The sequence below is a fragment of the Arthrobacter alkaliphilus genome (assembly GCF_021483235.1).
Taxonomy (GTDB): domain Bacteria; phylum Actinomycetota; class Actinomycetes; order Actinomycetales; family Micrococcaceae; genus Arthrobacter; species Arthrobacter alkaliphilus.
In genome coordinates this window covers 57,672-169,531 of sequence record NZ_JAKEEC010000004.1, presented here as the reverse complement: position 1 = coordinate 169,531, position 111,860 = coordinate 57,672, and the positions used below count along the sequence as shown (strand labels likewise).

Below are 111,860 nucleotides of genomic sequence, written 5' to 3'. Positions count from 1 at the left end.
CTTGCGAATGTTGGCAGCAACCTCGCCGACCTGCTGCTTGGAGATACCAGCGACGGAGAGCTTGGTCGGCCCCTCCACCGTGAAGGTGATGCCTTCCGGAGCGGAGACATTGACCGGGTGGCTGAAGCCGAGAGCGAACTCAAGGTCAGCACCCTTGGCCTGAACGCGGTAACCGGTACCAACGATTTCAAGCTTCTTTTCGTAACCCTTGGTGACGCCCTCGATCATGTTGGCGATCAAGGTGCGGGTCAGGCCGTGCAGGGAACGCGAAGCGCGCTCGTCGTTCGGGCGGGTGACGGTCAAGGTGTTTTCGTCCAGGGTGACCTCGATCGGGCTGGCTACAGTGTGGCTCAGCTCGCCCTTGGTGCCCTTGACGTTGATGACGGAGCCATCAACCTTGACTTCGACGCCGGCGGGAACGGTGATGGGGAGACGTCCAATACGTGACATTATTCTCTTCCTTTCCCGTTACCAGACGTACGCGAGGACTTCGCCGCCCACGCCCTTCTTGCCGGCCTGCTTGTCAGTCAGGAGGCCGGAAGAGGTGGACAGGATTGCGATACCCAGGCCACCCAGCACGTGAGGCAGGTTGGTGGACTTCGCGTAAACACGGAGACCGGGCTTGGAAATGCGGCGGACACCAGCGATCGAACGCTCGCGGTTCGGACCGAACTTGAGGTCGATGGTCAGCTTCTTGCCGACTTCGGCTTCCTCTTCCTTCCAGCCAGCGATGTAACCCTCTGCCTTCAGGATGTCGGCAACGCGTGCCTTGAGCTTGCTGTACGGCATGCTCACGGTGTCGTGGTAAGCCGAGTTGGCGTTGCGCAGACGCGTAAGCATGTCTGCGACAGGATCTGTCATAGTCATTGTGGGCTCTTGCCCTTCCTCGTAATGGTTTCCGCGTTGGCTAAAAAACAGCCGCGGCCGGACCTACTACGTAGTTATTAGTCTTCGGATTTGAACGGGAAGCCAAGTGCCTTGAGCAGCGCACGGCCTTCGTCATCGGTCTTGGCAGTGGTGACAACCGTGATGTCCATACCGCGAACGCGGTCGATGGAGTCCTGGTCGATTTCGTGGAACATAACCTGCTCGGTCAGACCGAAGGTGTAGTTGCCGTTGCCGTCGAACTGCTTGCCGTTGAGGCCGCGGAAGTCGCGGATACGGGGCAGGGCGAGGGTCACGAGGCGGTCCACGAATTCCCACATACGGTCCCCACGCAGAGTTGCGTGTGCACCGATGGGCATGCCTTCGCGCAGCTTGAACTGGGCGATCGACTTGCGGGCCTTGGTTACCTGCGGCTTCTGGCCGGTGATCAGGGTGAGATCGCGGACAGCGCCGTCGATCAGCTTGGAGTCCTTGGCGGCATCTCCAACACCCATGTTCACAACAACCTTCACCAGGCGGGGAACCTGGTTCACGTTCTCGTACTTGAATTCCTCAACCAGGGTCTGCTTGATGGAATCGGCGTACTTCGTCTTCAGACGCGGAACGATCTTGCTCACTGCGGCGGTCTCAGACAGTGTCTCGCTCATTAGATGTCCTTCCCGGATGCCTTGGACACGCGGATACGGACGGTCTTGGAGACGCCGTCCTTCTCAACGGTCTCGAGACGGAAACCAACGCGGGTCGGCTTCTTGGTCGAGGGGTCAACAAGAGCAACGTTGGAGACGTGGATCGGGGCCTCGACGACCTCGATGCCACCGGTCTTGGTGCCGCGCTGCGACTGACCGACCTTGGTGTGCTTGGTGACTCGGTTGATGCCTTCTACCAGAACGCGGTTGGCCTCCGGGTAAACGCGCAAAACCTTACCCTGCTTGCCGCGGTCGCCGCCGCGCTCCTGCTTGGCTCCGGTGATGACCTGAACGAGGTCACCCTTCTTGATCTTAGCCATGGACTAAAGCACCTCCGGGGCCAGGGAGACGATCTTCATGAACTTCTTGTCACGGAGTTCACGACCAACCGGGCCGAAGATACGGGTACCGCGGGGGTCGCCGTCGTTCTTCAGAATCACAGCTGCGTTCTCGTCAAACTTGATGTAGGAACCATCCGCACGGCGGCGTTCCTTCTTGGTACGAACGATGACAGCCTTGACGACGTCACCCTTCTTTACGTTGCCGCCCGGGATAGCGTCCTTGACGGTTGCGACGATGACGTCGCCAATGCCTGCGTAGCGACGGCCGGATCCACCGAGAACGCGAATGGTAAGGATTTCCTTAGCACCCGTGTTGTCGGCGACCTTCAGTCGCGACTCCTGCTGAATCAATTTTTACTCCTTGCGTCGCGCCGGTTCTCAGACCGAAATGGTGCATACGGAATGAGCCTTGCGGAACGGTTGATCGGGGTGTCTCTTGACCTGCCTGGATTTTGCCAGTGCAGGCCTAAACTCCCGTGCCGCCAGCATCAGCTTCCCTTGCGGAAATAACTGCTCGGGGCAGTATGCCGCGGCACGATTGTTTACGAGGTTGGTTGTCGACGCACAACTGGCGCCATACAAACTCAATATCCTAGCACGTTTTATGCTAGGGACCGAAATGCGGAAAGGCCCGCATCCCTTACGGAATACGGGCCTTCCAGCCAATCCATATCGCTGCCGGACAAAGCCCGGCGCGGGATTACTTAGCCTTCTCGAGGATCTCCACGAGCCGCCAGTTCTTGGTGGCGGACAGCGGACGGGTCTCGGCGATCAGAACGAGGTCGCCGATGCCGGCAGTGTTCTGTTCGTCGTGAGCCTTGACCTTCGAAGTGCGGCGAATAACCTTGCCGTACAGAGCGTGCTTCACGCGGTCTTCAACCTGGACAACGATGGTCTTTTCCATCTTGTCCGAGACAACGTAGCCGCGACGCGTCTTACGGTAACCGCGCTGTCCAGCGCTGGCTGCTGTTTCCGTCACAGTTTCCTTCTGTTCGCTCACTTGGCGTCCTCTCCAGCCTCGGCTTCGGCCTTCTCAGCCTTGGCTGCTGCCTTCTTGGACTTCTTTTCTTCCTTGGCTTCCACAACCGGTGCGGCAACCTCGGCACGAATGCCCAGTTCGCGCTCACGGAGAACGGTGTAGATGCGTGCGATGTCCTTCTTTACCGCGCGCAGACGACCGTGGTTCTCCAGCTGTCCGGTGGCGGACTGGAAACGCAGGTTGAACAGCTCTTCCTTGGACTTGCGGAGTTCTTCAACGAGACGCTCGTTGTCGAAACCGTCCAGCTGTGCGGGTGCGAGATCCTTCGACCCTACTGCCATTTCTATTCACCACCTTCGCGACGCACAATGCGTGCCTTCAACGGCAGCTTGTGGATTGCCAGGCGCAGTGCCTCGCGAGCTACCTCTTCATTGACACCGGCGAGTTCGAAGAGAACGCGGCCCGGCTTGACGTTTGCGACCCACCATTCCGGAGAACCCTTACCGGAACCCATACGGGTTTCGGCCGGCTTCTTCGTCAGCGGACGGTCCGGGTAAATGTTGATCCAGACCTTGCCGCCACGCTTGATGTGGCGGGTCATCGCGATACGGGCAGACTCGATCTGACGGTTCGTGACGTAGGCCGGGCTCAGAGCCTGGATGCCGTACTCACCGAAGGTGACCTTGGTGCCGCCCGTTGCAGCGCCGGAACGACCCGGGTGGTGCTGCTTACGGTGCTTGACTCGACGTGGGATAAGCATTTAAGCCTGTCCTCCTTCTGCTGCGGGAGCAGCAGCTTCAGCTGCCGGAGCCTCTGCAGCAACGGGTGCTGCGTCAGCTGCCGGACGGTCGGTACGACGACGGCGGTCACCACGGTCGGCGCCACCCGGGCGGCCCGGGCGGTCGCTGGGGCCGCGGCCGCGGGACGGAGCAGCAGCTGCCTGCTGAGCCAGTTCCTTGGCGGTGACGTCGCCCTTGTAGATCCAGACCTTCACGCCGATGCGGCCGAAGGTGGTCTTGGCCTCGTAGAAGCCGTAGTCGATGTTCGCACGCAGGGTGTGCAGGGGCACACGGCCTTCGCGGTAGAACTCCGAGCGGGACATTTCTGCGCCACCCAGTCGGCCGGAGCAGGCAATACGGATACCCTTGGCACCCGCACGCTGTGCGGACTGCATTGCCTTCTTCATCGCACGGCGGAAAGCCACGCGGGAAGTCAGCTGCTCAGCAACGCCCTGGGCAACAAGCTGTGCTTCCATCTCGGGGTTCTTGACCTCGAGAATGTTCAGCTGGACCTGCTTGCCGGTGAGCTTTTCGAGCTCGCCGCGAATGCGGTCTGCCTCTGCGCCGCGGCGGCCGATGACGATACCCGGGCGAGCCGTGTGGATGTCCACGCGGACACGGTCACGGGTGCGCTCGATTTCGACCTTGGCGATGCCGGCGCGCTCCATGCCCGTGGACATGAGCTGGCGGATGCGGATGTCTTCGCGAACGAAGTCCTTGTACCGCTGCCCGGCCTTGGTGCTGTCAGCAAACCAGTGCGATACGTGATCGGTGGTGATGCCGAGTCGGAACCCGTGCGGGTTTACTTTCTGTCCCACTTAGCGAGCCTCCTCTTTCTCCGGGGTAGCGACTACCACGGTGATGTGGCTCGTGCGCTTCTTGATCTGAAATGCGCGACCCTGTGCACGCGGCTGGAACCGCTTCATGGTCGGGCCTTCATCAACAAACGCTTCGCTGATGTAGAGGTCTCCGTCGTCAAAGGCAACGCCGTCGCGGTCCGCGAGGACCCGTGCGTTTGCCATTGCCGACTGAACTACCTTGAATACCGGCTCCGAAGCTGCCTGCTCGGCGAACTTCAGAATTGCCAGAGCCTCATTCGCTTGCTTACCACGAACAAGGTTGACGACGCGCCGGGCCTTCATAGGCGTTACGCGGATGTGACGCGCAATAGCCTTGGCTTCCATTGCTTTCCTTCTCTCGTCTTAGCCGAAGAACCAGCGCCTTAGCGGCGCTTGCCCTTGCGGTCGTCCTTGACATGGCCGCGGAATGTCCGCGTGGGAGCGAATTCGCCGAGCTTGTGCCCGACCATCGACTCAGTGACAAACACCGGGATGTGCTTGCGTCCGTCGTGTACGGCGATCGTGTGACCCAGCATGTCGGGGATGATCATCGAACGGCGGGACCAGGTCTTGATGACGTTCTTGGTGCCCTTTTCGTTTTCCCTGGCGACCTTCACAAAGAGGTGCTGGTCAACGAAAGGACCTTTTTTCAGGCTGCGTGGCATGTGTCCAGGCTCCTATCGCTTGTTCTTGCCAGTACGACGGCGACGAACAATAAGCTTGTCGCTCTCTTTGTTGGGGCGGCGGGTACGGCCCTCGGGCTTGCCGTTCGGGTTGACCGGGTGACGTCCACCGGAAGTCTTGCCTTCACCACCACCGTGCGGGTGGTCGACCGGGTTCATGGCGACACCACGCACGGTCGGGCGGACGCCCTTCCAGCGCATGCGGCCGGCCTTGCCCCAGTTGATGTTGGACTGCTCGGCGTTGCCGACCTCGCCGACGGTTGCGCGGCAGCGCACGTCAACGTTGCGGATTTCACCGGAGGGCAGACGCAGCTGGGCGAAACGGCCTTCCTTGGCGACGAGCTGTACCGAAGCACCTGCGGAACGGGCCATCTTGGCGCCGCCACCCGGACGCAGTTCGACTGCGTGGATAACGGTACCGACCGGGATGTTGCGCAGCGGCAGGTTGTTGCCCGGCTTGATGTCAGCGTCGGGACCAGCCTCGACGAAGTCACCCTGGGACAGCTTGTTCGGGGCGATGATGTAACGCTTGGTGCCATCAACGTAGTGCAGGAGGGCGATGCGAGCCGTGCGGTTCGGATCGTACTCGATTTCGGCAACGCGGGCGTTGACGCCGTCCTTGTCGTGGCGACGGAAGTCGATCAGACGGTACTGGCGCTTGTGGCCACCACCCTTGTGACGGGTAGTGATCTTACCGGTGTTGTTACGGCCGCCGGTCTTGTGCAGCGGACGCAGCAACGACTTTTCCGGAGTCGATCGCGTGATTTCGGAGAAGTCGGCTACGCTCGAGCCACGACGGCCCGGGGTAGTCGGCTTGTATTTACGGATTCCCATAATTCATTTCCTCGTTAAAGTGGTCTCCGCTACGCGAGCGGACCGCCGAAGATGTCGATTGTGCCTTCTTTGAGGGTGACAATCGCACGCTTGGTGCTCTTGCGCTGTCCCCAGCCGAATTTGGTCCGCTTGCGCTTACCGGCACGGTTGATGGTGTTGATCGATTCGACCTTGACGGAGAAAATCTTCTCCACGGCCAGCTTGATCTCGGTCTTGTTCGAGCGAGGGTCCACCAGGAAGGTGTACTTGCCCTCGTCGATCAGGCCGTAGCTCTTTTCCGAGACGACGGGTGCAATGATGACGTCGCGCGGGTCTTTGATGGTGGCTGCACTCACTTGGCATCCTCCTCGTTCTTTGCCTTATCAGCGATGAAAGCCTCGAACGCAGCCTTGGTGAAGACAACGTCGTCGGAAACCAACACGTCGTAGGTGTTCAGCTGGTCTGCGTACAGAACGTGAACCTCTGCGAGGTTGCGCACGGACAGTGCGGCAACATCGTTGGCGCGCTCGATGACAACGAGCAGGTTCCGGCGATCGGAGACTGCACGCAACGCGGCCAGTGCTTCCTTGGAGGACGGCTTGGTGCCGGCGACCAGTTCGGAAACGACGTGGATGCGGCCGTTACGGGCGCGGTCGGACAGGGCGCCACGCAGTGCGGCAGCCTTCATCTTCTTGGGGGTCCGCTGGCTGTAGTCACGCGGCGTCGGGCCGTGGACGATGCCACCACCGGTCATGTGCGGAGCACGGATGGAACCCTGACGGGCGCGGCCGGTGCCCTTCTGCTTGAACGGCTTGCGGCCTGCACCGGAAACTTCGGCGCGGGTCTTGGTCTTGTGGGTACCCTGGCGAGCAGCAGCGAGCTGTGCGACGACGACCTGGTGCAGCAGCGGCACGTTGGTCTGGACGTCGAAGATCTCTGCAGGCAGGTCTACCTTGACAGTGCTAGTCATCTAACTAGGCTCCCTTCACGGCGGTGCGTACGAGGACGACCTGGCCGCGGGCGCCGGGGACGGCACCCTTGATAAGGAGCAGCGACTTCTCGGCGTCGACGGCGTGAACGGTGAGGTTCAGCGTGGTGTGACGTACTGCGCCCATGCGACCGGCCATTTTCAGACCCTTGAAGACGCGGCTCGGGGTGGATGCGCCACCGATGGAACCGGGCTTGCGGTGGTTCTTGTGCGCACCGTGGGAGGCTCCAACACCGGAGAAGCCGTGACGCTTCATAACACCGGCGAAGCCCTTGCCCTTGCTGGTACCGACGACGTCGATCTTCTGGCCGGCTTCGAAGAGCTCAACAGAAAGCTCCTGGCCCAGTTCGTAAGATGCGGCGTCTGCAGTGCGCAGTTCGACGACGTGGCGGCGAGGAGTTACGCCAGCCTTTTCAAAGTGACCAGCCAGCGGCTTGGTGACCTTGCGGGGATCGATCTGGCCGTAGCCGATCTGAACGGCGACATAGCCATCAGTCTCTGCGTTGCGCAGCTGGGTGATGACGTTGGAGTCAGCCTGGACGACAGTTACCGGGATGAGCTTGTTGTTCTCGTCCCAGACCTGGGTCATGCCGAGCTTCGTGCCCAGCAGGCCCTTTACGTTACGGGTTGCGGTCATAGTTTTCTCAGCACCTCCCTACAGCTTGATTTCGATGTTCACGTCGGCCGGCAGGTCGAGACGCATGAGCGAGTCAACAGCCTTGGGCGTGGGGTCGATGATGTCGATCAGACGCTTGTGAGTACGCATTTCAAAGTGCTCGCGGCTGTCCTTGTACTTGTGGGGAGAGCGGATAACGCAGTACACGTTCTTCTCCGTCGGCAGCGGCACGGGGCCCACTACCGTTGCGCCTGCGCGCGTGACCGTCTCAACGATCTTCCGCGCTGAAACATCAATGACCTCGTGGTCATATGACTTCAGCCGGATGCGGATTTTTTGTCCCGCCATGTCGCCTGACTCTCTTTCAGTCCTTGCTGCCCTCGGATAAAGGCTGCCCTGTTCACTTACGTGTTGTATGTGGCTGCCGAAGCATTTGAAGCAGTACTACCACCCGCCGCACAAGCTGAATCCGGAAAGATCCGGGTTCCTCAACCTGCCGGCGTAACCGACCCCCGCGGTCGGGCGTGTCGCAACTTCTGAGCGGACGCGACCGTGTTCCTTTGGGGATCTGGGTTATGTTTGGGCTTCAGCTTGGACCCTGACACCCGGCATTATCCGGATCGGGACGCGAAGAAGCGCTTGAACAACTCATCTAGTATGCCGGAATTCCCCGGCAGAAGCCAATCGGGCCTCAACGGACCATTGCCATCGGCTCCAGCCGTCGGGATGATTGGGGCATGACCGTCCAAGATACTGCCACGGTGGAGGATCTTGCAAGCCGGATCCGCCGGCACTTCACCTTGGGAGTCGCTGCGGCGGCCTTCCAGATCGAGGGCTCACTCACGGCGGACGGACGCGGACCGTCGAGCTGGGACGCATTTGCCGAGAAGCCCGGGACGATCGTTGACGGGCACTCCCCCGCAGTCGCCTGCGACCACTACAACCGTACGGACGAGGACATCGCCCTCATGCAGGACCTGGGTGTTGATTCCTACCGGTTCTCCCTCTCCTGGCCGCGGATCCAGCCCGGAGGCAAGGGACCCATCAACCAACCGGGCCTGGACTTCTACGACCGCCTGATCGACAAACTCCTCAAGGCCGGGGTCTCCCCCATGGTGACCCTGTTCCATTGGGATACTCCCCTGCAGTTGGAGCACGACGGCGGCTGGCTGAACAGGGCGACGGCGGAACGGTTTGCCGAGTACGCCGCTGCGGCGGCGCACCGCCTCGGTGACCGCGTGGCCCAATGGGTCACCCTCAACGAACCCGTCTCGGTCGCGTTGCAGGGTTATGCGCTCGGCGTCCACGCTCCCGGCAGGCGGCTGCTATTCGACGCGCTGCCGGCTGCCCACCACCAGTTGCTGGGCCACGGCCTGGCCGTCCAAGCGCTGCGCGCCGCGGGCGTGGCCGGCGCTGTCGGCGTCGCCAATGTCCATTCCCCGGTCCGGCCCGCAAGCAAACGGTTGGCCGACGGGCTCATGGCGAAGGCCTTCGACCTCATCTTCAACAGGGTGTATGCCGATCCCATCCTGCTGGGGAGGTATCCGAAGCCGCCACTGCAGGTGAAGCCTTGGTTCCGGGCCTTGAGCAAGGTCCCCGACGAAGACCTCAAGACGATCCACCAGCCGTTGGATTTCTACGGGTTGAATTACTATTACCCCATCAAGGTGGCCTCGGGACGCGGCGACGGAACCGCGCACTGGAACACCCCGGACATGATGGCCAAGCTGCCGTTCCACCTTGCAGCCTTCCCCGAATACGAAACCACGGGATTCGGTTGGCCTGTAGCTCCGGAACACCTCGGGATCCTGCTGCGGGAGTTGAAAGACCGCTACGGCGCGGCGCTGCCTCCGCTCTTCATCACTGAGAGCGGCGCAAGCTTTCCGGAGCCGGACCACACCCAGGGCCCGGTTCACGACACCGACCGCATCAACTACCTGGCTTCGCACCTTGAACAGGCCTTGAGCGCCACCGCCCCCGGCGGGATCGCGGACGACGTCGAACTCCTGGGCTACTACGTCTGGACGCTGCTGGACAACTTCGAATGGGCCGCCGGCTATTCGCAGCGGTTCGGCCTGGTGCACGTGGATTTCGAGACCCTCGAGAGAACGCCGAAGGACTCGTACTACTGGTACCAGTCCTTGAGCAAGGCACGCCGGAATCATGCCGTCGATACTTAGACGACGGCAAAGAAGAACCCCGCCACCATAAGGTGACGGGGCTCTTTTTTGGTTTGCTACCGGACGCCCGGCGTCCGGTCCTCCACCGATCTACAAGTAGGAACTACTTGAGGATCTTGGTGACACGTCCCGAACCAACGGTGCGGCCACCTTCACGGATTGCGAAGCCGAGGCCCTCTTCCATTGCGATCGGCTGGATGAGCTCAACGGTCATCTCAGTGTTGTCGCCAGGCATAACCATTTCCGTGCCTTCCGGCAGGGTGATAACGCCGGTTACGTCCGTGGTACGGAAGTAGAACTGCGGGCGGTAGTTCGAGTAGAACGGGTTGTGGCGTCCGCCTTCGTCCTTGGAAAGGATGTAGACGTTGGCCTCGAAGTCGGTGTGCGGGGTGATGGAACCCGGCTTGACGACAACCTGGCCACGCTCGACGTCGTCGCGCTTCAGACCGCGGAGCAGGAGGCCACAGTTCTCGCCGGCCCATGCTTCGTCGAGCTGCTTGTGGAACATCTCGATACCGGTAACGGTGGTCTTCTGGACCGGACGGATACCAACGATTTCAACTTCGGAGTTGATCGCGAGGGTACCACGCTCGGCGCGGCCCGTAACGACGGTGCCACGACCGGTGATCGTGAAGACGTCTTCGATCGGCATCAGGAACGGCTTGTCGCGGTCACGAACGGGGTCCGGAACCGAGTTGTCGACAGCTTCCATGAGGTCTTCGATGGACTTGACCCACTCAGCGTCGCCTTCGAGGGCCTTCAGGCCGGAAACGCGGATGACCGGAGCGTCGTCGCCGTCGAAGCCCTGCGAGCTCAGGAGCTCACGAACTTCCATTTCGACGAGGTCGAGGAGTTCCTCGTCCTCAACCATGTCAGCCTTGTTCAACGCGACCAGCAGGTAGGGAACACCAACCTGGCGGGCGAGCAGGACGTGCTCGCGGGTCTGGGCCATCGGACCGTCGGTAGCGGCAACCACGAGGATTGCGCCGTCCATCTGGGCAGCACCGGTGATCATGTTCTTGATGTAGTCAGCGTGACCCGGAGCGTCCACGTGTGCGTAGTGGCGCTTTTCGGTCTGGTACTCAACGTGCGAGATGTTGATGGTAATACCGCGCTGACGCTCTTCCGGAGCAGAGTCGATCGACGCGAAGTCACGCTTCTCGTTGAGAGTGGGGTACTTGTCGTACAGCACCTTGGAAATGGCGGCAGTCAGCGTCGTCTTACCGTGGTCAACGTGACCGATGGTGCCGATGTTGACGTGCGGCTTAGTCCGCTCGAACTTTGCCTTTGCCACAGGTTCCTCCTAGAACGATTTCAAGTGAGTTGCTCCTCGGCCGCGCTTTTCGCGGCAGAAACTCCAGCAAGTCTACTTGGGGGCTTTGGTTTTGGTGAAATTGCAGATTCAGGAACCAATGCTAGTACCTGGAGTCTGTTCGCGCAGGAGCCGGACCGCGGCCGGGGCTACAGCCCGGCGCCTGCACTGAATGCTTTCCCGGAACGGGCCAGCATCCTGGATTTTCCGTCGGTGATTACTCGCCGCGGGTCTTCTGGATGATCTCGTCGGCAACTGCCTTCGGGACCTCGGCGTAGCTGTTGAACGTCATGGAGTACACAGCACGGCCCTGGGTCTTCGAACGCAGGTCACCGATGTAGCCGAACATTCCGGACAGCGGAACGTGCGCACGGATCACCTTGACGCCGGCAGCATCTTCCATGGACTGCATCTGGCCACGGCGGGAGTTCAGGTCACCAATAACGTCACCCATGTATTCCTCAGGGGTGCGGACCTCAACTTCCATCATCGGTTCGAGCAGGACCGGGTTCGCCTTGCGCGCAGCTTCCTTGAATGCCATGCGCCCGGCGATCTTGAAGGCCATTTCCGAAGAGTCGACGTCGTGGTACGCGCCGTCAATCAGGGTGGCCTTGATGCCGACAACCGGGTAACCGGCCAGAACGCCGTCGGTGAGTGCATCCTGGATGCCCGCGTCGACGGACGGGATGTACTCGCGGGGCACGCGGCCACCGGTGACCTTGTTCTCGAATGCGTAGAGCTCGCCGTCGGTGGTGTCCATCGGCTCGATGGCGATCTGGACCTTTGCGAACTGGCCCGAACCACCGGTCTGCTTCTTGTGCGTGTAGTCGTGACGCTCTACAGCGCGCTTGATGGTTTCGCGGTACGCAACCTGCGGCTTGCCGACGTTTGCCTCGACCTTGAATTCGCGGCGCATGCGGTCCACCAGGATGTCCAGGTGGAGCTCGCCCATGCCGGCGATGATGGTCTGGCCGGTGTCTTCGTTGAGGGAGACCTGGAAGGTCGGGTCCTCAGCGGAGAGCTTCTGGATAGCCGTGGAGAGCTTCTCCTGGTCACCCTTGGTGTTCGGCTCGATCGCGACCGAGATCACGGGCTCCGGGAAGCTCATGGATTCCAGGACGATCTGCTCGGACGCGTCGCACAGGGTGTCACCCGTGGTGGTGTCCTTGAGGCCGATAGCTGCGTAGATGTGGCCGGCGGTAGCGCCTTCAACAGGCATTTCCTTGTTGGCGTGCATCTGGAACAGCTTGCCGATGCGCTCCTTCTTGCCCTTGGTGGAGTTGACCACCTGGGCGCCTGCTTCCACGTGACCGGAGTACACGCGGATGAAGGTGAGCTGGCCGAAGAACGGGTGCGCAGCGATCTTGAACGCCAGGGCCGAGAACGGCTCTTCGGCAGAAGGCTTGCGGGTCAGTTCCTTGGACTCGTCGCGCGGGTCGTGGCCGACCATGGGCGGGACGTCGAGGGGGTTCGGCAGGAAGTCGACAACAGCATCGAGCATCGGCTGTACGCCGCGGTTCTTGAAGGCAGAACCACAGAGAACCGGGTAGAGCTCGGAGTTGATGGTCATCTTGCGGATGCCGGCCTTGAGCTCCTCGAGGGTGAGTTCTTCACCCTCAAGGTACTTCTCCATGAGCTCTTCGGAAGACTCGGCGACAGTCTCAACGAGCTGCGCGCGGTATTCCTCAGCCTTGGCCTGGAGATCGGCGGGGATCTCCTGGACCTCGTACTTGGCACCCATGGTGACGTCACCCTTGGCATCGCCCGGCCAAACCAGGGCGCGCATCTGGAGGAGGTCCACGACGCCGACGAAGTCGTTCTCGGAACCGATGGGCAGCTGGAGGACCAGCGGCTTGGCACCGAGGCGGCTGATGATCGTGTCTACGGTGAAGTAGAAGTCGGCACCGAGCTTGTCCATCTTGTTGACGAAGCAAATACGCGGCACGTTGTACTTGTCGGCCTGGCGCCACACAGTCTCGGACTGCGGCTCGACGCCTTCCTTGCCATCGAAGACAGCAACGGCGCCGTCGAGGACGCGCAGGGAGCGCTCAACCTCGACCGTGAAGTCCACGTGGCCCGGGGTGTCGATGATGTTGATCTGGTTCTTGTCCCAGAAGCAAGTCACGGCGGCAGACGTGATGGTGATGCCGCGTTCCTTTTCCTGTTCCATCCAGTCAGTCGTCGAAGCACCGTCGTGCGTTTCGCCGATCTTGTGGTTCACACCTGTGTAGAACAGGATGCGCTCGGTGGTGGTGGTCTTGCCGGCATCGATGTGGGCCATGATGCCGATGTTGCGGACCTTGTTAAGGTCGGTAAGCACGTCCTGTGCCACGGGGTCTCCCTTTCGGATGGACTACACGTTCGCCGCCAGCTCGTCGGAGCCGGCGGCGAACGGGAAGTTTTACCAGCGGTAGTGTGCGAAGGCCTTGTTCGACTCGGCCATCTTGTGGGTGTCTTCGCGACGCTTCACAGCGGCACCGAGACCGTTGGACGCATCCAGGATTTCGTTCTGGAGGCGCTCGGTCATCGTCTTCTCGCGGCGGGCCTTGGAGTAGCCGACCAGCCAGCGGAGGGCCAGGGCGGTGGAACGGCCCGGCTTGACCTCAACGGGAACCTGGTAGGTTGCGCCACCGACACGGCGGGAGCGGACCTCGAGGGAAGGCTTGACGTTGTCCATGGCCTTCTTGAGGGCGGCGACGGGGTCGCCGCCGGACTTGGCGCGTGCACCTTCAAGTGCGCCGTAAACGATGCGCTCTGCGGTGGACTTCTTGCCGTCAATCAGAACCTTGTTGATCAGCTGGGTGACCAACGGGGAACCGTAAACGGGATCGGAAACGAGCGGCCGCTTCGGGGCCGGACCCTTGCGAGGCATATTACTTCTTCTCCATCTTTGCGCCGTAGCGGCTGCGGGCCTGCTTGCGGTTCTTGACACCCTGGGTATCGAGGGCACCACGGACGATCTTGTAACGGACACCCGGAAGGTCCTTCACACGACCACCACGGACCAGCACGATGGAGTGCTCCTGGAGGTTGTGGCCAACACCGGGGATGTAGGCGGTAACTTCAACGCCACCGTTGAGGCGGACACGAGCAACCTTACGGAGAGCCGAGTTCGGCTTCTTCGGGGTGGTCGTGTAAACGCGGGTGCAAACACCGCGGCGCATCGGGCTGCCCTTAAGCGCGGGAGCCTTGGTCTTGGAGACCTTCGGCGTGCGGCCCTTGCGGACCAGCTGGTTAATCGTAGGCACTTTCGTGTTCTCCGTTGGTTGATCTCTGCTCCGCGCCCAGGCATTGGCCTGTGTTTGCGTGAGAGCTTTGGCGTTGTCCATGCGACCCTGGCCCGAAGACCGTGGGCGTGCAAAAGTGCGGCATTCGTTGCGCACGTTGCCCGCAACCCGGAAACAGGCTCCACCCAAACATCATGAGAACAAAACCAAAATGATGCTGCGGCGGCCTTCATCCACTGCCACACAGAACAATTACCAAAATTCTAGCATGGCTTGATCTGAGGCCTTAATCGGGTGTAGAGGGCAGAACCACGACGGCGGGTGCCGGCCGCCGTCGTCGGGCACCTTCACGGGCACGCGGGCAAGGGCGCCCCGCAACGGGAAGGACCCCGCACTCACCGAGTGCGGGGTCCTTCCTTTGAGTTACGGACTCGTCAGCGGAAATCGTTGCCGAGGTCGTAGTCGTCCAGCGGGATGGCGTGGAACTCGGGAGCTCCGTCGCCGCCCAGGGCGTCGTACGAGAAGTCGGTGAAAGCGCTGGGGCCCGTGAACAGGCTTGCCTTTGCTTCCTCAGTCGGCTCCACTGTGACCTCGGTGTAACGGGGCAGGCCCGTACCGGCCGGGATGAGCTTACCGATGATGACGTTCTCCTTGAGGCCGAGCAGCGGGTCGCTCTTGCCTTCCATGGCCGCCTGCGTCAGGACGCGGGTGGTCTCCTGGAAGGAAGCGGCCGACAGCCAGGACTCGGTTGCCAGGGATGCCTTGGTGATACCCATCAGTTCCGGACGGCCGGAAGCCGGGGTACGGCCCTCGGACACCACGCGGCGGTTCTCGTCCTCGAAGCGGCTGCGCTCAGCGAGCTCGCCCGGAAGCAGCTCGGAGTCGCCGGATTCGATGACGGTCACGCGGCGCAGCATCTGGCGGACGATGACTTCCACGTGCTTGTCGTGGATGCCAATGCCCTGGCTGCGGTAAACGCCCTGGACCTCGTCCACCAGGAACTTCTGGGCGGCACGCGGACCCATGATGCGCAGAACCTGCTTCGGGTCCACAGGACCGTTGATCAGCTTCTGGCCGACGCTGACGTGCTCGCCATCCTCGATGAGGAGGCGGGAACGGCGCAGCACCGGGTAGGCGATCTCCTCGGAACCATCGTCCGGGGTGATGATGAGGCGCATCTGGCGCTCGGACTCTTCGATGGTGATGCGGCCGGCTGCTTCAGCAATCGGTGCCACACCCTTCGGAGTACGGGCTTCGAAGAGCTCCTGGATACGGGGCAGACCCTGCGTGATGTCGTCGCCACCGCTGGCCGAAACGGCACCACCGGTGTGGAACGTACGCATGGTCAGCTGGGTACCGGGTTCACCGATGGACTGTGCCGCGATGATGCCGACAGCCTCTCCGATGTCCACGGTCTTGCCCGTAGCCAGCGAACGGCCGTAGCAGAGCGCACAGGTACCGACCTTGGACTCACACGTGAGCACGGAACGGACCTTGACCTCGGTGATGCCGGCTGCGAGCAGCTCGGCAATGACGACGTCGCCGCAGTCGGTGCCGGCAGCAGCCAGCACAGCACCCTTGGAGTCGACGACGTCGACGGCGAGGGTACGTGCGTAGGCGCTGTTCTCGACGTTCTCGTCCAGGGTCAGCTCACCGTTGGAGTCCGGCACGGCGATTGCGGTCATGAGACCGCGCTCGGTGCCACAGTCCTCTTCGCGGACGATGACGTCCTGCGAAACGTCCACCAGACGACGGGTCAGGTAACCCGAGTTGGCGGTACGCAGTGCGGTGTCGGCCAGACCCTTACGGGCACCGTGCGTGGCGATGAAGTATTCCAGCACCGACAGGCCCTCGCGGTAGGAGGACTTGATCGGACGCGGGATGATCTCACCCTTCGGGTTGGCCACAAGACCACGGATACCCGCGATCTGGCGGACCTGCATCCAGTTACCACGTGCACCGGAGGACACCATGCGGTTGATGGTGTTCATCGGGGACAGGCTGTCACGCATCGCCTGGGCGATTTCGTTGGTGGCCTTGTTCCAGATCTCGATCAGTTCCTGGCGACGCTCGTCGTCGTCGATCAGGCCCTTGTCGTACTGGCCCTGGATCTTGGCAGCCATGGTCTCGTAACCGGCCAGGATCTCCGGCTTGGAGGTGGGCACCTCGATGTCGGAGATTGCCACGGTGACGCCCGAGCGGGTCGCCCAGTAGAAACCGGCGTCCTTCAGGTTGTCCAGCGTTGCGGCCGTGACCACCTTCGGGTAGCGCTCCGCGAGGTCGTTGACGATCCGGGAAAGCTCGCCCTTGTCGGCAACAGCCTCAACCCACGGGTAGTCCTCCGGCAGGGTCTCGTTGAAGAGGACCTGGCCGAGGGAGGTCTCGACCAGCGCGGTCTGACCCGGTTCCCAACCTTCCGGAGCTTCCCAGCCGGCGTAAGGAACAAAGCCCTCGAGGCGGATCTTGATCTGGGAGTTCAGGTGCAGCTCGCGGGCGTCGTAGGCCATGATGGCTTCGGCTACCGAACCGAACACGCGGCCTTCGCCTGCCGAACCAACACGCTTGGTGGTCAGGTGGTACAGGCCGATGATCATGTCCTGCGAAGGCAGGGTCACCGGACGGCCATCCGACGGCTTCAAGATGTTGTTGGAGGACAGCATCAGGATGCGGGCTTCAGCCTGGGCTTCGGGGCTCAGCGGCAGGTGGACTGCCATCTGGTCGCCGTCGAAGTCGGCGTTGAAGGCGCCACAAACCAGCGGGTGAAGCTGGATGGCCTTGCCTTCCACGAGCTGCGGCTCGAATGCCTGGATGCCGAGACGGTGCAGGGTAGGTGCACGGTTGAGCAGCACCGGGTGTTCGGTGATGATCTCTTCCAGCACGTCCCAGACCTGCGGGCGGTAACGCTCGACCATGCGCTTTGCCGACTTGATGTTCTGCGCGTGGTTGAGGTCAACCAGGCGCTTCATCACGAACGGCTTGAAGAGCTCCAGGGCCATCTGCTTGGGCAGACCACACTGGTGCAGCTTCAGCTGCGGGCCGACGACGATGACCGAACGGCCCGAGTAGTCAACGCGCTTGCCGAGCAGGTTCTGGCGGAACCGGCCCTGCTTGCCCTTGAGCATGTCGCTCAGGGACTTCAGCGGACGGTTGCCCGGACCGGTGACCGGACGGCCGCGGCGGCCGTTGTCGAAGAGGCTGTCAACAGCTTCCTGAAGCATGCGCTTCTCGTTGTTGACGATGATCTCCGGCGCGCCGAGGTCAAGCAGTCGCTTGAGGCGGTTGTTGCGGTTGATCACACGGCGGTAGAGGTCGTTGAGGTCGGAGGTCGCGAAGCGGCCACCGTCCAGCTGGACCATCGGGCGCAGTTCCGGCGGGATCACCGGGACGGCGTCCAGAACCATGCCGAGCGGGCTGTTGTTGGTGGTCAGGAATGCGTTGACAACCTTCAGTCGCTTGAGGGCACGGGTCTTGCGCTGGCCCTTGCCGTTCTGGATGGTGTCGCGCAGCGCCTCGGACTCTGCCTGCATGTCGAAGTTCTCAAGACGCTTCTTGATGGCTTCGGCACCCATGGAGCCTTCGAAGTACATGCCGTAGCGGTCGCGCAGTTCGCGGTACAGGCCTTCGTCACCTTCGAGGTCTGCGACCTTCAGGTTCTTGAAACGGTCCCAGACCTGCTCGAGGCGCTCGATCTCAGCGTCCGCGCGCTTGCGGACGTTGGCCATTTGGCGGTCCGCGGAATCGCGGGCCTTCTTCTTGTCCGCAGCCTTGGCGCCTTCACCTTCGAGGCGGGCAAGCTCGTCCTCAAGGTCCCGGGCGATCGTGGCAATGTCGCTGTCGCGGTTGTCGATGAGCTGCTTCTTCTCGAGGTCGTGCTCCACCTGCAGGTTCGGCAGTTCCGCGTGACGGCTCTCGGTGTCGACGCTCGTGATCATGTAGGCGGCGAAGTAGATGACCTTCTCGAGGTCCTTCGGTGCCAGGTCAAGGAGGTAGCCCAAACGGGAGGGAACACCCTTGAAGTACCAGATGTGCGTGACGGGAGCGGCCAGCTCAATGTGGCCCATGCGCTCACGGCGCACCTTGGCGCGGGTGACTTCAACGCCGCAACGCTCGCAGATGATGCCCTTGAAGCGCACACGCTTGTACTTGCCGCAGTAGCATTCCCAGTCCCGGGACGGGCCGAAGATCTTCTCGCAGAAGAGGCCGTCCTTCTCAGGCTTGAGCGTGCGGTAGTTGATGGTTTCCGGCTTCTTGACCTCACCGTACGACCAGCCGCGGATGTCTTCCGCGGTGGCGAGGCCGATCTGCATGAGGCCGAAGGAGGATTCGCTGGACATATGGTCCCTGTTCTCTCTTGTTCTCTAAATTCTGAAGTCTTGTGTTTACGGAAAGAGGCAGCTGCCTTGGCTGGCGGATCGCGCCGCCAGCCAAGGGCGGCTGTTTAGACCTCTTCTACGGAGCTGGGCTCTGCGCGAGACAGATCGATGCCCAGTTCTTCCGCAGCCGTAAAGACTGCGTCATCAGAGTCACGCATTTCGATCGTTGTACCGTCCGTGGAAAGAACTTCCACGTTCAGGCACAGCGACTGCATTTCCTTGATCAAGACCTTGAAGGATTCCGGAACGCCAGGCTCGGGGATGTTCTCGCCCTTGACGATGGCTTCGTAGACCTTCACGCGGCCGTGGATGTCGTCCGACTTGATCGTCAGCAGTTCCTGGAGGGTGTAGGCGGCGCCGTATGCTTCGAGCGCCCACACTTCCATTTCACCGAAGCGCTGGCCACCGAACTGAGCCTTACCACCCAGCGGCTGCTGCGTGATCATGGAGTACGGGCCGGTGGAGCGTGCGTGGATCTTGTCGTCCACCAAGTGGTGGAGCTTCAGGATGTACATGTAGCCCACGGAGATCGGGTCCGGGAACGGCTCGCCGGAACGGCCGTCGAACAGACGGGTCTTTCCGGAGGAGTCGATCAGGCGGTCGCCGTCGCGGGTCACGTTGGTGGAATCCAGCAGACCTGTGATTTCCTCTTCGCGTGCACCGTCGAACACCGGGGTGGCAACGGTGGTCTGGCCGGTTTCACGAGGCAGGTTCGGGAGGTTCTTGACCCACTCCGGCTCGCCTTCGATCTTCCAACCGGTCTTCGCTACCCAGCCGAGGTGCGTTTCAAGCACCTGGCCGACGTTCATGCGGCCCGGAACACCCAAGGGGTTCAGGACGATGTCCACCGGCGTACCGTCTGCGAGGAACGGCATGTCTTCAACAGGCAGGATCTTCGAGATGACGCCCTTGTTACCGTGGCGGCCGGCGAGCTTGTCGCCGTCGGTGATCTTGCGCTTGGCAGCAACGTAGACGCGGACCAGCTGGTTGACGCCCGGGGGCAGCTCGTCGTCGTTGTCGCGGTCGAAGACGCGCACGCCGATAACCGTGCCGGACTCACCGTGCGGAACCTTCAGGGAGGTGTCACGCACTTCGCGGGACTTCTCGCCGAAGATGGCACGGAGGAGGCGCTCTTCCGGAGTCAGTTCGGTTTCACCCTTCGGGGTGACCTTTCCGACCAGGATGTCGCCGGCTTCAACCTCGGCACCGATGTGGATGATGCCGCGCTCGTCCAGGCCGGCAAGGACTTCCTCGGACACGTTGGGGATGTCACGGGTGATTTCCTCGGCACCAAGCTTGGTGTCGCGGGCATCGATCTCGTGCTCCTCGATGTGGATGGAGGAAAGAACGTCCTCAGCGACAATGCGCTGCGACAGGATGATGGCGTCCTCGAAGTTGTGGCCTTCCCAGGACATGAATGCCACGAGGAGGTTCTTGCCGAGGGCCAGTTCACCCTGGTCCGTTGCCGGGCCGTCAGCGATGATGCCGCCGACTTCGAGGCGCTGGCCTTCGTTGACCAGGACACGGTGGTTGTAGCAGTTGCCCTGGTTGGAACGGGCGAACTTGTTGATCCGGTAGCTGGTTTCCGTGCCGTCGTCGTTGAGCATGGTGACGAGATCCGCGGAAACTTCGTTGACCACGCCGGCCTTCTTCGCGATGACAACGTCACCGGCGTCGACGGCGGCAGCGCGCTCCATGCCGGTGCCCACGAACGGAGCCTCGGAACGGACCAGCGGCACGGCCTGGCGCTGCATGTTGGCACCCATGAGTGCACGGTTTGCGTCGTCATGCTCGAGGAACGGAATCAGGGCCGTAGCCACGGACACCATCTGGCGCGGGGAAACATCCATGAACTGGACGTCTTCGGCCGGAACCAGGACGGGCTCGCCTCCACCACCACGGGCACGGACCAGGACGGTCTCTTCGGCGAACCGCTTGTTCTCGTCGAGCGGAGCGTTGGCCTGTGCGATCAGGACTTCGGCTTCGTCGTCGGCGGTCAGGTACTGGACCTCGTCCGAAACGATGCCGTCCTTGACGAGGCGGTACGGAGTCTCGATGAAACCGAACGGGTTGATGCGGCCGTAGGAAGCCAACGAACCGATGAGGCCGATGTTCGGACCTTCAGGGGTTTCGATGGGGCACATACGTCCGTAGTGGGACGGGTGCACGTCACGGACTTCCATGCCTGCGCGGTCACGGGACAGACCACCCGGGCCAAGAGCCGACAAGCGGCGCTTGTGGGTCAGGCCAGACAGCGGGTTGTTCTGGTCCATGAACTGGGACAGCTGGGACGTTCCGAAGAACTCCTTGATCGCTGCCACAACAGGGCGGATGTTGATCAGGGTCTGCGGCGTGATCGCTTCGACGTCCTGCGTGGTCATGCGTTCGCGAACGACGCGCTCCATGCGGGACAGGCCGGTGCGGACCTGGTTTTCGATCAGTTCGCCGACCGCGCGGATGCGGCGGTTGCCGAAGTGGTCGATGTCATCGATCTCGACGCGGAGCTCGTGGTCCTCGCCGTCGCGCTTGCCCATGATGGTCTTCTCGCCGGCGTGCAGCGCGACGAGGAACTTGATCATGGCGACGATGTCTTCAACGTGCAGGACCGAAGCTTCCTTGTCGCCAAGGGAGCGGTCGATGCCGAGCTTGCGGTTGATCTTGTAACGGCCGACCTTGGCCAGATCGTAGCGCTTGGCGTTGAAGTACAGGTTGTCCAGCAGGGACTGGGCAGCCTCGACGGTGGGCGGCTCGCCCGGGCGCAGCTTGCGGTAGATGTCCAGGAGGGCGTCTTCCTGGGTTTCGGTGGCATCCTTCTCCAGCGTCGCACGCATGGAGTCGTACTGGCCGAACTCTTCCAGGATCTGGCCTTCGGTCCAGCCAAGGGCCTTCAGCAGAACGGTGACCGACTGCTTGCGCTTGCGGTCGAGGCGGACGCCGACCTGGTCGCGCTTGTCGATTTCGAGCTCGAACCAGGCACCGCGGGACGGGATGATCTTCGCGGTGAAGATGTCCTTGTCGCTGGTCTTGTCGGCGGTGCGCTCAAAGTAGGCGCCCGGCGAACGGACCAGCTGCGAGACGACGACACGCTCGGTGCCGTTGACGACGAACGTTCCCTTCTCGGTCATGAGGGGGAAGTCGCCCATGAACACGGTCTGCTGCTTGATTTCACCCGTGTTGTTGTTCATGAACTCGGCCTTGACATACAGCGGTGCCGAGTAGGTGGCGTCACGGTCTTTGCATTCGGCCATGGTGTACTTCGGATCAGCGAACTCCGGCTCGGAGAAGCTCAGGGACATGGTGCCCTGGAAGTCCTCGATGGGGGAGATCTCTTCGAAGATGTCGGCGAGTCCGGAGGTGGTGGCGACGCTCAGGTCGCCTTCCTCGACAGCCTTCGCTACACGCGCCTGCCAGCGTTCGTTTCCGACCAGCCAGTCAAAGCTGTCTGTCTGCAGTGCGAGCAGATTCGGAACGTCCAGCGGTTCGTGAATCTTTGCGAATGAGAGCCGGCGAGTTGCACCGTCGGTGCTGCTGGCATTGATAGCGGTTCCTGCATTGTTTTCATTTGAGGTGCTCGAGGCGACCAAGAGGGATCCTTCCACAGACCTTCAGGCGTTTTCAGATCTCCCCCGCTTGCACCCCGCAGATCGAATCCGCAAGGTACCTTTCCGGTTCCGCTATATGACCCGGGACCCCCGCTGGCAAAGGCCGTACCGTTCTAAATGGCACGTCGATGGCGCAGCTGAGAGGTAAAGCCCACCGCTATATGAAGGCTGAAGGTTAACAGGGAAGACGCAAATATCCACAATACGGCAAATCAACCCACCTGTCTACCCCACATCCCGCCTGAATGCAAGCACGGTTGCTGCGGGCACCGATGCGCCCCGGCCTTTGCCGGCGCAGGTGGAATGTTGATCCCGGGCCCATTGTTGAATGGAGAGGTGATCTACCCCACGGTAGCCTAGGCTCACCACCCTTGATCGGAAGAGAGAAAATGAGCACCCCCTCATACACGACGGACAACAACAACGACGTTGTCATCCTTTCCGCCAGCCGCACCCCACAGGGACGGTTGAACGGGCAACTGGCCGGGCTCACCGCCGTCGAACTCGGCGCCCACGCCATTTCAGGCGCGATTGCGGCGAGCGGGATCACCGCCGACAAAGTGGACGCAGTGATTATGGGACAGGTGCTGCAAGCAGGCGCCGGCCAGAACCCGGCCCGCCAAAGCGCCATCGCCGCCGGCATCGGCTGGAATATCCCGGCGGTCACCATCAACAAGGTCTGTCTCTCCGGCCTGACTGCCGTGATCGATGCCGCCCGGATGATCCGCAGCGGCGACGCCGCCGTCGTCGTCGCCGGCGGCCAGGAATCGATGAGCCGGGCTCCCCACCTGCTGCCCGGTTCACGGCAAGGGTGGAGCTACGGTGCCATCCAGGCCCTCGACGTAGCCGCCCACGACGGCCTCACCGATGCCTTCGATGGCCAGTCAATGGGCCTGTCCACCGAAATAAAGAACCTCTCGCTCGGCATCGACCGCAAGTCCCAGGACGAAGTGGCCGCCGCGTCGCACCAGCGTGCGGCCGCCGCCGCCGAGCAAGGCGTGTTCGACGGCGAGATCGCACCCATCAGCGTCAAGCAGCGCAAGGGAGAACCCCTGGTGCTGACGAGCGACGAAGGGGTCCGGCCCCAGACCACGCTCGAAACCTTGGCCCCGCTCAAGAGCGCTTTCGCCACCGACGGAACCATCACCGCAGGCAACTCCTCTCCCCTGTCCGACGGCGCTTCCGCACTCGTGCTCACAAGCCGTGCCTTCGCCGAGGCGAACGGCCTTGACTACCTTGCCGTCGTCGGCAAGCCGGGACAGGTGGCGGGGCCCGACAACAGCCTGCATTCCCAGCCTTCGAACGCGATACGGAACGCCTTGGACCGCGCGGGGTGGACCACGGCCGATCTGGACTTCATCGAGATCAACGAAGCCTTCGGTTCGGTTGCAGTGCAATCGTTGAAGGACCTGGATTATCCCTTGGAGAAGTGCAATGTCCACGGCGGAGCAATCGCGCTCGGACACCCGATCGGTGCTTCGGGGGCCCGGCTTGCCCTGCACGCTGCCCATGAGCTGAAGCGCCGCGGCAGGGGCAAAGCGGCGGTCGCGCTCTGTGGTGGCGGAGGCCAGGGTGAAGCACTGCTGCTCTACCGCGACTAGGGCCTCGGCGGTTCGGCGGTTGGGGCGGCATTCGGCGGGTTGGGCGGTATGAACGGAAAGGGAGCATGAATGCGGGGCACTGAGCGGTTCCTGGCTGACGCGGCCGCACGCGGACTCGACGTCCAGCTCGTGGAGCGGGCGGCCGCAAGCAGCCTTGAGGAAGCGGCCCGCAACATGGGGATCACGCCGGCGGACATCGTCAAGTCCCTTGTGGTCAAGCACCGGGACGGCACGTTCCTGTTCGCGTTGGTCCCGGGTGACCGGCAGATCTCCTGGCCCAAGCTGCGCGCCCTCCTCGGCGTCAACAAGCTGTCCATGCCTTCCGCCGACGTCGCCTTCGAAGCCACCGGCTATGAGCGCGGCACCATCACCCCGCTGGGAAGTTCGAAGCCGTGGCCTGTCTATGCGGATGCCAGCATCGCCGGACGCAGGATCTCCATGGGCGCAGGCGAGCACGGATTCAGCGCCTTCGTGAACGCCGACGCCCTCACTGCAGCCCTGGGTGCGATGGTGGCCGACATCAGCGACCCCCTCTAAGCAACGCGGGGTCACTTACGGCCCATCCGGAAGCACCTCATGGGCCGTAAGTGACCCGCGTTGCTTCGTTAAAACGCAAGGAAGCCCCGCCCGGACGAATCCGGACGGGGCTTCCTAGCCGAAAAAGCGAGTTACTTGACAGTAACCGTGGCGCCGGCAGCCTCGAGCTGCTCCTTGGCCTTCTCAGCGGCTTCCTTGGTGGCGCCTTCGAGAACAGCCTTCGGTGCACCGTCAACCAGGTCCTTGGCTTCCTTGAGGCCGAGGGAGGTGATGGCGCGAACTTCCTTGATCACTGCGATCTTCTTGTCACCGGCAGCTTCGAGAACGACGTCGAATTCGGTCTTCTCTTCGGCTTCTTCAGCGGCAGCGCCACCGGCAGGGCCGGCGACTGCAACAGCAGCAGCGGTAACTTCGAAGGTCTCTTCGAAGAGCTTGACGAACTCAGAGAGTTCGATGATGGTCAGTTCCTTGAAAGCTTCAATGAGCTCTTCGTTGCTGAGCTTCGCCATGATTGGCGTCCTTCCTTTAGGTGGTGCCGCCACGGACGTTATCCGTTACTGCACCGCAGTTTGAATGGGGAGAACTTAGTTCTCTTCGGTTGCTGCTTCAGCGGCTTCAGCCGGAGCGGCAGCCTCTTCTGCAGCAGCCTCGGCGGGAGCCTCTTCGGCAGCCGGTGCTTCTTCAGCGGCCGGTGCTACAGCGCCGCCCTCTTCTTCAAGCTTGAGGCGCAGAGCGTCAATGATGCGTGCAGCGGCGGCAGCAGGTGCCTTGAGGACGCCTGCAACCTTGGCGAGCTGCAGCTCACGGGACTCGAGGGCTGCCAGTGCGGCAACCTCTTCTGCGTTCAGTGCCTTGCCCTCGAAGTAACCGGTCTTGATGACCAGCTGCTTGTTGACCTTGGCAAAGTCCGTCAGGCTCTTGGCGGCAGCAACCGCGTCACCCTTGATGAATGCGATTGCAGTGGGGCCGGCAAGCTGACCGTCGAATGCTTCGACACCAGCTTCCTTGGCTGCAATGGCGGTCAGGGTGTTCTTGACGACCGCGAACTTGGTGTCCAGGCCGAGAGAAACACGCAGCTGCTTGAGCTGTGCAACAGAGAGCCCGCGGTATTCGGTCAGGACAGCGGCGTTCGATTCCTTGAAATCGTTGGTGATCTCAGCTACTGCGGAGACCTTGCTAGGCGTTGCCATAACCCTCCTTCCGGGGAATAAAGCCGGTTTTCCGGGTCCCCGCTCAAAAGAGCTGCAACTAAAAACGCCCCGCGCAGATGCACGGGGCTTGGCTCAACACGATTCAAATGATCATGGAGACTTGCTTCGTTCACCTGCGCCGGCCGCCCTTTGTCAGGGTCCTTCGTCTAGGAAACCACTTGGTTCTTCCGCACGCAGCTGCAGAGTTGAGCTGTGCCCGGAGGAGTGGATTCCCATCAACCGACGGTCTTTGGTAGTTCAAGCTTACGGGACGGGCAAGTGCATCACCAAATCGTGCCGCTACTCGGAGGACGTGACCCTCCGCCCCATGTTCGGCAGTTCCTTCTGCCAGAGCCCCGTGACACCGGCCGTCGTGAATCCCAATTGCTTGTTCACCGTCAACAAGTACCGGTTCTCCGGAGCATTCCAGGAGTAGATCACGCGGGCGTCGGGGAACTGTTCGCTGAGTCGCTGCATGTTGGCGACCTTGATGAGGAGCCCGAGCTTGTTCCCGCGGTGCTCCTGCAGCACGATCGTGTCGTCTTGGAAGACGACGTCCTGGCGTTGCGCCAGGACCCCGATCGTGGTGAGTCCGACGATCCGCCCGCTGGCGATGTGCTCGACGGCGGTGACCACCGTTCGGCGTCCCTGCGCGACGGCGGCGTCCTCCGCCTGGCGCAACACCCCGGCGTCGAACACTAATTGCGGCTGAGCGGCTTCCGCTGCCTCCTGCCCTTCGGAGACCACCTCCCCCGCTGCGTTCTCCAAGGCGGCCACAGCTTCCAGCCACTGCTGGGGGCAGTGGTCCGTCCAGTGGTGAACCTGGTAGCGGCCTGCGTTCGCAGCTTCCGCTTCGGCCTCGAGTTCGGCTACGAGCTTTGAATCCAGCGGCAGCGCGCAGGAACTGAACTGTTCGATGTGCTGCAGGGTGTAGCCGGAACGCCGGGCAAAATCGACCTCGCGGCTGGACAGCGGAACAAAGCCCAGGCCGCTGCCAGGCACGAGCTGCCCTTCGGCACCGCCGCGGAGTGACTCGGCAGGATGGTTGGTGTCAACCATGATCATCGTGCGGCCCTCGCTTCGGGCAAACTGCTCGGCAGCTTCCAGGAGTTGCCGGCCAACGCCCCGTCGCTGGAATTCAGGGAGGATGTCCAGGGTGAACTCGGCGAGGTCCATGTTGTCGGCGAGGGGCAGCGCTATGTCCACGGTACCGACAATGCGGCCGTCGACGCGGGCCACGAGAATAACCTGGCGTTCGTATGGATCGCTGAGTTCGAGCAGTTTTTCCAGCGGTGTGTAGGCGAGATCGTCGGTGCCCCAGATCTGCATCCGGACCCGCCGGCTGACTTCGACGGCGGCCAGAAAATCCTTTGCGTCGTCATCGCCGAGGGAATCAGGGATCCAAAGTTGGCCGATCTCCACCGTGCTCGTCATATGATCCTCTTTTGCCATTCGCCGTCATATCCCGCCGGTTTGAAGCCGAGCTGTACGTTGATGGACAGCATATGTTCGTTTTCCTCGGCGTTAGAAGTCATGACGAGCCCGACAGCTGGATATTCGGCCTGCAGCCTGCGCAGATTTGCCAGTTTCACGAGCATTCCCAACCCATGGCCCCGATGCGGCTTAGCCACCAAGGTGTCGTCCTGCTCGGCAATTCCAGGCTTCGCGGGATCAAGGTAGACCACGGTGTACGCGACGAGCGCCCCCGTCCGGCGGTCCTGTGCAGCAGCCACAAGGGCAGTCTGGCCTTCGGCAAGCGCGGTGTCTTCGAGCTGCCTGACGCGGGCAGCGTCCCAGTCCTCAGCCTCGATCTCAAGGCCTCCAGCCGGGGTGTCCGTGCTCATCCGGCCCATCAGCACGGCCATATTATCCACGTATTGGGGAGGGCAACGGTCCGTCCAGGCAAGGACCCGGTAATCCGCGTCGGCCTTGGTATGCGCCGCCTGCTCAAGCCTCGCCCATTCCGCGTTGTGGTCCATGTCCAGCGTGCTGAATCTGGTGGCCTGTTCGAGGGTGTAGCCGTTCTTGAGGCAGAACGCTGCTCCCGGCCCGTCTTCCGGGACTCCCGCGGGTGGGGCGCCTGTGGGGTGTTCGGTGCGCGCCTGCAGGACGCGCCTCCCCTGGGCCCTCGCGACGTCTTCGACGGTGCCGAGCAACGCGCTTCCGATCCCGCGCCCGCGGTACCGCTCCAGCACCTCTACCTGAAGCCACGCGGTATGGACATTGTCCTTGAGCGGAACCTGGCAGGAAGCGTGGCCAACAATGTTCCCGCCAACCCGGGCGAAGAAGTTCGTTGATACCACGTACGGGGTATCCCGCCACCCGGCGAGCCGGGCCTGCGCCGAGGACGCGCGCGCCAGGTTGCCCCAGGTTTCCAGCACCATGGAGTCCATAACCGATGAGAGCTCACGGAAAACCTTGCCGTCCGGACCATCCAGGGACTCCGGCAGATGGAGCTCGTGGATGCTGAAATCCGGAACCTGGCCTGTCATGCCCTCAGCCTAATCAGCGGTCGCCAGACGCGATAGGTACCGGTTCGCATACGGCAAAAGGACCGCCCGGCGAATGCCGGACGGTCCTTTTAGAGTTGATGCTCCCGGTGCTTACGCCTCGGTGAGAACCTTGGTGACGTTCGGGTCGACGGTGATGCCCGGACCGAACGTGGTGGCAACGGTGGCCTTCTGGATGTAGCGGCCCTTCGAAGCGGACGGCTTCAAACGGAGGACTTCTTCCAGGGCGGCTGCGTAGTTCTCAGCCAGCTTGACGGCGTCGAAGGAAACCTTGCCGATGATGAAGTGCAGGTTCGAGTGCTTGTCGACGCGGAAGTCGATCTTGCCACCCTTGATGTCGTTGACAGCCTTGGTGACATCGGGGGTCACGGTACCGGTCTTCGGGTTCGGCATGAGATTACGCGGACCGAGGACCTTACCGAGGCGGCCAACCTTGCCCATGAGGTCAGGGGTTGCCACTGCGGCGTCGAAGTCGGTCCAGCCGCCGGCGATCTTTTCGATCAGGTCATCGGAACCAACGAAGTCGGCGCCCGCAGCGATTGCTGCTTCGGCCTTGTCGCCCGTCGCGAAAACGAGGACGCGGGCAGTCTTACCCGTGCCGTGCGGCAGGTTGACAGTGCCACGGACCATCTGGTCGGCCTTACGCGGGTCAACGCCCAAACGGAAAGCTACCTCAACGGTGGCGTCGAACTTGGACGGGTTGGTGTCCTTGGCGAGCTTGATGGCCTCGAACGGGGCGTAGAACTTGTCCGCCTCGATCTTGGCTGCGGCTGCCTCATATGCTTTGCTGCGCTTTGCCATGCTGCTTATTCTCCTTGTGCAGTTGTGGTCTGCGGACCGCGCTTGGGCCCTGCCACAAGTTGGAAATCCGGTTGGTTATCCGTGCCGGGTTTCCAACATTTTCAATATTTCAATGGTGCCGGTTTCCCGGCGGGTGAGGGTTTTAGCCCTCGACGGTGATACCCATGGAGCGTGCGGTGCCAGCGATGATCTTGGCAGCGCCCTCAAGGCTGGTGGCGTTGAGGTCTTCCATCTTGGTGGTGGCGATCTCGTTCACCTGTGCCTGGGTCAGCTTGGCAACCTTGACGGTGTGCGGCGTGGCCGAACCCTTTGCAACGCCTGCAGCCTTCTTGATGAGCTCTGCAGCCGGCGGGGTCTTGGTGATGAAGGTGAAGGAGCGGTCTTCGTAGACCGTGATTTCAACCGGGATAACGTTTCCGCGCTGGGCTTCCGTTGCGGCGTTGTACGCCTTGCAGAATTCCATGATGTTGACACCGTGCTGGCCAAGCGCAGGACCGATCGGCGGGGCCGGGTTGGCGGCACCTGCCTGGATCTGCAGCTTGATGAGGCCGGTGACCTTCTTCTTGGGAGCCAATGTAGGTCCTTCTCTCAATAACTTCCTAGGACACAGGAGCGTGCCTCAGGTTTGTGGCCGCCATGGCAAGGCGACCGGCCGCTCCGTAGTTGCTAAGCGGGCAACTGCGGGGCGAAATTCTTGGATCAACTAGATCTTGGTGACCTGGTTGAATGCGAGCGTAACCGGGGTTTCGCGTTCGAAGATCGACACCAGCACCACAAGGGTCTGGGAATCCATCTTGATCTCGGAGATCGTGGCGGGAAGGGTCTCGAACGGGCCTTCCTTGACGATGACGGACTCTCCGACCTCGAAGTCGATGTCGACGGGCGCCTGGTGCTGCTTGTTGACCGGCTTGCCCTTTTCGGCCTGCTGCTCCTCGAAGACCGGAGCCAACATTGAGAAGACCTCGTCGAGGCGAAGCGGGACCGGGTTGTGCGCGTTGCCAACGAACCCGGTGACGCCGGGAGTGTGGCGTACGGCGCCCCAGGAGGCGTCGGTCAGGTCCATGCGGACGAGGACATAACCGGGAATGCGCACGCGGTTGATGATCTTGCGCTGGGCGTTCTTGATCTCGACGACTTCCTCCATGGGCACCTGGATCTCGAAGATGTAATCTTCCATGTCCAGGGTCTGGATGCGTGTCTCAAGGTTGGCCTTGACGCGGTTTTCGTAACCGGCGTAGGAGTGGATGACGTACCAGTCACCCTCTTGGCGGCGAAGCTTGGCCTTGAACTCCTCAGCGGGGTCGGCGGGAGCTGCAGCCGCAGCGGCGGCCAGGGCGTCGGCGTCGTCGGACCCGTCCTGGTCGGCGTCGTCGACGTCGGCAGTTTCGGGCGCAGCAGAATCGACCTCGGATCCTTCCACGGCGTCAGCCGTGGCGTGGGCCGTGCTTTCAGCGGGCCCATCCAGCTCAGTCTCAGTTACCTCGAGCTCCTGCTCAGACACTTGGTCTCCTGCTTCCTCATTGCCTAACATGCCTATTTAAATGGCTCAATTCCGCAAACCCACTGAAATCTCCCGATCTTCCGGGGATTCCACGCGGTTTGCGGAGCGATCCGCTTAGTGGTTCGTGGTGCCGGTAGCACCGAAAACCCATTTGATTCCGATACCGAAAGCCAGGTCCAGGATGGTGACAACCAACATCATGATGGCCACGAACACCAGCACCACGACTGTGTAGTTGACCAGTTCCTTGCGGGTGGGGGCAACTACCTTCTTGAGCTCACCAATTACCTGGCGGACAAAAAGCGCAATTCGAGCGAAGATGCCGGAATCGGACTTCTTGGCAGGGCGGCCCTTCGAGCTGCTCGCAGCTGTTTCGGTCACCTGATCCTCACTCATCTATGCAAACGTCGTTGACCCGACTCTGATCAGAGTCATGGTTGCTGCGCTTGCTCCGGGGAAACCCCGGAACAGCCTGCGCAGGGCAGACAGGACTCGAACCTGCAACCTGCGGTTTTGGAGACCGCTGCGCTACCAATTGCGCCACTACCCTATGGATCGAATCCATGTTTTGCCCACGCTCCAAACATGCCAAGGAACCCAAGAACACGGGATTCCGAGCCAATCTGGGGCGCGAACCATTGTGATGTTTTTCAACACCGGTGAACCAGTCTACGCAACAACGCCGCGATAGTCGAACCGGGCCATTTCCGAAGCGTCCAGGCCTTCCCGCCCGTGTGATCAGCCTCGCTTGTCCAGCCTCTGTCACTTTCGCGACGTTCCGATAGCTCCGCAGAACAGCATAAAGTAGATTCCGTCGAATCCCACCATCCAGCTCATGAGCTGCCCGCGAAGAACGGTGCTTTAATGTCTGCCGGAATACCTGCCGCCCGCATTTCACAGCGAATTTCCGCCATTGCCGAGTCCGCGACCCTTGCCGTTGACGCCAAGGCCAAGGCGCTCAAGGCGGCGGGTCGCCCCGTGATCGGCTTTGGTGCCGGGGAGCCGGACTTCCCGACGCCCGACTACATCGTCAAGGCCGCCGTTGAGGCCGCCGCTCAACCGAAGTACCACCGCTACTCCCCCGCCGCCGGCCTCCCCGAACTCAAGCAAGCCATCGCGGACAAGACCTTCCGCGACTCGGGCTACAAGGTCGAGGCCTCGCAGGTCCTGGTGACGAACGGCGGCAAGCAAGCGGTCTACAACACCTTCGCCACGCTCGTCGACCCGGGTGATGAGGTCATCATCCCCACGCCTTTCTGGACCACCTACCCGGAAGCCATCCGCCTTGCCGGCGGCGTTCCCGTGGAGGTTTTCGCGGGTCCGGAGCAGGGCTACCTCGTGAACGTTGAGCAACTTGAAGCAGCCGTCACGGAGAAGACGAAGATCCTGCTGTTCGTCTCGCCGTCGAACCCGACCGGCGCCGTCTACAGCCCGGAACAGGTTGCCGAGATCGGGAAATGGGCAGCGGCCAAGGGCCTCTGGGTTGTCACTGACGAAATCTACGAGCACCTCACCTACGACGGCGTCCCCTTCACCTCGATTGCCACTGCCGCCCCGGAACTCGGCGACAAGGTGGTCATCCTCAACGGTGTCGCCAAAACCTATGCCATGACCGGATGGCGCGTCGGATGGATGATCGGACCGGCTGACGTCATCAAGGCCGCCACCAACCTCCAGTCCCACGCGACGTCGAACGTTTCCAACATCATGCAGATCGCAGCCCTCGCTGCCGTATCCGGTCCGCTGACCGCCGTCGACGAGATGAAGGTCGCCTTCGACCGCCGCCGCAAGGCGATCGTCGCCGGACTGAACGCGATCGAGGGTGTGGAATGCCCGACGCCGACCGGCGCCTTCTACGTCTACGCCGATGTCCGCGGGCTGCTGGGCAAGGAATTCCCGACGTCGGACGGTCCGGTCCGTCCGTCGACGTCCGCTGAGCTCGCCTCGCTGATCCTCGACGAAGTTGAGGTGGCGATTGTTCCGGGCGAGGCGTTCGGCCCCTCCGGCTTCGTGCGCCTCTCCTACGCCCTGGGCGACGACGACCTCGCCGAAGGGGTCCGACGCCTCCAGGAGTTCCTCGGCCAGGCCAAGTAGCTCTGCACACGCACGAACGCCCGCTCACCTTGGGAAAGAGGTGAGCGGGCGTTCGGGTTTAAGCCGCCAGATGTGAGCTGGCGTTCGGGAAATGAGGCGAATATCTGACCGGGCGTCCGGGGAGGTTGCCGCACGGCCGACGCCCGGTCACCTAAACCGCGAACGCCCGCTTACCTTGGGATACAGGTGAGCGGGCGTTCGGGTTTAAGCCGCCAGATGTGAGCAGGCGTACGGGAAATGAGGCGAATATCTGACCGGGCGTCCGGGGAGGTTGCCGCACGGCCGACGCCCGGTCACCTAAACCGCCCTTCCCCCCAACGCCCGGTCACATAAACCGCCCCCGCCGCCAACGCCCGGTCACATAAACCGCCCCCGCCGCCGACGCCCGGTCAGATAAAGGGCCCGCGCCGCTGACGCCCGGTCACATAAACCGCCCCCGCCGCCAACGCCCGGTCACATAAACCGCGAACGCCCGCTTACCTTGGGATACAGGTGAGCAGGCGTTTGGGTTTAAGCCGCCAGAGGTGAGCAGGCGTCCGGCAATTGAGGTGAATATCTGACCGGGCGTCCGGGGAGGTTGCCGCGCGGCCAACGCCAGGTCACATCAACCGCCCCCGCCGCCACCGCCCGGTCACCTAAACCGCCCCCGCCGCCTACGCCCGGTCACCTACACCGCGAACGCCCGCTTACCTTGGGATACAGGTGAGCGGGCGTTCGGGCTTGAGCCACCAGCGGTGAGCAGGCGTTTCGGTTAAGGCCGCCAGAGGTGAGCAGGCGTTCGGGAATTGAGGTGAAGATCTGAGCGGGGGTCAGAGGAGGCGGCGCTCGGCGGCCCACTTGGTCAGTTCGTGGCGGCTGGAGAGCTGCAGCTTGCGGAGTACCGCGGAGACATGGGTTTCCACGGTCTTGATGGAAATGAACAGCTCTTTGGCCACCTCCTTGTAGCTGTACCCCCGGGCAATGAGGCGCATGACTTCAAGTTCCCTCGCGGACAGACGATCGAGCTCGTCGTCGGCGATCTCGGCCGGCGCGGTTCCAAACGCGTCCAGGACAAAACCGGCCAGCCTCGGCGAGAAGACGGCGTCGCCGTCGGCCACGCGAATTACGGCGTCGGAGATCTCGGGGCCGGAAATGGTCTTGGTGACATAGCCACGGGCACCGGCCCGAATGACCGCCACGACATCTTCCGCGGCGTCCGAGACGCTCAAGGCCAGGAAGCTCGTGCCTGGGCGGAATGCCGAGGATGCGCTGATCACCTCCCTGCCGCCACCGCCACGGCCGCCGGGCAAATGGACGTCGAGCAACACCACCTCGGGATGCACCTCGGCAATCACGGCAATGGCTTGTTCCACTGTTCCGGCTTCGCCCACGACGTCGATCCTCGAATCGAGGTCGGCCTTGAGCCCGGACCGGAAAATAGCGTGATCGTCCACGATCACCACGCGGACCTTCCGCGCCACTTGCTCTGACAGGGCGTTCATCATCTGGCCTCTCCGTTTCGGTTCTCCGCTTTATCGACGTTCTCGACAGGCAGCCTCAGTCGCACCTCCGTGCCCTCGGAACTGCTGTTGATGACCGCAGTGCCGCCGTGGCGTTTCATCCGTCCGACGATCGATTCCCTGACTCCGAGCCGGTCTTCAGGGACCGTATCGGGGTCAAAGCCGGGTCCGCGGTCCCTCACGAAAACCTCGCTGCCCGTGTCCGAGCTCTCGAGGTAGACGGACACAGCTCCGCCGCCATGCCGGGCAGCATTGTGCATGGCCTCGCGGGCGGCCAGGACGAGGGCCTCGTGCCTGTCCGTCATCTCGGTGTCTCCGACGCTGACGACGTCGACAGCGTGTCCGTGGGCGTCCTCCACTTCGGCTGCCGCAGCGGAAATCCGCTCCGCCAGGAGCCCTGAATCCTTTGCGGCGTCCCGATACAGCCAGGTGCGCAGCTCCCGCTCCTGGGCACGGGCAAGCCGGACCACATCCTGCTCGGAACCGGCCCGGCGTTGGATCAAGGCGAGCGTCTGCAGCACTGAATCGTGCAGGTGCGCGGCGATCTCGGCCCGCTCAGTCTCCCGGACCCGCGCTGCCCGCTCGCTTTCAAGGTCCTTCCAGAACTTCAGGCCCCACGGCAGCAGCACGAGGGCCACACCGCCGAGCACCGCGATCGAAGCCAACAGCGCGAGCCAGGTCTGCTCCCACGAGCCGGAACCGGACACCATGACCAACACCCCGGCAACCACCAAGGCCAGGCCCGCGGCGAGGCGGACCCACCCACCGGCCTGGTCTGCTTTGGTCTTGTCCACCAGCCCGGCCCGGCGCGTCTCGTCCAACTGCATCCACGCGATCGCCGCTCCACCGAGTATGGCCGCCGCGGGGATCAGCGTGCCGAGCGGGACATCCACCCCGATCTGCCGGGCGATGAGGATTGCAGCCACCAGGAGCAGGCCGGCTCCGAGGAGGATCTCTTTTCCGTACTGGATGGGCCGCGTCCTGAACCAGGAGGCGAAAGCGGGGGCCGGGGCGGACAGCGGCAGCGGCCGCTCGCCGCCGTCGGGCGTTGTTACCTCCGGAGGCATGCTCACCGAAGGAGCAATGGGCGACGCCGGCCGGCGGCTATTGCGGCGGGCGCTTTCGTCGGCGGTGGGCACCATGACCCACAGCCACGCGTAGAAGGCCAGGCCCGCCCCGCCGGCGAACGAGGCAAGGACCATACCGAGCCGGACGTACTTCACAGGCCAGCCAAGGTGGTCCGCCAGGCCACTGCACACACCGGCAATCATCCGGTCGCTGCTCCGGACCAGCGGCGGACGTTGCATGGCGGTTGTCATGAATCCATCCAAACACGTATCAGGGCCTGCGGCGCCGGAAGCCCGGGCATCTCAGGGGGCCACTCAGGGAACGTTCAGGGTATCCCCCAATAGAGGGCGACGCTGCCGGGACGGCAAGATCGAAGCATGAACGCGAACAGCATGAATCCGGAGGACTCCGGACAAGCAGCGGAGCCCGGACAACCCGCAGAATCCAGCCAACCGGCCGGGACCGCCTCACCCGAGGAACCCGTCGCGCCGAACACCGGCGGCAACGGCGGTACGACGCCGAACTATGCCACTCCCGCTCCCCCGCAGAACTTCTTCAACTGGGTCCGCAGCCAGGGCATCATCCGTGGCCGGGACCGGTGGATGGGCGGCGTGGCCAGCGGCGTCGCGCACCGCTTCGGCATCGATCCTTTGATCGTCCGCGGCATCTTCATCATCCTCACCCTTTTCGCGGGGATCGGCATCCTGCTCTACGGCGTCGCCTGGGCCCTCCTGCCGGAACCCGATGGGCGCATCCACACGCAGGAGGCCGGGGCGGGCCGCTGGTCCGCAGGCATGACGGGCGCAGTCATCACCACCATCATCGGGTTGCCAAGCCTCGGCCATGGCTTCTGGGGCTGGGGCTGGAATGGCGTTCCCGGGATCCTGTGGACGCTGTTCTGGGTAGGCGGCATCGTTTACCTGGTCTACTTCCTGGTCCAGCGCAGCAGGGCGCGTAACGGCCGGCAGCCCACGGGCACATACGCCTACAGCGCGGGGGCCTACAGCGCGGGCCCCTACGGAACGGGTGCCTACGGAGCCGGCGCCCCGGCCGCGCCTTCGGGGCCCGCCAATACGGCGGGTCCCGTCAGTCCCGCACCGCCGCCCCCACCTGCGGGGCCGGCCAATCCCGCAGGCCCCTACACACCGGGCGGCATTCCCGCCCGCCCCGAGCGCCCTGAGCGCCCCGAGCGTCCGAGGCGGCAAGGACCTAGCGCGGCCATCGTAGCGGTCTCGGCAGGCGCTGCACTTCTGGCCGGCGGAACCCTCAAGCTGCTCGACGCCGGCAGCGTCATTCACTTGGGGGACGCCGCCAACGCGGTGGTCTGGGCTACGGGCGCCGGAGTCCTCGGCCTCGGGATCCTTGTTGCGGGCCTTCGTGGCCGCACGTCGGGACTGCTCGGCTTCCTGGCCGTGGCGACACTGGTGATCGGGGGTATCTTCAATGTGGCGCCCAACGCGGACCGCTTCCGTCTCCAGAATGCCCAATGGAATCCCGCGAGTATCGACGATGCACGGAACGGCTTCGACATCACCGGCGCGAACGGAACAGTCGACCTTACCAACTTGAACCTGCGCGCGCCGCTGGGCTCCGACGTCGTGGTTCCCATGGACGTAACCGCCAGCAACATCAAACTCGTCATCCCGGCGACCGTGCCGGTGGAGGTCCAGGCAGACATGACTTTCGCGAACCTCAAACAGGACGCGAGCGCTGTCGCCCAAAGCAACGGCAGTACGCGGGACAGCTTCAACGCGGACAAGCCCGGCGCCAAGCTGGTGGTCAAACTCCACGGCACCTTCAGCAACGTCACAGTCCAGGAAGGAAACTGACATGAGCACGCACGAACCCCCGCGGGCATTTGAACCAGCACCGGCCCCGGCTCCTGGAACCGCTGCGAATACCGCCCGCGCCAGGGTAGGCACCGTGGTCTTCGGGCTGATTGTCCTGGCGCTCGCAACGTTGATCATCATTTCCAAGCTGGGCCTCGTGGCCCTCAACGGCAACTACGTGCTGATCGGGCTCATGATCGGGGCCGGCGCGGCGCTCGTGGTCGGCGGCCTGGTGTCGGCCCGCTCCCGCAAAGGCGGCGGGTCAGGCCCGGGTTCCGGGGCCAACGCCGCCGATTCCGCGCACCGCTAGCAAGCAGCACGTGACAAAGCAGCCACAACAGGGAAGGCTCTAGCCATGAACAAGTTCTTCAGCATCGTACGGGGCATCGGCCTGCGGCGCGGCCCGCAGCGGTTGGTCGGAGGGGTTTGCGGCGGCATTGCCGCCAAACTGAATGTGGACGTGGCCTACGTCCGCATTGGCTACCTGCTCTTCTGCTTGCTTCCCGGGCCAGCCCTGTTGATCTACGTGGTGGCATGGCTGCTGCTTCCCGACCAAACCGGCACCATTGCGCTGGAATCCTACCTCGCCAGGCGTCCGCAGGGCAGGAAATAGCACAACCAAGCTTTCTCCGGCTGTTTCCCGGTTGTTTCGAAAGCCTCAACCGGGACGGTCACGGTTTGTGTCCTACCCCACATTGCCCCATAGAATCATGGTGAGCTCAGCGTGGCGCTCTGCACGTGTACCTCCTAGCCAGGATTTGAGCCCTCATGAAAATTGGAATCCTTACCAGCGGTGGCGACTGCCCCGGACTTAACGCCGTCATCCGCGGCGCCGTCCTCAAGGGCATCGCCATCCACGGCCAGGAATTCGTCGGTTTCCGGGACGGTTGGCGAGGCGTCGTGGAGGGCGACGTCATCGACATTCCCCGCACCATGGTCCGCGGTATTGCCAAGCAGGGTGGAACCATCCTTGGCACGTCCCGCACCAACCCATTCGAGAACGGCGGCGGGCCGGACGTCATCAAGGCCCACATGGACCGCCTCGGCATCGACGCCATCATCGCGATCGGCGGCGAAGGCACCTTGGCCGCCGCGAAGCGCCTCACCGACGCCGGTTTGAAGATCGTGGGCGTCCCCAAGACCGTGGACAACGATCTCGACGCCACCGACTACACCTTCGGTTTCGACACCGCGGTCCAGATCGCCACCGAGGCCATCGACCGGCTGCGCACCACCGGAGAATCCCACCACCGCTGCATGATCGCCGAAGTCATGGGCCGCCATGTCGGCTGGATCGCCCTGCACGCGGGCATGGCTGCCGGCGCCCACGCCATCCTGATCCCGGAGCAGAAGGTCAGCATCGAGCAGATCACCGAGTGGGTCAAGGAAGCCCACGACCGCGGCCGTGCACCGCTGATTGTCGTCGCTGAGGGCTTTGTTCCCGAGCACATGGAAGCCCCGCACTCCGAACGCGGACTCGACACCTTCGGCCGGCCCCGCCTAGGTGGCATCGCGGACCAACTCGCCCCCGAGGTCGAAGCCCGCACCGGCATCGAGACCCGCGCCACGATCCTCGGCCACATCCAGCGCGGCGGCGTTCCCTCGGCCTTTGACCGGGTGCTGGCCACCCGCCTGGGAATGGCCGCCATCGATTCGGTCGTGGAAGGACGCTGGGGAACCATGGTGGCCCTCAAGGGCACGGACATCGAGCACGTGGGCTTCGAAGCCGCCCTGGGCAAGCTCAAGACCGTCCCGCAGCACCGCTACGACGAAGCCGCTGTGCTGTTCGGCTGAGCGGGCTCTTCACAGGACAGGTTCATCAAAGGAGCAGGCAGGCACCACCGGGTGCCTGCCTGCTCCTTCCTTTTCCAGGACTGCATAGACTCAATGTCATGGAATTTGATGCTGGATCGGCCGAAATTGTGCTGCTGGCTTGGGCCCGACATTTAGGGTTCGACGACGAAGCGTTCAGTTTCGTCTCCGGCTCACCTGCCGCACGCCACGGCGAGCGGCTCGTAAGGGAAGACGAAGACGCCCAGTCCATCACGTTCGTCAGGCTCTTTGGCCGCTCCGCGTTGGTGGCTCCCCCATGGGCGGTGGCCGCCGCCGTCGAACTCTCGGACGATCAACTCAGTGAGCATTCCGAACTGCTGCGGATCAGCCGTGAACACGGCGGGCACGGACTCGGAACGTCGGCGCTGCTGTTCGCCGACGACCTTCCCCTCTTCCAGCCGGGAGCCGAAGTCACGGTCTCGCATGGACATCCGGAGGCAATCGAATTGGAGGGCCTATGCCCGCCGGACGACGTCAACGAAGTCCATCTCTCGAGGATGGACCACCATTTCACTGTGATGGACGGCAATGAAGCGGACCGCAAGCCGGTGGCCTGCGGCGCCTATGCGGAATGGCAAGGAATCCTCGCCGACATGGGCGTCCTGGTGCCGCCGGAATTGCGCCGCCAAGGACTCGGAACCCTGGCTGCCTCGATTGCCGCCCACGAGGCACTCGCTTCAGGCCTGACGCTGCAATGGCGCACGGCACTGGACAACCGGGGCTCCATGGCCCTTGCCCGAAAGCTGGGCTTCGTCGACGGCGGCATCCACACCTCCGTCCTACTCCGCTGACGCCAACTCCCGGCCGCGAGTTGGCAGCAGATGCCCGCAAAACCGAGGTTTTGGGGCATCTGCTGCCAGTTCGCGCGGGCTACTGGCTCCGCTGGCTGCTGTCCACCGGTACCTCCGCGGCCGGGGAACCCCAGCCCTGGACGGCTTTGGGCTTCGCGTAGAACAAAGCCGCTGCGGCGCCCAGCAAAATCGCAAAGGCCGGGAGCAGGACTGACTGGCTCATCGCCGTCGAGAAAGCCTCATGCAGGAATTCAGGCAACTTCCCGGTGAATCCGCCTTCGCCGGCCGGCGCAGCACCTGGCGGCGCCGCGGGCAGTTCGGCAGCGAGCCGGGACTGGATGAGGGCCGCAATCGCGGCCGATCCCAGCACCGCGCCGATCTGGCGGGTCGTGTTGAAGACGCCAGAACCGGCGCCGGCCGAGCGCGGCGGGAGGTTGCGGGTGGCCGCGTTCGAGACCGGGCCCCAGATGAAACCGTTGGCCACGCCCTGGAGGGCGCTGGGAAGCAGGAACATCCAGATGGGGGTATCCGGCTTCAGGAGGGACCCGGTCCAGAACAGGGCACCGGACAAGCAGAGGAGCCCGAAGGCGGCGAACCAGCGCGGGTTGATCCGGTCGATCAGCTTGCCGACGACAGGTGCCAGCCCGCCGGAAATCACGGCCATGGGGATCATGAGCAACGCGGACTGCGTGGGGGTCAACCCACGCACTACCTGGTAGTAGAAAATGGTGGGCAGGGGGAACGCCGTTATGGTGAAGCCCACCGCCATGATCGTGGTGTTGCCCAAGGAAAAGTTGCGGTCTTTGAACAGGCCAAGGGGCAGCAAGGGCTCACCGCCGCGGCGTTCCAGGAGCCACTGCCAGAAGATGAACACGGCGAGCACAACGAGCCCCGCGATGATGAGTCCCCACACAGTGATCGGCCCGGTGACGGTGCCCCACTTGTAGCTTTGGCCTTCCTGGATGCCGAACACCAGCAGGAACATGCCGGCCGCGGACAGGAGGACGCCCACGACGTCGAACTTGTGGCTGTGCGTGGTCAGCTTCGGTACCAGCCGGGTCACCAGGACGAACGCGACGATGCCGATCGGAACGTTGACGAAGAAGATCCACTGCCAGCCGAGGCCGTCAACCAACACGCCGCCGAGGATCGGGCCGACGAGGATGGCCATGCCGGCCGTCGCTCCCCAGAGGCCCATTGCCGCGCCCCGGCGGTCCGGCGGGAAGATCCGGGTGATGACGGCCATGGTTTGGGGCGTCATCATGGCCGCGCCGACGCCCTGGACCACCCGGGCCGCGATCAGGGTGCCGATGTCGCCGGAGAGCCCGCACCAGAGCGAAGCCAGTGTAAAGACCACCAGGCCGATCAGGTAGAGGTTCTTCGGTCCGAAGCGGTCACCAAGCCTGCCGGTGATCAGCAGAGGCACGGCGTAAGCGAGGAGGTAACCGCTCGTCACCCAGATGACGGCGTTGATGTCGGTATGCAGGCCCTCCATGATCCGTGGGTTCGCCACAGAGACAATGGTGGTGTCGATCAGGATCATGAAGAACCCGACCACGAGGGACCACAGTGCGGGCCACGGTTTAGCTACGTTTTCCATGGGTTTCCTTTGGCTGCTTTCTTGCACGTTGGCGCTTGGGATGGGCGGCTACCACGGCAACTGCCCGCTGCGGAGATCGTCCTGGAAGCCGCGGATCCAATCAATTTCAGACCGCAGCATGGTTTGTTGGTACTTGACGTCGATCCAGAACTTCCGTTCGACACCTTTCGCGGAGACCGCCTCTTCACCGCGGACCAAGACGTCCAGTTGGCCTTCCAGGTTCGCCACGCGGCGGTCCAGGAGTTCCAGTACGACGCCGGACGGCAGGTTGTGCGCCTCGGCGATCGCGTGGGGGAAGACCGGGTATTCGTTCACGGGTTCGGCGAGCATGTCCTGGAGGCGCTCGGTCAGCGCTTCCCGGCCGGTTTCGGTGATGCGGTAGGTGGTCCGCTCCGGCCGGTTGCCGGCCCGGTCAATCCCGGTCGCTTCGACCCACCCCGCCTCTTCCAAGCGGCCGACGGCGTGGTACAGCGTACCGGGCCGGACTTTGACCAAGCGGTCCTCGTGGCGGGCCATCAGGAGCTGGTACATCTCATACGGATGCATCGGCGCCTCGACAAGGAGGGCCAGTGCGGCGACACCCAACGGAGTCAGTGCGGCCCGTGCCATATTGCTACCTCCGTGCGAACTATTCCACCACAACTATTCCACATGGGATATATGGTTGCAACCTTGCCCGGTTCGACGGTTCCCTGCGCACTAGATGCATGCGGGCGTCGAGTGCGCGGGGAACCGTCGAAATGGAGTGAGCCCGGAAGCCTAGCCGAGCAGTTCGAGAATCTCCGTGCGGCCAAACATCCGGGCGGCGTCGCGCGCTGTGGGCGCCCCGGCGTCGGGATCTGCTCCGGCGTCAATCAGAACCCGGGCCACGTCGCCGTAGCCCTTGAAGACGGCTCCCGCCAACGGCGTCTGGCCTCGATCGTTGGCTGCGTTCGCGTCCGCGCCGTGGTGCAGCAGGAGCTGGACGGTTTCAGCATGGCCATGGTAAGCGGCGAGCATCAGCAGGGAGTCGCCCGCGGCAGTTCGCATTCCAGCCGGCGCACCGGCCTTGAGGTAGCTTCGCAGGAGCTCCGAATTGCCTTCCCTGGCGGCGTCAAACAAGGTGTGCGCCAAGGCAATGGCCTCCTCGTCGGCGCCCGTCGCTTGGGCTTCAGCGCCCGTCGTTTCACTCATCGATGGGGTCCCTTCAGGAATCCGGTCTGACGCCCCACCACTTGTCCGGCGTCGGGCGCAACGATTACTTCCTGGGCGGCCGGATAGGGCTCCTCGCCGTCCAGCACGGTCAGCACTTCGTGCGGGTCTACGGACCGCTTGATCAGGGCCAGGCCTACCGGTCCCATCTCGAAGTGCTGGGCCACAGATGTCAGCGTACCCACCTTGCGTTCCCCGGCAAATATGACGCTCCCCGGCGCCGGAAGGGTGTGCTGCGAGCCGTCCAATTGCAGGAAAACGAGCCGCCGCGGCGGGTGTCCCAGGTTGTGGACGCGGGCGATGGTTTCCTGGCCCTTGTAGCAGCCCTTGGCCAAGTGGACCGAGGTCCGGAGGAGATCGAGCTCATGCGGAATGGTCTTCTCATCGGTCTCCGCGCCGAGCCGTGGACGCCAGGCGGCTATGCGGAGCGCCTCCGCGGCCAACGAACCGGCCAGGGCCATACCCTCGACGGCCGTTTCAAGCTCGGCGGCGGGAATGAGGTATTCGAACCAAGGACGGTCAAGGCCGGGATGGGAGCCTTCCTCGACCACACTGTACGAATAGCCGCCGACGCCGACGTGCGGCCACGGATCCTCCCAAACGAGCCGCCCGGACCAGTCGTCAACAGGTTTCGTCGAGCCGACGACGGCCCAATCGGAAGACACGTCGGCCACCTCGACGCGCAGCATGAACCGCATTTTGTTGAGCCACTCCGCCAGCGGGGCAGCCTCCGCGGCCTCGACCAGCAGCCAGGTGGTCCCGCCGTCGTCCACCACGCGGGCATCGAACTCGATGCGGCCCTGGATGGTCAGGAGCAGCAGTTCGCTCGAGACGCCCGGCTGGAGGTTGGTCAGGTGCTGCGAGGAAAGAGTATTGAGCCAGCTCAGGCGATCCGGTCCGGTGACCGTAACAACGCCCCGATAGGAAAGATCGACGACGGCGGTGCCCGCGGCGAGTGCGCGCTGCTCAGGCAAGGGCTGGCCGTAGTGCGCCGCGACGCCGGAGTCCTCGCCGCCGCCTTCTACAGCTCCTGGGCGCGACAATAGGGGGCTCTTGTAAGTCATATGTAGTAGAAGTCCTCGGGGCTCAGCGGTATTCCGGGTTTTCAAAATCGAAGCGCGTGCCGGCTTTCCATTCGTCTGGAAGGTTGCCGTACGCAGGAATGCCGCCTGCGTCCTTGAGCATCCGGGCGCAGTGGAGCAGGTTCCAGGTCATGAAGGTGGTGTTCCTGTTGGTGAAATCGCTCTCGGGTCCGCCGGATCCTTCGTCGAGGTAGCTCGGCCCCGGGCCGACCGGGCCAATCCAGCCGGCGTCGGCCTGGGGCGGAATGGTGAAGCCGACGTGCTGGAGGCTGTACAAAACATTCATGGCACAGTGCTTGATGCCGTCTTCGTTGCCCGTGATCAGGCAGCCGCCGACCTTGGGGTAGTACGCCCACTGGCCCTTGCTGTTGAGCTGGCCCGAATGGGCGTAGAGCCGCTCGATGAGCTTCTTGGTCTGGGAGGAATTGTCGCCAAGCCAGATGGGACCCGCAACCACCACGATGTCGGCCTCAAGCACTGCCGGATACAGCTCCGGCCATTCATCCGTGGCCCAGCCGTGTTCGCGCATGTCCGGGTACACCCCGGCGGCAATATCGTGGTCCACCGTCCGGATCACGCGCGTGCTGACGCCCTGCTTTTCCATGATGCGCCGGCTGATCGCGATCAGTCCGTCAGTGTTGCTCACTTGCGGCGATGGCTTGAGGGTCCCGTTGAAAAAGACGGCCTTGAGATCGTCATAGCTGGCAGGCTTTGTTGCTTCGTTCACTTGCTGCTCCCCTTTGGTTCGAACGGCGAAACGGGACGTTCAGTGAGACCTCTTCGGTGAGACCGTGAAGCTAATGGACAAGCACTCCTAGGAGAGCTTGTTCAGGAAAGCCGAAGCATGGGCCTCGAGCGACTTACCCGGAGTGGCCACATCCCAGCGCCACAGCAGATTGCCGTCCACGAGGCCGAAGATGCGTGTGGCCGCAGTGTATTCCTTGGAGTGCCCGCCGCGCATCACCATATCGGTGCTCATCTGGATCTGCGGGCCCTTGATTTGGCCGTAGTACAGCTCACTGATGCCCCCGGGATGGGCGATGGTCACAGTGATGTCGAACCCGCCGTCGGCGTTCCGGTGCGCCTCGACGTCGTCGGCGGTTTTCAAGACCGGGACCATCTCCGCGGGAATCAGCCCGGGACCGCCGTCGGCGTCGAGCATTTTCCGCTCCAGCGCCCAGAAACCTGTTTCCACGGTGAGAGGGCGCAACTTGGTGCCGTCCTCGTCGCTAAGCCAGCTTTCCGCCCGGTACTCCAGGTAGGGCAGGCCGTGGTGCGTGAAGGAGACGTGCTGGATGAAGTGCTCCGAGTCTTCGTCACCGCTTCCAAGCCGCCCCCGGCCTTCCCACTCGCCAATGAGCCAGGAAAGGGGTACCAATTCGGGTGTCAGGTCGGTAGGGATTTCGATGGGCACAGCATTTACCTCAGTGGACCGGAGGGCACAAGTGGAACAGAAGCTGCCGGAGTTCTACTTCTGGCCTTTGAAGAGACGGTAGACGACAAAACCAGCGAACCAGGCCATCGAGAGGCTGGCCAGGCCGAGGAGGACGAGGAAGAAGATTTCAAATGCAAGTACGGACATGATGCCATCCTAACCGCTAGAAGATGAGTAGTTTGTCGATGAAGTAAGACAGGGCTCCAACCGCCCAGACGGGGGCTACGCCCATTCCCAGGACAGCCGGGAAGTTCAGGCGGCCGAGCCGAAGCGTCACCATCCGGCGGAAACTGACCAGGACCGATCCGATGACGACGCCCACCACGATGGCAGCCATAATCGCGATATTGGAGAACACCAGGCCTGCCATCGGCGCAACCAGCCCGGCGGCCACGATGCCCAAGGGTGCCACGACCCGGTCTGGCCAGCGCAACAAGCCGGCGAGGAGGGCCACAGCGGCGCTGAGGGCGGCAACCAACACCATTTCCTTGATCCCGTTGAACCTCTCCCCCGCAATCCAGCCGGCGCCAACGCAACTCAGGAGGACGCCGACGCAGCTGCCAAGCGTCGATTCGAGCCGCTGGGCCTGGCCGGTTCCGCGGATCAGCTGCACGACGAACACCGCGATCACGCCGGCGGCGATAAAGGCCGGGGTTGCATCGAGAAACCCGGGGGCCGGGAGGAACCCGGCCCCCAGGGCCGAACCGGCACCGCTCAGCCCGATGACGGCGGCGAGCGTCTTTTTCGCGGGCACAGCCAGAAAATGGGGCCAGCCGACGCCAACCGCGGCCGACGCCAGAATGCCGACGGCGACCAGCCCCTCCGTGGGGCCGTAAGAGCCGGCGACAAAAACCGCGAGCGCCACGAGGCCGACCACCCCGATGCTCCAAGACTTCACTGCGCCCCTGACCTCACTGTGTCCCTCACCTCGCCGTGCCTTTGCAGGATCCCCGATGGGCCCATCCTGTTCCAAGCCCGGGCAACCTCTTGCCAATCCTGCCCTATACGGCACAAATATGTCGCAAACATGGCCTGAAGGTGACACGAATCCCTGCCGTTGCAGGGGCATTTGGGTATACTCGGTTGTCAACAGCGCTTCTTGTGGCAGCGCTTCCGTTACAACGGAACAAAGCCGCATGGAGCAGCTACCGGCCGGTGGAAGCCCGGTTCAGACGCCCGATGATGCGCGGACCGCCCATTGGAGGAACTATGTCGCACATCCTGCTCCTGACGAACAGCACCGGCTCGTCGGTTGACATCCTGCCCGCCTTGGAGCTGCTGAACCACCGGGTCCACATCCTGCCGGCAGAGCCAACGGCATTGCTCGAAACCGACCCCACCGACGTCGTGTTCCTTGATGCCCGCAAGGACCTCGTGGGGGCCCGGTCCCTGACCCAGTTGCTCAAAGCCACAGGCTTGAGCGCTCCCCTCATCCTGATCCTCACGGAAGGCGGCATGGCTGCCGTATCTTCCGCATGGTCCGTCGATGACATTGTCCTGGACTCGGCCGGGCCGGCCGAAGTCGAAGCCCGGATCCGCCTGGCCGTGGCCCGCGCAATCCCCGGCGAAGAGGAAACCAACACCGAAATCCGGGCGGCCGGCGTCGTGATCGACGAGGCAAGCTACACGGCCCGCGTGAACGGGCAGCCGCTCAACCTGACCTTCAAGGAGTTCGAACTCCTGAAGTATCTGGCCCAGCACCCCGGTCGGGTATTCACTCGTCAACAGCTTCTCACCGAAGTATGGGGCTACGACTACTACGGCGGCACCCGCACCGTGGACGTTCACGTCCGGCGCCTGCGTGCCAAGTTGGGCGCGGACCACGAGAACCTCATCAGCACGGTCCGCAACGTTGGTTACCGGCTCACGCTGGTCCGCTTGCCGGAAGACGAGTTCACGGAGGCCTAGGCTTACGGACCGCAGGCTTCGGAACGCACGGGAAACAGCGAAGGCCCGGACTCAGTGAGTCCGGGCCTTCGCTTGCTCGGGTGGAGGACATACGGGTCGAACGTATCGAAGCCACCCCACTGGTGGATCCCCCTCGCATCCTGCTTCGCAAAGCCGGACGAGATATAGACCTTACACGGCCAAGACGGCAGCCGCAAAATCCATCCCGCCAAACCGGCCGGAGACGTATAGCCTTGCAGCATGAGCGTTGCGCACCCGGAGAACTGGCCTGTCCTCGTCGTCAAAGGCGCGTCCGATGCCGAGCTGTTGAACGACATCAAGACGCTTGCCGCGGCGGCGGAGAAGTCGGACGGCAATCCCCCGCTGTCGGAACAGACCCGCGTCATGCTGCGCGGTGCCGATGCCGGTGACCATTCCCTGCTCACACTGGCCCTCTACGCCCCGGACGAGCGGTCCGATCCAGCAAGCGGACAGGACCTGGCGGGGATCGCCGTCGTGGTTGAGGCGGACGACGGGACCGGAGTCCTGGAGATGGCAGTGCACCCCAGCTACCGCAACCAGGGCGTGGCGGTGCGGTTGCTGGACTCGCTCCGGGACAGCCGCGGGCTCGGGGGCCTGAGCGCCTGGTCCCACGGGAATCACGAGGCCGCCGCTGAGCTTGCGGCACGCTACGGCTACGGACCGGTACGCGAATTGTGGAAGATGCGGCTCATGTCTTCCACAGCGGAACTGCCCGACGCCGGCCTGCCCGAGGGAGTCTCGCTGCGCCCCTTCGTGCCGGGTCAGGATGAGTCCGCCTGGCTGACCGCCAACAGGATGGCATTTGCCCACCATCCCGAGCAAGGGTCCTTGACCAGGGCCGACCTTGAAGCCCGAATGGCCGAGGACTGGTTCGATCCCGCAGGGTTCCTGCTCGCCGTGAATGAGGACGGGGAGCTGCTCGGATTCCATTGGACCAAGGTGCACCCGCGGCAAGGATCCCATCCGGCCATCGGGGAGGTCTACGTCGTCGGCGTGACGCCCGCGGCGCAAGGCATGGGACTTGGCAAGGCGCTCACTGTCGCCGGAATCAGGTATCTCCAGAGCCACGATCTGCACTCTGTGATGTTGTACGTGGACGCCGACAACGCCGCGGCCGTTGCCCTCTACCAGAAGCTGGGCTTCGTTCGCTGGGACGTCGATGTCATGTATGCGCCGCTATCCGGAAACAACCCGGAACCACGGCGTCATTGAAAGGCTAGGACATCTAGGATTCCGGCACGTGGAATCCTTGTAGGGTTGAATCAAACCCTGCGCTGAACGAAGGAGAGCCCGATGAACCCGGACCCGGTCGGAAACACCAAAACCGAGGTCAAGGGCGCAACCTTGCCTCCCCGCTTCGGGTCATCCGAGGTCCCGGCGGCGCGGGCCACCCAGGACCGCATCGACATTCCCGAATTTGCGCCCTCCCTGGAGCCGGACGGCGACATCAGTCCGGACCGCTTCCTGGACCGCGAGCTGAGCTGGCTCGCCTTCAACGCCCGCGTCCTTGAGCTCGCGGAGGATCCGGACCTTTTCCTCCTGGAGCGGGTCAATTTCCTCTCCATCTTCGCCTCGAACCTGGATGAATTCTTCATGGTGCGCGTTGCCGGCTTGAAGCGCCGCATCGCCACCGGCCTCGCAGTGCCCTCCCCCGCCGGTCTGAGCCCTATCGAAGTCCTGGAGCAGATCGGCGAAGCGGCCCGCAAGCTGCAGGAACGCCACGCGCGGGTGTTTGCCGAGCAGATCCGCCCCGCCTTGGCCTATGAGCACATCCACCTCATGCGCTGGGACGAACTCGACGACGAGGCCAAGCACCGCCTCAGCCTGATGTTCGGCGAGAAGGTCTTCCCGATCCTCACTCCCCTCGCCGTCGATCCGGCCCACCCCTTCCCCTATATCTCCGGCCTGTCCCTCAACCTGGCCGTGATTGTCCGCAACCCCGTAAGCGACAAGGAACTGTTCGCCCGCGTCAAGGTTCCGGACCAGCTGCCGCGCCTCATCTCGATCGACGGACCCCGGGCCGGCGCGGTTCCGGGCCGCGTGGCACGGTTCATTGCCCTCGAAGAGGTCATCGCGGTGCACTTGGACAAGCTGTTCCCCGGAATGGAAGTCATGGAGCACCACACCTTCCGCGTCACCCGCAACGAGGACGTGGAAGTTGAAGAGGACGACGCCGAGAACCTCCTGCAAGCGCTCGAAAAAGAACTGCTGCGCCGCCGCTTCGGTCCGCCCGTCCGGCTTGAGGTCACCACGGACATCAACCCGAACATCCGCGCGCTCCTGGTGCGGGAACTCGGCGTCGACGAATCCGAGGTGTATTCAGTTCCGGCGCCGCTGGACCTCCGTGGCCTGTCGGTCATCGGCGGAATCGACCGCGCCGATCTCCATTACCCGAAGCATGTGCCCCACACCTCGCGGTACTTGAACGAATCCGAGACGTCCAAAGCCGCCAACGTCTTCGCTGCGATGCGCCGCCGGGACATCCTGCTTCACCACCCTTACGACTCGTTCTCGACGTCGGTCCAGGCCTTCCTGGAGCAGGCGGCCGCGGACCCCAAGGTCCAGGCCATCAAGCAGACCCTGTACCGCACCTCCGGCGATTCCCCCATCGTCGACGCGCTCATCGACGCGGCCGAGGCCGGCAAGCAGGTCCTGGCCCTTGTGGAGATCAAGGCCCGCTTCGACGAGCAGGCCAACATCTCCTGGGCCCGCAAACTGGAGCAGGCCGGCGTGCACGTCGTGTACGGCATCGTGGGACTGAAGACGCACTGCAAGTTGTCCCTCGTGGTCCGCCAGGAAGTGGACGGCCTCCGCAGGTATTGCCACATCGGCACGGGCAACTACCACCCGCGGACGGCCCGCTACTACGAAGACCTTGGCCTGTTGACCTCCAACGAGCAGGTGGGCGAGGACCTGTCCAAGCTCTTCAACCAGCTCTCCGGATATGCCCCGAAATCGACCTTCAAGCGGCTCCTCGTGGCGCCGCGCTCGGTACGGTCAGGATTGATCGAAAGGATCGAGGCCGAGATCCGCAACGCCCGCGCGGGAATCCCGGCCAAGGTCCAGATCAAGGTCAACTCCATGGTTGACGAAGCCACCATCGACGCCCTTTACCGGGCCTCGCAGGCCGGCGTAAAGGTTGACGTCATTGTCCGTGGCATCTGCTCGCTGCGTCCGGGAGTTCCTGGACTGAGCGAAAACATCACGGTCCGTTCCATCCTCGGGCGTTTCCTGGAGCACTCCCGTGTGTTCGCCTTCGCCAACGGCAACGATCCCGTGGTGTACATCGGCTCCGCGGACATGATGCACCGCAACCTCGACCGCCGGGTCGAGGCGCTGGTGCAACTCTCCAGCAAGGAGGACATCGCCGAGGTCCTGGACCTGCTGCGGCGATACATGGACCCCGGCACTGCCAGCTGGCACCTCGACAACGAAGGCCACTGGACCAGGTTCCACAAGGCCGAAGACGGCACGCCGCTGCTGGACATCCAGTCATGGCTGCTTGCCTCCCGGTCCCGCCAACGCGCAGTTGCCCGGCGGTAGGCAGCGAAAAGTTGAAAAGCGACACACCTATTGCGGACCAGACGGACCATCCCGGGGAGCCGGTCGCCGTCACGGCGGCCGGTGCCATCCCTTGGCGCGTCACCAAGGGTGCCCTTGAGGTCCTGCTGATCCATCGACCCAAGTACGACGACTGGTCCTGGCCCAAGGGCAAGCTTGACGCCGGGGAGACGATCCCGGAGTGCGCTGTCCGCGAGATCGAGGAAGAGATCGGCCTGACGGCTGCCCTGGGGATCCCCCTTCCACCGACGCACTACCATGTGGCGGCCGGTCTGAAGGTGGTGCACTACTGGGCGACGCAAGTCAACGGGTCCCCCATCAAGCCGGACGGCGAGGAAGTGGACGCCTACATGTGGGCCGCGCCGGACAAGGCGGCACGTTTCCTGAGCAACCCGACGGATGTTGCCCCTCTCCAGGCTCTGGCGAAGGCCCACCTCAATGATGAGCTGGAGACGTGGCCCCTGATCCTGGTACGCCATGCCAAGGCCAAGCCGCGATCCTCCTGGACCAAGGCCGAAGGCAGCCGGCCGCTTGCGGTGACGGGCCTGCGCCAGGCGCTGGCCGTGGAACGGCTCCTTGGCGTGTGGAAGCCGATGCGCATTGTAAGCAGTCCCTGGGCCAGATGCGTGTCCACCATCGCACCGTATGCCAAGTCGGCCGGAGCCAAGGTGAAGCTGGTGGATGCCCTGACGGAGCACAACCACCAGCGGAGTCCGAAGAAGACGGCCGCCATCGTCGAGGGCCTGTTCGAAAAGCAGCGCGCGGTTGCCCTCTGCACCCACAGGCCGGCACTGCCCACCATCCTAAAAACGCTCGGCGGCCGGATGGGACCCGAGCTTCGCCAGATGCTGCCGGCCCACGATCCGTACCTGGCACCTGGCGAGATGCTCGTGTGCCACGTGGCCCGCGGAAACGGCCAACGCGTAGTGGCAGTGGAACAGATCAAGCCCTTCGACGACTGACTCCAGTAAGCTGGGGGCGTGAGCATCCCAACCCCATATGAAGACCTCCTGCGCGACGTCATGGCCAATGGCACGCACAAGTCGGACCGAACGGGCACCGGCACCCGGAGCGTTTTCGGCCGCCAGCTGCGCTTCGATCTGAGCCAGGGTTTCCCGCTCATCACCACCAAGCGGGTCCACTTCAAATCCCTCGCGCTGGAGCTGTTGTGGTTCCTCCGCGGCGAGTCCAACGTGAAGTGGCTCCAGGAGCAGGGTGTCACCATCTGGGATGAGTGGGCGGACGCCGACGGCGAACTCGGCCCGGTGTACGGCGTGCAGTGGCGAAGCTGGCCGACTCCCGACGGCGGGCACATTGACCAGATCGCCGAGCTCATGAGGGGTCTCGCGGCCAACCCGGATTCGCGACGGCACATCGTTTCGGCGTGGAACGTCTCCGAGATCAAGGACATGGCGCTGCCGCCGTGCCACGCGTTCTTCCAGTTCTATGTCGCCGACGGCAAGCTGTCCTGCCAGCTGTACCAGCGTTCGGCAGACATGTTCCTTGGCGTCCCGTTCAACATCGCTTCCTACGCGTTGCTGACGTACATGGTGGCACAACAGCTGGGCCTTGAGCCGGGCGATTTCGTCTGGACCGGCGGGGACGTCCACGTTTACGACAACCATGTGGAGCAAGTCACCGAGCAGCTCTCCCGGGAACCGTACGAGTACCCCCGGCTTCAGTTCAAGCGGAAGCCGGACTCGATTTTCGACTACACCTTCGAGGACTTCGAAGTAATCGGCTACCGCCACCATCCTTCCATCAAGGCTCCCGTGGCAGTATGAGCAGCCGCGAGACCCCTGCTACGGAATCGCCGTCCTCCGGAGAGGCCCGGGAAACGCCCAACGGAATCGGGCTGGTGTGGGCACAGACCACCAGCGGGGTAATTGGCAAAGGCGGGACGATGCCTTGGCACCTCCCTGAAGACTTGAAGCACTTCAGCACCCTGACAACCGGCCATCCTGTGATCATGGGGCGGAAGACCTGGGAGTCTTTCCCCGCAAAGTACCGTCCCTTGCCCGGCCGCACCAACATCGTGGTGACCCGGCAGCCCGGCTGGGCGGACTCGCCCGACGCACGCGGCGCCGTCGTCGTCTCTTCGCTTGATGCAGCGCTTCTGGAGTCGCAGTTCGCACCGGGCGGCCAGACCGTCTGGATCATTGGCGGCGGCGAGATTTACCGGCAGTCCATGGACATTGCGAATGTCGCCGTGGTCACGGTCATCGACTCCGACACCGACGGCGACACTTTCGCGCCGGAGTTCGGCGAGGCATGGAGCCTTGAGTCGACGGATCCGGCTGATGGCTGGCTCACCTCCAAGAACGGCACCAACTACCGGATTGCCACGTGGCGCCGGACGGAAGACTGAGAATGCTGAAGAAACCTGAGACCCTGTTCGTCCTCGGCTACATGTTGTTGCCGCTCTTCGCGCTCCTGTCCGCGATTGTTGGGCTCACCATGATCCTGGGTGGGAACAAGATCCTGGGGATCATCGTCCTGGTGGTGGTGACCCAGGTCTTCGCTTTTGGCGCCTTCTACGCCCTGCGCGCACGGAAGGCAGCCCTGCTGGAAGGGCCCGACGCCGGCAAGTAGCGCTCCGTGACGTAACCGACAGCGGCCGGGAGCCGCAAAAGTCTAAACTGGTCAAATGACTACAGCAGCTAATCCGTCCGTTGGACTGGTCGGTTGGCGTGGCATGGTCGGTTCCGTCCTGATGCAGCGCATGCAGGAAGAGGGCGACTTCGCCAACATCAACCCGGTATTTTTCTCCACCTCGAACGCAGGAGGTGCCGCGCCGTCACTTGCTGGTACAGCAGAAGGCAGCGCAGGCAAGCTCGAGAACGCATTCGACATTGAGACTCTTGCCAAGCTGCCGATTATTGTCACTGCCCAGGGCGGCGACTACACCAAGCAAGTCCACGGCGAACTCCGCAGCCGTGGCTGGGACGGCCTCTGGATCGATGCCGCGTCCACGCTGCGCATGAACGATGATTCCATCATCGTGCTGGACCCCATCAACCGCGATGTCATCGACGCCGGACTCGCCAATGGCGTGAAGGACTACATCGGCGGCAACTGTACCGTCTCGTGCATGCTCATGGGCCTTGGCGGCCTGTTCAAGAACAACCTGGTCGAGTGGGGCACCTCCATGACGTACCAGGCGGCCTCGGGCGGCGGTGCCCGCCACATGCGTGAACTGCTCAACCAGTTCGGCACCCTCAACAACGAGGTCAGCAGCGAACTGGACGATCCCGCCTCCGCGATCCTGGAAATCGACCGCAAGGTCCTGGCAACCCAGCGCTCCGGAGTCGACGCCACCCAGTTCGGCGTGCCGCTGGCCGGCTCCCTGATCCCTTGGATCGACGCCGACCTCGGCAACGGCCAGTCGAAGGAAGAGTGGAAGGCCGGGGTGGAGACCAACAAGATCCTCGGCACGGGCAACGGAAAGCCGGGCCGCGAGCACATCGCCATGGACGGCCTCTGCGTCCGTATCGGCGCAATGCGCTCCCACTCCCAGGCACTGACGCTCAAGCTGCGCGAGGACCTGTCCGTCGCCGAGATCGAGAAGCTCCTGGACACCGACAACGAGTGGGCCAAGGTTGTGCCCAACACCAAGGAAGCGTCCATGGCGGACCTCACCCCCGTGGCTGCCTCAGGCACCTTGGACATTCCGGTGGGCCGTATCCGCAAGCTCGAGATGGGCCCTGAATACATCAGCGCCTTCACAGTGGGCGACCAACTCCTCTGGGGGGCTGCCGAGCCGCTGCGCCGCATGCTGAAGATCGCTACCGGCACCCTCTAGGCGCCCTGCCTCAACTCTCCATGAACCGCAGGTATTTGGCGGCCTGGAGTTCGAAGGACCGTCTGGCCGCCGGAGTCAGGCCTTCCGTGCTAAACGGTTCAGGCTCGACGACGGCGGTCCGGCCGGTGCCGCTGCGGGACCACGTGCCCACCACTTCGCCGCCGGACACAATCATGCGTTTGAAGACGCCGTTGCCACCCGGGACGACCTTCTGGAAATGCTCGGGCGGCAGGACAAGGTTCCGGTCCTGGTATCCGAGCAGGAATTCATCGAATCCCGGCAAGGCGAGCACAGTCCTGGAGCCGGGGACGCCGTCGTCGAGCAGTGCGGCAATCTCGGGCGACAGCCAGTAGGACGTCCCGCCAAAGTCGAGTTCAACGAGTTGGCTGCGCAGAGCCTCGTGGGCTGCCTTGACCTCGGCTTTGGGGATTTGGGTCCACCACGCGAAGTCGTTCAGCGTGGCCGGGCCGTGGCTGCGTATATACCTGAGGAGGAATTCGGCAATCCCTTCTTCGCGGCCCAGGACCTTGGATTCCGGAATCCACTCGTCAAAGGCCACGAACAGTTGCTGGCCGAGGGCTTTGCCGGCCGTACCCGCCGGTGGTCCTTGGACCAGCCAGCCGTTTTGGCACAGAATCCAGAGCAGGTGGATGCCGCGTTGGGCGGCTGTGGCTTGGCCCGCGGATTCGAAGATCTTGAAAAGCTCCTCGCGCGTGGCGCCCGGGCTGGACGTGACACGTTCGAGGGCAAGATCCCGGCACATCGCGACGTCAGCCGCGTCGATGCCAAGTTCCCTGTGCCGCGCGGCCACCGACCGCATGGACCGCTCTGTGGTGATGCCCAGTATCCAGCGCAGGTCCTGGGGCGGAACCAAATGAAGTGTGCCCCGCATGGGCCAGGACCGGACCACCTTGCCGTTCTCCAGCGCTTCCAGCACCGTCGAGAGGCCGGAGCCCGGTACCCGCTGCCCCACCGCCCAGAAGGCCGAGCCAAGGTCCTGGGCCTGCATGGCACCCATCGTCGTGACGCATTCCTCCGGGCTGCTGAAGCCCCCAAGTAATCCCTGGCTGGCGAGGCGCAGCCTGCCCATGACTCTGGGAGTGACGCGGATCTTCGGCGAACCTGCCATAGCCCCCATGATAGGACGTCAGGCGGACGGCTTCGGTCCTCATTGGTCGCGCCTTGGCAGCACCTGAGGGAACTCCCATACCGCTCACAGGGGCCTTCCAGCGGGCCCTCCTACGCTGGGGGAATGCTGTTTGGTGAGTTGGGTCCGCTGCTTCGGCCGCTCAGCCGGCGGCTGGCGGCCGCTGGTTGGTGCGCCGCCGCCGTCGGGCTTGTGTGCGGCCTGGCGATAGCTGTTGGTGCGGGGGTTCGTTTGTCCCCTTCGATGCAGTCTGTCCAAGAGGTGGGACTTGCCGCCACGGGCGCCGCGGCCCTCCTTCTGGGCCTTGCCGCCGCGAGCCAGCCGCCGTCCGAGCGGCAGGTTGACGATTCCGAAGCAGGGTTCCAGGCAAGCGCCAGCGATCAAGTGCGCAGCTTCCTGCTCGCCGCCATCGTCATGCTCCTGGGGGTGGCAGGCTTCGCGGCGGCCGGCTGGGCTTCGCCGGGAGGTCCTTCGCCGCAAAGCATCGCGTTCAGCCAGATCTTCCTCTTGGGGGCCGCCAGCTGCGGCCTGACGTTCCTGCTGCTCAACAAGGTGCTCCCGCCCGGAAAACGCTGACGCGCACCTTTCTTCTCGCTCCCTACAGAGAGACGCCTATCAGCAGCGGTTCCGGGTGCAGCTCAATGCCGAAGCGCTCGACGACGCCGCGGCGCACCTCGCGCGCGATCGCCACCATGTCCTCCGCGCTGGCGCCGCCCCTGTTGGTGATGGCCAGGGTGTGTTTGGTGGACAGCGAAGCGCGGCCGCCCGAAACGCCTGCTGGATCGAGTCCGAAACCCTTTCCGAAGCCGGCCTGGTCAATCAGCCAAGCCGCCGACAGCTTGACGAGGCCATCGTTTCCAGCCGGGTAACGCGGTGCTCCGTCTGGCAGCGATGCCGCCACCGAGGCCGGAACAATCGGGTTGGTGAAGAAGGAGCCCGTGGAATACGTGTCCCTGTCCGAAGCGTCCACCACCATGCCCTTGGAAGCCCTCAGCCGCAGGACTTCCCGCCGGACGCCGTTGGAATATGCGCGTTTCCCGGCCTCGACCCCCAGGGACCGGGCCAGCTCCGCGTACCGGACGGGCGCGCTCATTCGTCCGAGCGGCAACTGGAATTCAACGGTCAACACCACGTACCGGGGTGAGCCCTCGGTGGTGGTCTGTTTGAGGATGGAGTCCCGGTAGCCGAACTTGAGCTCGGAGTTGGTGAAGGTTTGCACTGCGTTGCGTTCCCGGTCCCAGGTACGGACCGCCGCGATGGTCTGGGAGACGTCGGCACCGTAGGCACCGACATTCTGCACGGGAGTGGCGCCTGTGGCGCCGGGGATGCCCGAGAGTGCTTCCAGCCCGGACCACGCATGCAGCACGGAGTGCTCCACGAGCGCGTCCCAGTTGTGCCCGGCCTGGACCACCACAGAAACGCCCCCGCAACTGTCTTCCGAGTTGACGGTGAAGCCTTGCGACGCGATCTTGAGCACCGTGCCCGGGTATCCGGCGTCGGAAACCAGGAGGTTGGATCCGCCGCCGATGATCAGCAGTTTCTCCCCCGAGGCGTCCGCCGAGCGGACGGCGTCGATGATCTCCCGTTCGGTGCGGGCCTCCACGAAGGTGCCGGCAGGGCCACCCACGGCGGCCGTGGTCAGTTCGGAAAGCATCGTCTGGGTCACCGAACAAGCCTAGCGGGGATTGCCTGCCGCGGCCGACCTAGGGGCGTGCCGGCTCAGGGGCGCGCCGGCTCGGGGGCGCGCTTCCGCGAGACAGGCGCCAGGAAGAAGCTCGCGACGAGCAGGACCAGGACGGCGAGCAAGGAATGCAGGATGCCGAAGTGCTCCGCCAGCAAGCCCAAAAGCGGCGGCCCGCACAGGAAAGCCCCGTAACCGATCGTGGAGACAACCGAAACGCGGGCCGCTGCGTGCGCCGGATCGTCCGCGGCGGCGGACATGCCCACCGGGAACCCCAAAGAAGCACCCAGTCCCCAGAGGGCCAAGGCGGCGAACGCGAGCCATGGCACCGGAGCGAAGACAAAGAGGGCCAGCCCCACCACGGCCGTGGCCGAGCACCAACGCATCACGGGCACCCTGCCGAAACGATCCAGGACAAACGTGCCGGCAAAGCGGCCCACGGTCATGAACGTCACAAAGATCCCATAGCCGATCGCTCCTGCGGCGGCCGATTGGCCGTGGCCATCGGCCAACGCCAAGGCCACCCAGTCCCCTGCCGCGCCCTCAGCCAAGGCCAGCCCCAGGACAAGCAGTCCCAGCAGGAGGGTCCGGCGTTCGCGCCATGCCCGGGCCACCATGCGCTTACTGTCCAACGGTTCGGCAGGTCCTTGCTGTCCGGGCTGGATGACGGGCACGGGACCGGTCGAAGGATCTTCGAAAGTGTCCGGCTTTTCTGGCCTGAAGGCCTTTGCGGAACCTCGGCGGCTGATGTCCGCACGTAACCAGGCTGCACCGGTCACCACGGAGCCGGCGACCATGAGCCCGGCCGCAGCCAAGTGCCAGAAGACCGGCAGTCCCACGCCGGCGGCCCACGCGCCGAGCCCCGCTCCCGCAACGGTGCCAAGGCTGAAGGATCCATGGAGACGCGGCATGATGTGCCGTCCAAGGGCGCGTTCCAGTGCCGCTCCCTCTACATTCGAGGCCGTATTCCAGCTGGCCGTGCCTAGGCCGATCACCATGAGCCCAAGCGCCACGACCACCGGGTTGGCCAGCACGGACGTGCCAAACCCAGCGAGCGCGAGGCCGAAGCCCACCATCGCGCCGCCGATCCGTATGGTCAACCGTGATCCGAGCCGGATCACGATCACCCCGGATGCCGAAACGGAGAGGAATGATGCCACGGTCATGCACATCAGCAGGAGCCCCACGGCGCCGGGCGTCAGGTTCAGGCCGTCACGGATCGCGGGCAAGCGGGAGACCCACGACGCGAAAGCCAGGCCGCTGGCGCCGTACGCGACCACCACAGCAATGCGCCACCGCGACAAGTCCGCCGCGGTGGCGCGAGGTTCGGTTTGTTGCAGGCGGCTCAAGTGAGCTTCACAACGGCCTGGGACTTCATGAGCACCTTCTGGCCGGCAAAGGTGACGGTCAGGTCGATGCGCGCGGTGCGGGATTCGACGTCGAGCGCTCCCACCACTCCGGCAACTTCGATCACGGCACCGGGCTCGCTGGTACCGGTGGTGTCGGCGACCAGCACCGGTTTGGTGAAGCGCGTCTGGTAGTCGACGACGGCGGCGGGGTCGCCGGCCCAGTCGCTGACCAGCTGAACGGCCGAGCCCATGGTGAACATACCGTGGGCGATTACCCCGGGAAGTTCGACGCTGGTGGCGAAGGATTCGTTCCAGTGGATGGGGTTGAAGTCGCCGGACGCCCCCGCGTACTTGACCAGGTCCTGGCGGGTGACCTCGATGCTGCGGGTGCCGATTTCCTGACCGACGGTGAGTTCTTCAAGTTTCAAGCTCATGGCTACTGTCCCTCTCCGCGGACCAGGATGGACGAGGTGGTGGTGGCGACACTTTCGCGCTGGTTGTCCTCACGGACGGCGAATATTTCCGCCCGGGTGGTGATCATGGCCCCGCCGCCCATGGCGCGGACGCCGTCGACGTGCAGTTCGGCGCGCAACTGATCCCCGGCTACGATCGGGCGGTGGTGCGTGAAGCGCTGCTCGGCGTGCACCACGCGGCTGAAGTCGATCCCGGATTCCGGGTCCGCGATCAGCTGTGCATCCGCCCGCTGGGCAACGATGATCGCGAAGGTCGGCGGGGCGACAAGGTCGCTGTGGCCAAGGGCCCTGGCGGCTTCGATGTCGAAGTGGGCGGGATGGGTGGCCTTCACGGCCCGGGCGAACTCCCGGATCTTTTCGCGGCCGACGTCGTACACCTCTGCGGCAGGGTAGCTGCGGCCCTGCAAGTCGGGGTTAATTGTCATGCTCCAACCCTATCGGCCCGCGGGCCGCGAAGAAGCGCGAGCGCGCTACGCGGCGGCAGGTGCTCCGAACCATCTGGTGAGCGCGTCGGCGAGTCCCGACTGCGCCGCGTCGGCGACCCAGGCCACGTGTCCGTCGGGCCGGATCAACACGGCTGCTGGAGGCGTGACCTCGCCGAGCGCCGGAAGCTCCCAGGTGCCATGGTATTTGGCGTCTGTCAGCCGGACACGGCCTGCCCACGGTGTGATGTCGATGCTGCCGGGGTCGCCAAGGTTGAGGAGCACCGGCCGGGCATCGTGCAGCAGGCTGAAGACGCGCACCGGCCCGTCCGCGGCGACGAGATCGAGGTCGGGCATGCGCCGCCCGAGCAACGGGTGCCCCTCGCCGACGTCGTAATGTACATCGAGGCCGGATTGCATCGCTGCGAAGCGCTTGCGCGGTTCCTCCATGCCGAGAAGCTCGGCCATGACCTCCCCCACGGCCTTCGTCCGGTCGTCGGGGCGGCGAAGCGCGACACTCGCCATCGTGTTTCGCAGCACGCGGGCGGCGACCGGGTGGCGCTCGGCGTGGTAGCTGTCGAGGAGGCTTTCCGGCGATGTCCGTTTGACCACTTGGGCCAGCTTCCAACCCAGGTTCACGGCATCCTGCACACCGATGTTGAGGCCTTGTCCGCCGTCGGGCGCGTGGATGTGCGCGGCGTCGCCCGCCAGCAGGACCCGTCCGTCGCGATAGTTTGCGGCCTGGCGGGTGGCATCGGTGAATCTGGAGATCCAGATGGGACTGTGGACCCCGTAGTCCGTCCCGCATGCGGCGATGAGGGCCTCGCTCAGGTCTTGGAGGGTCGGTTCGCCCGCGGCTCCGACGTGCTGCTCCGTCACCATGACCCCCACCGGGCCGCCCTCCCCGTAAACCACCTTGCCGTCGACGATCTTGTATTCCAGCTTGCCGAAGGAATGGATGCCGAATGCATTGGTGTGGACGCCCAGCGGCGGCTGTTCGGCCATCTCGACCTGGCCGATCAAGGCACTGGTGGTCGGGTCCCAGCCGGGGAACTCGATGCCGGCCGCCTTGCGGACGAGGCTGCGGCCCCCGTCGCACCCGACCAGGTATTCACCGCGCAACCCCTCGCCGTCGGACAAGGCGACCTCAACGCCCGTACTGTCCTGGGCGAAACCGGTCACCTCACGTCCGTAATGGATCGGGACGTCCAGCTCGGCGACCCAGCCGGCCAGGATGCGCTCGATATGGTTCTGCCACAGCCCGAGGCCGTAGTTGTGCCGGGTGGGAAAGTCGCTGATGTCGAAACGGACGCCGCCGAACCCGGCCACCTGGGCTATTTGCCCCTCGGACAGGAACCGATCAGCGATTCCGCGCTGATCGAGGACCTCGATGGTGCGTGAGTGCAAGCCGCCTGCGCGGGACCCGGCGAGCTCCTGGTTGGGACGTCGCTCGACGATCGCGACGTCGACGCCGGCCAACGCCAGTTCGCCCGCCAGCATCAGCCCTGTGGGACCTCCCCCGGCGATTACTACCGCGTGCTCGGTCCTCGCCATGCTCTGGCGGCTACTTCTTCAAGCCCTTGCGGACCTGCTGGCCGCGCACCACCATGCCCACGACGTGCAGGACCAGGCCGAGCCCGATCACGAACAATGACGTGATCGCCATGCCTTGGTCATGGGAAGTGTTGCCGATGATCGTCAGGATGATCCCGACGGCGATAAGCCCCATCGCGCTGAAAACCAGCGTCTTGTATGCAATAGAGGCGGTGGCCCAGAATTCGTTCAACACCCCCCAAGCTTAGGCCACGCAAGCGGCCAAAGCAGAGCGGGCGCCCCATCACGGCCGCCCCCATCCGGACGCCCGGTCACCTATCGCCGGTTGTGCCCCGACGCCCGGTCACCTATCACCGGTTCTGGACGAACCCCCACTCACCTATCGCCGGTTGTGCCCCGACGCCCGGTCACCTATCGCCGGTTGTGCCCCGACGCCCGGTCACCTATCACCGGTTCTGGACGAACCCCCGGTCACCTATGTCCTGTTGTGCCCAGACGCCCACTCACATATAGCCGATTGTGGACGAACGCCCGGTCACATCGTCCGCAGGACGAAACCGGCACTTGGGGTCGTTTGTGACCGAGCGTCCCGGAAATGCCGGACATACGTGACCGAGCGTCCTACGAAAGCCGGACATGCGTGGCCGAGCGTCCTACGAAAGCCGGACATGCGAGGCCGAGCGTCCTACGAAAGCCGGACATGCGAGGCCGAGCGTCCTACGAAAGCCGGACATGCGAGGCCGAGCGTCCTACGAAAGCCGGACATGCGTGGCCGAGCGTCCTTAGAAGGCCGGACATGCGTGGCCGGGCGTCCCGGAAAAGCCGGACATACGTGACCGAGCATCTTGGAAAAGCCGGACATAGGCGACCGGGCGTCCCGGAAAAGCCCGACACACGTGAGTGGGCGTTGGTGGGTGTCCCTAGAGGGAGGGCTGGACCCCGAAGGCCACGGCCAGCTTCATGATCTTTTCGGCGCGGCCGAGGCGCGGGAGGTCGGAGCCGTCGCGGATGACCCTGCCGTTGGCTTCAAAATCGTTCATGAAGTCGGTTGCCCAGGCGACGTCGGACGGCGTCGGGCTGATGACCTCGTTGATGACTGTGGTCTGGTCGATGGCCAGGCAGAGCTTGCCGGTCATGCCCATGGTCACCGTGATTCCGGTCTGCTCGCGCAGGATCGGGTGGTTGGTGCCCACGGTGGGGCCGTCGATCGGTCCCGGCAGGTTGCCGACGCGGCTCGCGACGACGAGCTTGGCACGCGGGTAAGCCATTGCTTCGGGCGTGGCGGCCATGCCCGTGTCCCGGCGGAAGTCGCCCGAACCAAAGGCCAAGCGGAAGGCACCTTGTGCGCGGGCGATGTGGTTGGCTTCCTCGATGCCGAGGGCAGATTCCACGAGGGCGATAACCGGGACCTTGCCGTCCATTCGGTGGAAGGATTCCGTGACCTGGTCCGCGGACTCGGTCTTGGCGAGCATGACGCCCAACAGGCCCGGAGTGCCACGCAGACCAGCGAGGTCATCGGCCCAGAACGGGCTGATGGCGTCGTTGATACGGACCCAGGCCTCGCCACCCGCGGTCAGCCAGTTGATGACGTTGTCGCGGGCTATGTCCTTCTGGGACGGGTCCACGGCGTCTTCGATGTCAAGGATGATGGCGTCCGCGCGCGATGAAGCCGACTGGTCGAAAAGCTCCGTCTTCATGGCGTTCACGAGGAGCCAGGAGCGGGCAATGTCTGCGGGAATTTTGCGGGTGGACCGAATGGACTCGGCGGCGGTGCTTGACGTCATATACCTACCGTATCCGGCCAGCCGCCAGGAACGCTAAGAATCGGGCGCCAGCGTGGGTATCAATACGAACAAAACGATTGTGACAGTCAGCCCTGCTCCGACCGTCTCGCATTAGGTCCGGTTATGCGCCATCCCGACGACACCCAACGACGCCGGACGACGCCGGGCGAAATATGTCACTGCATTGCCCGGAGTTGCGCTGGGATTTCGCCGGATTTCCCCCGGTTTCCCGGCGTTTCCGGGCGTTACTGCCGGGCTTCCCTTGCCCAGCGGACATGCGCTTACATCGTTCCCACCGGCAGTTCGGTCGCCTCCAGGCCAGGTCCGGGCCCACGAATTCCACTCCCCCAGAAAGTAGCTCCCATGAAACTGCACCAGTCCCTGCTAAGCGTCGCGGCCGCCGTCGTACTTGCGCTGACGGTGAGCGGATGCGGCGGCAATGCCCAGGCCGGAGACCCAGCCGGAAGCCAGACGGAAGTCAAGGAGCTCCGCTACCAAGGCTCGGCCAACAACGTCGTCCTCCCGGAGCTTGCGGCTGACCTTGGCTACCTGGGCGACATCAAACTCAACTGGGTGGGCAACACGATCAGCGGTCCCCAGGACATCCAGTCGGCCGCCACCAACCAGACCGATTTCGGCGGAGCGTTCGCCGGGGCTGTGGTGAAGCTGATTGAGGCAGGCGCTCCCGTGACCGCCGTCGTGAACTATTACGGCGAGGATGCGAAGACCTTCAACGGCTTCTACGTCAAGGCGGACAGCCCCATCAAGACCGCCAGGGACCTCATCGGCAAGAAGATCGCCGTCAACACCCTGGGCGCCCATTCCGAAGCCGTCATCAACACCTACCTCAGCAAGAACGGCCTCAGCCAGGACGAAATCAAGCAAGTCCAACTGGTGGTGCTGGCCCCCAACGACACCGAGGAAGCCGTGCGCCGCGGCCAGGTGGATGTCGGAACGCTGGGCGGGGTCCTGCAGGACCATGCCGTTGCCGCGGGCGGACTGCGCTCGCTCTTCAACGACTACGAACTCTTCGGCACCTTCGCCGGCGGCCAGTACGTGCTCCGCAACGACTTCATCGAGAAGAACCCCAACACTGCCCGGACCTTCGCCACGGGCGTGGCCAAGGCCATCAAGTGGGAGACCGAGACGCCACGGGAGGAAGTGATCGCCCGATTCAAGAAGATCATCGACGCCCGCGGACGCAATGAGAGCACAACGAACCTGCAGTACTGGAAGAGCCCCGGGGTGCCGGACAACGGCGTAGTCAAGGACGAGGACTTCAGCCGCTGGTCGGAGTGGCTGAAGAGCTCGGGGATCGTCAAGGGCGACCTCACACCGTCGAAGTACTACACCAACAAATTCAACGACCTCGCGGCAGCGAAGAAGGGATAGCGATGACCGCCAAGATCAGCCTCCGCAATGTCACCAAGCAATTCACCGTCCGCGCCGGCAAGGGCTCCAGGCCCTCCCAGCCTGCCGCGACCGGTCAGCGCGGCCCGAAAGAGCCCACCACGCTGACCGCCCTCGACTCCTTGAGCCTGGACGTGCGCGACGGCGAATTCCTCACCTTGGTGGGGCCGAGCGGTTCCGGCAAGACCACCTTGCTGGACCTCCTGGCTGGCCTGTCCACGCCCACCTCAGGCGAGGTATTGGTGGACGGCCAGCCGGTGACGGGACCCGGGAAGGACCGCGCCGTGGTGTTCCAGCAATACGCACTTTTCCCGTGGCGTACAGCGTCGGCCAACGTGTCGATCGGGCTCGAAGGAAGGGGACCCGACGGCCGCAAGCTCAACCGCCGCGAACGTGCCGCCAAAGCAAGCGAATACCTCGAACTGGTTGGCTTGGCCGGATTCGAGGACCGTTTCCCGCATGAGCTCTCAGGCGGGATGAAACAACGGGTGGCCATTGCCCGAAGCCTCGCCTACGAGCCCGACGTGCTCCTCATGGATGAACCTTTCGCCGCGCTAGACGCCCAAACGCGTGAACAACTCCAGGACGAACTCCTGCGGATCTGGCGGGCCACCGGCAAGACCATCGTCTTCATCACGCACGGCATCGACGAGGCCGTGTACCTGGGGCAGCGCGTCGCGGTCCTCAGCGCCCGACCCGGCCGCCTCAAGGCAATCGTGGATGTCGACATCCCGGACCGCGACGGCGAGGACGACATTCGCTCGCATCCCGCCTTCGTCGAACAACGGCACAAGGTCTGGACCCTGTTGCACGACGAAGTCCGCCTGGCCCAGGACGCCGGACACCGCAAAATCCTGCCGGACGGTACAGCCCCGGATGAAGTCCCGGGAACAACTCTCGAAAGGAGCGCAGCCTGATGACCACAACACTCGCGCAACAGCCGGCGGCGAGCGCCGCACCCAAGCAAGGTGCCGCCGTCGGGGACTCCGGCCCGGTCGAGACGGGGCGTCGGAGCACGACGGCGGCGCTCGCCCTTGCGCGAACCGCGGCCGCCCGCGCCGGTTCCGGCCTGTGGAAGGCCGCGGGGATCCTTGCCTTCCTGGCTCTCTGGGAACTCGGGCCGAGCTATCTGGCCAGCGCCTCAACCCGGGTATTCCTGCCGCCGTTGCACGTAGTCCTGGCGGCATGGGGGAAGCTGTTCGAATCAGGCACCATCCAGGCGCACTTGGCCGCGAGCCTCACCCGTTCGGTGTCCGGATTCGGCGCAGCCCTCGTGGCCGGCATAACGCTCGGTCTGCTGATCGCCTGGTATGGAAAGCTCAATTCCGTCCTGAACCCGCTCCTGGAACTGTTCCGCAACACTGCCGCGCTTGCCTTGCTGCCCGTCTTCACGCTGCTGCTCGGGATCGGCGAGGAGTCCAAGATCAGCATCGTGGCGTATGCGGCGTTCTTTCCGGTCCTGCTGAACACGATCGCAGGCGTCAAGACCGTGGATCCGCTGCTGATCCGGGCCGCGAAATCGCTCGGACTCTCGAGCCTCGCCCTGTTCCGCAAAGTGATCCTGCCTTCCGCAGTGCCCACCATTTTCACCGGAATCCGAATGGCCGGAACAGCCTCGATCCTGGTGCTGATTGCGGCAGAGATGGTGGGAGCGAAGGCCGGGCTGGGCTACCTGATCGTGAATGCCCAGAGCAGTTTCCTCATCCCGGACATGTACGCCGGCATCCTCACGGTGTCCCTTTTGGGTTTGGCCGTGAATTTCCTCCTTGTAGGGCTGGAACGGCATTTCTCCCGCTGGCGGACCGCAGTCGGGTCCGGGTCCTGACCTACAGTCAACCCACTTACAACCAAGTCACCACCAACTCACAACAGAAAAGGAATAAAAAAATGTCCGTCATTACCGAAAGAAAGCTGGAATTCGCCAAGCTTGGATCCCGGATCGGCGCCGAAATCCGCGGCTTCGACCTCAGCGGCGATCTCTCCCCGGAAACCGTGGGACAAATCCGGGCCGCGCTCAACGAACACAAGGCCCTCGTCTTCCGGGAGGCCAACATTCTCAGCGACGAGGCCCAGGTGAAATTCGCCAGCCATTTCGGTCCGCTCACCACAGCGCATCCGACCGTGGCCTCCGTGGAGGGCGAAGAGAACGTCCTGCCCGTAGATAGCGAGAACGGTTCCGCCAACAATTGGCACACCGACGTCACGTTCGTGGTCAACCCGCCGCAGGCTTCCACCCTACGCAGCATCGATCTTCCGTCCTATGGGGGCGAAACCCTGATTGCATCTTCGGCGGGAGCCTATGCGGACCTGCCGGACGAGCTCCGGAACTTCGCGGACACCCTCTGGGCGATCCACACTAACGACTACGACTACTCGGTGCCGAAGAACCTGGAACATGAAAATGCCGATGAGCGCCGCAAGGAATTCACCCGCATCAAGTTCGAAACAGCCCACCCCGTGGTGCGCGTCCATCCCCTGACCGGCGAGCGCGGATTGTTCATTGGGGGCTTCGCGCAGCGCCTTCGGATCGTGGGATTGTCCAACACCGAATCGAAGGACATCATCCGCTTGCTCCAGGCATACGTCACCCGTCCGGAGAACGTGGTGCGGGTGAACTGGGAGCCGAACCAACTGGTGCTCTTCGACAACCGCATCACCCAGCACTACGCCCCCGACAACTACGACGGCCAGCAGCGCAAGCTCAACCGCGTGACCATCGCCGGCGACATCCCTGTGGGCGTGGACGGCAAGCAGAGCCAGTCCATCGAAGGCGACTCGTCGACGTACTCCGTTGTCGCGCCGCTGTAGTAGCACACATGTGTTGTCATAGCTGCCGCCAAAGAGCAGCGGACCAGGGAATCATTCCCTGGTCCGCTGCTTTTTCAGTTCCTAGGGGAGCTTGCTGCCCCGCGCGGTCACCCAGAGGCCATACCACTCGGCGCGGGTCATGGCCGCGGCAACGGCGGGCGCATCCGCGCAGGCTGCGATCCGCGCAGGGTTCGAGCTGCCCAGGACCGGAGAAATCCGCGCCGGATGCTTCATGAGCCATCCCAGCAACACGGCTTCAGGCGTGACGCCCTTTTCCTCAGCGAGTTGGGCGAGCAGCGCGGCAGTTGCCGTGTCCGCGGGACTCGGGGACTCCGGCGTCGAGCCCGTGTACCGGCCTTTGGCGAGGGAACCGTAGGCTTGCAGCTCGATCCCCTGGCTGACGCAGTGTTCCACCGTGCCGTGCGGGAAGCTGTAGCCGAGCGCGTCGTCGTGGTTGACCAGGACGGTGCTCTCGAGCCAGGCGCGCCGGTGCAGGCTCATTTCCAGCTGGTTGGCCACGATCGGCACCTCGAACCGGTCCTGCAAGAAGGCGATCTGCGCGCCGGACATGTTGGAAACGCCCAATTGCCGCACCTTGCCTTCCGCCATGAGCTGCCCGACGGCGGACGCCACCTCGGCGGGTTCCATCAGGGGGTCCGGGCGGTGGAGCAGCAGCACGTCGACATAGTCGGTGCGCAACCGTTCCAGGCTTCCATTGACCCGTTCCAGGATCGCGTCCTTGCTGAGGTCGTAATGTCCGTCGACGCCGGGCCGGCTGAGCCGGATTCCGCACTTGGTCTGGAGCTGGATCTTGTCCCGAAGCCCCGGCGTGCCAGCCAGGACTTCACCGAAGACGGACTCAGACTTGCCGCTGCGGTAGATGTCGGCGTGGTCGAACAAGGTAACGCCGATGCCCATGGCCGCTTCGATCGCGGCTGCGGCCTGCTCGACTTCGGCAGCTCCGTATTCGCTGCCCTCCCAAGGGCCTCCGAGACCCATGCAGCCGTAGATGAGCCGGCCCGTGGCGGTTTCACTCTTTGTAGTCATTTTTCCAACTCTTTCACAACGCGGGGTCACTTACGGCCCATCCCGAGGGACTTTATGGGCCGTAAGTGACCCCGCGTTGGATGGAGGGACTAGACGAGCCAGGCGGTCGTGTTCGCCGGCAGCTTGCCGCCGTCGAGCGGGCCGCTGCTTACGACGACGGTGCCTTCCGGCAGTGCCACGGGCTCGGTTCCGAAGTTGGTCACGGACTGCCAGCCGTTGGGCCGCCTAAAGTGCAGCACCGACTCGTTGCTGGAAGGGATCCATTCAAGTTCCTCGGCCGCCCGAAGTTCGGAACGCAGTGCCAGCGCCTTGCGGTACAGCTCCAGGGTGGATCCCGGAACGTTTTCCTGCGCCTCCACCGAGTAGTTTGCGAACCACTCGGGCTGCGGCAAGTGGGCATGTCCCTCACCGAAACCGAACGATGCACCTTCGCTGGTCCACGGCAGCGGGACGCGGCAGCCGTCACGGCCGACGTCCACTCCGGGGTTCCGGAAGAACGCGGGATCCTGGCGTTGGCCGTCCGCTATGTCGCCGACTTCCTGCAGGCCAAGTTCCTCGCCCTGGTACAAGTACGCGGAGCCCGGCAGCGCGAGCATGAGCAGAGTCGCGGCGCGGGCACGGCGCAAGCCGAGCTCGGCGTCGACGTCGGCGGCAGAACCGCCGTCGAGCAGCCATTGCTTGCCGTCTTGGCCCGCGCCGTCCCGGCCGCCGCCCGCGGGCAGCCCGTAACGGGTGGCGTGGCGGACGACGTCGTGGTTGGAGAAGACCCACGTCGACGAAGCGCCGGAGGCCGCGGCCTCGCTGAGGTTCTTGGTGATGATCGTGCGGAATTGGCCGGCGTCGAAATCTGCCTTGAGGAGGTCGAAGTTGAACGCCTGGCCCAGTCCTTCGGGGCTGGCGTAGCGGGCGCGGCGGTCCGCGTGGACCCACGCTTCTGCGACGGCGGTCCTCGGCGGGTTGTACTCGTTGAAGAGCTTGCGCCACTCGGCGTAGATCTCGTGCACCTCGTCGCGGTCCCAGAACGGGTGTTCGCCCAACGCGTTTTCGCCTTCCTTGGGCAGCTCGTGCTTGGAGGGCAGAACCTCCGGCAGGTGCTTGGTGAGGGCATGGGCGACGTCGATGCGGAAGCCGTCCACGCCACGGTCGGACCAGAAGCGCAGGGTTTTCAGGAAGTCTTCACGCACCTCGGGGTTGTCCCAGTTGAAGTCCGGCTGCTCCTTGGTGAAGATGTGCATGTACCACTGTCCCGGGGTGCCGTCCGGTTCGGTGATGCGCTCCCAGGCCGGGCCCCCGAAAACCGAGTCCCAGTCCGCCGGGGGCAGCTCGCCGTTCTCGCCCAGTCCGTCGCGGAAGATGTAGCGGTCGCGGGCGGCGGAGCCCTTCGGGGAGGCCAACGCTTCCTTGAACCATTCGTGCTGGTCCGAGGAGTGGTTCGGGACGATGTCCGCGATCAGCTTGATGCCCGCAGCGTGCAGTGCGGCCGCCATCTCATCGAAGTCTGCAAGGGTGCCCAGCTTGGGGTCCACGTTGCGGTAGTCATCGACGTCGTAACCACCGTCGGCCAGCGCCGAGGGGTAGAACGGGCTCAACCAGACGGCGTCGATGCCGAGGGATTTCAGGTACGGAACCTTGGCGGTAATGCCCTTGATGTCGCCCAAGCCGTCGCCGTTCGCATCGGCAAAGCTGCGCGGGTAGATCTGGTAGACAGCCGCTTGGCGCCACCAGTTCGGATCGGCCATGCGGTCGGATTGTTCGGATCGCTTTGAGGTCGAGTGGGATGCCGTGACGGTGGAGGACAAGGGAAATCCTGTTCTTTGTCGATGTTGGGGGGACGGACGTTTATTTAGAATCTAAATTTAGTGCCTCTAGTATTATGTGACCCCTATCTACAGGAGGTCAACAGCCATGCCTGAAATCGCGACTGCCACTCCGCAGATGCTCCGCCGATTGAACGCGGCCACCGTGCTCGAAGCCATCCGTTCCTCCAACGCAGTGACCGTCTCCGAGTTGATGGACGCCACCGGCCTGACCCGCGCAACCACCCTTTCCGTCTGCGAAGACCTCATGGCCCGGGGCTGGATCCGCGAGCTGGAAAACCAGCGGGATTTCGGCGCCTACCAGAAGGGCCGCCCGGCGCGTCGCTTCGAGCTCGACGAAAGTGCCGGCTGTGTCCTGGGGATCGACGTCGGCGTCCTCAAAACCACCGTCATCGTGGCCAATTTGCGTGGAAAAACGGTCGGACGGGCAAGCAAGCCGTTTGCCGCCAGGGAGATCGAAGCCCAGGAGCGTATCCGCGTCATCAGCGAGACCGCCCTGCTGGCCCTCGAAACAGCGGGAGTGGCACCGGACAGCGTCCTTGCGGTGACGGTCGGACTCGCCGCGCCGGTGGGCCGCGACGGAAACATCCTCGTCAGCCAACCGTTCTGGAGACTGTTCGACGTCGGGCTGAAGAAGGCCCTGCACGATCTGCACGGATGGGCGGTAGTGCTGGAGAACGATGCCAACTTGGCAGCACTGGGCGAATCTTGGCGTGGCGCCGGCAGGGGCGTCCAGGACCTGGCCGTACTCCTGGCCGGTGAGCGTTTCGGTGCGGGCCTGCTGGAATCCGGCCGTTTGCTGCACGGCACTGCCGGGGGCGCAGGTGAAATGGCCTATCTGGACATGGTGGAGGGCGTGGGCTCTGCCGACGGCCTCGCTGCACTCGCCAGGGCGTGGGGAGCTGAGGCGTTAGCGGGAAAGTCGGCAACGACGCTGCGGACCGCGGCGGCGCCGGGCCGCGACGTCAGCGCCCAAGACGTCTTCACCGCTGCCGCCCGAGGCAACAGGGTTGCGCTGGACATCCTGGACCGGCTCTCGGACCGGCTGGCCCGGGTGGTCTCCACGGTGGCCATTTTGCTCAACCCCCAGCTCGTGGTGATCGGCGGCGCAGTGGCAGATTCGGCGTCGGCCCTTCTGGAGCCTGCCGCCCGGAAGCTGGCCGGCTACACCGCCACTCCCCCGCGGTTGGCAGCCTCCCCTCTGGGCGACGCGATTGTGGGTATCGGCGCAGTGCGCCACGCCCTGGACCGGGTTGAGGAGAACTCCTTGGACCTGGTGTTGCGGCGGGCGTAGGCCCATTGGTGTCCGGGAAGTCGTCGGGGCCCTTGGCTATTCCGGCATCGCCATAGTCCGGAGGTCCAGTTGGCGCAGGACTCGGTCCGCCACTTCCGGATCGGTGCCGGGTTCGCTCCGCGCGGTGACCACTTCCTGGCGCGCGGCGTCGAGGGCGATCGTCTGGACCGCGATCACCAGTTCCCTGCCGCGCTGTCGTTTTTCGGCGTCCGACCCGTTCTTCAATGTCCCGTCAAGCAACTCGGCATGCAGCCGGGTCATTTTCTCCTTGACGAGGGCTACCTTGTCCGCCGGCAGCTCCTTCATCAGATCGTGTTCCTTGAGCGCGGAGATGGCGGCAGCCTGGGCGCGCTTGGCCAGGACCCGTGCGGCATCCTTTTCGTGCGAACCGTCTTCGGATGCCTTAAGCACCCGCATGAGCCACGGCAAGGTCAGCCCCGGAAGCACCAAGGTGGCGAGCAGCACCGCGCAGGCGATGACCAGGATTTCGTGACGGGCGGGGAAATCACTGCCATCGGCAATGGTGAGCGGAAGGGCCAAGGCGAGGGCGAGCGTTGCGAGGCCCCGCATGCCGCACCAAGTCAGGATCAGGACCTCCTTGGCAGAGGTCGGCTGCGGCAGGTTTTTCCGCTTGCGCGCTGCGATCGCCAAAAGCCCGAGCCAAGCGAACCGGACAAGGAACACCAGCGCGCACACCGCCGCGGCCGGGCCGATCATGCCGTATATGGCCGCGCCTTCGTCCCGGATGACATGCCGGATCTCGAGTCCCAGAAGGCCGAACGCCAGGCCCGTGGCGAGGAGTTCCACCACATCCCAGAAAGCGGTGCGTGTCACGCGCTCGGCGGCGTCCTGGGACCGGGCGTGCCGCTGCGTCTCGAGGGCAGTGACGACGACGGCGATCACCCCCGAGGCGTGCAGCTCTTCCGCCAGGATGTAGGCGGCGAAAGGAACCACCAGGGTGACGGCACTTCGGGCCACCATGGAGGTGACCAGTCTGGTGATGAGCCTCGTCAACCAGCCCATCGCCATGCCGACAAGGACGGCGAGGGCGGCACCGATGACGAATTGGAGCACGACGCCGGCGCCCAGCTTGGTGCCGGACAGGGTGGCCGCCACCGCGGCCTGGAAGATCACGATCGCGGCGGCGTCGTTGAACAAGCCTTCGCTCTGCAGCACGGTGATGAGCCTGCGCGGCATGTGGACGCGCCCGGCCACGGATTCGACGGCGACGGGGTCCGGCGGAGCCACCATGGCACCGAGGGCGATCGCCGCGGGAATGCCGATCCCTGGAATCATGAGCCATGCTGCTCCGGCAACCGCCGCCGTCGAAACCACGACGAGTGCCACAGCCATCAGCAGAAGGGTCCGCCACCGGACACGGAAGACCGCCCAGGAACTTTTCTGGGCCGTCGCGAAGAGCAGCGGGGGAAGGAAGATCGGCAGGATCAGTTCAGGCGCAAGCTCAAAGTCCGGGAAGCCCGGAATGAAGGTCAGTGCCGCAGCCAGCAACAGCATCAGCACCGGGTAAGGGAGGCGCAAGCGGTCCCCCAGGCCCACGGCCACGACCGTCGCAAGCAGCAATCCAACAATGAGTGCCAACTGGTCCATGTATCCGATTTCCCCATACTCGCGATGTCCAGCACCTGCCGCGTTCCGGGCACATGCTGAGGCCTAGCCCTACCAACATATCCCGGCGGGGCGAGCTACAACGCCGTGAGGGCCTCCACCACAGGCACGGAACCATCCCTGAACTCGATGGTTCGGCGGACCGTCTCCGGCAGTTCCAAGGCCGCAGCGGCCACCAGGGCAACATTGGCCCGCGAAGTTTCCCTGCCCGTGCCCGGGTCCTTGGGGCTGACCTCAATGAGCCCGGACCCCGGGTTGCCGGTCAGTGTGCCTGGGCCGAGGATCGTCCACTCGAGATCGGTTGCGCGAAGGTACTGGTCCGCCGCGGCTTTGGCTTCTGCGTAGGCGTAGAAGCTGTTGTCCGCGGGAACGCCATGGCCGGGCCCGGCGCCGAGATAGGACACCATCACATAGCGGGCCACGCCGGTTTGCGCCGCGGCGTCCATTGATCGGATCGCGGCGTCCCTGTCTACGGCGTACGTACGTTCCGGGTTGCCCCCGCCTGCCCCGGCAGACCAGACCATGGCTTCGTGGCCGTCAAGCGCAGCGGCGATCTCCGCCGTCGTCGAATTCTCGACGTCGAGTACTACCGGAAGGGCGCCCGTCGCTTCAACATCGGGGGCGTGTGCCGGATTCCGGATGAAGGAAGTGACGGCGTGACCTTCGCTGCTCAGGATGCGGGACAGTTGCAAGGCCACCTTGCCGTGGCCGCCGATGATTGCGATCCGACTCATGGACCCATTCTGTCGCAGTGGTCAAGTGCGGGGTCAAGTGCGTGGTCAGGTCGGCCCGACACATGGATAAACGCGCGGAAAATAACCTTTTCGCATCTTCGGAACTAATTGCTGAATTTGTCGCGTCCGGGAAAAAATATGACTACTAATTCCTAAGCAGCCTTGGTTAAACAAAACCGGCAACACGACCCGGAACGCCGCGATACCAAGCCTTCCGGACACCCCCACTCGGACCGAAAGGCTTGCGAGTGTTTGGCGGGCGGCCGGAAATAAAAGCAAGTGGCACCCACTCGTGTGGAGTAAATTTCCCATTCCTACACTCAAATCACCTGCAGCAGGAAAAAGGAATATCTCATTTCGTAAATCTCATTGATGGACTTATCCAAATAGCTGGCTTACATCCGGTGAAGGACCTGTTCGAAATGGTCGGAAATGAGAGCTTCCTCGGTGCTGCGCATTTAAGCAAACGGGTCTCAACCAGCGCCTGCGTATCACTTCCCGGGCCGGCCAACCGGCCGGCCCCAAAAACGAAGAGCTACGGGGAACTGACATGTTTCAGCAGGAGTATGGACACGGCGGGACCACCTTCCTCGCCCTGATATCCGCGGGACTAAGAACTGCCGCCAGGTACAAGGCAGCACTAGCCACTTGGGCAATCGTGGTACTGGTCGCCGTTGCGGCCGTGACGATGCAGAACTATGCACATGTCCATCCGACAGGCACGAGCGCCGCAGTCGCACCACACGTCGTTTCGGAGGCCGGGATTGCCGCGCCGTCGCCGGCCGTCGCCAGTCCGACACCCGCCGGCGGTCCCACACCGACAATCACGCAGGCGCCGGTACAAAAACAGGCCCCGGCCGCCGTCGCGCCCTCAGGGCCCGCACCGGCGCCGGCAGCAGCCGCCGCTCCACCCGCGCCTGCGCCTGCTCCTGAGCCCGCTCCAGCGCCTGCTCCTGTTCCTGCTCCCGCTCCCGATCCTTCGCCCGACACGAACGCCTACACCGTGGTCAGCGGCGACACGGTTGGCTCGATAGCCGCCCGGTTCGGCGTCGACGTCGATGCGATGCTGGCTGCCAATGGGCTCGGCGCGTATTCCGTGATTGTGCCGGGCCAGGTGCTGAAGCTGACGGGACCTCCGGTGGCTGCGGCTCCGGCACCCGCGGCACCGGCCGCCCCTGCTCCGGGGCCTGTTCCTGCTCCTGCTCCCGCTCCTGCCCCCGCTCCTGCCCGCGCGGTGCGGACCATCTATGTTGCGGGTTCAGGCGGCCAGGCCGCTGTGGATAGCTGCATCGGCCCGATCCATTTCACCCCCACGGACGCGTACTCGCTGTTCATCACGGAGCATGATTTCTGCGGTGGGTGGGCGCGATTCTCAGGCATCGGCGTCGGCGAGACGGTGAGCATCCCCGGTTACGGCACGTACACCGTGACAGCCCGCGGCCAGGTGCCTCAGGGCGGGACAACCAACAACGTCGCCGCGGTATTCGGGGGCTTTCCCCGCGCCATACTCCAGACATGCATCCCGGGCACCAACCAGATGCTGGTCATCGCACTGAACTAGGAGCGGATCCTCCGGCGAGCTTGATGGTTGCAGGTCGATCTCAAATACGTGCGGGGTCCGGACGGGCTCCCGCATCGCGTCCCGGCAGCGCCCGGGAGTCGGGGCGCGACAGCTTCGAGTACTTCTGCTTCTTGTGCCACAGCACGAACAGGTGGAAGGAACACATCAGCACCCCTGTGATGCCGACGAAGACTACAAGGTCCAGGAAATAGCGGCCAAAATCCACGAGCAGGGGTGCCCTTTCGATGGGAACAACCCCCTGATCGTAACTGGAGATAGCCGACATACGAAACGGGCCCTGTATAGGGCGAACCTCAGGGAAGCATTAAGAAGAGATCAAGATTCCTCTAAGAACGCAGAGCCGGTTGCCTGAGGCCCTGCTCTGAGGCGCAGGCTCTGGAGGCCGGACTTCGGAGGCGCCGCCACCTGGGGATTGGGGGAAACCCAAGTGGCGGCGTCTCTAAACCCTATCGGCAGACCTCTGAGCTCCCAGCTGTTCAGCAGGATCTTTACGATATCTTTACGGCTAGCATCCAGCAGACTTCCGGGATAAAATTCCGGACCCGCATCAAAAAACAGTAGGCCAGAAGCGAAACGCTTCTGGCCTACTGAAATGGTAGCGGTGGGGAGGCTCGATCTCCCGACCTCACGATTATGAGTCGTGCGCTCTAACCAACTGAGCTACACCGCCACGAATGAGAAAAACCTGTGTCAAGCCGGTCAAAACCGCCTTGACACAGGCCCTCATTCAGAGCCCCCCACCGGAATCGATCCGGTGACCTCGTTCTTACCAAGAACGCGCTCTACCACTGAGCTAGGGGGGCAACGAGTAAATACTCTACCCGACGATTTCTCAGGCCACAAATCGGCGGCAGGACGGGGAAAAACGGCACCGACATAAGTTGCTTCCGTCCCGGATTCTTGGGCATTAAACCGACTGAGTCAGGCACGTCCGGAGCATCCGCGTCGCCGCGATTAGAGGACCGGCGTCGCCGTGCCCTGACGGGCCGTCGTCGTGCCCGGACGGTCCTCCCCAGGTTTGGGTTGGAAAGGGGCTTGCGACACGGCGCGTGGGGCATTTTTGGACCTCTGGGCCGGCAAAACCGGGGAATACGCTGCGGCCAGGAATGCCCGAACCCGCCCGGCCCCAATAACAGCTTTAAACAGCCAGGGGCCGGCTCGAAAGCCGGCCCCTGGCGGGAAAACCCAGGAACTAGTCCTGCTTACCACTTGCCCTTGCGGTTGAAATCGCGGTCGCCGCCGGTGCGCGGCTTGCGTCCGCCACGGTCGCCGTAGCTGCCCGCGCTGGCGCTGTTGCGTTCGCTGTAGGAACGGCCGCCGCGGTCGGCGGAGGAACGCTCGCCACCGGAGTAGCCGCCGCGGTCGCCATCAGACTTACGGAACTCCTTCTTGAAGCCGCCGTTGCCCTTGAAGTTTCCACCGCGTCCACCGCCGGAGTAACCACCACGCTCAGAGGCCGGCTTGCGGCCGCTGTCGAGCTCGAGGTGGATCAGTTCGCCGCCGATCCGGGTGCGGGACAGTGCACGCAGTTGCTCGGGGCTCAGGTCCGCAGGGAGCTCCACCAGGGAGTGGTCCGAGCGGATGTCGATGCCGCCGATTTGAGACGAGGAGATGCCTCCTTCGTTGGCAATGGCGCCAACGATCGAACCCGGCAGGACGCGCTGACGGCGTCCGACGGCGATCCGGTAGGTGGCGTTGCCCTCGGTCAGGGCACGGCTGGGTCCACGGGATCCGAAGCCGTCCTTGGAGCGTTCGCGCTTCTGGAATTCCGGTGCGGCCGGCAGTTCCTTGACCAGGAGCGGCTGGCCTCCCTGTGCCATGACGGCCAGCGCGGCGGCGATCTCCGAAGCCGGAACGTTGTGCTCCTCTTCGTAGGAAGCGATCAAGTCGCGGAACGCCGCAACGTCTTCGGATTCGAGGGTCTCCGTGATCTTGTCCGCGAACTTGCCGAGGCGCAAGGTGTTGACCGTCTCGGCCGTGGGCAGGTGCATCTGCTCGACCGGCTGGCGGGTGGCCCGCTCGATCGAACGCAGCAGGTACTTCTCCCGCGGGGTCATGAACAGGATGGCATCGCCGCTACGCCCGGCGCGGCCGGTACGGCCGATGCGGTGGACGTAAGACTCGGTGTCGTGCGGGATGTCGTAGTTGATGACGTGGCTGATGCGGTCAACGTCAAGGCCACGGGCCGCGACGTCGGTGGCCACCAGGATGTCGATGCGGCCTTCCTTCAGCGCGTCAACAGTCCGCTCGCGCTGCTGCTGCGGGATGTCACCGTTGATGGCGGCAGCCTGGAAGCCGCGGGACTTCAGCTTGTCAGCCAGGTCCTCGGTAGCCATCTTGGTCCGCACGAAGGCGATAACGCCGTCGAACTCTTCCACCTCGAGGATGCGGGTCAGGGCATCGAGCTTGTGCGGGCCCATGATCTGCAGGTACCGCTGGCGGGTGTTGGCGCCCGTGGTGGTCTTGGACTTGACCGAGATCTCGGCGGGGTCGTTCAGGTACTGCTTGGACATGCGGCGGATCTGGCCCGGCATCGTGGCAGAGAAGAGCGCAACCTGGCGGTCCTCCGGGGTCTGCTGGAAGATCTGCTCAACGTCCTCGGCGAAGCCCATGCGGAGCATCTCGTCGGCTTCGTCCAAGACGAGGTACTGCAGCTCGGACAGGTCCAGGGAGCCCTTGGCAATGTGGTCGATGACGCGGCCAGGGGTACCGACAACAACCTGTGCACCGCGGCGCAGGCCTGCAAGCTGCGGGCCGTAGGCGGAGCCACCGTAGACCGGGAGAACCGTGAAGTCATCGATGTGCTTGGCGTAGGAGGTGAAGGCCTCGGCAACCTGGAGCGCAAGCTCGCGCGTCGGAGCGAGGACCAGGGCCTGGGTCTTGCGGGACGGGCCGTTGAGGTCGTGGAGTTCGGCCAGGCGGGACAGTGCCGGTACTGCGAATGCCGCAGTCTTACCGGTACCGGTCTGGGCGAGGCCGACCACGTCGCGGCCTTCGAGGAGCAGCGGAATGGTTGCTGCCTGGATCGGAGACGGCTTCTCGTAACCGACGTCCTGCAGCGCGGCCAGGACACGGGGGTCGATTCCGAGGTCGACGAAGCGGATGCCCTCTTCCTCGTCGTCGACAGGTGATTCGGCCTTGGCGGAGGCCGGAGCCTCAGCGGGCGCCGCAGCCTCGATGAACTCGGCGGGTGCGGTTTCGGTGCCCTCGACGGCGGTCTCTGCTGCTTCGGCAGACTCGGCGGCGAACGGGTCGTTAAGGTTTTCGGGCATGTGGGAAGGGTTCCTCATCCATAGGGGGCCAGTCGGCGCGGCCCGGTTGGGCTTGGCCGCAGTACACGTTGCGGGCAAAAGAACCAGGAGGCTCTGGTGCTCGCAAGAAGTCCGGCGCTGTCGCAATCCCATGGCAGGACTTCCCGCTGCATCTCTTGGCTGCTATCTCAGCAGTCTGTACAGCGTTTTCTTCGCCCGGCTCTCCCTATGAAACTGCCCACACACATTTTGCGGGCCCCAACACTGACCAGTCCTGCCTCAAAAATTGGGCAGGAAAAAGGGATTTCCGGAGTGGGGGATACATCTAGTGTAGGGCACAGACCGGCCCCGCGGCGACTTAACGGCCGACGGCGGCGGTGAGCTTGCGCACAAAGCCCGGTTTCAGGCGTCCACGCCGTTGCGCCGCATGAGCTTCTCGAAAGTCTCATGGTAGTCGGACTGCAGCAGGACTTCGCCATCAGCCTCGGCGTCGAGGAGCAATTGCATGTCATCGAGGTTGGGGTTGCTGAACCACTGCCCCACCGTGATGCCGTGCTTCGGCACAAACAGTTTGTGTATGTAGTCCCCGGCCGAAATAGAGCCGGTCTTCACGACTCGCAGGTAGGTACCCACCCGCCCTGCGTCGGTGAATCGCTTGACCCACTGCGGTTCATTCATGCGGCGCTGGAACGTTGCGCACGGCACGCGCGGGGAGGTGACCTCGACTTCGACGTCCAGGCCGATCTTCCATCGTTCGCCGATCACGGCGCCGCTGGTCTCGATCCCGGCAACGCGGAGGTTCTCCCCGAAGATCCCGGCGGGCATGTCCCGCTGCAGTTCCTTCGCCCAGTAGTCGGCATCGGCCTGCGAGTAGGCGTAAAGTGCCTGGTCCTCGCCGCCGTGGTGAATCCGGCTGGCCTGGATGTCCCCGTGGATTCCCAGCTTGTGGACCTTCACCGGACCGTCAACGGGGCGCTTGTCAATGGCCGTCACTCCTACCGACCCCTCGGGATCGGGGAGGAGCTCGTGTACCCGGCAGACAGCAAGCAACGATGCGGTTTCCATGACAACAGTCTACGTACGCAACTACGGATCGAAGCGATATCCCATGCCGGCCTCGGTGTGGAGATGGCGCGGCTGTGCCGGGTCACGTTCGAGCTTGCGCCGGAGCTGGGCAATGTAGACCCGCAGGTACTGGGTCTCTTTGGCGTAGGCCTGTCCCCAGACTTGGGTAAGGAGCTGCTGCTGGCTGACCAACCGTCCCGCATTGCGCACCAGTAATTCCAGGATGTTCCATTCCGTGGGCGTCAAACGGACTTCGGCGCCGTCTTTGGTGATCCTCTTTCCGGCCAGGTCAACCAGGAAATCGGCGGTCTCGAGCGTCGGCGCTTCATGCCGGGGCGCTGCCCGCCTCGAGGCCGCGCGGAGCCTGGCCAGGAGTTCGTCCAGGCCGAAGGGCTTGGTCATGTAGTCATCGGCCCCGGCGTCGAGGGCCTCCACTTTGTCTTCCGAGCCGTGCCGGGCGGACAACACGATAATGGGCATGGTGCTCCAACCGCGGATGCCTTTGATCACGTCCACGCCGTCCATGTCGGGCAGGCCAAGATCGAGCACCACGATGTCCACGGGCTGCTGGGCCGCCGCCTTGAGCGCGTCTGCGCCGTTGCCGACGCTGATGGCCCGGTAGCCGTGGGCGTGGAGATTGATTTGCATTGCCCGGGCAATCTGGGCCTCATCCTCGACGATCAGCACGAGGCTCATGGCCGTTCTCCCGTCCACAAAGGGAGGGTGACCACCATGGTCAGCCCGCCTCCCGGCGTCGCCTCCGCCATGAGCGTACCGCCCATGGCCTCGGTGAATCCCTTGGCGACAGCGAGTCCCAGGCCGATTCCGCTGCGGCCGTCCCGGCTGGATGGAGAATCGTCAAGCCGCTGGAAAGGCTGGAAAAGCTCCATCACGGACGCGGGGGCGATCCCCAAGCCATGGTCCATCACCCGCAGTTCGCTTGCCGGCCGGCCACCCGCCATGATGCCCCCGCCGGTCCGCGCCACCAGGACAACATCGGAATCAGGCGCGTATTTCACCGCGTTCTCCACGAGGTTCGCCACGACGCGTTCCAGCATCCCGGCGTCGGCCTCTATATAGGGAAGGTTGGCCGGCAGCTCGTTGCGGATGCGCTCCTCGGGCACCCCGCGCAAAGCCTCCGGCAGGATCTGGTGCCAGCCCAGTCCACGCAGCAGCGGGTTCACGGCATCCGCGGTGATACGGGACATGTCCAGCAAATTGTCCACCAAGTGGTCCAAGCGGTCCGCGTAGTCCTCGATGGTGGCCAAGAGTTCGCGCTCTTCCTCGGGGGCAAAGGTCACGTTTTCCTGGCGCAGGCTGCTGACGGCAAGCTTGATGCCCGCCAGAGGAGTTCGGAGATCATGGGAGACGGCGCGGAGGATGGAAGTCCGCATTTTGTTGCCTTCCGCCAGGCGCGCGTTGTCCTGCCTGCTCTTGACCAACTGCTGGCGCTCACGCACCGCCACCACGAAGGCGCCGAAGGCGGCGAGCATGCGGCGGTGCTGCTCGGAGAGGGGTCCGCCGCGCAGCAGGAGGGTGTAGTTGCGATCGACGACGGCGGCGTGGTCGGCGGCCGCACGGTTCACCGGCGGCTGGATCCCGGAGCTTGCAACGACCTTCCACGCCGGGCCTGGGGCGTCCGGCGAGTCAAACGTGGAGAGCAGCGTCACCGCTTCCATGCCGAGGTTCACGCGGATCTTGTCCAGGAATGACTCGAGGCTGCCGTCCGAACTCAGGATACGGAGGGCCAATTCGCTCAGGGCCCTCGCCTCGGCCCCGGAGTGCGCGGCTTCCTGGGCTCGCCGCGTCGCCAAACCGACGGCGAGCGCCACGCCGCAGGCCACCGCAAGGAAGATGACCAGGGTGAGAAGCGTGGCGGGGTCGGCGATGGAGAGGGAGCCCACGGGTTCGGCCGAGAAGTAGTTCAACAGCATGCTGCCCAGGACGGCGGACACCACGGCCGGCCACAATCCCCCGATTGCGGCAACGGCGGCGGAGACGGCCAGTTGGAAGAGCATGATCATCGCGAAGTTCCGGTAATCCAGCGCGAAGACCATGGCTTCGATCGCGGAGGGCAGCAGCAGGGCCAGGACCAGCCCCGCCAGAATCCGGGGTCGCCCGATTCCCTTGACTGCCGGTAGCGGCAGTCCTATTGCGTTCACGTCCGCCGCGGCCATGGCTCAATTCTGGCACGGCCCGGGTGCCGCGCCGGCGCCGGCGGTCCCCGGGTCCGCTCCGGGGGAACATGTCCGGCCTTAGGATGCTGGCATGAGCCTTTCAACGACGAATACCTCCGACGTCCTTGCCCTCGATTCCCTCCTGGGTTCCGAGGAACTGGAGCTTCGCGAGAAGGTGCGGGATTTCACGGACCAGCGGATCCGGCCAAACATTGCCCGCTGGTACGAGGACGCCGTGTTCCCGCGGGACCTGCCGGCAGAACTGGGTGAACTCGGCGTCCTTGGAATGCACCTGGAGGGCTACGGCTGTCCAGGCCGCACCGCCGTCGAATACGGCCTTGCCGCCATGGAACTCGAGGCCGGCGATTCCGGCATCCGGACCTTCGTGTCGGTCCAGGGTTCACTGGCCATGACTGCGATCCACACGTGGGGCAGCGAAGACCAAAAGGAACAATGGCTCCCCCGCATGGCTGCCGGCGAACTGATCGGCTGCTTTGCCTTGACGGAGCCGACGGCGGGTTCGGACCCGTCGTCCATGGCCAGCTTTGCGCACCGCGACGGGACAGGCGACCACGCCGGCTGGGTCCTGAACGGTTCGAAACGCTGGATCGGGATGGCATCGATCGCCGACGTCATGGTGGTGTGGGCAAGCACCGACGACGGCATCCGGGGTTTCCTGGTTCCGGCCGGAACTCCGGGGGTCACCGTCTCCCCCATCGACTCGAAGCTCTCCATGCGGGCCTCGATCCAGTGCGATATAGAGTTCGACGCCGTTCGGCTGGGTCCCGAGGCCCTCCTCCCGGGTGCATTGGGCCTCCGCGGACCGTTCTCGTGCCTTAACGAGGCGCGGTACGGCATTGCGTGGGGTGCCATGGGCGCTGCCCGCGACTCCTACGAGACCGCACTCGAATATGCCGGCAGCCGCATGCAATTCGGCAAACCCTTGGCCAGCTACCAGTTGACCCAGGAGAAGCTCGTCAACATGGTGCTGGAGATCCAGAAGGGCACCCTGCTCGCGCTGCATCTTGGACGACTCAAAGATGCGGGCAAGCTGCGCCCGGAGCAGATCTCGGTGGGCAAGCTCAACAATGTGCGTGAGGCAATCAGGATCGCCCGCGAGGCCCGCACCATTTTGGGCGGCAACGGGATCACGCTGGATTACCCGCCGCTACGCCATGCCAACAACCTGGAATCGGTGCGGACCTACGAGGGGACGGACGAAGTGCACACGCTGATCCTGGGCCAGCACATCACGGGCCTTCCGGCGTTCCGCTAAGCGGTTCCGCGCCGGCGTCCCGCCTCAGGCACCGACCGGCACGGGGTCCTTCTTTCCGGCGTCCTTGCGGATCGATGCGCTGATCACAGCTGCCACCGTGCACATCGCCGCGGCGCCGATCCAGGCATAGGTGTAGTGCCCGGTGGTGTCGCGGATGTATCCCGCCAGGAGGGCTGCTCCGGCGGCGCCAAGCTGGTGCGCGGCGAAAACCCATCCGAACACGACGGATCCGTCCGCACCGAAAACCTTCCGGCAGATGGCCGCCGTCGGGGGAACGGTGGCCACCCAGTCCAGGCCGTACACCACGACGAACAGGATCATGCTGGGTTGCACCGTCGAGCCCAGGAGCACGGGCAGCACCAGCAGCCCGACCCCGCGGAACTGGTAGTACACGGCCAGCAGCACCTTGGGGTTGAAGCGGTCCGTCAACCAACCGGAAGCGATGGTGCCCACGATGTCGAAGATCCCGACGACGGCCAGCAAGCCCGCCGCTGTGGTTTCCGGCATGCCGTGGTCGTGCGCCGAAGGAATGAAGTGCGTGCCGATCAGGCCGTTAGTGGTGGCACCGCAGATGGCGAAGCCCGCAACAAGGGCCCAGAAGGTGCGCACTTTGCTGGCGCGCTTGAGGACCTGCAGTGCCCGCACCGCCGCATTGGGCGCCCTGGTGCCGTCAGCATCGGCGACATCCGGGACAGCGGCGGGCTCCGCCGTCGTCGGCTGCACTTCGGCACTGTATTCTTCGGCACCGTAAGGCTGGACCCCGACGTCGGCGGGCGAGTTCTTGAGCCAGCGCAGCACGAGCGGCACGACCGCAAGCGCTCCGGCCGCGATGAGCAGGGAGGCGCCGCGCCAGCCAGGGCTCTGGGCAAGCACCGCGATGAAGGGCAGGAACACGAGCTGCCCGGCTGCGCTGCCCGCCGTCAGGATGCCGATCACGAGTCCGCGGTTCTTGGAGAACCAGGTGTTGGCGATGGTGGCCGCGAAGACCAAGGCCATCGAACCGGTACCGAGACCGATCAGCACGCCCCAGGTCAGCAGGATCTGCCAGGACTGGTTCACGAACACGGTCAATGCCGAACCGAGCCCGATCAGGCAGAGGGCAACAGAGGTGACGGCGCGGATCCCGAACCGTTCCATGAGTGCGGCGGCGAAGGGCGCCGTGAGGCCGAACAAGACCAAGTTGATGCTGACAGCCAGCGACAGGACCGTTGTGGACCAGCCGAATTCCTGTTGCAGCGGCACCATGAGCACGCCGGGCGCTGCCCGGAAACCGGCTGCCCCGACAAGTGCCAGGAACGCGACGGCGGCAACCATCCAGGCGGGGTGGAGGCGGCGCTTCCGGGGCGCATTGCCGGTTGATCTGCCGGCGGAAACTTTGGTGGGGTTGGGTGCGGTCATGCGAAGGGCTCCGATTCGTTCGGGAGGTCGCTTGGGGCGGGAGCTGTGGCCAAGGCCATCGGGCGTTCGGACCGCGTGAAGCTATGCCAGCTGGTGTTGGCCGCGGTCAGGCGGGTCCCGCAGTGGGTGCATGTGTCGGCCGAGTCCGTCGGCAGCCCGCAATCCTTGTGGATCACCCGCATGTGGGCGTTCTCCGCCGGCGCGTCGAGATGTTTCTCGGACCAGAGGATGATGGCGTTCAGGACGGGCAAGGCATCTTCGCCCTTGGGGGTGAGGACGTACTCTTGGCGGGTGCGGGCGCCGTCGAGGTAGGGCTTTTGGGCAAGCAGTCCCGCCTCGAGCAGCCATGCAAGCCTTTTGCTGAGGACGTTGTCCGCGATGTGGAGACGGGTCTTGATGGCATCGAAACGGCCGTTGCCGAAGAAGACTTCCCGTAGCACCAGGCTGCCCCAGGGGTCGCCGAGGATATCGAGGCCACGCGCGAGGCTGCACGTCCGCTCGGACCAATCGGATCGTAATGGCATGGTCCGAGATTAGCTGGCTTTTCTAAAGAAAGCTAGACCTTTTACGTCCTGGTTCGTCCCCTGGGAGCGCCGTTCCTGACCTCTTTTGAACACAAAACGGCCGGGACACGCCGCTGTGTTGGCGTGTCCCGGCCGTTCCGTTGATCAAGGAAGGTCAGGAAGGCGCGGGCACTCAGCCAGGAATGTTGCTGATCGCCTGCTCGAGGTCGGCGATCAGGTCCTCGACGTCCTCAATGCCGCAGGAAAGCCGGATCAAGTTGACCGGCACGGCCAGCTCAGTGCCCTTGACCGAAGCGTGCGTCATCTCCGAGGGGTAGTTCATGAGCGACTCGATGCCACCCAGGGACTCCGCCAGCGTGAAGACCCGGGTGGACTCCGCCACCTTGCGGGCCGCGGCCTCGCCGCCCTTGAACTGCACGGAAATCATGCCGCCGAACTTCTTCATCTGCTTCGCCGCGAGCTCGTGGCCCGGGTGGGACGGCAGTCCCGGATACAGCACGGCTTCAACCTCCGGGCGCTCAAGCAGCCACTCGGCCACGGCCTGGGCGTTCTCACTGTGCCGGTCCATCCGCACGCCGAGCGTCTTGAGGCCACGGGTAGTGAGGAACGCATCCATGGGTCCGGACACGGCACCGACAGCGAACTGCACAAAACCGATCTTCTCCGCCAGCTCGGAGTCCTTGACCACGATTGCGCCGCCCACCACATCAGAGTGGCCGCCGATGTACTTGGTGGTCGAGTGGACCACAACGTCGGCACCCAAGGCGAGCGGGGTCTGCAAGTAGGGGGAGGCGAAGGTGTTGTCGACCACCAGGAGGGCACCGGCGTCGTGCGCTACCTTGGCGAGCGCTTCGATATCGGTGATTTTCATCATCGGGTTGGACGGGGTTTCCACCCACACGATGCGGGTTTTGTTCGCTGCGACGGCGGCGGCTACGGCGTCAAGGTTGGACATGTCCACCGGTGTGTTGCCGATGCCCCAGCCGCCGAGGACGCGGTTGATGAGCCGATAGGTTCCACCGTAGGCATCGTTGCCGAGCACGATGTGGTCGCCGGGGCGGGCAACTGCACGGATCAGGGAGTCCTCGGCGGCGAGGCCCGAGCTGAAGCTGTAGGCGTGGGAGCCTCCCTCGAGCGCTGCGAGCTGTTCCTGCAGCGCGTCGCGGGTGGGATTGCCGCCACGGCCATATTCATAGCCGTCGCGCAATCCGCCTATGCCGTCCTGGGCATATGTCGAGCTGAAGTGCAGCGGCGGTACCACGGCGCCGGTGCGCGGTTCGAAATCCTGGCCGGAGTGGACGGCACGCGTGTTGAATCCTGCTTCGTTTGCAGACATGTGAACTCCTAGGGTCAGTTGCTCAGGTAGGCGAGAAGGTCGTGGCGGGTCAGGATGCCCACGGGCGCGCCCACGAACGTCACCATGACGGTGTCGACGTCGGACAGCAGCTCGCGTGCGTGGGAGATGGTCTCCAGGGAGCCGATCACCGGCAGGCGCTCCCCCATGTGCTCGGAGATCTTGTCGGTCAATTTCGCCTCGCCACGGAACAGCTTGGTGGTCAGCGAGCGTTCATCGACGGCGCCGAGGACCTCGCCCATGACCACAGGCGGTTCCTGCGAGAGGACCGGGATGTGCGAGACCCCGAATTCGTTCATGATGTTGATGACGTCGCGGACCGTCTCGTTGGGGTGGATGTGGACGAGGTCCGGCATTTCGCCTGTCTTGGACTTCAAGACCTCGCCCACCGAGGCTTCCTCACCACCGGACAGGAAGCCGTACGAGCGCATCCATTTGTCGTTGAAGATCTTCGCAAGGTAGCCGCGGCCGGAGTCCGGCAGGATAACGACGACGACGGCTTCCTCGCCAAGGTCCTTGGCCACCTGCAACGCGGCGACCACCGCCATGCCGGAGGAGCCACCCACCAGGAGGCCTTCCTCGCGGGCCAGGCGCCGGGTCATTTCGAAGGAGTCGGCGTCGCTCACGGCAATGACACTGTCCGGCACAGTCTTGTCGTAGTTGGCCGGCCACATGTCCTCGCCGACACCTTCCACGAAGTACGGCCGTCCGGTCCCGCCCGAGTAGACCGAACCTTCCGGGTCAGCGCCGATGACCTTGACCCGGCCGCCGTCAGACTCCGGCCGTTGGGCCGACACCTCCTTGAGGTACCGTCCGGTGCCCGTGATCGTGCCGCCCGTGCCCGCGCCGATGACAACGTGGGTGATCTTCCCATCGGTGTCACGCCAGATTTCGGGCCCGGTGGTTTCGTAGTGGCTGCCAGGTGCGGCGGGGTTGGAGAACTGGTCGGGCTTGTAGGCTCCGGGGATTTCCGAGACGAGCCGGTCGGAGACGCTGTAGTAGCTTTGCGGGCTGTCCGGGGCCACGGAGGTGGGAGTGACCACCACTTCGGCGCCGTACGCCTGGAGCACGGCACGCTTGTCCTCTCCCACCTTGTCCGGGACAACGAAGATGCACTTGTATCCCTTTTGCTGTGCCACCAAGGCAAGTCCGACGCCGGTGTTTCCCGAGGTGGGTTCAACGATGGTGCCGCCCGGCTTGAGCTTGCCGTCCCGCTCGGCTTCCTCGATCATCTTCACCGCGATGCGGTCCTTGATGGAGCCGCCGGGATTCACGTATTCGAGCTTCACCAGAACGGTGGCTTTGATATCCCCGGTTACGTGGTTGAGCTTGATGAGCGGTGTATGGCCAATGAGGTCCAGGACGGACTGGGCGTACTTCATAGGTACCAAGTTACCGCTTGGTCGGGAGTGCTCCGGTCCAAGCCGATGGCAGGCTGCGTCTGACGTACGTCTAGCCACGGGACGGCCACGCAGGGCAAGCTAGCCCTGACAACCGCCAAGGAAAGGACATGCACCATGGATTGGACTCTCGAAGTGGTGGTGCTCCCCGTGAGCGACATCGACCGGGCCATCGAGTTCTACCGCGACAAAGTAGGCTTCAACCTCGATCACAACACCACCAACGAGCACATGCACGTAGCGCAGCTGACCCCGCCGGGCTCAGGGTGCTCGATCGTCGTCGGAGACTTGCCGGCGCAGAGCGAGATGGCCCCGGGCTCCATGCGGGGACTCCAGCTTGTTGTCGCCGATGCGCGTGCGGCGCGCGAGGAACTGCTCAGCCGCGGGGTCGAGGCCAGCGAAATCACCGTTTTCGACGAGCGCGACGGCGGCACGTTCTTCGGCTTCAGCGATCCGGACGGAAACACCTGGGCGGTGCAGGAACTCAAGGTGCGCGCCGAGAAGCCGTTGATTCCGGCGGAGGCGCGCGGACGATTCGGGGAATAGTCCCGGGGCCCGCTCACTCGGCCGCTGCAGGCGCTCCTGCCGAAGAGTCGGTCTGCCAGAGACCCAGGATGTTGCCTTCGGTGTCCTTGAAGTACGCGTAGTAGCCCATGCCCGGAATAGCCTCCTTGCCCTTGACCACTGAACCGCCCGCGCTCTCGATCTGGCCAAGCGTTGCGTCAACGTCGTCGACGTCTACCGTGATAATGGGCGTCCTCAACTCCTCCGAGCGCGGGAACAGTGCACCGTTGATGGCGCCGGGTGCGCTCGGCATGCCTGTCTGGGGGTCCGAGGGCGTGGTGATGGCGATCGTGTAATCCATCTCCTGCATGGGGTTGAGCATCCAGCCGAAGGCACCTTGGTAGAAAGTATTGGCCCGCTCCTTGTCATCCGCGGGGATCTCGAAATGCACTACACCGGCCATTGCGTCCTCCTGAGATTGTCATGGAAAGCGCGGACGCCCCGCGCCACACGTGGAGTCTAGTCTTGTGGGTTTCGCGGCGTAAGGGCTGGGGCGCCGCTCTTTTCGAGGGTTGTCGCACCGGCATGGGACGATGAATGAATGACCATCGTCGATGCCCCACCCACCGCCGCGGCAGCAGCGGACGCATCCGTTCGATGGCACCCCGGTGGTCCTTTCGATCTCCTCCAGACGCTCGGGATCCTCATGCGCGGAAAGGGTGATCCCTCCTTCGCGGCACGTCCGGACGGCTTGTGGATGGCCTTCACGACGCCGGACGGCCCCGCCACGCTGCGCCTTTCCGCTGCAGGCATCGACGCCGACAGCCACGTGGATGCCCAGGCTTGGGGTCCCGGCGCGGGCTCCGCCATCGCCGCCGTGCCTGCGCTGTTGGGCAGCGGAGACGACTGGTCCGGCTTTGACGAACCTGCCTTCCATGCCACCCTTCCCCGCCTGGTCAGGGAAGCCCGACGGCGGAACCTCGCTGTCCGTCTGCCTACCACCGGCCGGGTCGTGGACTCCCTTGTGCCCACGATTCTTGAGCAAAAGGTCACCACTGTCGAAGCACGCCGGGGCTACCGCTATCTGATGTACAGGTACGGCACCGCAGCGCCGGGGACCGGCCGCCTCACGCCGACGGGATTGCTCGTCGCGCCGACTGCAGGCCAATGGTTGGCCATCCCGTCATGGGAATGGCACAAGGCGGGCGTGGGTCCCCAGCGCTCGGCGACCGTCATGCGGGCGCTGCGATCCGCCGTCGGGCTTGAACGGCTCGCCTCACTCAGCGCGGCCGAAGCCGGAGCGAAGATGCAGACCATCCCGGGCATCGGCGTCTGGACGGCTGCCGAGGTTGTCCAACGGACCCACGGCTGCCCGGACTCGATCGCGGTGGGCGACTACCACCTCGCCTCGTACGTTGGTTACGCGCTGACGGGCAGGAAGACGGACGACGCCGGAATGATCGCCCTTCTGGAGCCGTGGCGCGGGCACCGGCAGCGGGTGGTCCGGATGCTTGGACTAAGCGGCTTCCGCAAGCCTACCTTCGGACCCCGGATGACCATCCAGGACCACCGTCGCCACTAGTCCCCTAAGCAACGCGGGGTCACTTACGGCCCATGTTGCTGCCCGGCATGGGCCGTAAGTGACCCCTCGTTGGCCGGGAGCGCTTGATCCGGGCGATGAGGCCAGCAAATCCTTCGGCCAGGTCGTCGGCGTTGACCTTGAAGTAGGACCAACCGGCACTCGTGAACGCCTCGTCCCTCCGGTTGTCGCGTGTCTGCTGTTCGCGCGTGAGATGCGGGGCGCCGTCGTACTGCACGGCGATCCGGAACCGCCGGTACCCCAGGTCCGCGGACGGCGACCACGGGTCATCCGGGTCGAGGCGGAGCTGCAACTCCGGTTCAGGCAACCGCGCATCCAACATCGCCAGCCGCAAGAAGGTCTCCGGAAAAGAATCTGCTCCGACCCGCATGTCTTCGAGGGCGAGCCGGGCCTTCTCGACGCCCTTCATGTTCGGATGCTGCCGGATCAGGAGCCGCAACCTCTCCTTGGTGGCGTAGGGCTCGTTCCTTCCTTCAAAGACCGGTCGGGGCATGCGGATCAACTGATCACCCATGGCAATCAGGTACTGGAGCGGCAATTGATGCGCCAGATCAAGCCACGTCCGCGGCGGGGAGGACACGGGAATTCCATCAATCTCGGCAACTTCGCCCGGGAGGACCCGCACCCGGTGCCCTGTCACCCCGGTCCTGGGGACCCGGGGAAGCTCGTGCGGCTTGCTGAGGTGGACCGATACGCCGTCGCCAAGCCATGGAGGAAGTCCGAGCCGGGTCAACATCGCTGCGCTCTCGTGGGAGACCCACGCCCCGGGTGTTGCCGCGGCGAGGACCCGCGCGCGTTCGGCAAACTCAAAGTCGCGGCCCGCAGGCAAATGGATGAGCCGGCCGCCGTCGGACACGTCCTTGGCCCGGAGCCGCTTCGGAGGGACGCCAAGCACCCGGGACTCATAGACCGTGAAAGGACGGTCATTGAGTTCCTCCGGCAGCGGCACGATGCGGACCATGGAATCCAGTGTGTCCGCAAATGGAGGCCCCCAAGGAGTTATCACAGGGAGATTTCCAACCATGGCAACGCGGGGTCACTTACGGCCGATGTTGGGCTGCAACACGGGCCGTAAGTGACCCCGCGTTGGCTTTAAAGTCCGAGGCGGGCGATCGCTTCCTCGCGCATGTCGACTTTGCGCACCTTGCCGGACACCGTCATGGGGAAGGTCTCCCTGATGTCCACGTAGCGCGGGATCTTGTAGTGGGCCAATTTGCCGCGGCAGAACTCCTGTACGTCGTCCAAGTCCAACGCCGCTCCAGGTTTGAGGATGATGCACGCCATCAGTTCCTCGCCGTACTTGGCATCAGGCACCCCGATGACCTGGACGTCCTGGATGGCGGGATGCCGGTACAGGAACTCCTCGATTTCCCGCGGGTAGATGTTCTCGCCGCCGCGGATGACCATGTCCTTCATGCGGCCTTCGATGACGATAAAGCCGTCCGGGTCCATCCGGGCGAGGTCCCCGGTGTGCATCCAGCCTTCATCGTCGATGGCCTCGGCCGTCTTCTCCGGTTGGCCCCAATAGCCGTCCATCACGGCGTAGCCTCGCGTGCACAGCTCGCCGATCCCTCCGCGTTCGATGGTTTCGCCGGTGCCTGGATCCACGATCTTGGACTCGAGCCGGGGCATGGTGCGCCCTACGGTCGTGGTCCTTTGCTCAAGCGTGTCGGTGGCGAGGGTCATGGTGGACACGGGCGAGGTCTCGGTCATTCCGTAGCAGATGGCCACATCCCGCATGTTCATCTCGCCGATGACCCGCTCCATGACCTCGATGGGACACAGCGAGCCGGCCATGACTCCGGTACGCAGCGTGGAGAGGTCATAGGAGGCGAAGTCGGGCAAAGCCAACTCGGCGATGAACATAGTGGGCACGCCGTACAGTGAGGTTCCGCCGCAATCCTGCACCGCTTCCAAGGCGGCGGACGGAGTGAATCCTCGGCCCGGAATGACGGTGGCCGCGCCGTAGCTCAAGGCGTTCAGGTTGCCGATGACCATTCCAAAACAGTGGTAGAACGGCACCGGAAGGACCACCCGGTCGTGTTCCGTGTATCCCAACAGCCTGCCGATCTGGTTGCCGTTGTTCAGGATGTTGTGGTGGGTCAGCGTTGCGCCCTTGGGGAAGCCCGTGGTCCCGGAGGTGTATTGCAGGTTGATGGGATCGTGCGGGTCCAGTTCGGCCATGCGGGCCTTAAGCGCTGAGGGCGCGACGCCGTCCGCCCGCTTGAGCAGCTCGGCGAAAGTCCACTCTGCGTCGCTTTGGGGGACGCCGGCGTCGAGCATGTCCAGTCCCAGGTCGGGAAGGAAGACCAGCTCCCGAAGCTCCGGACAGCCGGCCAAGGCATCCCGTGCCATGGAAACGTAGTCGCTGTTCTTGTCCGATGGCGCGACCACCAGCATCCGCATGCCGTTCTGACGGACGACGAATTCGAGCTCATGGCTGCGGTATGCCGGATTGACGTTGACCAGGATGGCCCCGACCTTGGCCGTAGCGTACTGCAGGATGGTCCATTCAGCGCAGTTCGGACTCCAGATGCCAACCCTGTCGCCCTTCGCGACACCCATCGCCAGCAGCGCACGCGCGAGCCGGTCGACGTCGTCGTTCAGTTTTTCGTAGCTCCAGCGCCGGGCCTCACCGCCGGGCACGAGAGCGGCTTCGATGAGCGCGTCCCGCAAGGGATACCGGGCCGCGACCCGTTCGAAGTTGGCGCCGATGGTCTCTTCAAGCAGCGGGACGTCGGTGTCCCCGGCTGTGTAGGAAAGCATGAACGCACGCTACCAACTCCGCCGGTCCAAGAGAAGACTTTTGCTTGGAAGTCCTACAAAATATTTCAGGTCTCCCGCGGGCTTGCCGGTAAGGTGAATCACATGAGTGCACCCATCGACCTGCAGGCCACGTTCATTCCCAACGACGGCGAATTCTTCCGCGTGAAACTCGCATTGGAAATCGCGATCGAGGAAGTAGTGAACGAACCCGGCTGCATCCGCTACGAGCTCACCGAAGCGAACGAAGACAAGCTGGTCCTGACCGAGCAGTGGGCCTCCGAGGAACACCTCGATTTCCACTCCAAGGGCATCGCGGTCCAGGACCTCAACGAATCCCTCAGCGCACTGTTGGCGGAGCCGGTCAAGCTCGAGCGCCTCTAACGGCCCTTTAAGCAGAATCGGCTGTCCCCGCCAGCGGGGACAGCCGATTTCGTTTAGTTTGTGGAACTCCCCTAGGAGTTTTCTGCGCGCTGCTTTGCGATATGCGCGTGGACCTCATCCATGTCGAGCCCCTTGACGGCCTCGATGACCTGCTCCAACTGGGGGCCGTTAAGCGCGCCCGGCTGGGAGAACACGAGGACCTTGTCACGGAAGGCCATGAGCGTGGGGATCGAGGAGATGCCGGCCTCGGCTGCGAGTTGCTGCTCGGCCTCGGTGTCCACCTTGGCGAAGAAGACGTCGCCGTGCTTCTCGGATGCGGCTTGATAGGTAGGAGCAAACTGCCTACAAGGGCCGCACCACGCAGCCCAAAAATCCACCAGGACAATGTCATTGCCCTCGATGGTCGATGCGAACTGCTCGCCGGTGATGTCAACTGTAGCCATGCTTCCACGGTACGCGACCGCGCCGCCTAAGTCGCCCTTGTTCGCTACACGGCAAACCGGGAATAAAGCACGACGCCGGGCAGCCGGCTTTGTGCCTCCCCGGCGCTGCCGCTAGTGCCAGAGGTGCGGGGCGGCCCTGCGGGCACCGGGAAGGGCGTTGTTCTCGCGCCATTCGTGGATCCATTCCGGAAGCTCAAGGTCTGCCGGGGGGTCGCCGAACTCGGCCAGGATTTCCTCCTGGCTCACGGGCCGTCCCTTGGCGACAAGCCGGGTGGCGATGTGCGCTCGGGCGTAGATCTCCCCGTCCACCACCATTCGCTGCTCAAAGTAGATCGCTTTGGAATCGAGCCCAATGATCTTCGACTCGATGGTGTACCTCTGCCACAGCTGCAACGATTTCCGGAATGCGATGGTCTCCCCAGCTGCCACCGGGCTCCAGCGGCGGCGGCGCATCTTTTGCCAGATCCCGGCGCGCACCATGAGGTCGAAGCGTCCAAGGTCCATGAGCGAAAAATACATGCCGTTGTTGACATGCATTGCGATGTCGATGTCCGTAGGCAGCACTCGCATGGGCAAGGAGGACGTGCCCCAAACGCTGAGCGGGCTCCGCCTGGACGAGGTGAACAACAGCAAGAGGGTTCGGAGAAGCAAATGCATAACGGCCATGTTACTCCGGAGTAACATTCCGTGACAGCCTCGTTTTGTGTGTCGCTACATGGCATGTCGTTTACCGCCGGTTCACGTGCCACGGGAAGAATGTCTGAAACAAATTGCAGAAAGCACCAAGGGGGATCCCATGAGCACCATCCAAACATCCGAGTCGCACGCAGATGTGTGGCCGGAACTGCCGCTCCACCAGGAGTTGGTGTTGCAGGACACCCGCGGCAACAGGATCGTAGGCACCTTGGACGGCATGACCGATGATCGCAGCACGCTCTGGATCCAGCTGTCCGGAGGCCTGGGCCGGCAACTCGTGCACCACCAGGACGGGTACTGGCTGGAGCCGGGCAGCGCGAGCTAAAGCTGGCGGCGCGGACCGTCGGTGACCACGCGCCGTCGGGCGCTCGGGGCGGCAGGGGCGACGCGGCGACGCGGAAATTCGCTGGCGACACGGGAAATTCCTGGCGCTACCGGAATTCCGGTAGCGACAGGTATTTTGCGGATCCCCAGGAAATTTGCGCGGCGCGAAGCAGCTTGCCGCAAGCAACATGACCACACAAAAAATCCCCGGAACCATAAGGTTCCGGGGATCCAATGTTGTGGCAGATGAGGGATTCGAACCCCCGTAGGCGTTGCCAGCTGATTTACAGTCAGCCCCCTTTGGCCGCTCGGGTAATCTGCCGAACTTCAAAGAAGCCACTCCCGATCATCGTTTCGTTTCCGATCCGGTAAGCGCGAGCAAGACAACCTTACAGAACTTCCGCCGAAGAATCGAATCGGGCCTTCAAGGCCGCGAAGTCAGCGCAAATCTTAGGCATCCCCGAGAATCCGGCCAGCCAGCTTGGCCTCAAAACTGGCCGCCTGCTCAGGCGTGATCTGGTTGAGCTGCACGGCCCGCAACAAGTCCGCGTGAACGCCATCCATCCGCGATGCCGCGTCCGCGACCGGGCTCAGTACCACGGAAGCGGCGAGCGCTGCGGCCGCGACAGCGCTTGCGGCCGAGGCAGCAGCGACTCCGATTGAACCGGCGGCGGCAGCGGCTGACTTGGTGACGTATCGGACGGCCTGCTTGCTCATGGTGCTCCTTATTCAGGACGGGTTCCTCAAACTGATACAACTCTGTCGGGGCAGTCTCAGTTCCCGCCCTGCGCACACTGTGAGCGAACTGTGAACGTTCAGCCCACGCCCGGCGCTTCCGTATTAGGCTGGTTGGCAGACAAAGCTGCCCGTTTCCGGGCCGCACGGCATCCAACGCAACGCACCAATCTAAGGAGAGTCATGGCAGGCGAATCCACATTCGACGTCGTCAGCAAGGTAGACAAGCAGGAAGTCGCCAACGCGCTCAACCAGTCCCAGAAGGAAATCGCGCAGCGCTACGACTTCAAAGGGGTGGGCGCTGAAATCGACTTCAGCGGCGAGAAGATCCTCATGAAGGCCAACTCCGAAGACCGCGTCCTTGCCGTCCTGGACGTGTTCCAGTCCAAGCTCATCAAGCGCGGCATCTCCCTGAAGTCCCTCGACCAGGGCGAGCCGTACCCCTCCGGCAAGGAATTCCGGCTGGAATGCTCCATCAAGGAGGGCATCGCCCAGGACATCGCGAAGAAGATCAACAAGATCATCCGCGACGAAGCACCGAAGTCCGTCAAATCCCAGATCCAGGGCGACGAACTCCGCGTCACCTCGAAGTCCCGCGATGACCTGCAGGAAACCATGAACATCCTCAAGAAGTTCGAAGAGGCCGATCTCCAGTTCGTAAACTTCCGCAGCTAAGGCCTGTTCTGCGGCGTGATTACCGGGACGTTGTTCCCCTAGTCCGAAGAGAGTCCGCAGAATCCCCGAGGACCGCAGCGATCAGTTTTGATCCTGCGGTCCTCGGTTGTCTGAATATAGGCTGGTTCAGGCTGTGACGTCCGATGGGGGACCCGAATCATGAATGAAGTGCGAGCACTGTATGACACTGACAGACCAGTACATCGAGGCCTCTGAACGAGACCGTTTGGAGGACCTGTCCAGGACCCGGCTCTTGGACACGCCTCCGGAGGAACGGTTCGACCGGATCACCCGGCTCGCCCAGGCCCTCTTCGGCGTGAGCGCCGCCAGCATCGCGTTGATCGACGAGAAGCGTCAGTTCCTTAAGTCATTCGTGGGTCCGCTATCCCGCGAGTCCGAACGGCGCCACACCTTCTGCACCGAGACCATCAAGTCCGCCGATACCCTGGTGGTGGAAAACGCGATCACCGACGAACGTTTCCGGAACAGCCCGCTGGTCACCGGCAACCCCCACATCAAGTTCTATGCCGGACGCCCGCTCAGGGGTCCCGGCGGCACACACGTCGGGACGTTCTGCATCATCGACCAGTCGCCCCGCACCTTCTCGGATGACGAGCGGAAGGTCCTTGCAGACCTCACGGCCATCATCCAGCGGGAAATGAACCTGTCCTGGGACATCGACAACGGCGCCCGCATGCAGCGGGCGCTCCGGCCCGCCGATCCCCCGGCCCCGGCCGGCTACGAACTGGGAACCTGCTTCTACCCGGCGTTCGGAGTCAGCGGGGATTTCTATGACCTGGGCACCACCACGGATGGCAACTTCCGATTGACCGTCGGCGACGCCATGGGCAAGGGCGTGGGCCCGGGCCTCGTGGCGGGGACGGTGCATTCGGCATTTGCCGCCACCGGCTGGCCGGAAGGACCGGCGGCCACCCTCCGCTCCGCCAGCGACAGCGTGGAGGAGAAGCTCGCGCGGGCCGGCTCCTATGCGACGGTCTTTCACGCCGTCATCAACCCGGCCACCGGCCAAGGCCATTACGCCGACGCCGGGCAGGGCCTCAGCCACATCCTGCGGGCGGACGGAACACTCGAACGCCTCCCCACGACGGGTCCTCCCATGGGCTTGATGCCCGGCCAGGACTGGGACACGCTGCCCCTCAGTTTGGAACCCGGCGACGGACTTCTGATCGCGACCGACGGACTCCTGGACCTCGATGGCAGCGACCTGGACCAGCTGGCCGCCGTCATCGCAGCGCGTGAACCGGGTACCAGTCCCGACGCGGCCGTGAAGACCTGGTGCGACCGCCGTGGAAAGACAGGCGTCCTGGACGACATCACCGCGGTCCTGCTGCAACGCAACGCTTCGGGCGCCTGACACAGGCGCCGGCCCCGCTCACGGTCCCGCACCTTCCCGAAAGGAATTCCGCGTGCACCAAACGCCACCGCCATCGGACCCCGACGCTGACACCCGCCGTCGTTCCGGGCACCTCGAAGTGGTCGCCGTCCGCCTGTTGGTGATACTTACGCTGGTCACCGGAGTCAATTACATCCTCTGGCGGTGGTTGGCTTCGCTCAACTGGGACGCTTGGTGGATTGCGGTGCCGCTGGTCGCCGCCGAAACCTACAGCCTGATCGACGTTCTGCTTTTTGGAATGACCGTGTGGCGGATCAAGCACCGCACACCGCCAGCCGCCGCGCCGCCGGATGCCACCGTGGACGTTTTCATCACCACCTATAACGAGCCGCTGGACCTGGTGATGGGGACTGCTCTGGCAGCGCAACGGATCCGGCACCCGCACAGCACCTGGATCCTGGACGACGGCAACCGCGCCGAACTCCGTCAGCTGGCGGCCCGACACGGCCTTGGCTACGTCACCCGGTCGACGGATTGGGAAGGCATGCCACGGCACGCCAAGGCCGGCAATCTCAACAACGCCTTGATGATGACCTCCGGCGAGTTTCTCCTCATTCTGGACGCGGACCAGGTACCCAGCCCGGACATCCTGGACAAGACACTGGGTTACTTCAACCACCGCAAGGTGGCCTTGGTCCAGACACCGCAATACTTCATCAACGTTCCCGAGAGCGATCCGCTCGGCAGCCAAGCCCCCTTGTTTTACGGGCCGATCCAGCAGGGAAAGGACGGTTGGAACGCGGCATTTTTCTGCGGCTCCAATGCTGTGCTCCGCCGGGAAGCGCTCATGCAGCTCGGCTTGGTGGGGTACGTCCGGGAAACCGAAAGAAGTGTCCGCCGCGCCTTGGATGCCTCCCGCTCCGCGATCCGCAAGGCACGGCGGACCGCCGCCGGCGCACCGGAACTCCTGCAACAGACCCTCGACGAGGTGGAAGCGGCAACCCTTGACGCCCGACGGCGGCTCGACGACGGCGAATCGCTCAGCGAGATCACTTACCGGGTACGCCGGCGGGTGGACCTTGCCGTGCAAACGGTAGTGCAGGCCGACGTCTCCACACTTCAATCCGACTTGGCGGAGATCGCCGCAATGTCGGCGGTCGAGGTCGGTGAGGCAGGCGTCCCGGTCGTTACCGATGACGCAATTCAGCGCCTCTCCGCACATGACTGGTCACCGCTGGGCGCCATCGAATCCGTCCAAGCGGTACTTGACGCCCTATCGGTGGAGCGTACCGGTGAGGCCCAGCCGGTGATGCCGTTGGCCACCATATCCGTCACCGAGGACATGGCCACCGCCATGCGGATGCACGCCATGGGCTGGCACAGCGTGTACCACCACGAGATCCTGGCCCGCGGCCTCGCCCCCGAGGACCTGGGCACCATGTTGACGCAACGCCTGCGCTGGGCCCAGGGAACCATCCAGGTCTTCCTGCGGGAGAATCCGTTGGTACAGCGCGGGCTCAGCGTGGGACAGCGGCTGATGTATTTCGCAACGATGTGGACCTATTTCAGCGGCTTCGCCGCCGTCGTCTACTTCGCCGCGCCGGTGGTCTACCTTCTGTTCGGAGTCCTTCCCGTCTCGAGCCTCAGCGCGGACTTCTTCTGGCGGTTCATCCCCTTCATGGTGGTCAACCAGATCCTTTTCGCCGTCGCCGGCCGGGGCATCCCCACCTGGCGCGGCCAGCAGTACAGCCTGTCGCTATTTCCGACCTGGATAAAGGCGTGCACGACGGCGGCACGCAACGTCTGGTTCGGGCGGCCCCTTGACTTCGCCGTGACGCCCAAGGACCGGCAGGACGGCGGTCCGCGGTGGGCCCTGATCCGGCCCCAGATTGTCGTATCGGCGCTGCTGGTGCTTGCTGCGATCACTGGCATCGGCCGGCTTGTCGCCGGAATGTCCGAGCCGATCGGAACCGTTGTCAACGTACTATGGATGCTGTTTGACTTGCTCGTCATGAGCATCCTGGTACGTGCCGTCCGCTACCGCGGTTTCCAGGCCGACGATTCCGGGGAGCCAGACGCCGGAAGCATCGAAGCCCCTATTGAAAGGACCGCCCGTGGACCTGAGCTATGAAGTCAAAGACCACTACGCTGAGATCACCGCTGAGGGTCGGCTGAACATGGTGTCCGCGCCGAAGCTTCGGGACATGGTTGCCGAAGTAGTCGCCGCGGGAACCAACCGGATTGTGGTCAACCTCCAGGAGACGTCCTTCATGGATTCCTCTGGCCTCGGGGCCCTGATCGGTTGCCTGAAGGCCGCCCGCCAGGCCGGCGGCGACCTGCGGATTGCCCAGGTGCAGCCCCAGGTCCAGATGGTCCTCGGCCTGACCAGCATCGACAAGGTCCTGATGTCTTATCCCACCGCCGCCGAAGCCTTCGCGAATGACTGAGATCCTGGCCCGGCGGACGCTCCGCCAGCCGGCCCTCCCGGAGGCAATCGAGGTTGTGCACAGCGAACTCGACGCCGTCTGGGAGGACGCTCCGTTCGTGCCGGAGCTGGACCGGATGACATTCGCCACGGCCGTGATTGAGGCAGCCAGCAATGTCATCCAGCACTCCGTCCCGGAGACCGCCAGGCCCGTCGAAATCGAGGTGGACATCGTCGTGACCGCCGGCAGCCTGGAGGCCCGGGTCAGCGCTTTCGGGGCAGCGAACCCCGGAGCACTCGAGGCCAGCTCAGCGATGCCGGATGCAGGCGCCGAGTCCGGCCGCGGGCTTGCGCTCATCGACGCGCTCGTCACCACGGTGTCCTTCCGGCGCGAGAACGGAACGAACACCTGGACCCTCACCAAATCCCGGCTGGAGGACTAGGAAGGCAACCCCTGCGGCCAAGGCTGCGGGAAGTACGACGGCGGGGCGCGTCACGCCAGGCAACTTTTTGGAGTCGAGGCCTGCCGAAAACCCCGGGATTCCGCCACCGCGCCTATTCGCCCTATCCGAAAGGTTGCAGCACGTGACAGCCGGAACGGCCAAGGCTAGGAAAGCGGTCGGCCGGCCATCCGCTCAAGGCGTTCGATGCGCTCACGCATGGGCGGGTGGGTAGCGAACAGCTTGGTCATGGCACCGCCGCGGAACGGGTTGGCAATCATGAGGTGCGAAGTATTCACGAGACGCTGATCCTGTGGCAGCGGCACCTGCTTCACGCCGGCTTCGATCCTGCGGAGGGCTGAGGCGAGCGCCAGCGGATCGCCGGTGAGCTCCGCGCCGTCGTGGTCGGCGTCGTACTCCCTGGTGCGGGAAATGGCGAGCTGGATCAGCGACGCGGCAAACGGCGCGAGGAGCGCCATGGCGATCATGGCAACCGGGTTGGCGTTCCGCCGGTCCCCGCCGCCGAAGAACAGCAGCATCTGGCCCACCGAAGTAATGACGCCGGCGACGGCGGCCGCGACGGACGAGGTGAGGATGTCGCGGTTGTAGACGTGCATGAGTTCGTGCCCGAGGACGCCGCGGAGCTCGCGCGCGTCGAGCAAGTTCAAGATGCCTACCGTGCAGCACACAGCGGCGTTCTTCGGATTGCGTCCCGTGGCGAAGGCGTTCGGGGTCATGGTGGGCGAGATGTAGATCCGCGGCATGGGCTGGTTCGCCCGCACGGAGAGCTCCCGGACGATTTGGTAGAGCTGCGGAGCTTCCGCTTCCGAAACCGAGTACGCGCCCATGGAACGGATGGCAATCTTGTCGCTGTTCCAATATCCATAAGCCGTTGTGCCGACGCCGATCAGCGCCATGATCCAGATGGGCGACGCACTGCGGGTGCCAACACCGATCACGGCACCGAGTCCCAGCAGCACCGCCCAGAGCACACCGAACAGCGCTGCGGTCTTCAGGCCATTGTGATGATTATGCACTTCACTACTTTCTTGCGGTCCGGTTTTGGTTCTGTTCCGATTAACGCCGACGGCGGCCCGGACGTTCCTGCCCGGCTAACCTGCGTCTACGGCACGGGATGGAGCGAATCGTAGCTGAGGAAACCGCGCTGCGCCCGCGCCACGAGCCACGCAAGCACCGCGCACAGCACGCCGCCGAGGAGCAGGACCCAGCCTTCGCTGAGGACCTTGGTGACGCCACCGGCGAGCATGTCCCCTACGCGCGGACCGCCCGCGACCACCACGATGAACACGCCTTGCAACCGTCCCCGCATGTGGTCCGGAGTGGCGGATTGCAGGATGGTGGTGCGGAAAACGGCGCTGACGGAATCGGAAATCCCGGCAAGCGCACAACACATCGCCGCGGGGATGATCCAGGGCGTGACGCCGCCGCGCCCTGCGTCTCCGGCCAGGACCACCACAAGCCCGAAGGCCCCTATGGAGAAGCCCCACCCGGCCACGGACCACACCACCGCAGTGCCTTGGCGCCGCACCCGCCCAAGAGGCCCGGAGAACAGTCCGGCCAGGAAGGCGCCGACGGCCACGGCGGCTAGCAGCACACCCACGGTGGTGTCACCGCCCCCGATCATCGTGGCTCCGATTGCCGGCATGAGGGCGCGCGGCTGGGCACAGATCATCGCGATGAGGTCGATGATGAACGTCATGCGGAGGTTCGGCCGGGTGCCGAGGAAGCGGAAGCCCTCGACGACGGAGCGGAGCCCGGGTGCCGACGCATTCTCGGCCGCGGGAAGGGCAGGGAGCGTGAACAGGCTCCACAGTGCGAATGCGAAGCTGACGGCATCGATCGTGTAGGTCCAGCCGAAGCCGCTCGACGCAACCAGCACGCCGGCCAGCAGGGGGCCTGCCGTCATCGAAATGCCCATGTTGAGCATGCTCAACGCATTGGCGGCAGGCAGCAGTTCTTTCCGGACCAGCAAGGGAATGATGGCGCTCCGCGCCGGTCCGTTGATGCCCTGCGCGCCGCTCTGGATCGCGACGAGGATGAACAGGATCCAAACGTTGTTCAGCTGGAACCATGCTTGGAGCGCCAGTCCCACGCTGCATGCCCACAGGACCAGGGAGGCGAAAATTGCGACTTTCCGCCGGTCGTAGGCGTCCGAAAGGGCTCCGCCGAACAACCCCGCAATCACCAGCGGAACCAGGGCAAAGATGCTGAGCAGGCCCACGTAGAGGCTCTGTTGGGTGATGCTGTAGACCTCAAGGCTCACGGCAACAACGGTCAGCTGGGATCCCACCATCGACACCGAAGACCCGAGCCACAGGCGACGGAATGCGGGGCTTTCGCGAAGCGGGGTCAGGTCAGCCAGGAGTTTTGCCACCGTCCAACCCTACCCACCAACCCGCCTGCGCTCCGGATGCGCCGCGGGCCCGCCGTCGCGCCCGGGGGGGGTCCGCCGTCGCGACCGGGTCCGGGGCGCCGTCGCGACCGGGTCCGGGGCGCCGTCGCGACCGGGTCCGGGGCGCCGTCGCGACCGGGTCCGGGGCGCCGTCGCGACCGGGTCCGGGGCGCCGTCGCGACCGGGTCCGGGGCGCCGTCGCTCACCGAGCCGGCCCGCCGTCGGCGCGTTCATCCGAAGTTAGCCTCACCTTATTGTGAAGTACTCATAATAAGTGCTTCAATGGGCGTATGGCAGATCACATGGCAGAGCAGGAAGCGTGGGCTTCCGCCCTGCATTCCCACGGACGCCGCGTGACCAAGCAGCGCCTTGCGGTCCTCGCGGCCGTTCAGCACAATCCACATTCCCCGGCCGAAGGCATCCTGGCCGCCGCCCGCAAGGATCTTCCGGAACTGACTGCGCAGTCTGTTTACGTGGTGCTGAGCGACCTCACGGACCTGCAGATGCTGCGACGGTTCGAGCCGCCCCACTCTCCCGCGCTGTACGAGACCCGGGTGGGCGACAACCACCACCACGCAGTCTGCATCAGTTGCGGCCGGGTGGAGGATGTCGACTGCGCCGTAGGCCATGCGCCGTGCCTCACCCCGCACTGGGATGAGGACTCCAAACCCATGACCATCCAGATCGCAGACGTCCTGTATCAAGGCATCTGCCAGGACTGCCAGGCCAAACAACAGCTTCCTACTCAAACGCAAGTAACCACGAAATAGGAGAACGATGACCGCGAACATCTCGACCACCCAGTCGGGCGCCCCAGTCACCTCGGACGCGCATTCCAAGTCCGTCGGTGCCGATGGTGCCATCATCCTGACCGACCACTACCTGGTGGAAAAGCTCGCCCAGTTCAACCGCGAGCGCGTCCCGGAGCGTGTTGTCCACGCCAAGGGCGGCGGCGCGTTCGGTACCTTCAAGACGTCCTCGGACGTTTCCAAGTACACGAAGGCTGCCCTGTTCCAGCCCGGTGTTGAGACGGACATGCTCATCCGCTTCTCCTCCGTCGCTGGCGAGAACGGCTCCCCTGACACATGGCGCGACCCGCGCGGTTTCGCAGTCAAGTTCTACACTTCCGAGGGCAACTACGACCTCGTCGGCAACAACACCCCGGTGTTCTTCATCCGCGACGGCATCAAGTTCCCTGACTTCATCCACTCCCAGAAGCGCCTCCCAGGCACCCACCTGCGCGACGCCGACATGCAGTGGGACTTCTGGACCCTCTCCCCCGAGTCCGCGCACCAGGTCACCTGGCTCATGGGCGACCGTGGCCTGCCGGCTTCCTGGCGTGAAATGCAGGGCTACGGCTCGCACACTTACCAGTGGATCAACGCCGAGGGCGAGCGCTTCTGGGTCAAGTACCACTTCAAGTCCAACCAGGGCGTCAAGTCGATCACCGCTGACCGGGCTGAAGAACTGGCCGGCTCCGACGCTGACTTCTACATCCGCGACCTCCAGGAAAACATTGCCGCCGGCAACTTCCCGTCCTGGGAACTGCACGTCCAGGTCATGCCCTACGAGGACGCCAAGACGTACCGCTTCAACCCGTTCGACCTCACCAAGGTGTGGCCGCACGCGGACTACCCGCTGATCCACGTGGGAACCATGGAGCTGAACAAGAACCCGGAGAACTACTTCGCGCAGATCGAGCAGGCCACCTTCGCGCCGTCGAACTTCGTGCCGGGCATCGCCGCCTCCCCGGACAAGATGCTGCAGGCCCGCATCTTCTCCTACGCTGACGCACACCGCTACCGTGTGGGCACCAACCACGCCCAGATCCCGGTGAACCAGCCGAAGAACCAGGTCAACAACTACAGCCAGGACGGCGCCGGACGCTACCTGTTCAACGCCCCGTCGGTTCCGGTGTACGCGCCGAACTCGGTGGGCGGCCCGGCTGCCGTTGAGCCGCAGAACCCGGCCGGTGGCTGGGAGAACGACGGCGAGCTGACGCTCTCCGCACACTCCCTGCACGCCGAGGACAGCGACTTCGTCCAGGCCGGTGCGCTGTACCGCGAGGTTTACGACGACGCCGCCAAGGCCCGCTTCCTGGACACCATCACCGGTGCTGTGGGTGGCGTCAAGAGCCCGGGCATCAGGGAACGCGCGATCCAGTACTGGACCAACGTCGACGCCGAACTCGGCGCGAAGCTCCGCGCCAACCTCGGTGCAGGCGAAGGCGAGCCGGCTGCAGAGGCAGCCAACAAGCTGTAATAGCGTCCACCAACAAAGCGACCCCGCTGCGGAATCTCCGCGGCGGGGTCGTTTTTAACGCGCATTCGGATTCAACGGGTTTGCGGAGGTTTTCCGGAGTGGGTTTGCCGGAGGGTTTTCCACATAGCCGACTTTGGCTCTGGCTAGCCCGGCATCGCGGTTCATAGGATCCTTACATGAGCACATTTACCGGGATCCCCGCGGCCGCTATCGCCTTCTATGCCGAACTCGAAGAGAACAACAACCGCGAATGGTGGCAGGAGCACAAGGACATCTACGACTCCGCCGTGAAGCAGCCATTGACTCTCTTGCTGAAGGAGCTTGAGCCACGATTCGGCCCGGGCAAGGTGTTCCGTCCGAACAGGGATATCCGGTTCTCCCAGGACAAGTCCCCCTACAAGACGGCACAGGGAGCCTTTGCGGCGGACAAGGAGGGCGTGGGCTACTACGTCCAGCTCAGTGCCGACGGCCTGTTGGTCGGCGGTGGATGCCACTCGCGCACGCCTGAACAGATTGCCCGGTTCCGTGCCGCCACCGATTCACCCGCGAGCGGGGAGGAACTGCAGCAGATCGTCGACTCCATCGCCGCGGCAGGTTTCGCGGTGGAGGGCGAGAAGCTCAAGACCGTGCCCCGCGGTTTCGACAAAGACCACCCCCGCGCCGAGCTCCTGAAGCACAAGTCTTTGTCCGCCGGTATGACCTTGGGCGAACCCGATTGGATGTCCCAGCCCTCAGCCAAGGAAGAAATTGCCAAGCGTTGGGAGGTGTTGCGCCCGCTCGTGGAGTGGGTAAACGAACATGCGGCGCCGTGAGGATACAGGCGCTCTAAAGGATAGATGCGCCGTAAAGGGTCACATGGGACGGAAAAGCCCCCTCGAGCCGGGAAGTGGCGTTCCGGAGGAACGTCGTCCCAGCCCAAGGGGGCCATGAACCAGCCCAAGGGGGCCATGAACCAGCAGGGGACCGTGAACCAGCCCAAGAGGGCCGTGAACCAGCCGCAGCGTTAGCCCGCTGCGCCCGGGATCAAACCTTGCTGAGGCTCTCTTCGTCGTCGCCGCTCTTGGCGGGGATATTGTCGTTCCCGGCTACCGCAGCCTTCGCCGACGCGAACTTCTCGTTCAGGCGGGAGTGGCGTTGCCCGTAGGCAAAGTAGATGGCAAGTCCGATTGCCAGCCAGATGGCAAAGAAGATCCAGGTCTCCACAGCCAGGTTGGTCATCAGGTAGAGGCACAGGACGGCCGAGGCCACGGGAAGCACCTTGCCGAACGGAACCCGGAAAGCCGGCTTCAGGTCCGGGCGCTTCTTGCGGAGGACCAGGATGCCCAGGCTCACCATGACGAAGGCCGAGAGGGTGCCGATGTTGATCATTTCCTCAAGAAGATCCACATTGGTCAGGCCGGCCACGAGGGCCACGGCAGCACCGCAGATGACCTGAAGGCGGACCGGCGTCGAACGCTTGTCACTGGTCTTGGACAGCGAACGCGGAAGCAATCCGTCTCGGCTCATGGCGAGGACCACGCGGGCCAGGCCCATGAGGAGCACCATGATGACGGTGGTCAAACCGATCAGGGAACCAAAGGCAATCACCTTGGCCGCGTCGGTGTTTCCCACCGCTTCGAAAGCCGTGGTCAGGGTGGGGTTCTTGGCCTGGGCCAGTTGCGTGTAGGACACCATGCCGGTCAACGCCAGGGAGACCAGGATGTACAGCAGCGTCACGAGCGCCAGGCCGCCGAAGATGCCCCGGGGCAGCGTCTTCTGGGGGTTCTTGACCTCTTCCGCGGAAGTGGCAACCACATCGAAGCCGATGAAGGCAAAGAACACCAAGGCTGCGCCGGCAAAGATGCCCAGCGTTCCGTACTGGGCCGGAACCGCACCAGTGAGGAAGCCGAAGAAGGACTGCTTCATGACATCGGCTCCGTCGTTGCCGCCGGTAGGCTGCGATGACGGCACGAAAGGCGTGTAGTTGGAGAACTTGACGTAGGTGAACCCGACGACAATCACGAAGAGCACCACGGCGATCTTGATCAGCGTGAAGATGTTGCCCACGCGTGCAGAGAGCTTGGTGCCGAGCACCAGGAGCACGGTGAAGATCGCGACGATCAGGAAAGCGCCCCAATAGAGATCCACGCCGCCGATGTTCAACGCCGGCGGCATGTCCACGCCCATGAGCGCGAACACTTTGCTGAGGTAGATTCCCCAGTACTTGGCGATGACTGCCGCCGCGGTAAAGAGTTCAAGAATGAGGTTCCACCCAATGATCCAGGCTAGGACCTCACCCATGGTGGCGTAGGTGAAGACGTAGGCGGACCCGGCGACGGGTATCGCGGTGGCGAATTCGGCGTAGCACATGATGGCCAAGGCACAGGTGACGGCTGCGACGGCGAAGGAGATGGTCACGGCGGGGCCGGCAAAGTTCGCAGCGGCCTTGGCGCCCACAGAGAATATGCCCGCGCCGACGGCCACGGCGACACCCATGATCATCAGATCCCAGGTGCTGAGGGAGCGCTTGAGCTTGCGTCCGGGCTCATCGGCGTCCGCAATGGACTGCTCGATCGATTTGGTCCGGAAGAGGTTCATAGAAGAGTCCACAATCTTGATGAGGTGGTAGAAACAGACTCATCAAGAGTAGTGTCCAGCCCGTGGACTCCCACATTTGTCCCAGATCGTGAGACAAAAGCGGGAGCGGTCTTCAGAGCTTGGGGACGTTCCAATCCATCAGGGTGGAACGGATCAGGAAGCGTTTTCCCTCAGGAGACTCCACCGAGAAGCCACTCCCCCGGCCCTCCACCACGTCCACCGTGAGATGCGTGTGTGACCAGTAGTTGAACTGTTCCCGGGACATCCAGAACTCCAAAGGCTGCGGCCGTGCGGGTTCGCCAATGTCGAAAAGCCCGAGCAGAACGTCCGAATCCCCGGTGATGAACTCGCCGGCCGGATAGCACATGGGGGAAGAACCGTCGCAGCACCCACCGGACTGGTGGAACATGAGCGGACCGTGCTGCTCCCATAACTTCCGGAGCAGTTCGATGGAGGCGGCGGTGAGCGCCACCCGGGAGAAGTCCTCCCCGGGCAGCGTCACCGCGGCGTCGAGCTGGTCAGTTGACACGGCCTAGAAGAAACCGAGCTTGTTTTCGTTGTAGCTGACCAGCAGGTTCTTTGTCTGCTGGTAGTGGTCCAGCATCATGGCGTGGTTCTCACGTCCGATGCCCGAGGACTTGTAGCCGCCGAACGCGGCGCCTGCCGGGTAGGCGTGGTAGTTGTTGACCCAGACGCGGCCGGCTTGGATTTCCCGGCCAGCCCGGTAAGCGACGTTGCCGTTGCGGGACCAGACGCCGGCACCGAGTCCGTAAAGAGTGTCGTTGGCGATGCCGATGGCGTCGTTGTAGTCGCTGAACTTCGTCACGGACACCACGGGGCCGAAGATCTCTTCCTGGAAGATCCGCATCCGGTTGTGGCCTTCAAAGATGGTCGGCTGCACGTAGTAGCCGTCGGCGAGATCGCCGTCGAGCTGGGCGCGGGCGCCGCCGGTGAGGACCTTGGCGCCTTCCTGCTTTCCGATGTCGATGTAGGAGAGGATCTTCTCGAGTTGGTCGTTGGACGCCTGGGCACCGAGCTGGGTGTCGGTGTCGAGCGGGTTGCCCTGGATGATCTTGTTGGTGCGGGCCACGGCGTCGGCCATGAAGGAGTCGTAGATGCCTTCCTGGACCAGGGCTCGGGACGGGCAGGTGCAGACTTCGCCCTGGTTGAAGGCGAAGAGCGTGAAGCCTTCCTGGGCCTTGTCGTAGAACGCGTCATTCTGCGCCGCAACGTCGTCGAAGAAGATGTTCGGGCTCTTGCCGCCCAGTTCCAGGGTCACGGGGATCAGGTTCTGGGACGCGTACTGGCTGATCAGCCGCCCCGTGGTGGTCTCGCCGGTGAAGGCGATCTTGCGGATCCGCGGGCTGGACGCCAAGGGTTTGCCGGCCTCGACGCCGAATCCGTTGACGACGTTCACAACGCCGGCAGGCAGCAGGTCGGAGACCAGTTCCATCAGGACCATGATCGAAGACGGAGTCTGCTCCGCGGGCTTGAGGACGACGGCGTTGCCCGCGGCCAAGGCCGGGGCGAGCTTCCACACGGCCATGAGGATGGGGAAGTTCCACGGGATGATCTGGCCCACGACGCCCAGTGGCTCGTGGAAGTGGTAGGCCGTGGTGTCCTCGTCCAGCTGGGACAGGTGGCCTTCCTGGGCGCGGATCGCGGAGGCGAAGTAGCGGAAGTGGTCCGCAGCGAGCGGAATGTCCGCGTTCAGGGTTTCCCGGATCGGCTTGCCGTTGTCCCAGGTTTCGGCGACGGCCAGCAGTTCGACGTTTTCGTCGATCCGGTCTGCGATCTTGTTCAGGATCGCCGCGCGCTCGGCCGCGGAGGTCTTGCCCCACGACGGCGCCGCCTTGTGGGCGGCGTCCAGCGCCAGCTCGATGTCCTCGGACGTGCCCCGCGCCACCTCGCAGAAGGCTTTTCCGGTCACAGGGGTGATGTTCTCGAAGTACTGGCCCTTGACCGGGGCAACCCACTCCCCGCCGATCCAGTTCTCGTAACGGTCCTTGAACGTGACCTTCGAACCCTCGGCACCCGGCTGTGCATAAACAGTCATCTGTAGCTCCTTCGCTGCGCATGATGGTGGCTTTGCTGTGGCATCAGCGTAGGAGCGGGAAGGTTGCAAGCAGGTTGCGACCGGGAAAAGCCCGCGAAGCTACGGGATCTAGAGGCCCGCAGGGAAGTTGTAGGAGCTCGGAACCGGCGAAGGCGCGGCGCCGTAGGAGAGGACCACCTCGTCGTGTGCCTTCAGTACCACCTCGGTCACCGGAGTGCCCTGCTTCGTACCGTTCACATAGGCGGTCCAGCCGCCGGTTCCGCCGTGCGGCGCCCCGGTGGCATCCGTGCCGTCCAGGACTCCCCATTCCTTGAGGACTTGGCCCAGCGTGTACTTCTGGCCGGCCGTCGGCGCTTCGATGTGCAGGATCCCGGTGGTGTCGTGGGTGTGGAGCGCTGAGATTCCGTTTGGCCGCCCGTCGGCGCCGAAGCTGAAGCCGATTTCGGCCGGAACCGTGACGGCTTTGCCATCCACCAGGACGTCCAGATGGGCGTGATAATGCTCGGCTGTTCCTTCGGCGGTGAGGATATCCAGGCCTGCGGCTTTGATTCGCTGTGCCCCGCCGGCTGGATCGAGTCCCCAAGCGGCAGCCGTCGTAGCCGAAGGCGAAGGCGAAGGCACCGGGGCGGGCGCTGTCTGGGCGGATGTCCCGCAGGCTGTGACTCCGGCAAGGAGTGCGGACACGGTCAGGGCAACGGCGAGGCGTTTGTTCAACACGGAGGATGCTTCTTTCGTTCGGCTCGCTACTACCATACGGGCCGAAACTCGGGATTGCCCGGGAGCCACACGAGGGCCTTCCTCAGCCCGACAGTTCGCTTTCCAGGCGCTCAAGCTCCGCGACGACGGCCGCACGCTTCGGTGACCGCGGCGGCAGGAGCCTGAGGGCGGCAAGCCGGACGTCGACGTCGTTCTTCGCCTCGGGCAGCCCGGCATACTTGAGCAGCGCCTCGGCACTGCCGTCGGTGAGGACCGCCTCGCGCAAGAGCGACGAGACCTTTTCGCGGAGCTCCACAATGCCGGGCGCTTCCGAATGCGGAAGGACGGCACCTTTGTAGGTCTCCAACGCGATGCGGTGCGCGCCCCGCTGCAGGCAGGAGAGGACTTGGGCGGCATCCAGGCCGAGGTCGATCGGGAGCCGGTACGGCCGGGATTCCGGAACCGCGGCGGGCTCGAGCTCGTGCAGAACCTTCCGCAGGCGCACCATTTCTGCCCGCAAAGTCACGCTCGAGCCTTCTCCCGGATAGAGGGCCAAGGCCAACTCTTCGGCGCTAAGCCCCTCGGGACGGGTTCCCAACAGCGCCAGAATCTCGCTGTGCCTCGCGGAAAGCGGAACGCTGCGACCGCCGATGCTCAGCACGGCCTGGTCGCGGCCCAGCAGTTGGAGGCTGTTCCGGTACAGTCCGGTCCCCTCGCGTGAGCCGACGACGGATGGCCGGTTCCGGCGTCGGGCAGGCGCGGAGTGCTTGGTGGCCGCGAGCTGGAGCCGCTCCACACGCAATTGCGCCTGCGCGGCCGCAACGGTCGCTTCAACGAGGGAAAGCGTGTGGGGTGCGACGGCGGCTTCAGTGCCGGTGATGTCGACGACGCCGAGGAGCGCGCCGGAATCGGGGTCATGGAACGGGACCGCTGTGCAACTCCAGGGATGGACCGAGCGTTTGTAGTGTTCTGCGCCCGAAATTTGGATGCCGCGGTCCAAGGCGAGCGCCGTGCCGGGCGCGCTGGTGCCGACTGCGGCTTCGGACCAATCTGCGCCGGCTACGAACATCATTCCTTCGGCGCGGCGCCGCATGGCGGGATTCCCGTCCACCCACAACAGGCGGCCTAGCTCGTCCCCCACGGCGACCAGCAGCCCGCTCTCATAGCTGGGCTGGATGAGTAGCTTCTGGATGACGGGCATGATGGTGGCCAGCGGGTGCCGGCGCCGGTACTCCTCAAGCTCGTCGAGGTCGATGACCAGCGGCGCCTCCGGCTGGTCCGGGTTGGCGTTGAACTGCGCGGACCGCCGCCAGGATTCCTTGATCAGGGTGCGCAGCCCGTGGAGCTCCGTGCCCTCGGGAAGCCCGTGACGCCACGATTCCAGTTGCTCGTGCCCGGTGCGGGCATGCTGCTGCAGCAGCTCGGCGGCGCCATTGACCGCAGCTGCCGGATGGATCGGATTCCTCATCGAACTCCCATGACCGCTCCCAGCACAGTACGCGCCAGTCTAGTTGCGACCCGGGAGTTTGTGTATGGGGTGTCAGCCCCGCGAGATCTCGATCATGTCCTCGCGCGGGACCACCTTGATGCGTTCCCGCACGACGCCGGCATCCGGGTTTTCGGCGGTCCACTCGGCACCGAGGGCTGCTTCGTGGGCATCGAGCTTGTTCCAGCCTTCCCAGGTGGTGTACTCGACTCCCCGCTCCTCCAAGAGGTTGATGATGGCCTGCGGGTCCGGGTTCTCGGCCGGGGGCAGGGTGAGGCGGTCCTCCAGAAGGCAGCCGATGGTCTCCAGGGCGTCGCCCTTGGTGTGCCCGATCAGGCCGACGGGTCCCCGCTTGATCCAGCCGGTGGTGTAGATTCCGGGTACCGGCTTGCCGTCGGCGTCCAGCACCCGTCCGCCGTCGTTGGGAATGACGCCGCGGCGGGCGTCGTACTCAAGCTCGTCCAGCGGGGAACCGTGGTAGCCGATCGCGCGGTAGACGGCTTGGACCGGGTACTCCACGAATTCGCCGGTGCCCTTGACGTTGCCGGTGCCGTCGAGTTTCGTGCGCTCGAACTTGATGCCGGAGACTTTCCCTGAGCCGTCTTCGGAAACGATCTCCACAGGGCTGTGCAGGAAGTGCAGGTGAAGCCGGCGGGACGAGGGTTGCTCGGCTTCGGCATGTTCTTCGACGAGCCAG

111 protein-coding genes and 4 tRNA genes (2 of these 115 cut by a window edge) are annotated in these 111,860 nt (G+C 64.1%); 37 read left to right on the top strand and 78 right to left on the bottom strand.

All coding sequences use genetic code 11. The features are described from left to right. The 16 genes from rplF to rpsJ all read right to left on the bottom strand — a co-directional run. Nucleotides 1–450, bottom strand: partial view of a 50S ribosomal protein L6 gene (gene rplF, locus L0B83_RS05260; protein WP_234757353.1) — the 5' portion only. 87 nt of this gene lie to the left of the window's left edge; 450 of the gene's 537 nt are visible here — the first part of the coding sequence; its start codon is at nt 448–450; its stop codon lies beyond the left edge, outside the window. Between the two features lie 18 nt (nt 451–468). Then, entirely contained in the window at nt 469–867 is a 399-nt protein-coding gene (rpsH, locus tag L0B83_RS05255) for a 30S ribosomal protein S8 (protein ID WP_142938374.1), read from the bottom strand. A gap of 77 nt (nt 868–944) precedes the next feature. Then, nucleotides 945–1,532, bottom strand: a complete 588-nt coding sequence (rplE, locus tag L0B83_RS05250) for a 50S ribosomal protein L5 (RefSeq protein WP_234757352.1) — start codon at nt 1,530–1,532, stop codon at nt 945–947. After that, nucleotides 1,532–1,891 carry a 50S ribosomal protein L24 gene (rplX, locus tag L0B83_RS05245; RefSeq protein WP_234757351.1) on the bottom strand — a complete coding sequence of 120 codons (360 nt, stop codon included), beginning with the start codon at nt 1,889–1,891 and terminating at the stop codon, nt 1,532–1,534. The genes rplE and rplX overlap by 1 nt, the downstream gene beginning before the upstream one ends. 3 nt (nt 1,892–1,894) lie before the next feature. Beyond that, nucleotides 1,895–2,263 (bottom strand): 50S ribosomal protein L14, encoded by a 369-nt coding sequence (gene rplN / locus L0B83_RS05240; RefSeq protein ID WP_003803789.1) that lies wholly within the window; start codon nt 2,261–2,263, stop codon nt 1,895–1,897. Nucleotides 2,264–2,612: 349 nt separating this feature from the next. Continuing rightward, nucleotides 2,613–2,912 carry a 30S ribosomal protein S17 gene (rpsQ, locus tag L0B83_RS05235; protein WP_308193958.1) on the bottom strand — a complete coding sequence of 100 codons (300 nt, stop codon included), beginning with the start codon at nt 2,910–2,912 and terminating at the stop codon, nt 2,613–2,615. Next, nucleotides 2,909–3,232 (bottom strand): 50S ribosomal protein L29, encoded by a 324-nt coding sequence (gene rpmC, locus L0B83_RS05230; protein WP_308193957.1) that lies wholly within the window; start codon nt 3,230–3,232, stop codon nt 2,909–2,911. The genes rpsQ and rpmC overlap by 4 nt, the downstream gene beginning before the upstream one ends. A gap of 2 nt (nt 3,233–3,234) precedes the next feature. Next, the gene (gene rplP / locus L0B83_RS05225) at nt 3,235–3,651 is read right to left on the bottom strand and encodes a 50S ribosomal protein L16 (protein WP_028265101.1); all 417 of its coding nucleotides are present in this window, start codon (nt 3,649–3,651) and stop codon (nt 3,235–3,237) included. Continuing rightward, entirely contained in the window at nt 3,652–4,488 is an 837-nt protein-coding gene (gene rpsC, locus L0B83_RS05220; protein ID WP_028265102.1) for a 30S ribosomal protein S3, read from the bottom strand. After that, the gene (rplV, locus tag L0B83_RS05215; protein WP_234757350.1) at nt 4,489–4,854 is read right to left on the bottom strand and encodes a 50S ribosomal protein L22; all 366 of its coding nucleotides are present in this window, start codon (nt 4,852–4,854) and stop codon (nt 4,489–4,491) included. A 38-nt stretch (nt 4,855–4,892) separates the two neighbouring features. Further along, nucleotides 4,893–5,174 carry a 30S ribosomal protein S19 gene (gene rpsS / locus L0B83_RS05210; RefSeq protein ID WP_003803803.1) on the bottom strand — a complete coding sequence of 94 codons (282 nt, stop codon included), beginning with the start codon at nt 5,172–5,174 and terminating at the stop codon, nt 4,893–4,895. A gap of 12 nt (nt 5,175–5,186) precedes the next feature. Continuing rightward, on the bottom strand, nt 5,187–6,026 hold the full coding sequence (gene rplB, locus L0B83_RS05205; protein ID WP_234757349.1) for a 50S ribosomal protein L2: 840 nt from the start codon (nt 6,024–6,026) through the stop codon (nt 5,187–5,189). Between the two features lie 29 nt (nt 6,027–6,055). Then, nucleotides 6,056–6,361, bottom strand: coding sequence for a 50S ribosomal protein L23 (rplW, locus tag L0B83_RS05200; RefSeq protein ID WP_234757348.1), 306 nt, complete (start codon nt 6,359–6,361; stop codon nt 6,056–6,058). Then, on the bottom strand, nt 6,358–6,975 hold the full coding sequence (gene rplD, locus L0B83_RS05195; RefSeq protein ID WP_234757347.1) for a 50S ribosomal protein L4: 618 nt from the start codon (nt 6,973–6,975) through the stop codon (nt 6,358–6,360). The genes rplW and rplD overlap by 4 nt, the downstream gene beginning before the upstream one ends. 4 nt (nt 6,976–6,979) lie before the next feature. After that, on the bottom strand, nt 6,980–7,630 hold the full coding sequence (rplC, locus tag L0B83_RS05190; protein WP_234757346.1) for a 50S ribosomal protein L3: 651 nt from the start codon (nt 7,628–7,630) through the stop codon (nt 6,980–6,982). 18 nt (nt 7,631–7,648) lie between these two features. Further along, nucleotides 7,649–7,957: a 30S ribosomal protein S10 gene (rpsJ, locus tag L0B83_RS05185; RefSeq protein ID WP_003803825.1), complete on the bottom strand. Its 309-nt coding sequence runs from the start codon at nt 7,955–7,957 to the stop codon at nt 7,649–7,651. Nucleotides 7,958–8,346: 389 nt separating this feature from the next. Here rpsJ and L0B83_RS05180 point away from each other — a divergent pair, with 389 nt between their 5' ends. Further along, complete coding sequence (locus L0B83_RS05180; RefSeq protein ID WP_234757345.1) at nt 8,347–9,789, top strand: GH1 family beta-glucosidase; 1,443 nt, start codon at nt 8,347–8,349, stop codon at nt 9,787–9,789. A 103-nt stretch (nt 9,790–9,892) separates the two neighbouring features. Here L0B83_RS05180 and tuf read toward each other — a convergent pair whose 3' ends face one another. The 6 genes from tuf to rpoB all read right to left on the bottom strand — a co-directional run bounded on the left by tuf (nt 9,893) and on the right by rpoB (nt 22,285). Continuing rightward, on the bottom strand, nt 9,893–11,083 hold the full coding sequence (gene tuf / locus L0B83_RS05175) for an elongation factor Tu (RefSeq protein ID WP_234757344.1): 1,191 nt from the start codon (nt 11,081–11,083) through the stop codon (nt 9,893–9,895). Nucleotides 11,084–11,318: 235 nt separating this feature from the next. Continuing rightward, nucleotides 11,319–13,433 carry an elongation factor G gene (gene fusA / locus L0B83_RS05170; protein WP_234757343.1) on the bottom strand — a complete coding sequence of 705 codons (2,115 nt, stop codon included), beginning with the start codon at nt 13,431–13,433 and terminating at the stop codon, nt 11,319–11,321. A 69-nt stretch (nt 13,434–13,502) separates the two neighbouring features. Next, nucleotides 13,503–13,973: a 30S ribosomal protein S7 gene (rpsG, locus tag L0B83_RS05165; RefSeq protein WP_059387355.1), complete on the bottom strand. Its 471-nt coding sequence runs from the start codon at nt 13,971–13,973 to the stop codon at nt 13,503–13,505. Nucleotide 13,974: 1 nt separating this feature from the next. Beyond that, a complete protein-coding gene (rpsL, locus tag L0B83_RS05160) occupies nt 13,975–14,349 on the bottom strand; it encodes a 30S ribosomal protein S12 (protein ID WP_009358312.1) in 375 nt (124 codons plus the stop codon). A gap of 413 nt (nt 14,350–14,762) precedes the next feature. Next, the gene (locus tag L0B83_RS05155; protein WP_234757342.1) at nt 14,763–18,662 is read right to left on the bottom strand and encodes a DNA-directed RNA polymerase subunit beta'; all 3,900 of its coding nucleotides are present in this window, start codon (nt 18,660–18,662) and stop codon (nt 14,763–14,765) included. Between the two features lie 104 nt (nt 18,663–18,766). Further along, on the bottom strand, nt 18,767–22,285 hold the full coding sequence (gene rpoB / locus L0B83_RS05150) for a DNA-directed RNA polymerase subunit beta (RefSeq protein ID WP_234757341.1): 3,519 nt from the start codon (nt 22,283–22,285) through the stop codon (nt 18,767–18,769). 407 nt (nt 22,286–22,692) lie between these two features. On the opposite strand from rpoB, the gene L0B83_RS05145 reads away from it, so the two are divergent. Next, nucleotides 22,693–23,904 carry an acetyl-CoA C-acetyltransferase gene (locus L0B83_RS05145; protein ID WP_234757340.1) on the top strand — a complete coding sequence of 404 codons (1,212 nt, stop codon included), beginning with the start codon at nt 22,693–22,695 and terminating at the stop codon, nt 23,902–23,904. A 69-nt stretch (nt 23,905–23,973) separates the two neighbouring features. Then, on the top strand, nt 23,974–24,441 hold the full coding sequence (locus L0B83_RS05140) for an aminoacyl-tRNA deacylase (RefSeq protein ID WP_234757339.1): 468 nt from the start codon (nt 23,974–23,976) through the stop codon (nt 24,439–24,441). 131 nt (nt 24,442–24,572) lie between these two features. Here L0B83_RS05140 and rplL read toward each other — a convergent pair whose 3' ends face one another. The 9 genes from rplL to L0B83_RS05095 form a co-directional block, all read right to left on the bottom strand. Next, nucleotides 24,573–24,950, bottom strand: a complete 378-nt coding sequence (gene rplL, locus L0B83_RS05135) for a 50S ribosomal protein L7/L12 (protein WP_059387353.1) — start codon at nt 24,948–24,950, stop codon at nt 24,573–24,575. Nucleotides 24,951–25,025: 75 nt separating this feature from the next. Further along, nucleotides 25,026–25,631, bottom strand: a complete 606-nt coding sequence (gene rplJ / locus L0B83_RS05130; RefSeq protein ID WP_234757338.1) for a 50S ribosomal protein L10 — start codon at nt 25,629–25,631, stop codon at nt 25,026–25,028. 300 nt (nt 25,632–25,931) lie between these two features. Next, on the bottom strand, nt 25,932–27,065 hold the full coding sequence (locus L0B83_RS05125) for a GNAT family N-acetyltransferase (RefSeq protein WP_234757337.1): 1,134 nt from the start codon (nt 27,063–27,065) through the stop codon (nt 25,932–25,934). Continuing rightward, nucleotides 27,062–28,123 carry a GNAT family N-acetyltransferase gene (locus tag L0B83_RS05120; protein ID WP_234757336.1) on the bottom strand — a complete coding sequence of 354 codons (1,062 nt, stop codon included), beginning with the start codon at nt 28,121–28,123 and terminating at the stop codon, nt 27,062–27,064. The genes L0B83_RS05125 and L0B83_RS05120 overlap by 4 nt, the downstream gene beginning before the upstream one ends. Before the next feature lie 111 nt (nt 28,124–28,234). After that, nucleotides 28,235–28,942 carry a 50S ribosomal protein L1 gene (rplA, locus tag L0B83_RS05115; RefSeq protein WP_234757335.1) on the bottom strand — a complete coding sequence of 236 codons (708 nt, stop codon included), beginning with the start codon at nt 28,940–28,942 and terminating at the stop codon, nt 28,235–28,237. Between the two features lie 142 nt (nt 28,943–29,084). Further along, the gene (gene rplK / locus L0B83_RS05110; protein ID WP_018773647.1) at nt 29,085–29,516 is read right to left on the bottom strand and encodes a 50S ribosomal protein L11; all 432 of its coding nucleotides are present in this window, start codon (nt 29,514–29,516) and stop codon (nt 29,085–29,087) included. Between the two features lie 129 nt (nt 29,517–29,645). Next, nucleotides 29,646–30,443, bottom strand: coding sequence for a transcription termination/antitermination protein NusG (gene nusG / locus L0B83_RS05105; protein WP_234757334.1), 798 nt, complete (start codon nt 30,441–30,443; stop codon nt 29,646–29,648). Nucleotides 30,444–30,557: 114 nt separating this feature from the next. Beyond that, entirely contained in the window at nt 30,558–30,839 is a 282-nt protein-coding gene (secE, locus tag L0B83_RS05100) for a preprotein translocase subunit SecE (protein ID WP_234757333.1), read from the bottom strand. Nucleotides 30,840–30,920: 81 nt separating this feature from the next. Then, nucleotides 30,921–30,993, bottom strand: a tRNA-Trp gene (locus L0B83_RS05095). A gap of 314 nt (nt 30,994–31,307) precedes the next feature. Here L0B83_RS05095 and L0B83_RS05090 point away from each other — a divergent pair. Then, nucleotides 31,308–32,537: a pyridoxal phosphate-dependent aminotransferase gene (locus L0B83_RS05090; protein ID WP_234757332.1), complete on the top strand. Its 1,230-nt coding sequence runs from the start codon at nt 31,308–31,310 to the stop codon at nt 32,535–32,537. A gap of 809 nt (nt 32,538–33,346) precedes the next feature. On the opposite strand, the gene L0B83_RS05085 is transcribed toward L0B83_RS05090, so the two are convergent. Then, nucleotides 33,347–34,021, bottom strand: coding sequence for a LuxR C-terminal-related transcriptional regulator (locus L0B83_RS05085; protein ID WP_308193956.1), 675 nt, complete (start codon nt 34,019–34,021; stop codon nt 33,347–33,349). Continuing rightward, nucleotides 34,018–35,355: an ATP-binding protein gene (locus L0B83_RS05080; protein WP_234757331.1), complete on the bottom strand. Its 1,338-nt coding sequence runs from the start codon at nt 35,353–35,355 to the stop codon at nt 34,018–34,020. Before L0B83_RS05080 ends, L0B83_RS05085 begins: the two co-directional genes overlap by 4 nt. Nucleotides 35,356–35,481: 126 nt before the next feature. On the opposite strand from L0B83_RS05080, the gene L0B83_RS05075 reads away from it, so the two are divergent. The 5 genes from L0B83_RS05075 (at nt 35,482) to L0B83_RS05055 (ending at nt 39,557) form a co-directional block, all read left to right on the top strand. Further along, a complete protein-coding gene (locus L0B83_RS05075; RefSeq protein WP_234757330.1) occupies nt 35,482–36,933 on the top strand; it encodes a PspC domain-containing protein in 1,452 nt (483 codons plus the stop codon). A 1-nt stretch (nt 36,934) separates the two neighbouring features. Further along, the gene (locus L0B83_RS05070) at nt 36,935–37,243 is read left to right on the top strand and encodes a hypothetical protein (protein ID WP_234757329.1); all 309 of its coding nucleotides are present in this window, start codon (nt 36,935–36,937) and stop codon (nt 37,241–37,243) included. Between the two features lie 45 nt (nt 37,244–37,288). Then, nucleotides 37,289–37,546, top strand: coding sequence for a PspC domain-containing protein (locus tag L0B83_RS05065; protein ID WP_234757328.1), 258 nt, complete (start codon nt 37,289–37,291; stop codon nt 37,544–37,546). 155 nt (nt 37,547–37,701) lie between these two features. Then, on the top strand, nt 37,702–38,727 hold the full coding sequence (locus L0B83_RS05060; RefSeq protein WP_234757327.1) for an ATP-dependent 6-phosphofructokinase: 1,026 nt from the start codon (nt 37,702–37,704) through the stop codon (nt 38,725–38,727). A gap of 98 nt (nt 38,728–38,825) precedes the next feature. Continuing rightward, nucleotides 38,826–39,557: a GNAT family N-acetyltransferase gene (locus L0B83_RS05055; protein WP_234757326.1), complete on the top strand. Its 732-nt coding sequence runs from the start codon at nt 38,826–38,828 to the stop codon at nt 39,555–39,557. 79 nt (nt 39,558–39,636) lie between these two features. On the opposite strand, the gene L0B83_RS05050 is transcribed toward L0B83_RS05055, so the two are convergent. From L0B83_RS05050 to L0B83_RS05020, 7 genes are all read right to left on the bottom strand, one after another. Next, the gene (locus L0B83_RS05050; RefSeq protein ID WP_234757325.1) at nt 39,637–41,157 is read right to left on the bottom strand and encodes a DHA2 family efflux MFS transporter permease subunit; all 1,521 of its coding nucleotides are present in this window, start codon (nt 41,155–41,157) and stop codon (nt 39,637–39,639) included. A 48-nt stretch (nt 41,158–41,205) separates the two neighbouring features. Further along, complete coding sequence (locus tag L0B83_RS05045) at nt 41,206–41,766, bottom strand: PadR family transcriptional regulator (RefSeq protein WP_234757324.1); 561 nt, start codon at nt 41,764–41,766, stop codon at nt 41,206–41,208. A 150-nt stretch (nt 41,767–41,916) separates the two neighbouring features. Continuing rightward, nucleotides 41,917–42,330 carry an ankyrin repeat domain-containing protein gene (locus L0B83_RS05040; protein WP_234757323.1) on the bottom strand — a complete coding sequence of 138 codons (414 nt, stop codon included), beginning with the start codon at nt 42,328–42,330 and terminating at the stop codon, nt 41,917–41,919. Further along, a complete protein-coding gene (gene ygfZ, locus L0B83_RS05035; protein ID WP_234757322.1) occupies nt 42,327–43,412 on the bottom strand; it encodes a CAF17-like 4Fe-4S cluster assembly/insertion protein YgfZ in 1,086 nt (361 codons plus the stop codon). The genes L0B83_RS05040 and ygfZ overlap by 4 nt, the downstream gene beginning before the upstream one ends. A 22-nt stretch (nt 43,413–43,434) precedes the next feature. Continuing rightward, on the bottom strand, nt 43,435–44,157 hold the full coding sequence (locus tag L0B83_RS05030) for a flavodoxin family protein (RefSeq protein WP_234757321.1): 723 nt from the start codon (nt 44,155–44,157) through the stop codon (nt 43,435–43,437). An 87-nt stretch (nt 44,158–44,244) separates the two neighbouring features. Beyond that, nucleotides 44,245–44,844, bottom strand: a complete 600-nt coding sequence (locus L0B83_RS05025; protein ID WP_234757320.1) for a nitrobindin family protein — start codon at nt 44,842–44,844, stop codon at nt 44,245–44,247. A gap of 184 nt (nt 44,845–45,028) precedes the next feature. After that, a complete protein-coding gene (locus tag L0B83_RS05020) occupies nt 45,029–45,763 on the bottom strand; it encodes a permease (RefSeq protein WP_234757319.1) in 735 nt (244 codons plus the stop codon). Between the two features lie 311 nt (nt 45,764–46,074). Here L0B83_RS05020 and L0B83_RS05015 point away from each other — a divergent pair, with 311 nt between their 5' ends. The 8 genes from L0B83_RS05015 (at nt 46,075) to asd (ending at nt 54,157) form a co-directional block, all read left to right on the top strand. Further along, nucleotides 46,075–46,773 (top strand): winged helix-turn-helix transcriptional regulator, encoded by a 699-nt coding sequence (locus L0B83_RS05015; RefSeq protein ID WP_234757318.1) that lies wholly within the window; start codon nt 46,075–46,077, stop codon nt 46,771–46,773. Nucleotides 46,774–47,013: 240 nt separating this feature from the next. After that, entirely contained in the window at nt 47,014–48,006 is a 993-nt protein-coding gene (gene mshD / locus L0B83_RS05010; protein WP_234757317.1) for a mycothiol synthase, read from the top strand. 81 nt (nt 48,007–48,087) lie between these two features. Further along, the gene (locus L0B83_RS05005) at nt 48,088–50,337 is read left to right on the top strand and encodes an RNA degradosome polyphosphate kinase (protein WP_234757316.1); all 2,250 of its coding nucleotides are present in this window, start codon (nt 48,088–48,090) and stop codon (nt 50,335–50,337) included. A gap of 11 nt (nt 50,338–50,348) precedes the next feature. Further along, a complete protein-coding gene (locus tag L0B83_RS05000) occupies nt 50,349–51,317 on the top strand; it encodes an NUDIX hydrolase (RefSeq protein WP_308193955.1) in 969 nt (322 codons plus the stop codon). 18 nt (nt 51,318–51,335) lie between these two features. After that, on the top strand, nt 51,336–52,139 hold the full coding sequence (locus tag L0B83_RS04995) for a thymidylate synthase (RefSeq protein ID WP_308193954.1): 804 nt from the start codon (nt 51,336–51,338) through the stop codon (nt 52,137–52,139). Then, nucleotides 52,136–52,723 carry a dihydrofolate reductase gene (locus L0B83_RS04990; protein WP_234757315.1) on the top strand — a complete coding sequence of 196 codons (588 nt, stop codon included), beginning with the start codon at nt 52,136–52,138 and terminating at the stop codon, nt 52,721–52,723. Before L0B83_RS04995 ends, L0B83_RS04990 begins: the two co-directional genes overlap by 4 nt. A gap of 2 nt (nt 52,724–52,725) precedes the next feature. Then, complete coding sequence (locus tag L0B83_RS04985) at nt 52,726–52,947, top strand: NF038396 family protein (RefSeq protein WP_234757314.1); 222 nt, start codon at nt 52,726–52,728, stop codon at nt 52,945–52,947. 55 nt (nt 52,948–53,002) lie between these two features. Then, on the top strand, nt 53,003–54,157 hold the full coding sequence (gene asd, locus L0B83_RS04980) for an aspartate-semialdehyde dehydrogenase (RefSeq protein ID WP_234757313.1): 1,155 nt from the start codon (nt 53,003–53,005) through the stop codon (nt 54,155–54,157). Between the two features lie 10 nt (nt 54,158–54,167). Here asd and L0B83_RS04975 read toward each other — a convergent pair whose 3' ends face one another. Then, entirely contained in the window at nt 54,168–55,286 is a 1,119-nt protein-coding gene (locus L0B83_RS04975; protein ID WP_234757312.1) for a winged helix DNA-binding domain-containing protein, read from the bottom strand. Nucleotides 55,287–55,409: 123 nt separating this feature from the next. Here L0B83_RS04975 and L0B83_RS04970 point away from each other — a divergent pair, with 123 nt between their 5' ends. Further along, nucleotides 55,410–55,880 carry a hypothetical protein gene (locus L0B83_RS04970; RefSeq protein ID WP_234757311.1) on the top strand — a complete coding sequence of 157 codons (471 nt, stop codon included), beginning with the start codon at nt 55,410–55,412 and terminating at the stop codon, nt 55,878–55,880. A 22-nt stretch (nt 55,881–55,902) separates the two neighbouring features. Here L0B83_RS04970 and L0B83_RS04965 read toward each other — a convergent pair whose 3' ends face one another. From L0B83_RS04965 to L0B83_RS04935, 7 genes are all read right to left on the bottom strand, one after another. After that, on the bottom strand, nt 55,903–56,970 hold the full coding sequence (locus L0B83_RS04965; protein ID WP_234757310.1) for a UDP-N-acetylmuramate dehydrogenase: 1,068 nt from the start codon (nt 56,968–56,970) through the stop codon (nt 55,903–55,905). 53 nt (nt 56,971–57,023) lie between these two features. Continuing rightward, nucleotides 57,024–58,334 (bottom strand): MFS transporter, encoded by a 1,311-nt coding sequence (locus L0B83_RS04960; RefSeq protein WP_234757309.1) that lies wholly within the window; start codon nt 58,332–58,334, stop codon nt 57,024–57,026. Further along, nucleotides 58,331–58,768 (bottom strand): MaoC family dehydratase, encoded by a 438-nt coding sequence (locus L0B83_RS04955; RefSeq protein ID WP_234757308.1) that lies wholly within the window; start codon nt 58,766–58,768, stop codon nt 58,331–58,333. The genes L0B83_RS04960 and L0B83_RS04955 overlap by 4 nt, the downstream gene beginning before the upstream one ends. A 2-nt stretch (nt 58,769–58,770) precedes the next feature. Continuing rightward, nucleotides 58,771–59,232, bottom strand: a complete 462-nt coding sequence (locus tag L0B83_RS04950; protein WP_234757307.1) for an FAS1-like dehydratase domain-containing protein — start codon at nt 59,230–59,232, stop codon at nt 58,771–58,773. Between the two features lie 45 nt (nt 59,233–59,277). Beyond that, nucleotides 59,278–60,783, bottom strand: a complete 1,506-nt coding sequence (locus L0B83_RS04945; RefSeq protein WP_234757306.1) for an FAD-dependent monooxygenase — start codon at nt 60,781–60,783, stop codon at nt 59,278–59,280. Nucleotides 60,784–60,793: 10 nt separating this feature from the next. Further along, a complete protein-coding gene (locus L0B83_RS04940; protein ID WP_234757305.1) occupies nt 60,794–61,018 on the bottom strand; it encodes a DUF3188 domain-containing protein in 225 nt (74 codons plus the stop codon). 685 nt (nt 61,019–61,703) lie between these two features. Then, nucleotides 61,704–62,567 carry an HpcH/HpaI aldolase/citrate lyase family protein gene (locus L0B83_RS04935; protein WP_234757304.1) on the bottom strand — a complete coding sequence of 288 codons (864 nt, stop codon included), beginning with the start codon at nt 62,565–62,567 and terminating at the stop codon, nt 61,704–61,706. Between the two features lie 363 nt (nt 62,568–62,930). On the opposite strand from L0B83_RS04935, the gene L0B83_RS04930 reads away from it, so the two are divergent. From L0B83_RS04930 to L0B83_RS04915, 4 genes are all read left to right on the top strand, one after another. Next, nucleotides 62,931–63,959, top strand: a complete 1,029-nt coding sequence (locus tag L0B83_RS04930; RefSeq protein WP_234757303.1) for an ABC transporter substrate-binding protein — start codon at nt 62,931–62,933, stop codon at nt 63,957–63,959. A 2-nt stretch (nt 63,960–63,961) separates the two neighbouring features. After that, on the top strand, nt 63,962–64,894 hold the full coding sequence (locus L0B83_RS04925) for an ABC transporter ATP-binding protein (RefSeq protein WP_234757302.1): 933 nt from the start codon (nt 63,962–63,964) through the stop codon (nt 64,892–64,894). Next, nucleotides 64,894–65,802 carry an ABC transporter permease gene (locus tag L0B83_RS04920; RefSeq protein WP_234757301.1) on the top strand — a complete coding sequence of 303 codons (909 nt, stop codon included), beginning with the start codon at nt 64,894–64,896 and terminating at the stop codon, nt 65,800–65,802. The genes L0B83_RS04925 and L0B83_RS04920 overlap by 1 nt, the downstream gene beginning before the upstream one ends. A gap of 62 nt (nt 65,803–65,864) precedes the next feature. Further along, nucleotides 65,865–66,785, top strand: a complete 921-nt coding sequence (locus tag L0B83_RS04915; RefSeq protein ID WP_234757300.1) for a TauD/TfdA dioxygenase family protein — start codon at nt 65,865–65,867, stop codon at nt 66,783–66,785. 81 nt (nt 66,786–66,866) lie between these two features. Here the strand turns inward: L0B83_RS04915 and L0B83_RS04910 are convergent, their stop codons facing one another. Both L0B83_RS04910 and L0B83_RS04905 read right to left on the bottom strand, forming a co-directional pair. After that, the gene (locus L0B83_RS04910) at nt 66,867–67,832 is read right to left on the bottom strand and encodes an aldo/keto reductase (RefSeq protein ID WP_234757299.1); all 966 of its coding nucleotides are present in this window, start codon (nt 67,830–67,832) and stop codon (nt 66,867–66,869) included. A gap of 89 nt (nt 67,833–67,921) precedes the next feature. Then, nucleotides 67,922–69,571, bottom strand: coding sequence for a glycoside hydrolase family 13 protein (locus L0B83_RS04905; RefSeq protein ID WP_234757298.1), 1,650 nt, complete (start codon nt 69,569–69,571; stop codon nt 67,922–67,924). A 166-nt stretch (nt 69,572–69,737) separates the two neighbouring features. On the opposite strand from L0B83_RS04905, the gene L0B83_RS04900 reads away from it, so the two are divergent. After that, the gene (locus tag L0B83_RS04900; protein ID WP_234757297.1) at nt 69,738–70,943 is read left to right on the top strand and encodes an ROK family transcriptional regulator; all 1,206 of its coding nucleotides are present in this window, start codon (nt 69,738–69,740) and stop codon (nt 70,941–70,943) included. 36 nt (nt 70,944–70,979) lie between these two features. Here L0B83_RS04900 and L0B83_RS04895 read toward each other — a convergent pair whose 3' ends face one another. Then, nucleotides 70,980–72,551, bottom strand: coding sequence for a Na+/H+ antiporter (locus tag L0B83_RS04895; RefSeq protein ID WP_234757296.1), 1,572 nt, complete (start codon nt 72,549–72,551; stop codon nt 70,980–70,982). 95 nt (nt 72,552–72,646) lie between these two features. Beyond that, nucleotides 72,647–73,303 carry an NAD(P)H-binding protein gene (locus L0B83_RS04890; protein ID WP_234757295.1) on the bottom strand — a complete coding sequence of 219 codons (657 nt, stop codon included), beginning with the start codon at nt 73,301–73,303 and terminating at the stop codon, nt 72,647–72,649. A 550-nt stretch (nt 73,304–73,853) separates the two neighbouring features. Between L0B83_RS04890 and L0B83_RS04885 the strand changes: the two genes are divergently transcribed. Then, complete coding sequence (locus L0B83_RS04885) at nt 73,854–74,864, top strand: LysM peptidoglycan-binding domain-containing protein (protein ID WP_234757294.1); 1,011 nt, start codon at nt 73,854–73,856, stop codon at nt 74,862–74,864. 40 nt (nt 74,865–74,904) lie between these two features. On the opposite strand, the gene L0B83_RS04880 is transcribed toward L0B83_RS04885, so the two are convergent. From L0B83_RS04880 to L0B83_RS04850, 7 genes are all read right to left on the bottom strand, one after another. Next, complete coding sequence (locus tag L0B83_RS04880; protein ID WP_234757293.1) at nt 74,905–75,150, bottom strand: hypothetical protein; 246 nt, start codon at nt 75,148–75,150, stop codon at nt 74,905–74,907. 328 nt (nt 75,151–75,478) lie between these two features. Then, a tRNA-Met gene (locus tag L0B83_RS04875) sits at nt 75,479–75,555 on the bottom strand. Between the two features lie 61 nt (nt 75,556–75,616). Beyond that, nucleotides 75,617–75,688 (bottom strand) — tRNA-Thr (locus L0B83_RS04870). Nucleotides 75,689–76,087: 399 nt separating this feature from the next. After that, entirely contained in the window at nt 76,088–78,157 is a 2,070-nt protein-coding gene (locus tag L0B83_RS04865; RefSeq protein WP_234757292.1) for a DEAD/DEAH box helicase, read from the bottom strand. A gap of 381 nt (nt 78,158–78,538) precedes the next feature. Next, a complete protein-coding gene (locus L0B83_RS04860; protein WP_234757291.1) occupies nt 78,539–79,201 on the bottom strand; it encodes an MOSC domain-containing protein in 663 nt (220 codons plus the stop codon). Between the two features lie 21 nt (nt 79,202–79,222). Then, complete coding sequence (locus L0B83_RS04855; RefSeq protein ID WP_234757290.1) at nt 79,223–79,897, bottom strand: response regulator; 675 nt, start codon at nt 79,895–79,897, stop codon at nt 79,223–79,225. Continuing rightward, the gene (locus L0B83_RS04850; protein ID WP_234757289.1) at nt 79,894–81,378 is read right to left on the bottom strand and encodes a sensor histidine kinase; all 1,485 of its coding nucleotides are present in this window, start codon (nt 81,376–81,378) and stop codon (nt 79,894–79,896) included. Before L0B83_RS04850 ends, L0B83_RS04855 begins: the two co-directional genes overlap by 4 nt. 91 nt (nt 81,379–81,469) lie before the next feature. On the opposite strand from L0B83_RS04850, the gene L0B83_RS04845 reads away from it, so the two are divergent. Beyond that, nucleotides 81,470–82,654, top strand: a complete 1,185-nt coding sequence (locus L0B83_RS04845) for an acyl-CoA dehydrogenase family protein (protein ID WP_234757288.1) — start codon at nt 81,470–81,472, stop codon at nt 82,652–82,654. A gap of 24 nt (nt 82,655–82,678) precedes the next feature. Here the strand turns inward: L0B83_RS04845 and L0B83_RS04840 are convergent, their stop codons facing one another. From L0B83_RS04840 to L0B83_RS04825, 4 genes are all read right to left on the bottom strand, one after another. Next, nucleotides 82,679–84,052, bottom strand: coding sequence for an MFS transporter (locus L0B83_RS04840; RefSeq protein ID WP_234757287.1), 1,374 nt, complete (start codon nt 84,050–84,052; stop codon nt 82,679–82,681). After that, the gene (locus L0B83_RS04835; protein WP_234757286.1) at nt 84,049–84,576 is read right to left on the bottom strand and encodes a winged helix-turn-helix transcriptional regulator; all 528 of its coding nucleotides are present in this window, start codon (nt 84,574–84,576) and stop codon (nt 84,049–84,051) included. Before L0B83_RS04835 ends, L0B83_RS04840 begins: the two co-directional genes overlap by 4 nt. 172 nt (nt 84,577–84,748) lie before the next feature. After that, a complete protein-coding gene (locus L0B83_RS04830) occupies nt 84,749–85,912 on the bottom strand; it encodes a cystathionine gamma-synthase (protein ID WP_234757285.1) in 1,164 nt (387 codons plus the stop codon). A 14-nt stretch (nt 85,913–85,926) separates the two neighbouring features. Then, entirely contained in the window at nt 85,927–87,312 is a 1,386-nt protein-coding gene (locus tag L0B83_RS04825) for a cystathionine beta-synthase (RefSeq protein WP_234757284.1), read from the bottom strand. 135 nt (nt 87,313–87,447) lie between these two features. On the opposite strand from L0B83_RS04825, the gene L0B83_RS04820 reads away from it, so the two are divergent. Further along, nucleotides 87,448–87,876 (top strand): VOC family protein, encoded by a 429-nt coding sequence (locus L0B83_RS04820; RefSeq protein ID WP_234757283.1) that lies wholly within the window; start codon nt 87,448–87,450, stop codon nt 87,874–87,876. A 13-nt stretch (nt 87,877–87,889) separates the two neighbouring features. On the opposite strand, the gene L0B83_RS04815 is transcribed toward L0B83_RS04820, so the two are convergent. Next, a complete protein-coding gene (locus L0B83_RS04815; RefSeq protein WP_234757282.1) occupies nt 87,890–88,297 on the bottom strand; it encodes a VOC family protein in 408 nt (135 codons plus the stop codon). A 138-nt stretch (nt 88,298–88,435) separates the two neighbouring features. On the opposite strand from L0B83_RS04815, the gene L0B83_RS04810 reads away from it, so the two are divergent. Beyond that, a complete protein-coding gene (locus L0B83_RS04810) occupies nt 88,436–89,416 on the top strand; it encodes a DNA-3-methyladenine glycosylase family protein (protein ID WP_234757281.1) in 981 nt (326 codons plus the stop codon). 19 nt (nt 89,417–89,435) lie between these two features. Here L0B83_RS04810 and L0B83_RS04805 read toward each other — a convergent pair whose 3' ends face one another. Together L0B83_RS04805 and L0B83_RS04800 are read right to left on the bottom strand one after the other, a co-directional pair. Next, entirely contained in the window at nt 89,436–90,395 is a 960-nt protein-coding gene (locus tag L0B83_RS04805; protein WP_234757280.1) for a hypothetical protein, read from the bottom strand. 131 nt (nt 90,396–90,526) lie between these two features. After that, complete coding sequence (locus L0B83_RS04800) at nt 90,527–92,200, bottom strand: AMP-binding protein (RefSeq protein WP_234757279.1); 1,674 nt, start codon at nt 92,198–92,200, stop codon at nt 90,527–90,529. Between the two features lie 102 nt (nt 92,201–92,302). Between L0B83_RS04800 and L0B83_RS04795 the strand changes: the two genes are divergently transcribed. Beyond that, nucleotides 92,303–92,581 carry a putative quinol monooxygenase gene (locus tag L0B83_RS04795; protein ID WP_234757278.1) on the top strand — a complete coding sequence of 93 codons (279 nt, stop codon included), beginning with the start codon at nt 92,303–92,305 and terminating at the stop codon, nt 92,579–92,581. A gap of 71 nt (nt 92,582–92,652) precedes the next feature. On the opposite strand, the gene L0B83_RS04790 is transcribed toward L0B83_RS04795, so the two are convergent. Beyond that, a complete protein-coding gene (locus L0B83_RS04790; protein ID WP_234757277.1) occupies nt 92,653–93,024 on the bottom strand; it encodes a thioredoxin family protein in 372 nt (123 codons plus the stop codon). A gap of 111 nt (nt 93,025–93,135) precedes the next feature. Next, nucleotides 93,136–93,681 (bottom strand): acyl-CoA thioesterase, encoded by a 546-nt coding sequence (locus tag L0B83_RS04785; RefSeq protein ID WP_234757276.1) that lies wholly within the window; start codon nt 93,679–93,681, stop codon nt 93,136–93,138. 139 nt (nt 93,682–93,820) lie between these two features. On the opposite strand from L0B83_RS04785, the gene L0B83_RS04780 reads away from it, so the two are divergent. Continuing rightward, nucleotides 93,821–94,045 (top strand): hypothetical protein, encoded by a 225-nt coding sequence (locus L0B83_RS04780; protein WP_234757275.1) that lies wholly within the window; start codon nt 93,821–93,823, stop codon nt 94,043–94,045. A gap of 239 nt (nt 94,046–94,284) precedes the next feature. Here L0B83_RS04780 and L0B83_RS04775 read toward each other — a convergent pair. Both L0B83_RS04775 and L0B83_RS04770 read right to left on the bottom strand, forming a co-directional pair. Continuing rightward, nucleotides 94,285–94,366 (bottom strand) — tRNA-Tyr (locus L0B83_RS04775). A gap of 128 nt (nt 94,367–94,494) precedes the next feature. Then, nucleotides 94,495–94,761: a hypothetical protein gene (locus L0B83_RS04770; RefSeq protein WP_234757274.1), complete on the bottom strand. Its 267-nt coding sequence runs from the start codon at nt 94,759–94,761 to the stop codon at nt 94,495–94,497. Nucleotides 94,762–94,962: 201 nt separating this feature from the next. Between L0B83_RS04770 and L0B83_RS04765 the strand changes: the two genes are divergently transcribed. From L0B83_RS04765 to L0B83_RS04745, 5 genes are all read left to right on the top strand, one after another. Next, nucleotides 94,963–95,454 (top strand): YajQ family cyclic di-GMP-binding protein, encoded by a 492-nt coding sequence (locus tag L0B83_RS04765; RefSeq protein ID WP_133202449.1) that lies wholly within the window; start codon nt 94,963–94,965, stop codon nt 95,452–95,454. A gap of 181 nt (nt 95,455–95,635) precedes the next feature. Then, on the top strand, nt 95,636–96,829 hold the full coding sequence (locus L0B83_RS04760; protein WP_234757273.1) for a PP2C family protein-serine/threonine phosphatase: 1,194 nt from the start codon (nt 95,636–95,638) through the stop codon (nt 96,827–96,829). Between the two features lie 118 nt (nt 96,830–96,947). Continuing rightward, entirely contained in the window at nt 96,948–98,939 is a 1,992-nt protein-coding gene (locus tag L0B83_RS04755) for a glycosyltransferase family 2 protein (protein ID WP_234757390.1), read from the top strand. Continuing rightward, a complete protein-coding gene (locus L0B83_RS04750) occupies nt 98,923–99,255 on the top strand; it encodes an STAS domain-containing protein (protein WP_234757272.1) in 333 nt (110 codons plus the stop codon). The genes L0B83_RS04755 and L0B83_RS04750 overlap by 17 nt, the downstream gene beginning before the upstream one ends. Then, complete coding sequence (locus L0B83_RS04745; protein WP_234757271.1) at nt 99,248–99,676, top strand: ATP-binding protein; 429 nt, start codon at nt 99,248–99,250, stop codon at nt 99,674–99,676. Before L0B83_RS04750 ends, L0B83_RS04745 begins: the two co-directional genes overlap by 8 nt. Before the next feature lie 164 nt (nt 99,677–99,840). Here L0B83_RS04745 and htpX read toward each other — a convergent pair whose 3' ends face one another. Together htpX and L0B83_RS04735 are read right to left on the bottom strand one after the other, a co-directional pair. Continuing rightward, on the bottom strand, nt 99,841–100,710 hold the full coding sequence (gene htpX, locus L0B83_RS04740; RefSeq protein ID WP_234757270.1) for a zinc metalloprotease HtpX: 870 nt from the start codon (nt 100,708–100,710) through the stop codon (nt 99,841–99,843). Between the two features lie 86 nt (nt 100,711–100,796). Further along, a complete protein-coding gene (locus L0B83_RS04735; RefSeq protein WP_234757269.1) occupies nt 100,797–102,068 on the bottom strand; it encodes an MFS transporter in 1,272 nt (423 codons plus the stop codon). A gap of 308 nt (nt 102,069–102,376) precedes the next feature. Between L0B83_RS04735 and L0B83_RS04730 the strand changes: the two genes are divergently transcribed. The 3 genes from L0B83_RS04730 to L0B83_RS04720 all read left to right on the top strand — a co-directional run bounded on the left by L0B83_RS04730 (nt 102,377) and on the right by L0B83_RS04720 (nt 105,160). Then, nucleotides 102,377–102,856, top strand: a complete 480-nt coding sequence (locus L0B83_RS04730) for a Fur family transcriptional regulator (protein WP_234757268.1) — start codon at nt 102,377–102,379, stop codon at nt 102,854–102,856. A 7-nt stretch (nt 102,857–102,863) separates the two neighbouring features. Continuing rightward, nucleotides 102,864–104,348: a catalase gene (locus L0B83_RS04725; protein ID WP_234757267.1), complete on the top strand. Its 1,485-nt coding sequence runs from the start codon at nt 102,864–102,866 to the stop codon at nt 104,346–104,348. Nucleotides 104,349–104,524: 176 nt separating this feature from the next. Further along, the gene (locus tag L0B83_RS04720) at nt 104,525–105,160 is read left to right on the top strand and encodes a DUF2461 domain-containing protein (RefSeq protein ID WP_234757266.1); all 636 of its coding nucleotides are present in this window, start codon (nt 104,525–104,527) and stop codon (nt 105,158–105,160) included. Nucleotides 105,161–105,371: 211 nt separating this feature from the next. Here L0B83_RS04720 and L0B83_RS04715 read toward each other — a convergent pair whose 3' ends face one another. From L0B83_RS04715 to L0B83_RS04690, 6 genes are all read right to left on the bottom strand, one after another. After that, nucleotides 105,372–106,925 carry an amino acid permease gene (locus L0B83_RS04715; protein ID WP_234757265.1) on the bottom strand — a complete coding sequence of 518 codons (1,554 nt, stop codon included), beginning with the start codon at nt 106,923–106,925 and terminating at the stop codon, nt 105,372–105,374. Nucleotides 106,926–107,037: 112 nt separating this feature from the next. Further along, the gene (locus tag L0B83_RS04710; RefSeq protein WP_234757264.1) at nt 107,038–107,454 is read right to left on the bottom strand and encodes a DUF779 domain-containing protein; all 417 of its coding nucleotides are present in this window, start codon (nt 107,452–107,454) and stop codon (nt 107,038–107,040) included. Between the two features lie 3 nt (nt 107,455–107,457). Further along, complete coding sequence (gene exaC, locus L0B83_RS04705) at nt 107,458–108,981, bottom strand: acetaldehyde dehydrogenase ExaC (protein WP_234757263.1); 1,524 nt, start codon at nt 108,979–108,981, stop codon at nt 107,458–107,460. Nucleotides 108,982–109,089: 108 nt separating this feature from the next. Then, on the bottom strand, nt 109,090–109,698 hold the full coding sequence (locus L0B83_RS04700) for a hypothetical protein (protein WP_234757262.1): 609 nt from the start codon (nt 109,696–109,698) through the stop codon (nt 109,090–109,092). An 82-nt stretch (nt 109,699–109,780) separates the two neighbouring features. Further along, entirely contained in the window at nt 109,781–111,145 is a 1,365-nt protein-coding gene (locus tag L0B83_RS04695; RefSeq protein ID WP_234757261.1) for a GAF domain-containing protein, read from the bottom strand. A 72-nt stretch (nt 111,146–111,217) separates the two neighbouring features. Further along, nucleotides 111,218–111,860, bottom strand: partial view of an FAD-dependent oxidoreductase gene (locus L0B83_RS04690; RefSeq protein WP_234757260.1) — the final stretch only. The gene runs 791 nt beyond the window's last position; the window shows 643 of its 1,434 coding nt (coding positions 792–1,434); its start codon lies off the right edge, out of view; it ends in the stop codon at nt 111,218–111,220.

Excerpts from the sequence above, each read along its gene's own strand:
- rpsH (WP_142938374.1), bottom strand. The coding sequence starts at position 867 with ATGACTATGACAGATCCTGTCGCAGACATGCTTACGCGTCTGCGCAAC.
- rplE (WP_234757352.1), bottom strand. The coding sequence starts at position 1,532 with ATGAGCGAGACACTGTCTGAGACCGCCGCAGTGAGCAAGATCGTTCCG.
- rplX (WP_234757351.1), bottom strand. The coding sequence starts at position 1,891 with ATGGCTAAGATCAAGAAGGGTGACCTCGTTCAGGTCATCACCGGAGCC.
- rpmC (WP_308193957.1), bottom strand. The coding sequence starts at position 3,232 with ATGGCAGTAGGGTCGAAGGATCTCGCACCCGCACAGCTGGACGGTTTC.
- rplP (WP_028265101.1), bottom strand. The coding sequence starts at position 3,651 with ATGCTTATCCCACGTCGAGTCAAGCACCGTAAGCAGCACCACCCGGGT.
- rplV (WP_234757350.1), bottom strand. The coding sequence starts at position 4,854 with ATGGAAGCCAAGGCTATTGCGCGTCACATCCGCGTAACGCCTATGAAG.
- rpsS (WP_003803803.1), bottom strand. The coding sequence starts at position 5,174 with ATGCCACGCAGCCTGAAAAAAGGTCCTTTCGTTGACCAGCACCTCTTT.
- rplB (WP_234757349.1), bottom strand. The coding sequence starts at position 6,026 with ATGGGAATCCGTAAATACAAGCCGACTACCCCGGGCCGTCGTGGCTCG.
- rplD (WP_234757347.1), bottom strand. The coding sequence starts at position 6,975 with ATGACTAGCACTGTCAAGGTAGACCTGCCTGCAGAGATCTTCGACGTC.
- rplC (WP_234757346.1), bottom strand. The coding sequence starts at position 7,630 with ATGACCGCAACCCGTAACGTAAAGGGCCTGCTGGGCACGAAGCTCGGC.
- rpsJ (WP_003803825.1), bottom strand. The coding sequence starts at position 7,957 with ATGGCGGGACAAAAAATCCGCATCCGGCTGAAGTCATATGACCACGAG.
- L0B83_RS05180 (WP_234757345.1), top strand. The coding sequence starts at position 8,347 with ATGACCGTCCAAGATACTGCCACGGTGGAGGATCTTGCAAGCCGGATC.
- rpsG (WP_059387355.1), bottom strand. The coding sequence starts at position 13,973 with ATGCCTCGCAAGGGTCCGGCCCCGAAGCGGCCGCTCGTTTCCGATCCC.
- L0B83_RS05155 (WP_234757342.1), bottom strand. The coding sequence starts at position 18,662 with ATGTCCAGCGAATCCTCCTTCGGCCTCATGCAGATCGGCCTCGCCACC.
- L0B83_RS05145 (WP_234757340.1), top strand. The coding sequence starts at position 22,693 with ATGAGCACCCCCTCATACACGACGGACAACAACAACGACGTTGTCATC.
- L0B83_RS05140 (WP_234757339.1), top strand. The coding sequence starts at position 23,974 with ATGCGGGGCACTGAGCGGTTCCTGGCTGACGCGGCCGCACGCGGACTC.
- rplL (WP_059387353.1), bottom strand. The coding sequence starts at position 24,950 with ATGGCGAAGCTCAGCAACGAAGAGCTCATTGAAGCTTTCAAGGAACTG.
- rplJ (WP_234757338.1), bottom strand. The coding sequence starts at position 25,631 with ATGGCAACGCCTAGCAAGGTCTCCGCAGTAGCTGAGATCACCAACGAT.
- L0B83_RS05125 (WP_234757337.1), bottom strand. The coding sequence starts at position 27,065 with ATGACGAGCACGGTGGAGATCGGCCAACTTTGGATCCCTGATTCCCTC.
- L0B83_RS05120 (WP_234757336.1), bottom strand. The coding sequence starts at position 28,123 with ATGACAGGCCAGGTTCCGGATTTCAGCATCCACGAGCTCCATCTGCCG.
- rplA (WP_234757335.1), bottom strand. The coding sequence starts at position 28,942 with ATGGCAAAGCGCAGCAAAGCATATGAGGCAGCCGCAGCCAAGATCGAG.
- secE (WP_234757333.1), bottom strand. The coding sequence starts at position 30,839 with ATGAGTGAGGATCAGGTGACCGAAACAGCTGCGAGCAGCTCGAAGGGC.
- L0B83_RS05090 (WP_234757332.1), top strand. The coding sequence starts at position 31,308 with ATGTCTGCCGGAATACCTGCCGCCCGCATTTCACAGCGAATTTCCGCC.
- L0B83_RS05085 (WP_308193956.1), bottom strand. The coding sequence starts at position 34,021 with ATGATGAACGCCCTGTCAGAGCAAGTGGCGCGGAAGGTCCGCGTGGTG.
- L0B83_RS05080 (WP_234757331.1), bottom strand. The coding sequence starts at position 35,355 with ATGACAACCGCCATGCAACGTCCGCCGCTGGTCCGGAGCAGCGACCGG.
- L0B83_RS05075 (WP_234757330.1), top strand. The coding sequence starts at position 35,482 with ATGAACGCGAACAGCATGAATCCGGAGGACTCCGGACAAGCAGCGGAG.
- L0B83_RS05070 (WP_234757329.1), top strand. The coding sequence starts at position 36,935 with ATGAGCACGCACGAACCCCCGCGGGCATTTGAACCAGCACCGGCCCCG.
- L0B83_RS05065 (WP_234757328.1), top strand. The coding sequence starts at position 37,289 with ATGAACAAGTTCTTCAGCATCGTACGGGGCATCGGCCTGCGGCGCGGC.
- L0B83_RS05060 (WP_234757327.1), top strand. The coding sequence starts at position 37,702 with ATGAAAATTGGAATCCTTACCAGCGGTGGCGACTGCCCCGGACTTAAC.
- L0B83_RS05055 (WP_234757326.1), top strand. The coding sequence starts at position 38,826 with ATGGAATTTGATGCTGGATCGGCCGAAATTGTGCTGCTGGCTTGGGCC.
- L0B83_RS05050 (WP_234757325.1), bottom strand. The coding sequence starts at position 41,157 with ATGGAAAACGTAGCTAAACCGTGGCCCGCACTGTGGTCCCTCGTGGTC.
- L0B83_RS05045 (WP_234757324.1), bottom strand. The coding sequence starts at position 41,766 with ATGGCACGGGCCGCACTGACTCCGTTGGGTGTCGCCGCACTGGCCCTC.
- L0B83_RS05040 (WP_234757323.1), bottom strand. The coding sequence starts at position 42,330 with ATGAGTGAAACGACGGGCGCTGAAGCCCAAGCGACGGGCGCCGACGAG.
- ygfZ (WP_234757322.1), bottom strand. The coding sequence starts at position 43,412 with ATGACTTACAAGAGCCCCCTATTGTCGCGCCCAGGAGCTGTAGAAGGC.
- L0B83_RS05015 (WP_234757318.1), top strand. The coding sequence starts at position 46,075 with ATGTCGCACATCCTGCTCCTGACGAACAGCACCGGCTCGTCGGTTGAC.
- mshD (WP_234757317.1), top strand. The coding sequence starts at position 47,014 with ATGAGCGTTGCGCACCCGGAGAACTGGCCTGTCCTCGTCGTCAAAGGC.
- L0B83_RS05005 (WP_234757316.1), top strand. The coding sequence starts at position 48,088 with ATGAACCCGGACCCGGTCGGAAACACCAAAACCGAGGTCAAGGGCGCA.
- L0B83_RS04990 (WP_234757315.1), top strand. The coding sequence starts at position 52,136 with ATGAGCAGCCGCGAGACCCCTGCTACGGAATCGCCGTCCTCCGGAGAG.
- L0B83_RS04985 (WP_234757314.1), top strand. The coding sequence starts at position 52,726 with ATGCTGAAGAAACCTGAGACCCTGTTCGTCCTCGGCTACATGTTGTTG.
- asd (WP_234757313.1), top strand. The coding sequence starts at position 53,003 with ATGACTACAGCAGCTAATCCGTCCGTTGGACTGGTCGGTTGGCGTGGC.
- L0B83_RS04975 (WP_234757312.1), bottom strand. The coding sequence starts at position 55,286 with ATGGCAGGTTCGCCGAAGATCCGCGTCACTCCCAGAGTCATGGGCAGG.
- L0B83_RS04970 (WP_234757311.1), top strand. The coding sequence starts at position 55,410 with ATGCTGTTTGGTGAGTTGGGTCCGCTGCTTCGGCCGCTCAGCCGGCGG.
- L0B83_RS04955 (WP_234757308.1), bottom strand. The coding sequence starts at position 58,768 with ATGAGCTTGAAACTTGAAGAACTCACCGTCGGTCAGGAAATCGGCACC.
- L0B83_RS04950 (WP_234757307.1), bottom strand. The coding sequence starts at position 59,232 with ATGACAATTAACCCCGACTTGCAGGGCCGCAGCTACCCTGCCGCAGAG.
- L0B83_RS04945 (WP_234757306.1), bottom strand. The coding sequence starts at position 60,783 with ATGGCGAGGACCGAGCACGCGGTAGTAATCGCCGGGGGAGGTCCCACA.
- L0B83_RS04935 (WP_234757304.1), bottom strand. The coding sequence starts at position 62,567 with ATGACGTCAAGCACCGCCGCCGAGTCCATTCGGTCCACCCGCAAAATT.
- L0B83_RS04930 (WP_234757303.1), top strand. The coding sequence starts at position 62,931 with ATGAAACTGCACCAGTCCCTGCTAAGCGTCGCGGCCGCCGTCGTACTT.
- L0B83_RS04925 (WP_234757302.1), top strand. The coding sequence starts at position 63,962 with ATGACCGCCAAGATCAGCCTCCGCAATGTCACCAAGCAATTCACCGTC.
- L0B83_RS04920 (WP_234757301.1), top strand. The coding sequence starts at position 64,894 with ATGACCACAACACTCGCGCAACAGCCGGCGGCGAGCGCCGCACCCAAG.
- L0B83_RS04915 (WP_234757300.1), top strand. The coding sequence starts at position 65,865 with ATGTCCGTCATTACCGAAAGAAAGCTGGAATTCGCCAAGCTTGGATCC.
- L0B83_RS04910 (WP_234757299.1), bottom strand. The coding sequence starts at position 67,832 with ATGACTACAAAGAGTGAAACCGCCACGGGCCGGCTCATCTACGGCTGC.
- L0B83_RS04905 (WP_234757298.1), bottom strand. The coding sequence starts at position 69,571 with ATGGCCGATCCGAACTGGTGGCGCCAAGCGGCTGTCTACCAGATCTAC.
- L0B83_RS04900 (WP_234757297.1), top strand. The coding sequence starts at position 69,738 with ATGCCTGAAATCGCGACTGCCACTCCGCAGATGCTCCGCCGATTGAAC.
- L0B83_RS04895 (WP_234757296.1), bottom strand. The coding sequence starts at position 72,551 with ATGGACCAGTTGGCACTCATTGTTGGATTGCTGCTTGCGACGGTCGTG.
- L0B83_RS04890 (WP_234757295.1), bottom strand. The coding sequence starts at position 73,303 with ATGAGTCGGATCGCAATCATCGGCGGCCACGGCAAGGTGGCCTTGCAA.
- L0B83_RS04885 (WP_234757294.1), top strand. The coding sequence starts at position 73,854 with ATGTTTCAGCAGGAGTATGGACACGGCGGGACCACCTTCCTCGCCCTG.
- L0B83_RS04880 (WP_234757293.1), bottom strand. The coding sequence starts at position 75,150 with ATGTCGGCTATCTCCAGTTACGATCAGGGGGTTGTTCCCATCGAAAGG.
- L0B83_RS04865 (WP_234757292.1), bottom strand. The coding sequence starts at position 78,157 with ATGCCCGAAAACCTTAACGACCCGTTCGCCGCCGAGTCTGCCGAAGCA.
- L0B83_RS04860 (WP_234757291.1), bottom strand. The coding sequence starts at position 79,201 with ATGGAAACCGCATCGTTGCTTGCTGTCTGCCGGGTACACGAGCTCCTC.
- L0B83_RS04855 (WP_234757290.1), bottom strand. The coding sequence starts at position 79,897 with ATGAGCCTCGTGCTGATCGTCGAGGATGAGGCCCAGATTGCCCGGGCA.
- L0B83_RS04850 (WP_234757289.1), bottom strand. The coding sequence starts at position 81,378 with ATGGCCGCGGCGGACGTGAACGCAATAGGACTGCCGCTACCGGCAGTC.
- L0B83_RS04845 (WP_234757288.1), top strand. The coding sequence starts at position 81,470 with ATGAGCCTTTCAACGACGAATACCTCCGACGTCCTTGCCCTCGATTCC.
- L0B83_RS04840 (WP_234757287.1), bottom strand. The coding sequence starts at position 84,052 with ATGACCGCACCCAACCCCACCAAAGTTTCCGCCGGCAGATCAACCGGC.
- L0B83_RS04835 (WP_234757286.1), bottom strand. The coding sequence starts at position 84,576 with ATGCCATTACGATCCGATTGGTCCGAGCGGACGTGCAGCCTCGCGCGT.
- L0B83_RS04830 (WP_234757285.1), bottom strand. The coding sequence starts at position 85,912 with ATGTCTGCAAACGAAGCAGGATTCAACACGCGTGCCGTCCACTCCGGC.
- L0B83_RS04825 (WP_234757284.1), bottom strand. The coding sequence starts at position 87,312 with ATGAAGTACGCCCAGTCCGTCCTGGACCTCATTGGCCATACACCGCTC.
- L0B83_RS04820 (WP_234757283.1), top strand. The coding sequence starts at position 87,448 with ATGGATTGGACTCTCGAAGTGGTGGTGCTCCCCGTGAGCGACATCGAC.
- L0B83_RS04815 (WP_234757282.1), bottom strand. The coding sequence starts at position 88,297 with ATGGCCGGTGTAGTGCATTTCGAGATCCCCGCGGATGACAAGGAGCGG.
- L0B83_RS04810 (WP_234757281.1), top strand. The coding sequence starts at position 88,436 with ATGACCATCGTCGATGCCCCACCCACCGCCGCGGCAGCAGCGGACGCA.
- L0B83_RS04805 (WP_234757280.1), bottom strand. The coding sequence starts at position 90,395 with ATGGTCCGCATCGTGCCGCTGCCGGAGGAACTCAATGACCGTCCTTTC.
- L0B83_RS04800 (WP_234757279.1), bottom strand. The coding sequence starts at position 92,200 with ATGCTTTCCTACACAGCCGGGGACACCGACGTCCCGCTGCTTGAAGAG.
- L0B83_RS04795 (WP_234757278.1), top strand. The coding sequence starts at position 92,303 with ATGAGTGCACCCATCGACCTGCAGGCCACGTTCATTCCCAACGACGGC.
- L0B83_RS04790 (WP_234757277.1), bottom strand. The coding sequence starts at position 93,024 with ATGGCTACAGTTGACATCACCGGCGAGCAGTTCGCATCGACCATCGAG.
- L0B83_RS04785 (WP_234757276.1), bottom strand. The coding sequence starts at position 93,681 with ATGCATTTGCTTCTCCGAACCCTCTTGCTGTTGTTCACCTCGTCCAGG.
- L0B83_RS04780 (WP_234757275.1), top strand. The coding sequence starts at position 93,821 with ATGAGCACCATCCAAACATCCGAGTCGCACGCAGATGTGTGGCCGGAA.
- L0B83_RS04770 (WP_234757274.1), bottom strand. The coding sequence starts at position 94,761 with ATGAGCAAGCAGGCCGTCCGATACGTCACCAAGTCAGCCGCTGCCGCC.
- L0B83_RS04765 (WP_133202449.1), top strand. The coding sequence starts at position 94,963 with ATGGCAGGCGAATCCACATTCGACGTCGTCAGCAAGGTAGACAAGCAG.
- L0B83_RS04760 (WP_234757273.1), top strand. The coding sequence starts at position 95,636 with ATGACACTGACAGACCAGTACATCGAGGCCTCTGAACGAGACCGTTTG.
- L0B83_RS04745 (WP_234757271.1), top strand. The coding sequence starts at position 99,248 with ATGACTGAGATCCTGGCCCGGCGGACGCTCCGCCAGCCGGCCCTCCCG.
- L0B83_RS04730 (WP_234757268.1), top strand. The coding sequence starts at position 102,377 with ATGGCAGATCACATGGCAGAGCAGGAAGCGTGGGCTTCCGCCCTGCAT.
- L0B83_RS04725 (WP_234757267.1), top strand. The coding sequence starts at position 102,864 with ATGACCGCGAACATCTCGACCACCCAGTCGGGCGCCCCAGTCACCTCG.
- L0B83_RS04720 (WP_234757266.1), top strand. The coding sequence starts at position 104,525 with ATGAGCACATTTACCGGGATCCCCGCGGCCGCTATCGCCTTCTATGCC.
- L0B83_RS04715 (WP_234757265.1), bottom strand. The coding sequence starts at position 106,925 with ATGAACCTCTTCCGGACCAAATCGATCGAGCAGTCCATTGCGGACGCC.
- exaC (WP_234757263.1), bottom strand. The coding sequence starts at position 108,981 with ATGACTGTTTATGCACAGCCGGGTGCCGAGGGTTCGAAGGTCACGTTC.
- L0B83_RS04695 (WP_234757261.1), bottom strand. The coding sequence starts at position 111,145 with ATGAGGAATCCGATCCATCCGGCAGCTGCGGTCAATGGCGCCGCCGAG.